The 104932-nt window shown below is 60.5% G+C and carries 102 protein-coding genes and 5 pseudogenes (1 of these 107 running past the window's edge); 47 read left to right on the plus strand and 60 right to left on the minus strand.

What is annotated here, in order from left to right; all coding sequences use genetic code 11:
* The 4 genes in view from virB9 to BFN67_RS22425 are tightly spaced (each overlapping or abutting the next) and all read left to right on the plus strand, a layout consistent with a single transcriptional unit that may run on beyond the window.
* Nucleotides 1–332, plus strand: partial view of a P-type conjugative transfer protein VirB9 gene (virB9, locus tag BFN67_RS22410; protein ID WP_080921679.1) — the final stretch only. The gene continues 478 nt to the left of window position 1, outside the view; only the last 332 of its 810 coding nucleotides appear in the window; its start codon lies off the left edge, out of view; it ends in the stop codon at nucleotides 330–332.
* A complete protein-coding gene (gene virB10 / locus BFN67_RS22415; protein ID WP_080921680.1) occupies nucleotides 332–1552 on the plus strand; it encodes a type IV secretion system protein VirB10 in 1221 nt (406 codons plus the stop codon). Before virB9 ends, virB10 begins: the two co-directional genes overlap by 1 nt.
* Nucleotides 1533–2564: a P-type DNA transfer ATPase VirB11 gene (gene virB11 / locus BFN67_RS22420; RefSeq protein ID WP_080921681.1), complete on the plus strand. Its 1032-nt coding sequence runs from the start codon at nucleotides 1533–1535 to the stop codon at nucleotides 2562–2564. The genes virB10 and virB11 overlap by 20 nt, the downstream gene beginning before the upstream one ends.
* The gene (locus BFN67_RS22425) at nucleotides 2561–4609 is read left to right on the plus strand and encodes a type IV secretory system conjugative DNA transfer family protein (RefSeq protein ID WP_080921682.1); all 2049 of its coding nucleotides are present in this window, start codon (nucleotides 2561–2563) and stop codon (nucleotides 4607–4609) included. Before virB11 ends, BFN67_RS22425 begins: the two co-directional genes overlap by 4 nt.
* Before the next feature lie 12 nt (nucleotides 4610–4621).
* On the opposite strand, the gene BFN67_RS24420 is transcribed toward BFN67_RS22425, so the two are convergent.
* The gene (locus BFN67_RS24420; protein ID WP_158083554.1) at nucleotides 4622–4873 is read right to left on the minus strand and encodes a hypothetical protein; all 252 of its coding nucleotides are present in this window, start codon (nucleotides 4871–4873) and stop codon (nucleotides 4622–4624) included.
* A gap of 44 nt (nucleotides 4874–4917) precedes the next feature.
* Between BFN67_RS24420 and BFN67_RS22435 the strand changes: the two genes are divergently transcribed.
* On the plus strand, nucleotides 4918–5178 hold the full coding sequence (locus BFN67_RS22435; protein WP_245295385.1) for a type II toxin-antitoxin system Phd/YefM family antitoxin: 261 nt from the start codon (nucleotides 4918–4920) through the stop codon (nucleotides 5176–5178).
* Nucleotides 5179–5671: 493 nt separating this feature from the next.
* Here the strand turns inward: BFN67_RS22435 and BFN67_RS22445 are convergent, their stop codons facing one another.
* Nucleotides 5672–6925: an ATP-binding protein gene (locus tag BFN67_RS22445; RefSeq protein WP_080921686.1), complete on the minus strand. Its 1254-nt coding sequence runs from the start codon at nucleotides 6923–6925 to the stop codon at nucleotides 5672–5674.
* Nucleotides 6926–7235: 310 nt separating this feature from the next.
* Between BFN67_RS22445 and BFN67_RS22450 the strand changes: the two genes are divergently transcribed.
* Both BFN67_RS22450 and BFN67_RS24425 read left to right on the plus strand, forming a co-directional pair.
* Nucleotides 7236–7472, plus strand: a complete 237-nt coding sequence (locus BFN67_RS22450) for a helix-turn-helix domain-containing protein (RefSeq protein ID WP_245295375.1) — start codon at nucleotides 7236–7238, stop codon at nucleotides 7470–7472.
* Entirely contained in the window at nucleotides 7396–7815 is a 420-nt protein-coding gene (locus BFN67_RS24425; protein WP_280951353.1) for a helix-turn-helix domain-containing protein, read from the plus strand. Before BFN67_RS22450 ends, BFN67_RS24425 begins: the two co-directional genes overlap by 77 nt.
* Before the next feature lie 195 nt (nucleotides 7816–8010).
* On the opposite strand, the gene BFN67_RS22460 is transcribed toward BFN67_RS24425, so the two are convergent.
* Genes BFN67_RS22460 through BFN67_RS22470 form a run of 3 tightly spaced genes read right to left on the minus strand, consistent with a single transcriptional unit; the run spans nucleotide 8011 to nucleotide 11093 of the window.
* Nucleotides 8011–8229: a hypothetical protein gene (locus tag BFN67_RS22460; RefSeq protein WP_080921689.1), complete on the minus strand. Its 219-nt coding sequence runs from the start codon at nucleotides 8227–8229 to the stop codon at nucleotides 8011–8013.
* Between the two features lie 6 nt (nucleotides 8230–8235).
* Nucleotides 8236–10740, minus strand: coding sequence for a relaxase/mobilization nuclease domain-containing protein (locus BFN67_RS22465; RefSeq protein ID WP_080921690.1), 2505 nt, complete (start codon nucleotides 10738–10740; stop codon nucleotides 8236–8238).
* Nucleotides 10740–11093: a plasmid mobilization protein gene (locus BFN67_RS22470; protein ID WP_245295376.1), complete on the minus strand. Its 354-nt coding sequence runs from the start codon at nucleotides 11091–11093 to the stop codon at nucleotides 10740–10742. Before BFN67_RS22470 ends, BFN67_RS22465 begins: the two co-directional genes overlap by 1 nt.
* Before the next feature lie 315 nt (nucleotides 11094–11408).
* Here BFN67_RS22470 and BFN67_RS22475 point away from each other — a divergent pair, with 315 nt between their 5' ends.
* From BFN67_RS22475 to BFN67_RS22485, 3 genes are all read left to right on the plus strand, one after another.
* The gene (locus BFN67_RS22475) at nucleotides 11409–12113 is read left to right on the plus strand and encodes a ParA family protein (protein ID WP_080921692.1); all 705 of its coding nucleotides are present in this window, start codon (nucleotides 11409–11411) and stop codon (nucleotides 12111–12113) included.
* Nucleotides 12110–12460 (plus strand): hypothetical protein, encoded by a 351-nt coding sequence (locus BFN67_RS22480; protein WP_080921693.1) that lies wholly within the window; start codon nucleotides 12110–12112, stop codon nucleotides 12458–12460. The genes BFN67_RS22475 and BFN67_RS22480 overlap by 4 nt, the downstream gene beginning before the upstream one ends.
* 168 nt (nucleotides 12461–12628) lie before the next feature.
* Nucleotides 12629–13102, plus strand: a complete 474-nt coding sequence (locus tag BFN67_RS22485; protein WP_080921694.1) for a helix-turn-helix domain-containing protein — start codon at nucleotides 12629–12631, stop codon at nucleotides 13100–13102.
* Between the two features lie 128 nt (nucleotides 13103–13230).
* Here BFN67_RS22485 and BFN67_RS22490 read toward each other — a convergent pair whose 3' ends face one another.
* Nucleotides 13231–13791 (minus strand): hypothetical protein, encoded by a 561-nt coding sequence (locus BFN67_RS22490; protein ID WP_080921695.1) that lies wholly within the window; start codon nucleotides 13789–13791, stop codon nucleotides 13231–13233.
* 531 nt (nucleotides 13792–14322) lie between these two features.
* Between BFN67_RS22490 and BFN67_RS22495 the strand changes: the two genes are divergently transcribed.
* Entirely contained in the window at nucleotides 14323–14574 is a 252-nt protein-coding gene (locus BFN67_RS22495) for a WGR domain-containing protein (protein WP_080921781.1), read from the plus strand.
* 81 nt (nucleotides 14575–14655) lie between these two features.
* Here BFN67_RS22495 and BFN67_RS22500 read toward each other — a convergent pair whose 3' ends face one another.
* The 27 genes from BFN67_RS22500 to BFN67_RS22620 form a co-directional block, all read right to left on the minus strand.
* Nucleotides 14656–14982 carry a hypothetical protein gene (locus tag BFN67_RS22500; RefSeq protein ID WP_080921696.1) on the minus strand — a complete coding sequence of 109 codons (327 nt, stop codon included), beginning with the start codon at nucleotides 14980–14982 and terminating at the stop codon, nucleotides 14656–14658.
* A gap of 63 nt (nucleotides 14983–15045) precedes the next feature.
* Nucleotides 15046–15369 (minus strand): DUF736 domain-containing protein, encoded by a 324-nt coding sequence (locus BFN67_RS22505; RefSeq protein WP_080921697.1) that lies wholly within the window; start codon nucleotides 15367–15369, stop codon nucleotides 15046–15048.
* A 725-nt stretch (nucleotides 15370–16094) separates the two neighbouring features.
* Nucleotides 16095–16628 (minus strand): hypothetical protein, encoded by a 534-nt coding sequence (locus BFN67_RS22510; protein ID WP_080921698.1) that lies wholly within the window; start codon nucleotides 16626–16628, stop codon nucleotides 16095–16097.
* Nucleotides 16629–16920: 292 nt separating this feature from the next.
* Entirely contained in the window at nucleotides 16921–17178 is a 258-nt protein-coding gene (locus BFN67_RS22515; RefSeq protein WP_080921699.1) for a hypothetical protein, read from the minus strand.
* Nucleotides 17168–17428, minus strand: a complete 261-nt coding sequence (locus BFN67_RS22520) for a type II toxin-antitoxin system prevent-host-death family antitoxin (protein ID WP_080921782.1) — start codon at nucleotides 17426–17428, stop codon at nucleotides 17168–17170. Before BFN67_RS22520 ends, BFN67_RS22515 begins: the two co-directional genes overlap by 11 nt.
* Nucleotides 17429–17605: 177 nt before the next feature.
* The gene (locus BFN67_RS22525; RefSeq protein WP_080921783.1) at nucleotides 17606–18547 is read right to left on the minus strand and encodes a DUF2493 domain-containing protein; all 942 of its coding nucleotides are present in this window, start codon (nucleotides 18545–18547) and stop codon (nucleotides 17606–17608) included.
* 245 nt (nucleotides 18548–18792) lie between these two features.
* Nucleotides 18793–19845, minus strand: coding sequence for a DUF7146 domain-containing protein (locus tag BFN67_RS22530; protein WP_080921700.1), 1053 nt, complete (start codon nucleotides 19843–19845; stop codon nucleotides 18793–18795).
* A 12-nt stretch (nucleotides 19846–19857) separates the two neighbouring features.
* Complete coding sequence (locus BFN67_RS22535; RefSeq protein ID WP_080921701.1) at nucleotides 19858–24306, minus strand: strawberry notch family protein; 4449 nt, start codon at nucleotides 24304–24306, stop codon at nucleotides 19858–19860.
* A 134-nt stretch (nucleotides 24307–24440) separates the two neighbouring features.
* Entirely contained in the window at nucleotides 24441–24704 is a 264-nt protein-coding gene (locus tag BFN67_RS22540; protein WP_080921702.1) for a hypothetical protein, read from the minus strand.
* A 14-nt stretch (nucleotides 24705–24718) separates the two neighbouring features.
* A complete protein-coding gene (locus BFN67_RS22545) occupies nucleotides 24719–25111 on the minus strand; it encodes a protein kinase family protein (RefSeq protein ID WP_080921703.1) in 393 nt (130 codons plus the stop codon).
* Between the two features lie 24 nt (nucleotides 25112–25135).
* Complete coding sequence (locus BFN67_RS25110; protein ID WP_280951354.1) at nucleotides 25136–25261, minus strand: hypothetical protein; 126 nt, start codon at nucleotides 25259–25261, stop codon at nucleotides 25136–25138.
* Nucleotides 25258–25641: a hypothetical protein gene (locus tag BFN67_RS22550; protein ID WP_080921704.1), complete on the minus strand. Its 384-nt coding sequence runs from the start codon at nucleotides 25639–25641 to the stop codon at nucleotides 25258–25260. Before BFN67_RS22550 ends, BFN67_RS25110 begins: the two co-directional genes overlap by 4 nt.
* A 111-nt stretch (nucleotides 25642–25752) precedes the next feature.
* Entirely contained in the window at nucleotides 25753–26328 is a 576-nt protein-coding gene (locus BFN67_RS22555; RefSeq protein WP_080921705.1) for a hypothetical protein, read from the minus strand.
* Nucleotides 26329–26452: 124 nt separating this feature from the next.
* Nucleotides 26453–26887 (minus strand): DUF4262 domain-containing protein, encoded by a 435-nt coding sequence (locus BFN67_RS22560; protein WP_080921784.1) that lies wholly within the window; start codon nucleotides 26885–26887, stop codon nucleotides 26453–26455.
* 83 nt (nucleotides 26888–26970) lie between these two features.
* Nucleotides 26971–27408, minus strand: coding sequence for a hypothetical protein (locus BFN67_RS22565; RefSeq protein WP_080921706.1), 438 nt, complete (start codon nucleotides 27406–27408; stop codon nucleotides 26971–26973).
* Nucleotides 27392–28024 (minus strand): DUF1419 domain-containing protein, encoded by a 633-nt coding sequence (locus tag BFN67_RS22570; protein ID WP_080921707.1) that lies wholly within the window; start codon nucleotides 28022–28024, stop codon nucleotides 27392–27394. Before BFN67_RS22570 ends, BFN67_RS22565 begins: the two co-directional genes overlap by 17 nt.
* 111 nt (nucleotides 28025–28135) lie before the next feature.
* Entirely contained in the window at nucleotides 28136–28798 is a 663-nt protein-coding gene (locus tag BFN67_RS22575; RefSeq protein ID WP_080921708.1) for a DUF6915 family protein, read from the minus strand.
* A 39-nt stretch (nucleotides 28799–28837) separates the two neighbouring features.
* Complete coding sequence (locus tag BFN67_RS22580) at nucleotides 28838–30625, minus strand: PcfJ domain-containing protein (RefSeq protein ID WP_080921709.1); 1788 nt, start codon at nucleotides 30623–30625, stop codon at nucleotides 28838–28840.
* On the minus strand, nucleotides 30622–31125 hold the full coding sequence (locus BFN67_RS22585; protein WP_139789298.1) for a hypothetical protein: 504 nt from the start codon (nucleotides 31123–31125) through the stop codon (nucleotides 30622–30624). The genes BFN67_RS22580 and BFN67_RS22585 overlap by 4 nt, the downstream gene beginning before the upstream one ends.
* Before the next feature lie 272 nt (nucleotides 31126–31397).
* Complete coding sequence (locus BFN67_RS22590) at nucleotides 31398–31691, minus strand: DUF5983 family protein (RefSeq protein WP_080921711.1); 294 nt, start codon at nucleotides 31689–31691, stop codon at nucleotides 31398–31400.
* 160 nt (nucleotides 31692–31851) lie between these two features.
* Nucleotides 31852–32070: a hypothetical protein gene (locus BFN67_RS22595; RefSeq protein WP_080921712.1), complete on the minus strand. Its 219-nt coding sequence runs from the start codon at nucleotides 32068–32070 to the stop codon at nucleotides 31852–31854.
* A gap of 34 nt (nucleotides 32071–32104) precedes the next feature.
* Nucleotides 32105–32326 carry a hypothetical protein gene (locus BFN67_RS22600; protein ID WP_080921713.1) on the minus strand — a complete coding sequence of 74 codons (222 nt, stop codon included), beginning with the start codon at nucleotides 32324–32326 and terminating at the stop codon, nucleotides 32105–32107.
* Entirely contained in the window at nucleotides 32323–32514 is a 192-nt protein-coding gene (locus BFN67_RS24220; RefSeq protein WP_139789299.1) for a hypothetical protein, read from the minus strand. Before BFN67_RS24220 ends, BFN67_RS22600 begins: the two co-directional genes overlap by 4 nt.
* A 214-nt stretch (nucleotides 32515–32728) precedes the next feature.
* The gene (locus BFN67_RS22605) at nucleotides 32729–33121 is read right to left on the minus strand and encodes a hypothetical protein (RefSeq protein ID WP_080921785.1); all 393 of its coding nucleotides are present in this window, start codon (nucleotides 33119–33121) and stop codon (nucleotides 32729–32731) included.
* Nucleotides 33122–33206: 85 nt separating this feature from the next.
* Nucleotides 33207–33683, minus strand: a complete 477-nt coding sequence (locus BFN67_RS22610) for a hypothetical protein (protein WP_080921714.1) — start codon at nucleotides 33681–33683, stop codon at nucleotides 33207–33209.
* 75 nt (nucleotides 33684–33758) lie between these two features.
* Nucleotides 33759–35906 carry a ParB/RepB/Spo0J family partition protein gene (locus tag BFN67_RS22615; RefSeq protein ID WP_080921786.1) on the minus strand — a complete coding sequence of 716 codons (2148 nt, stop codon included), beginning with the start codon at nucleotides 35904–35906 and terminating at the stop codon, nucleotides 33759–33761.
* A gap of 338 nt (nucleotides 35907–36244) precedes the next feature.
* Nucleotides 36245–36481 (minus strand): hypothetical protein, encoded by a 237-nt coding sequence (locus BFN67_RS22620; RefSeq protein WP_080921715.1) that lies wholly within the window; start codon nucleotides 36479–36481, stop codon nucleotides 36245–36247.
* A gap of 103 nt (nucleotides 36482–36584) precedes the next feature.
* On the opposite strand from BFN67_RS22620, the gene BFN67_RS24430 reads away from it, so the two are divergent.
* Complete coding sequence (locus tag BFN67_RS24430) at nucleotides 36585–37121, plus strand: hypothetical protein (protein WP_158083555.1); 537 nt, start codon at nucleotides 36585–36587, stop codon at nucleotides 37119–37121.
* 95 nt (nucleotides 37122–37216) lie between these two features.
* Here BFN67_RS24430 and BFN67_RS22630 read toward each other — a convergent pair.
* Both BFN67_RS22630 and BFN67_RS22635 read right to left on the minus strand, forming a co-directional pair.
* Nucleotides 37217–37593, minus strand: a pseudogene (locus BFN67_RS22630) (DUF2958 domain-containing protein).
* Between the two features lie 189 nt (nucleotides 37594–37782).
* Entirely contained in the window at nucleotides 37783–38979 is a 1197-nt protein-coding gene (locus BFN67_RS22635) for a DUF932 domain-containing protein (RefSeq protein ID WP_080921716.1), read from the minus strand.
* Between the two features lie 486 nt (nucleotides 38980–39465).
* Between BFN67_RS22635 and BFN67_RS22640 the strand changes: the two genes are divergently transcribed.
* Together BFN67_RS22640 and BFN67_RS22645 are read left to right on the plus strand one after the other, a co-directional pair.
* A complete protein-coding gene (locus tag BFN67_RS22640; protein WP_080921787.1) occupies nucleotides 39466–40659 on the plus strand; it encodes a DUF1173 domain-containing protein in 1194 nt (397 codons plus the stop codon).
* Between the two features lie 450 nt (nucleotides 40660–41109).
* Complete coding sequence (locus BFN67_RS22645) at nucleotides 41110–41589, plus strand: Ros/MucR family transcriptional regulator (protein ID WP_080921717.1); 480 nt, start codon at nucleotides 41110–41112, stop codon at nucleotides 41587–41589.
* Between the two features lie 217 nt (nucleotides 41590–41806).
* Here BFN67_RS22645 and BFN67_RS25000 read toward each other — a convergent pair.
* Nucleotides 41807–43055 (minus strand): annotated as a pseudogene (locus tag BFN67_RS25000) (alpha-hydroxy-acid oxidizing protein).
* A gap of 296 nt (nucleotides 43056–43351) precedes the next feature.
* Between BFN67_RS25000 and BFN67_RS22660 the strand changes: the two are divergent.
* From BFN67_RS22660 to BFN67_RS22675, 3 genes are all read left to right on the plus strand, one after another.
* Nucleotides 43352–44809, plus strand: coding sequence for a phospholipase D-like domain-containing protein (locus tag BFN67_RS22660; protein ID WP_080921720.1), 1458 nt, complete (start codon nucleotides 43352–43354; stop codon nucleotides 44807–44809).
* A gap of 868 nt (nucleotides 44810–45677) precedes the next feature.
* The gene (locus tag BFN67_RS22670) at nucleotides 45678–46346 is read left to right on the plus strand and encodes an RNA polymerase sigma factor (RefSeq protein ID WP_080921722.1); all 669 of its coding nucleotides are present in this window, start codon (nucleotides 45678–45680) and stop codon (nucleotides 46344–46346) included.
* A 115-nt stretch (nucleotides 46347–46461) separates the two neighbouring features.
* Nucleotides 46462–47340, plus strand: a complete 879-nt coding sequence (locus tag BFN67_RS22675; RefSeq protein WP_245295377.1) for a DMT family transporter — start codon at nucleotides 46462–46464, stop codon at nucleotides 47338–47340.
* A 19-nt stretch (nucleotides 47341–47359) separates the two neighbouring features.
* On the opposite strand, the gene BFN67_RS22680 is transcribed toward BFN67_RS22675, so the two are convergent.
* Together BFN67_RS22680 and BFN67_RS22690 are read right to left on the minus strand one after the other, a co-directional pair.
* Nucleotides 47360–48178, minus strand: a complete 819-nt coding sequence (locus BFN67_RS22680; RefSeq protein WP_245295378.1) for a Crp/Fnr family transcriptional regulator — start codon at nucleotides 48176–48178, stop codon at nucleotides 47360–47362.
* Nucleotides 48179–49536: 1358 nt separating this feature from the next.
* Nucleotides 49537–50319: pseudogene (locus BFN67_RS22690) on the minus strand (ATP-dependent metallopeptidase FtsH/Yme1/Tma family protein); the annotation flags it as partial.
* Between the two features lie 404 nt (nucleotides 50320–50723).
* Between BFN67_RS22690 and BFN67_RS22700 the strand changes: the two are divergent.
* A complete protein-coding gene (locus tag BFN67_RS22700; protein WP_080921726.1) occupies nucleotides 50724–50993 on the plus strand; it encodes a DUF2933 domain-containing protein in 270 nt (89 codons plus the stop codon).
* A gap of 19 nt (nucleotides 50994–51012) precedes the next feature.
* Nucleotides 51013–51657 (plus strand): methyltransferase family protein, encoded by a 645-nt coding sequence (locus BFN67_RS22705; RefSeq protein ID WP_080921727.1) that lies wholly within the window; start codon nucleotides 51013–51015, stop codon nucleotides 51655–51657.
* A 201-nt stretch (nucleotides 51658–51858) separates the two neighbouring features.
* Here BFN67_RS22705 and BFN67_RS22710 read toward each other — a convergent pair whose 3' ends face one another.
* A complete protein-coding gene (locus BFN67_RS22710; RefSeq protein WP_139789300.1) occupies nucleotides 51859–52143 on the minus strand; it encodes a hypothetical protein in 285 nt (94 codons plus the stop codon).
* Nucleotides 52144–52622: 479 nt separating this feature from the next.
* Here BFN67_RS22710 and BFN67_RS22715 point away from each other — a divergent pair, with 479 nt between their 5' ends.
* The 6 genes from BFN67_RS22715 to BFN67_RS22740 all read left to right on the plus strand — a co-directional run bounded on the left by BFN67_RS22715 (nucleotide 52623) and on the right by BFN67_RS22740 (nucleotide 58597).
* Entirely contained in the window at nucleotides 52623–54056 is a 1434-nt protein-coding gene (locus tag BFN67_RS22715; RefSeq protein ID WP_080921729.1) for a YfcC family protein, read from the plus strand.
* Nucleotides 54057–54067: 11 nt separating this feature from the next.
* Nucleotides 54068–55294 carry an arginine deiminase gene (gene arcA, locus BFN67_RS22720; RefSeq protein ID WP_080921730.1) on the plus strand — a complete coding sequence of 409 codons (1227 nt, stop codon included), beginning with the start codon at nucleotides 54068–54070 and terminating at the stop codon, nucleotides 55292–55294.
* A gap of 12 nt (nucleotides 55295–55306) precedes the next feature.
* The gene (gene argF / locus BFN67_RS22725) at nucleotides 55307–56308 is read left to right on the plus strand and encodes an ornithine carbamoyltransferase (RefSeq protein WP_080921731.1); all 1002 of its coding nucleotides are present in this window, start codon (nucleotides 55307–55309) and stop codon (nucleotides 56306–56308) included.
* A 1-nt stretch (nucleotide 56309) separates the two neighbouring features.
* Entirely contained in the window at nucleotides 56310–57221 is a 912-nt protein-coding gene (gene arcC / locus BFN67_RS22730) for a carbamate kinase (protein ID WP_080921732.1), read from the plus strand.
* Between the two features lie 63 nt (nucleotides 57222–57284).
* Nucleotides 57285–57866 carry an adenylate kinase gene (locus tag BFN67_RS22735; protein WP_080921733.1) on the plus strand — a complete coding sequence of 194 codons (582 nt, stop codon included), beginning with the start codon at nucleotides 57285–57287 and terminating at the stop codon, nucleotides 57864–57866.
* Nucleotides 57867–58156: 290 nt separating this feature from the next.
* Nucleotides 58157–58597 carry a universal stress protein gene (locus tag BFN67_RS22740; RefSeq protein ID WP_080921734.1) on the plus strand — a complete coding sequence of 147 codons (441 nt, stop codon included), beginning with the start codon at nucleotides 58157–58159 and terminating at the stop codon, nucleotides 58595–58597.
* Between the two features lie 239 nt (nucleotides 58598–58836).
* On the opposite strand, the gene petA is transcribed toward BFN67_RS22740, so the two are convergent.
* Complete coding sequence (gene petA / locus BFN67_RS22745) at nucleotides 58837–59415, minus strand: ubiquinol-cytochrome c reductase iron-sulfur subunit (RefSeq protein ID WP_425349820.1); 579 nt, start codon at nucleotides 59413–59415, stop codon at nucleotides 58837–58839.
* Between the two features lie 362 nt (nucleotides 59416–59777).
* Between petA and BFN67_RS22750 the strand changes: the two genes are divergently transcribed.
* The 5 genes from BFN67_RS22750 to BFN67_RS22770 all read left to right on the plus strand — a co-directional run bounded on the left by BFN67_RS22750 (nucleotide 59778) and on the right by BFN67_RS22770 (nucleotide 68206).
* Nucleotides 59778–61880: a heavy metal translocating P-type ATPase gene (locus BFN67_RS22750; RefSeq protein WP_080921736.1), complete on the plus strand. Its 2103-nt coding sequence runs from the start codon at nucleotides 59778–59780 to the stop codon at nucleotides 61878–61880.
* Nucleotides 61881–61912: 32 nt separating this feature from the next.
* On the plus strand, nucleotides 61913–62851 hold the full coding sequence (locus tag BFN67_RS22755; protein ID WP_080921737.1) for a ribose-phosphate pyrophosphokinase: 939 nt from the start codon (nucleotides 61913–61915) through the stop codon (nucleotides 62849–62851).
* Between the two features lie 94 nt (nucleotides 62852–62945).
* Nucleotides 62946–65270, plus strand: a complete 2325-nt coding sequence (locus BFN67_RS22760; protein WP_245295379.1) for a phosphoketolase family protein — start codon at nucleotides 62946–62948, stop codon at nucleotides 65268–65270.
* A 51-nt stretch (nucleotides 65271–65321) separates the two neighbouring features.
* Nucleotides 65322–66680, plus strand: coding sequence for an MBL fold metallo-hydrolase RNA specificity domain-containing protein (locus tag BFN67_RS22765; RefSeq protein ID WP_080921738.1), 1359 nt, complete (start codon nucleotides 65322–65324; stop codon nucleotides 66678–66680).
* Nucleotides 66677–68206: a thymidine phosphorylase family protein gene (locus BFN67_RS22770; protein WP_080921739.1), complete on the plus strand. Its 1530-nt coding sequence runs from the start codon at nucleotides 66677–66679 to the stop codon at nucleotides 68204–68206. Before BFN67_RS22765 ends, BFN67_RS22770 begins: the two co-directional genes overlap by 4 nt.
* Nucleotides 68207–68556: 350 nt before the next feature.
* On the opposite strand, the gene BFN67_RS22775 is transcribed toward BFN67_RS22770, so the two are convergent.
* The 4 genes from BFN67_RS22775 to BFN67_RS22790 form a co-directional block, all read right to left on the minus strand.
* Nucleotides 68557–68970 carry a c-type cytochrome gene (locus tag BFN67_RS22775; protein ID WP_080921740.1) on the minus strand — a complete coding sequence of 138 codons (414 nt, stop codon included), beginning with the start codon at nucleotides 68968–68970 and terminating at the stop codon, nucleotides 68557–68559.
* 54 nt (nucleotides 68971–69024) lie between these two features.
* Complete coding sequence (locus BFN67_RS22780; RefSeq protein WP_080921741.1) at nucleotides 69025–70518, minus strand: multicopper oxidase family protein; 1494 nt, start codon at nucleotides 70516–70518, stop codon at nucleotides 69025–69027.
* 69 nt (nucleotides 70519–70587) lie between these two features.
* Nucleotides 70588–70947 (minus strand): hypothetical protein, encoded by a 360-nt coding sequence (locus BFN67_RS22785; RefSeq protein WP_080921742.1) that lies wholly within the window; start codon nucleotides 70945–70947, stop codon nucleotides 70588–70590.
* Between the two features lie 180 nt (nucleotides 70948–71127).
* The gene (locus tag BFN67_RS22790) at nucleotides 71128–71325 is read right to left on the minus strand and encodes a heavy-metal-associated domain-containing protein (RefSeq protein WP_080921790.1); all 198 of its coding nucleotides are present in this window, start codon (nucleotides 71323–71325) and stop codon (nucleotides 71128–71130) included.
* Between the two features lie 157 nt (nucleotides 71326–71482).
* On the opposite strand from BFN67_RS22790, the gene BFN67_RS22795 reads away from it, so the two are divergent.
* Both BFN67_RS22795 and cueR read left to right on the plus strand, forming a co-directional pair.
* Entirely contained in the window at nucleotides 71483–74047 is a 2565-nt protein-coding gene (locus BFN67_RS22795; protein ID WP_080921743.1) for a heavy metal translocating P-type ATPase, read from the plus strand.
* On the plus strand, nucleotides 74044–74475 hold the full coding sequence (gene cueR, locus BFN67_RS22800) for a Cu(I)-responsive transcriptional regulator (RefSeq protein WP_080921744.1): 432 nt from the start codon (nucleotides 74044–74046) through the stop codon (nucleotides 74473–74475). Before BFN67_RS22795 ends, cueR begins: the two co-directional genes overlap by 4 nt.
* Nucleotides 74476–74892: 417 nt before the next feature.
* On the opposite strand, the pseudogene BFN67_RS22805 reads toward cueR, so the two are convergent.
* A pseudogene (locus BFN67_RS22805) lies at nucleotides 74893–75111 on the minus strand (SMC-Scp complex subunit ScpB); the annotation flags it as partial.
* 160 nt (nucleotides 75112–75271) lie between these two features.
* Between BFN67_RS22805 and BFN67_RS25005 the strand changes: the two are divergent.
* The 3 genes and pseudogenes from BFN67_RS25005 to BFN67_RS22815 form a co-directional block, all read left to right on the plus strand.
* A pseudogene (locus tag BFN67_RS25005) lies at nucleotides 75272–75401 on the plus strand (P-type conjugative transfer ATPase TrbB); the annotation flags it as partial.
* 267 nt (nucleotides 75402–75668) lie between these two features.
* Nucleotides 75669–76322: a N5-glutamine methyltransferase family protein gene (locus BFN67_RS22810; protein ID WP_080921745.1), complete on the plus strand. Its 654-nt coding sequence runs from the start codon at nucleotides 75669–75671 to the stop codon at nucleotides 76320–76322.
* Nucleotides 76319–77434, plus strand: a complete 1116-nt coding sequence (locus tag BFN67_RS22815; RefSeq protein ID WP_080921746.1) for a hypothetical protein — start codon at nucleotides 76319–76321, stop codon at nucleotides 77432–77434. Before BFN67_RS22810 ends, BFN67_RS22815 begins: the two co-directional genes overlap by 4 nt.
* 25 nt (nucleotides 77435–77459) lie before the next feature.
* Here the strand turns inward: BFN67_RS22815 and nadE are convergent, their stop codons facing one another.
* The 4 genes from nadE to asnB are packed head-to-tail and all read right to left on the minus strand — an operon-like array spanning nucleotide 77460 to nucleotide 82267.
* Nucleotides 77460–78470, minus strand: a complete 1011-nt coding sequence (nadE, locus tag BFN67_RS22820) for an NAD(+) synthase (RefSeq protein WP_080921747.1) — start codon at nucleotides 78468–78470, stop codon at nucleotides 77460–77462.
* Nucleotides 78467–80020 carry a class I adenylate-forming enzyme family protein gene (locus BFN67_RS22825; protein ID WP_080921748.1) on the minus strand — a complete coding sequence of 518 codons (1554 nt, stop codon included), beginning with the start codon at nucleotides 80018–80020 and terminating at the stop codon, nucleotides 78467–78469. The genes nadE and BFN67_RS22825 overlap by 4 nt, the downstream gene beginning before the upstream one ends.
* 22 nt (nucleotides 80021–80042) lie before the next feature.
* On the minus strand, nucleotides 80043–80306 hold the full coding sequence (locus BFN67_RS22830) for an acyl carrier protein (protein ID WP_080921749.1): 264 nt from the start codon (nucleotides 80304–80306) through the stop codon (nucleotides 80043–80045).
* 23 nt (nucleotides 80307–80329) lie between these two features.
* Nucleotides 80330–82267, minus strand: a complete 1938-nt coding sequence (asnB, locus tag BFN67_RS22835; RefSeq protein WP_080921750.1) for an asparagine synthase (glutamine-hydrolyzing) — start codon at nucleotides 82265–82267, stop codon at nucleotides 80330–80332.
* Nucleotides 82268–83079: 812 nt separating this feature from the next.
* On the opposite strand from asnB, the gene BFN67_RS22840 reads away from it, so the two are divergent.
* Complete coding sequence (locus BFN67_RS22840; protein ID WP_080921751.1) at nucleotides 83080–83895, plus strand: YdcF family protein; 816 nt, start codon at nucleotides 83080–83082, stop codon at nucleotides 83893–83895.
* 496 nt (nucleotides 83896–84391) lie between these two features.
* Here the strand turns inward: BFN67_RS22840 and BFN67_RS22845 are convergent, their stop codons facing one another.
* Nucleotides 84392–84850, minus strand: a complete 459-nt coding sequence (locus tag BFN67_RS22845) for a hypothetical protein (protein ID WP_080921752.1) — start codon at nucleotides 84848–84850, stop codon at nucleotides 84392–84394.
* Between the two features lie 277 nt (nucleotides 84851–85127).
* Here BFN67_RS22845 and BFN67_RS22850 point away from each other — a divergent pair, with 277 nt between their 5' ends.
* A complete protein-coding gene (locus BFN67_RS22850) occupies nucleotides 85128–85346 on the plus strand; it encodes a hypothetical protein (RefSeq protein ID WP_080921753.1) in 219 nt (72 codons plus the stop codon).
* A gap of 510 nt (nucleotides 85347–85856) precedes the next feature.
* Here the strand turns inward: BFN67_RS22850 and BFN67_RS25010 are convergent.
* The 5 genes from BFN67_RS25010 to BFN67_RS22870 all read right to left on the minus strand — a co-directional run bounded on the left by BFN67_RS25010 (nucleotide 85857) and on the right by BFN67_RS22870 (nucleotide 90937).
* Nucleotides 85857–86243, minus strand: a complete 387-nt coding sequence (locus tag BFN67_RS25010; protein WP_245295386.1) for a transposase — start codon at nucleotides 86241–86243, stop codon at nucleotides 85857–85859.
* A gap of 63 nt (nucleotides 86244–86306) precedes the next feature.
* Nucleotides 86307–86630 carry a transposase gene (locus BFN67_RS25015; protein ID WP_245295380.1) on the minus strand — a complete coding sequence of 108 codons (324 nt, stop codon included), beginning with the start codon at nucleotides 86628–86630 and terminating at the stop codon, nucleotides 86307–86309.
* A 431-nt stretch (nucleotides 86631–87061) separates the two neighbouring features.
* Nucleotides 87062–88213 carry a M20 aminoacylase family protein gene (locus tag BFN67_RS22860; protein ID WP_080921754.1) on the minus strand — a complete coding sequence of 384 codons (1152 nt, stop codon included), beginning with the start codon at nucleotides 88211–88213 and terminating at the stop codon, nucleotides 87062–87064.
* A gap of 72 nt (nucleotides 88214–88285) precedes the next feature.
* A complete protein-coding gene (locus tag BFN67_RS22865) occupies nucleotides 88286–89743 on the minus strand; it encodes an MFS transporter (protein WP_080921755.1) in 1458 nt (485 codons plus the stop codon).
* Between the two features lie 153 nt (nucleotides 89744–89896).
* Nucleotides 89897–90937, minus strand: coding sequence for a type II glyceraldehyde-3-phosphate dehydrogenase (locus tag BFN67_RS22870; RefSeq protein WP_080921756.1), 1041 nt, complete (start codon nucleotides 90935–90937; stop codon nucleotides 89897–89899).
* Nucleotides 90938–91214: 277 nt separating this feature from the next.
* On the opposite strand from BFN67_RS22870, the gene cls reads away from it, so the two are divergent.
* From cls to BFN67_RS22890, 5 genes are all read left to right on the plus strand, one after another.
* Nucleotides 91215–92639, plus strand: a complete 1425-nt coding sequence (cls, locus tag BFN67_RS22875; RefSeq protein ID WP_245295381.1) for a cardiolipin synthase — start codon at nucleotides 91215–91217, stop codon at nucleotides 92637–92639.
* A 63-nt stretch (nucleotides 92640–92702) separates the two neighbouring features.
* Nucleotides 92703–92867, plus strand: a complete 165-nt coding sequence (locus BFN67_RS24435; protein WP_158083557.1) for a hypothetical protein — start codon at nucleotides 92703–92705, stop codon at nucleotides 92865–92867.
* 223 nt (nucleotides 92868–93090) lie between these two features.
* Nucleotides 93091–93747 (plus strand): ABC transporter ATP-binding protein, encoded by a 657-nt coding sequence (locus BFN67_RS22880; protein ID WP_080921757.1) that lies wholly within the window; start codon nucleotides 93091–93093, stop codon nucleotides 93745–93747.
* Nucleotides 93744–96143, plus strand: coding sequence for an ABC transporter permease (locus tag BFN67_RS22885; RefSeq protein WP_080921758.1), 2400 nt, complete (start codon nucleotides 93744–93746; stop codon nucleotides 96141–96143). The genes BFN67_RS22880 and BFN67_RS22885 overlap by 4 nt, the downstream gene beginning before the upstream one ends.
* A complete protein-coding gene (locus BFN67_RS22890; protein ID WP_080921759.1) occupies nucleotides 96133–97197 on the plus strand; it encodes a lipocalin-like domain-containing protein in 1065 nt (354 codons plus the stop codon). The genes BFN67_RS22885 and BFN67_RS22890 overlap by 11 nt, the downstream gene beginning before the upstream one ends.
* A gap of 71 nt (nucleotides 97198–97268) precedes the next feature.
* On the opposite strand, the gene BFN67_RS22895 is transcribed toward BFN67_RS22890, so the two are convergent.
* Both BFN67_RS22895 and BFN67_RS22900 read right to left on the minus strand, forming a co-directional pair.
* The gene (locus BFN67_RS22895) at nucleotides 97269–98048 is read right to left on the minus strand and encodes an acetoin reductase (RefSeq protein ID WP_080921760.1); all 780 of its coding nucleotides are present in this window, start codon (nucleotides 98046–98048) and stop codon (nucleotides 97269–97271) included.
* Nucleotides 98049–98522: 474 nt separating this feature from the next.
* Entirely contained in the window at nucleotides 98523–99071 is a 549-nt protein-coding gene (locus tag BFN67_RS22900) for a cytochrome b (protein ID WP_080921761.1), read from the minus strand.
* Between the two features lie 448 nt (nucleotides 99072–99519).
* On the opposite strand from BFN67_RS22900, the gene BFN67_RS22905 reads away from it, so the two are divergent.
* The 5 genes from BFN67_RS22905 to BFN67_RS24240 all read left to right on the plus strand — a co-directional run bounded on the left by BFN67_RS22905 (nucleotide 99520) and on the right by BFN67_RS24240 (nucleotide 103469).
* A complete protein-coding gene (locus BFN67_RS22905) occupies nucleotides 99520–99999 on the plus strand; it encodes a disulfide bond formation protein B (RefSeq protein ID WP_139789306.1) in 480 nt (159 codons plus the stop codon).
* Between the two features lie 182 nt (nucleotides 100000–100181).
* On the plus strand, nucleotides 100182–100580 hold the full coding sequence (locus BFN67_RS22910) for a hypothetical protein (protein WP_080921762.1): 399 nt from the start codon (nucleotides 100182–100184) through the stop codon (nucleotides 100578–100580).
* Nucleotides 100581–100928: 348 nt separating this feature from the next.
* Complete coding sequence (locus BFN67_RS22915) at nucleotides 100929–101351, plus strand: hypothetical protein (protein ID WP_139789302.1); 423 nt, start codon at nucleotides 100929–100931, stop codon at nucleotides 101349–101351.
* A 395-nt stretch (nucleotides 101352–101746) separates the two neighbouring features.
* Nucleotides 101747–102478 (plus strand): ferric reductase-like transmembrane domain-containing protein, encoded by a 732-nt coding sequence (locus BFN67_RS22920; protein ID WP_204842260.1) that lies wholly within the window; start codon nucleotides 101747–101749, stop codon nucleotides 102476–102478.
* Between the two features lie 682 nt (nucleotides 102479–103160).
* Complete coding sequence (locus tag BFN67_RS24240; RefSeq protein ID WP_139789303.1) at nucleotides 103161–103469, plus strand: hypothetical protein; 309 nt, start codon at nucleotides 103161–103163, stop codon at nucleotides 103467–103469.
* 74 nt (nucleotides 103470–103543) lie between these two features.
* Here the strand turns inward: BFN67_RS24240 and BFN67_RS22940 are convergent, their stop codons facing one another.
* The 3 genes from BFN67_RS22940 to BFN67_RS22955 form a co-directional block, all read right to left on the minus strand.
* A complete protein-coding gene (locus BFN67_RS22940) occupies nucleotides 103544–103795 on the minus strand; it encodes a DUF1344 domain-containing protein (RefSeq protein WP_245295382.1) in 252 nt (83 codons plus the stop codon).
* A gap of 79 nt (nucleotides 103796–103874) precedes the next feature.
* Nucleotides 103875–104324, minus strand: a complete 450-nt coding sequence (locus BFN67_RS22945; protein WP_080921768.1) for an acetyltransferase domain-containing protein — start codon at nucleotides 104322–104324, stop codon at nucleotides 103875–103877.
* A 142-nt stretch (nucleotides 104325–104466) separates the two neighbouring features.
* Nucleotides 104467–104932 (minus strand): ATP-binding protein (locus tag BFN67_RS22955; RefSeq protein WP_139789142.1); only part of this gene is annotated, 466 nt, incomplete at its 5' end.

Genomic DNA, 104932 nt, shown 5'->3' on the forward strand with positions numbered 1-104932 from the left:
GCGTCAACATCGACTACTCGTTCTCGGGCGATGCCCGTCTCAAGCCGCACATGGTCTTCGATGACGGCAACAAGACCTTTTTCAAGTTCGATCGTCGAATGCCAGCAATCTTCGCCGTCAACTCAGATTTCTCCGAAACGCTCCGGAATTTTCGCAGGGAAGGAGAATACATCGTCGTCGACGGGACGGCCGCCCAATTCACTCTGCGAGACGGAGATCAGTGGATCTGCATTTTCAATTTGCGAAAGCCTGACTTTGGAGCACCCGATCCTGCCATTCTGGGCCCAGTCGAGGATGACCAGGCCAAACGCCGACGTCGGAGCGGCAACTGATGAAACGCTCCCCCGAACTCGAAGCCCTGGCCGACAATGACGATCCGGTCATTGCCGATACGACCGTTCGTCGCAAGCAGCTCGCCGGAGGCGCCGTTCTGATCCTGCTCGGCCTGGTGGCCGGGTATATGGTGCTCGCTGGAGGACAACCGCCAGTCCGTGACATGCTCGACGGAGACGAGGAGTTCAGCACCACGACGTTTCGTCCGCCGTCTTTCGTACGCGAGGGCGAGCCGGAACCAGAGCCGCCTGCGCCGGACGTCGTGCAGATACCGCCTCCACCACCGCCACCATCTCCGACAGAGGAGGTCGATACCACTCATTTCGAGGTTCCGCCGCCGCCCGCTCCCGGCGAAACCCCACCACCCCCGGAAGTTGCGGAGGTGCCTCAGGAGGAGTTCCCCGCGCGCTTCCGCTCGAAACTGGTCGTGGTCGACAATCCCGGCTCCGGCGGTCCCGGTAGCTTGACCGGTGGCGAAGGGGAGGGGCTCACTGTCGCGGGTGAGGATCGTAGCAGCAAGTTCCTGGCTGCTGCCTCCAGCATAGGCGACCGCAGCGCCAAGGCCAGGAAGATCGCGCGCATCGACGCGCTCGTTCCCGAAGGCACGCTGATCCCCGGCATCCTGGAGACAGCGATCGTAAGCGACCTGCCGGGGCAGGTGAGGGCAATCGTATCGCAGGATGTCTACTCTTTCGACGGCCGGCGCGTTCTAATCCCCACCGGCACCCGGCTTATCGGCGAATACCAGTCAGAAATCACACGCGGCCAGACGCGGATCTTTGTTGTCTGGACCCGAATGCTGCGTGATGACGGCGTATCGGTCCGGTTGAATTCGATTGGCGCTGACAGTCTAGGACGGGCCGGGTTAACCGGACGCGTCGACAAGAAGTTCCGCGAGCGTTTCGGCGCGGCTATTCTGCTCTCAATCGTCGGCGGCGGCGCCAGCTACCTGACAGGCTATGGCAGCCAGACGGCAACTGGCGACAACGATGATGCGCGGCGCGGGGAGGAACTTGCCCGGGAAACGCTGGCACAGACATTCTCCGACATGGCCAATCAGGCGCTCGGAGATTCCTTGCGCATTCCGCCTACCATCAGCGTGAGTCAGGGTGAGCGCATCTTCGTCTTCGTTCGCCAGGACCTCGACTTCTCCGCCATATACGAGAATCCCGTCGCCGAAGCACTGAGGGAGATACGTCATGAACGCGGCCTCCCCTGAGTTTGCCTCCGACAACCGTCACTACTTCTTATATCGCGCGCTCGCCCCGCTGAAAGCATTCCTTGACGAACACGATGTCGTCGAAATCTCGGTCAATCGGCCAGGTCAGGTCTATGTCGAGCGCCTCGGCTCCGCTCGCATGGAATTTCATGAGGTTCCGGAGCTAACAACAGCCGAAATTGTCAACATCGGCGAGCGCGTGGCGGCCAGTACCAATCAGTTTGTCAGCCCGGCCAATCCGCTCCTCAGCGCCGCTTTGCCTACCGGCGAGCGTATCCAGGTCATTCTGCCGCCCGCAGCCCCTGAAGGCGGCACTCTGTCAATCCGCAAGCAGGTCATCAGCAATTTTTCGCTCGAAGACTATCGCGACCACGGGTCACTCGACCAGGTGAGCGTGGCTGTCGGCGGGCTCAACGAGACCGAGCAAGCCTTGATCGACCAGCTCTCAGCCAGGGACATCTACGGCTTCATCCGCACGGCAATCGTCAACCGTGTTTCGATCCTGATCAGTGGCGGCACTTCCAGCGGCAAGACGACTTTTCTCAACGCCTGCCTCAAGACCGTTGACCCGCATGAGCGCATCATCACACTTGAAGACACGCGTGAACTGTTTCCGTCGCAGAAGAACGCGGTACACCTGCTTGCGTCCCGCGGTGACCAGGGAACAGCGAACGTGACCATCCAGTCCCTGCTGGAGGCCTCGCTGCGCATGCGTCCGGACCGGCTCTTCGTCGGCGAGGTGAGGGGATCGGAGGCCTTCGCCTTCCTGCGTGCGATCAACACAGGGCATCCAGGCTCCATGTCGACGGTTCATGCTGACACGCCGCTTGGCGCCTACGAGCAACTTGCCATGATGGTCATGCAGTCCGGCCTGTCGGCCGCCTATCCGAAGGCTGACCTGATCTCCTATATCCAGAGCGTCATCCCGATCGTCATCCAGCTGCGCAGGGAAGGGGGCCGGCGCGGCGTCTCGCAGATTTTCTTCGCGCGCGAACGAATGAACGCGCCATGACAGGCTCGCTCCGCGTCTTCTATATCGGCTTTTGCCTGACCGTCGCTTTCGCCGTCTGGCTTCTGGCCTATGGCCTGGGGCTTCAGATGATATACGGCGATGGCCGGATTCTGCAGGCCACGATCACCACAAATCCGTTCGCACCATTTCAGCAGCTTGTTGCCTATGGTGACAGCCAAGTCCTGCGCATCGTAGCGATCGGGGCCCTTCTTCCTGCTGCCCTTGTAGCCGTCATTGTCGCCTATGTCGGCCTTCGTCCGAATTCTAGCCCCCTCGGCGACGCCCGCTTCCAGACCGTGATGTCGCTACGGCGCGATGGATGGTTCAGAAAGAAAGGTAAAATTCTGGGCCGTTTCGGGAGGCAGATTCTTCGCGTTAATGACGAGCGGCATCACCTCATCATCGGCCCGACACGCTCGGGGAAGGGGGCCTGCTACGTTGTGCCCAACGCGCTTTCTCATGAAGGCTCGATGATCGTCACCGACCTCAAGGGGGAGATCTTCCGGAGCACCGCCGGCTATCGCAAATCCAGGGGTAGCCAGGTCTTCCTGTTCGCGCCGGGATCGGAGAGAACGCATCGCTACAATCCGCTCGACTTCATTCGACCCGATCGCGGCGACCGCACCACCGACATCCAGAACATGGCCGCAATCCTCGTCCCGGAAGCCACAGAGTCCGAGAATTCGATCTGGCAAGCCACCGCCCAGCAGGTCATCGCCGGCGCAATCAGCTATATCAACGAAAGTGTCTTCTACGAGGGACATCGCAATCTCGGCGAGGTCACATCCTTCTTCAACAGCGGCGCAAACCTGCAGGCGATGATGAAGCTCATCAAGGAGCGCGAACCCTACCTGTCACGCTTCACTATAGAGAGCTTCAACGCCTATATTGCGCTCTCCGAGCGGGCCGCAGCATCGGCGCTGCTCGACATCCAGAAGGCCATTCGTCCATTCCGCAATGAACGGGTCGTCGCAGCAACATCAGTGACAGATATGGACCTGCGCGCCTTGAAGCGCAGGGCGATTTCGATCTACCTCGCTCCCAACGTCACCGACATCACGCTGCTGCGGCCGCTGCTCGCGCTCTTCGTGCAGCAGACCCTCGACACGCTGATGCTCGAGCACACGAAGCGCTCGTTGCCTGTTTACTTCCTGCTCGACGAATTCCGGCAGTTGAAGAAGATGAACGAGATCACGACCAAACTGCCCTATGTGGCTGGCTACAATATCAAAATGGCCTTCGTGATCCAGGACCTGAAGAACCTGGACGAAATCTACGGCGAGACATCCCGTCACTCATTGATGGGCAATTGCGGCTACCAACTCGTCATGGGCGCCAATGACCAGATAACTGCGGAGTCTGTTTCCAAAGGTTTGGGCAAGCGCACCGTCCGTTACAAGACCGAATCCCGCACGATCGAACTGATGGGCCTGCACCGTCGCACCAAGGTCGAGCAGCTGCGGGAGCGCGATCTGATGATGCCGCAGGAGGTGCGGCAGATGCCGGAAGACAAGATGGTCATCATGGCCGAAGGACAGGGGCCGATCTTCGCAGACAAGCTGCGTTTTTTCCAAACCCCCCCGTTTCGGGAGATGGAAAGGTTCTCGCAAGTTAATCTGCCGGACGTACCGACAACGGAATACCTGCCGCAACGAGCCGTGCCGGCGACCACACCCGCCTATGCCAGGGATGAAGCCGGTGCCGCCATGGCGGAGGAGCAGAAAGCCGCGTCGAAGAAAAAAGCAAAATCCTCCACCGAAAAGCAGTCGCTGACGTTAAACACGCCCTCCAGGCGGCACGAAAAGCAATCCCCGTTGCCTGTCGTTGAGTCGCCGCAACCAAAACGTGCGAGAAGCGCCGCGCCTGATGCGCTCAATGCGAACTTTGTGAAGGCCGCCCGGCGATTGAAGGCGCTCGCAAAAGCGGTACCTATGCACGGGAGCCAGCGCAGCGAGGCAAGAAGCAGCGAGGCAAGAAACTGGGAACGCGTATTCGACGAAACCATCCCTGATGAGCTGGAGATCGCTGAGGCAGAAGCCAGCTGACGGTGGGATCTATTAAAGCAGGTTGTCCTGTATTCTGCTCGGCCAGAAGAAGGGCGTCGCCGTGGCGGTCAGGAACACTTCCGGCCGGAGACGATCGTCAAAGCTGAGGGAATGGTTGGACGCGAACTGATCGCAGCGCGTTAAATCATTCCAGCTCGAGTTCTTGATAACCGGCAGATCGAGTGCGAGCCCGTTTCCAGCATTCTCAACGACCATCGACACTGGGTCTTGGGTCCGTTCGAAACTCCATCGCAAGCCCAGCATTGACATTTCGCGCAAATTACGTAAATTGCGCGAAATGATTGGAAGTGGCCATGCCCCAAGTTCGAGCAGTTCCTGCGAGCGATTTTTCGCGTAATTTTGGCAAATACCAGGACGAGGCGATCAAAGCCGGAGTGATTAACGTAACCAGCCACGGCCGTGTCGTCGGCGCCTATCTCTCAGCCACGGAGCTTGAGCATTTCGAGCGCCTCAAGCGAAGAGAACGTGAAGTTCTCAAGATCGGCGAACTTGACGATGACACGCTTGCGGCGATCGAGGCGGCTGAGTACGGCGTAGAACCAAGGTGAGGATCCCGTCTCCGAAGCCCGGCCTTGTCATTCGCTACAGCTTTTTCTGGAATTCGGAGCACGAGAGTGGTGCTGTGGAAGGTACGAAAGACCGGCCTTGCGCAATTGTCGTTGCGGTCCCTCAAGGGAAAGCTGGGCAAGTAAGCACCATCGTCGCGCCGATCACACACAGCCCGCCTGACGACGTGAATGCGTCGCTCGAAGTCCCCGCCAATGTTTGCCGTAGCCTTGGCCTCGACGGCGCTCGGCACTGGATCCGATTCGACGAGCTCAACCGGTTTACGTGGCCTGGGTATGATCTTCGGCTGAGGCCAGACGGCACCTACCACTATGGAATGTTACCACGCGGGCTCTTTGAAGAACTGCGAAATGGGATTGTAGCGGCGCAGAAAACTCGCCGGGCGCAGGTCGTATCTCGAGATGATTAACTGACCTGTCGTTCTATTTTGAAGGTATATCAATAAGTTAGTTCCATAAATCAAATTATGCGACTTTACATCGACCACAAAATCGAAAGCGGCGCCGCCTGCAATTTCTCACCGAACGGCGTCACGCGATCATGATCGTGCAGCACCAATCCACGCACGAACCGGTCGCCGACCGCTTCCTGTAGCTGCCGCAGTCCCCGGAAATCTTGCGGTCGCACAGTTGCGGAAGCCTTCACCTCAATTCCGATGACCCGGCCACGTCGATCCTCGATCACGACGTCAACTTCGTCCTGGTCCTTTGTGCGATAGTGCGAGAAGGACACGCGCCGTTCCGACCACGACGCCAGTTTCAAGAGTTCCGACACCACGAAACTCTCAAGCAATGCGCCAAACCTCGTCCGGTCCTCCCCAAGCACGTCAGCCTCATCCTCACGCATTGTTGCCAGGAGCCCGCTGTCGAGAAAGTGCAGCTTCGGCGTCTTGATGAGACGGCTCAACCGGTTGCTCGACCATGGCACCAAGGTCCTGACCAGAAACAGACGCTCGAGGATCGCGACATATTTCTGCGCTGTCACGCTCGATAAGCCGAGAGCCGCACCGAAGCTCGAATGATTGACCAACTGGCCCGAATGTTCCGCCAGGACCTCCAGCAGACGGGGTAAACGATCGAGTTGATCGATATTGGCAATATCGCGAACATCGCGATCGAGGATCTGGGCCACATAATCCTCCAGCCACGCGGAGCGCCGAGACGCTGTCGTGCGTCGCAGAACCTCCGGGTAACCTCCCCGCAGAACGAGCGCGATCAGCTCATCGCCGAATACGGTCTCTTTGCCTGCCACTGGATCTTCTCCGGCAAACAGCCGATCCAGGAGCCGTCCCGGAGTGGAGCGGATTTCGGACTGAGCAAACGGAAGCAGCGAGATCGTTGCCATTCGCCCGGCAAGCGAATCCGCGATGGCTGGCACCGTGGCAATGTTGGCCGAACCGGTTAACAGGAATCTGCCAGGCTCCTCGTTTTGGTCAACGCTTTCCTTGATCGCCAGCATCAATTCCGGCACCCGCTGGACTTCGTCGATTATGGCGCGGTCGAGTCCTCTGACGAACCCGACGGGGTCAGCACGTGCCGCGCCCAATGCGCCCGCGTCATCAAGGGTGATGTAAGGTCGATCATCACCGGATAACTGTCTGGCGAGGGTCGTCTTCCCCGCCTGACGCGGGCCAACGATTAGGACCACGCGTGTGTCGTCGAGTGCGGTCTCGACCAGAGGCCGAACTTTACGGTCGATAATGTGGCGCGGAGATGCTGAAGAAGTCATGCGACTATCTTTAACGCATATTCCGTCTGTTTTAAAGCATATGACCGTCTGATTTAAATTGCGCGACCAGGATCGGCACGAAGGCGAGCGTCGAGCTCCTGCCACCGGCCGATCCTAACCCGGTCCTGGGAGGACCGAAAGTTCTGTGCCAAACATATGTCGGCGGTTCAAGCCCGAGCCCGCCAGCCTCCGGCCGGTATGAGGACATCATATCCGGAGCGAGCTCTGGAAACTTTCTAAAACCGCTTTATACTGCGTCGCTGTTTACTGCGTATTCTGGTCCGTCTCAGCTATGAAGCTGAGGACGGTGGTGGCGCAGAACCTGCGACGGATGCGCCACATCAAGGGGATGTCGCAGGAAGAATTGGCCGCGCACGCTGGCCTGTACCGTACCTATGTCGGCCATCTGGAGCGTGAGGTCCACTCTCCCACGGTCGACATGCTGGAGAAGTTGGCGGAGATTCTGGACGTTGCCCCGACCGACTTCTTCATCGATCCGCCCCCGCCGATCCCGCCGCCGCCCCCACGCAAGCGAAAACGAGCCTGACTGTGTCGATATCATCGTTGGAGAGCGACTGCGCGCCCGCCGCCAATCGCTCGGTATGAGTCAAAGGCAGACGGGAGAGCTGATCGGCGTCAGCTACCAGCAAGTTCAGAAGTACGAGCAAGGCAAGAACCGCATTTCGTTGGCCACACTGGTGCGTGCAGCCGAGGCTATGGATGTTCCGTTGTCATTCTTTCTCGAAGGTGTCGGGCCGACGCTGCCGCAACCGGTATGGCCGGAGTTGAATCGACGCGACATTGCAATCGTGAAGGCACTATTAACGGTCCAGGATCAGAAGGTTCGTGCTGCGTTACGCATCCTTATTCGGGCGCTTGCAGAAGAATAATTCTCATTGTTCCTCATCACACGCCGGGCGATATGTTGAGCGTGTACAGGGCATTCGTGAGCTATCTCGACATTCGGCCGCGACCACACCAGAGACCGGCGCCGGCCGCATCCGATCCTCGTTCTTCCGACATCGATGGCAATGCATCCCGCATTGTCGCGAACGCAATCGAGAAGAGGCTGACAGCAATCCCGGTCAACCGAGCACAAAATCCCTGACGGGCGCCACCCAACTGTCCACAATGCGGTAGACGTCAACAAGCCAGGCTTCGAGCGCTCCAAGCTGCGGCCCAAAATAGATCAGCGGCCCGAGGATAATGAAGGCCAGGATGGCCACCGAAATAAATCCATCCGGACGATCTTCCAGACCCTCGGGCGGAGGAAGCAGATTATTTCGCCAATCGTCCTTCATCATCCTCTCCTACCGATCCCGGTCATCACGGTCGCGGTCTTCGCGTTCCTGAAGTTCCAGTTCGATCTGCCGAAGTCGCGGCACATGCTGCTGTGGCGGATCGGATCGGGCATGTTCCGCGTCGAGGGCCGGTTTCCTTTCGGCGGCTCGTTCATCTGGATGCTTTGGACGCTGCTCCGACGGCATCGCCGCCTGCTGCTCGGCAACATGATCATCCTGCTCCGGCGTCGAATGGACGTCCTGAACCGGATCGCGCTGCTGCTCGGCTTCGGCTACTTCCGAGGACCCGCCGGGCTTGCCGTCATGCCGGCTGTTCGAGCTGGAGCTGATTGAAGCGGACTCCCTATCCTTATCAACTCCTCTATCATATCGCTCCATCTCCTCACGACGCCGGGTTTCCATATTGATCGCGAATTCCAGGTCGATCCGCTTCTCCGCAGCTTCCAGAATATAACCATTCCCGTCCAGCGCCTCCTTGGCAGCGCGGTCGAGCAATTCGGAATGTCTCTTTTCGGCCTCGATCAGCTTTACCATGCGTGCATCATACTCGGCGTCGGTTTCTTGCATGCTGTAGGTGCCTGAGCCGTAATCATTGCGCACTTCGGGCTCGCGGAGTGTCGCGACGGTCGTCACAGCTGTGTCGATCCGCAAGAACAATTCGTCACCAACACGAACGGCGTCCTCACCATGGTGCGCGACATCGCCACGATCACGTGGCGCTTCCTGCCGCATGTCGTGCAGATCCGCGGCGACCTGTCTTTCCGAGAACTCAAGATATTCGCGGCGGACATCCACAACATCGCGCGCAGCTGCAGCCACGTCCTCGAAGCTCGTGCGATCGGATTCATCGATCGATTGCTCGACGCTGGAGAGTACATCCTCGACGCGCTTTTCGTAGGCCTCGAATTCCGGACGCGTCATCTCTCGCATCTGTCCATCCTCACCATTCACGAGTTGAGTCAACTCTATCATATTTGTGGTATTTTTGACAGCCTCTTGCCCAGATCCCGTAAAAATATGATCTGTTTGGTTGATACCCGCAATACCTTCGAGGCGCGCCTTTTGCAGCATCGCGAACTTGCCTTCAGAGATGCCCGGCTCTTCGTTCGCGAGATCATTCCAGACCTCCGCCGCCGTCGCCGTGTACTGCCTGCTCCGGTCAGTGGCTGCGAGGCTCACCTCGTTCGAGCGCTTTGCCTGATAGCGGGTATACGCGGCATGGCTCGTGCCTTCGTGCTCAGTCCGGCCGCGATAATTGACGGGCCGCACCTGATTGCGGGTGTAGGCCGGCGCGCTGGCAAACTCGCGGCGGTCGGTCAGCTCCATGTCGATGCCCTGCTCCCGCGCCTTCTCGGCCATCACGGAGCGCCATTCCCGGAACAGCTGCGGGCTGGTGACGATCCGCTCCCCCGTTTCCGAGCGCATGGTGACGATCGCATGGGCATGGATATGCGGGCGCTTGCCGCCTTCCGCCATCTCTTTCGGGTCGAGTGCTGGATCATGGACGGCAAACACATAGCGGTGCCCGGTGAACTGTTCTCCGAGGAACTCGCGGACCGCGCCTTCGAACGCGGCCGCATCCGTACCTGCACGCGCCGAGACAATCAGGTGCATGACGTCCCTGCCCTTGCGGCTGTGCAACTCCTTGCGCCATTCCTTCTGGACCAGATCGCCGGCCTGCGTCGCATCACCGATCAACCGGCCGGTGTCATCGCGAACCTCGCCGTCGGTGCCAGCGACCAATTCCCTGACACGCGCGGCACCCCATTCCACACCATTGCCATAACCGTGGAACCGAAACCGTGCCGCGACGTCCCGGCCGACTTCGGTATCGTCATAGCGCTGCTGAACGATATCCGCAGCTTTCCGGTCACCGGTCAGCCGCTCGCTCTGCCCATCGCGCAGAACAACGACGCCCCTCACAGAAAGCTCACCTGGCGATCGCTCGCGAGCGGTATAGACGAACCGTCGATCACCAAATCCGGATCGCAGGATTTCGTGCAACTGGTCGTCCCGGTCGACGTCATTGCGCAGCGAGGCTGCATCGATCGAAACATGGAAGACACCGAGGTCCCGGCTGGCAACACGATTGTCGAAGAGATGTTCCCACTCGGCCCGCTGTTCAGCGAGCGCATCCTTGCCGAAAACACGTTCGCCGCGCTCGTTTTCAACGGCAAGTTCCCCTTCTCGCGACGTGTAGCTCATCATCGCCCCTGCACGTGAACCACCGCCATAGGAGGCGAGCTTGACCACGGCCGGTTGACTTCCGCGCGCCAGCGCCGCGAAGCGTGTCCGCATCGAGCGGCCGGCAGACGCTGCACCAGCACGGCTCCCACCGCCCCGGAGCCGCGCGCGACCAAAACCGCCCGACCCTTCATCCGGGAGCCGCGACGCCCCTCCTCTTCGCGGCTCGTCCCAATCGCTCTTGTCGACCTTGCCAAGCTGCATTTCATGCGTCAGCGCGGCGCGGCGGCGCTCCCACTCCCATTCGAAGGAACCGGGTAGGAATTCCATCAGACGCCCTCCCCACGCCGGGTTGCCGCCGAACGCCTGGTCATTTCTGCCAGCTCGGCCGCGAGAGCCGTCGCCACCCCATGCGCATCCCTGATGCTGTCTGCGACGTCTCCTTCAGCGGGCACCCGGCCAATATTAATGGCGCGCGCGATCTGATTGAGGTTCCCGCCGATCGCGCGCATGCCAGCGGCTAGCACGCCGAGCACGGCGCGATCCCCCTCCCCAAGGAAGGGTCGCACACCGGCGCCTTCCATCGAAAGCGACCGCACGAAAGCGGAAAGGGTCATGTCGGCTGCGCTTGCCGCCTCCTCCAAAGCACCGAACTCGGCCGGAGAAAAGCGGATATGCGCCACCCTGTCCTTCCTTTTCGACGCTTCTGAACGGCTGGGGTCCATCGCCAATCATACCTTTGATCATGGTGGTTGCGGCCGCAGGCCGCGGATCGAGGGCTTGTCCCTCGATCGTTAGGAAAAATGTATCACATTTTTCCGTATCCTGCCAACCTAATATGTTTTTATTAATCGCAATATCTAACAAAATTCACATTTTTACGTATCAATAACATTGTCTTTTTCCATGTTCATGTGTTCCCATATCAGTGTGAATCCACGTCCACATGGAAATGGATTCATGTGTCAGTGGAAACACCTTTTTGGGGAGATGAGCCGATGCCCATCGTAATCGCCGCCATCAACGGCAAGGGAGGAGCTGGCAAGACCACCGCTCTGATGAACATTGCCGGCGAATATGCCCTGCGGGGTAGGCGCGTTGCCATGATCGACATGGACGCCCGCAACAACCTCATGAAATGGTGGACGGACTGCCAGGAAAAGGATGCCCAGCCTGAGGATGTCGAAGTCTACAGCCACAAGACGGCGAGAGGGCTGGAACGATGGATGAAAGAAAACGCGACTGCGTTCGACCATGTGCTGATCGACACGCCGGGCGAGGACACAGCGCTCGTTGATCCCGTGATCGCCTTCGCCGATCTGGTGATCTCGCCGATCCAGCCCTCCAAGCGGGAAGTGCTCGGAGCTATCGACAGTTTTCAGAACGTGCTGCGTGTGAACGAGGCGCTCGGCCGCAACTGCCGGCACGGCGTGTTGCGGACCCGCATCACTGTGACGGTGCGCCACACGGAACTGTATCGGAAAATCAGGCCGATCATCGAAGATAAGGTCGGGACCTATCTGTTCCGCACCGAGGTATTCGAGCGCAACGTCTATAAGGACATCCACAACGGCATCGGCACGCTTCAGATGCTGGAGGTGACGGAGGCGATCGCCAAGGCACGAAGGGAGACGCAGGCGCTGGTCGGCGAGGTCGACGAAGTGCTGCTGTCGGGCAAGGCCATAGCGAGAGGTGCGGCATGAGCAGGAAGGAGAGCCTGTCGCTTGACGAGTTTGCGACTGCACCGCGCAGGCAGCGCCCGGCACCAGCGTTGACGCCAACCGCGATCGAACGCCCGATCAATGAAGAAGCCGTGTCGAAACCGATCGAGGGAGCCGAGCCCGAGAAGGGTGAGGTATCCAGCGAGGCGAGCAAGGCGCTGCGCCAGATGAAGCGGGAGCGGATGAAAGGAGCTAGCCATTTCGTAAACGTCAATCTCGACCGTGAGACGAAGCGACGGCTGAAACTGGCCTCGTTCAACCTGGACACCTCCATGCAGGCGATCATGGAGAAGGCGATCCGGCAGTATCTCGACGCGAATGGTTACTGAAGCAACGGAAACGCTTTCAGATCGACAGGCGAGTTGAACTTGAGTCCGAATCCCTGCTAGGAACGTCATCGATTTGACACGGATTTTTCGCGCCCTTTGTCGGATTGGCGGGATTTTCCACGTCAATTTGACCAGAACAGACAACGTCAGGCAGATTGCATCATTCAGATGGCCATCAAGGACATCCAGACTTTTATTGACAAGCACGGCCTCGTCGAGACTGACGATTCGGAGGTCGACAAGCCGATTTATCGCAAGCCGGGATTTGACGGTGTTCGTAGCCTGCTCGATATGGAGAAGGCGCTGAGCCGCTTTCTGCGTGAACGGCGCGATGCGCTGAACCTGAACCGCGAGCAGGTCGGCATGATGATCGGGATCCATCAGGAGATTTATGCGCGCCATGAGCGGGCTGGAGCGAAGCTGCGCGTAACCCGCCTGTTGCTTCTTGCCGAACTGCTCGGCTTCTCGCCTTTTGAGGCGATCTATGCAGCAGCTCCACAGTTTCTTGGCGACAGCGAAGAGGAGGCGGCGGTCAAGAACAAGCTTGTCAGGCGTATCCTCGACCTGCCGCCAGCGACGGCGCAGAACCTGCTCATGCTGGTGGAAGGCTTGTCGCCCGACGATCCGGACGACAAGTCGTAGAAGCGGCCAGACCGGATCGTGAGATTTTGACGCCAATCTGCGGGGCGGGTCTCGTCGCGAAGGGCAGAGTCGCTAAACGAGGTGGGAGAAAAAACAAGGCGGCATTTGCGCCGCCTCGTTCGCCGACCTCATAGTGGGTCGGCTTCGGTGATCGCGAAGATTTCGTCCGGGTCGGCTCCGGTGCTTTCCCACCACGCAGCCTCGGCTTCGGCTTCGCTGTAATAGACGTTCTCCACGGTGAACCCTGCACCGCTGATATCCTCGATCTCGGCGATGATGGGTGCGAGACCGCACAGTCTGTCGGCCCGGACAGGTACCGCGATCGGAACGTCGGTGTCGCGGTAGTTCCAGCGGCCGGTGTGGAAGTTGTAATATTCGTGCGTGAGGTCGTCGACCAGATAGTCGTCGAGAAGCGCGATCGGCTCGGTATGCCACGTCTCGTGCCAGGCGGTCTGGTAGTGGTTCTGGTCGTAGAACGCATCCTCTTCCACCTCGGTCCCGCGTGCTGCCACCAGCGCCCGGTCGGCGGCGAGGATGTTGCGCTGCGCCGCAATCATATCGGCAAGTTTTGCGGCGAGCAGGTCGTGGACGCCCCGTGCCAGATCGCTGTCGCAGCCGAGACGGTTTGCGAGAACCTGGATGCGAAGCCCCGAGAGCTGCGCGACAAGCATGAGATTGTTGGATGTCATGGCCGTGTCTCCTTCATCTTGATGACGGAGGCCCCGCGACGGGCAAGTCGAGCATCGGGTCAAGGATCGCGGAACGCGACCGCCGGAGGCGGCAAGCGGAGGAACCGATTTTCTGCTTCGGCCCGAAGGGGCGCAGCTGAAAATTGGAGGGGCCGCGCAGTCCTTGAGGCGATGGGCGCGGCCAGTAAACTGGGACGTCAGAGAGATAGAGACCCGCATCCCCGACAGGGGATGCGTCCCTATCCGGCGACCAGCCGGCGGGGAGTGCGAGGGGTTGCCCCTCGTGGTGCAAGGGACCGGTCGATCCGGTTCCTTGTGCCGTTGCGAGAGGGATCGGAACCGAAGGCGGAGACCGCTTCAGCGGGCTGCGTGAGCGATGCACAAGCGACGCGAATAGAGCCCGGTCGGCCGCAGGCCGGCTCGCCACACCATCGCTCCGCCCGCCGATGCATCAGTATCGTGAATCGATCTGACCCAACCGATTCATCGAACTCGTTGGACGCCAAGCGTCCCGAAAGCAACCATGGCGTCATGCAAAAGGATGACGCTATCCATCTCCATCGTATTGACCCTGCCCGCAACATGGCTCGGTTCTATCGACTATCGGCGACACCAGGCCTGTTCGGCGATATCTGCCTTGTTCGCGAGTGGGGACGGATTGGCCGGCGGGGTCGGACGCGCATCGACCTCTACATGCGCGAAGAGGATGCGGCCGCCGCTGCCCTCGTGCTTGTGCAGACCAAAAGGCGGCGCGGCTATCGCGATGCGTTCGCGGTCGAATGACTGTGACTGGTTGTCGTCGGACCGGCACGAAAAAAGGCCCGCGTCGGATTGGTGTCCGGCGCGGGCCTTTGGCAGATCGATCTATTCGGACTGCAGATGACGCAGGAACGCGGCGAGCGGTCCATCATGTGGCGGTCGGTCGACTTCCTTTGCTCTGTCATCGGCGAGTTGCGTCGCGGCATCCTTGGGCAAGGGTATGAAGTCATAGCCCTTGGCGCGTGCCGCCGCGTGCAGCGCGTCGAGTGTTTCGAATTCGCGGTCGCGCGTGCCGAGCCACAAAGCGAGATCGTCGCCGGCCTGGTCGGGGAAGGCTTGCAGGAAGAAGGTGCGCAGCGGTGGATCGAAGCCGATGACAGCATCGGGATCGGAGCGGCCTTCGCTGGTGACGGTGATAGTGTAGCGGCTCATGGTTGCCTCCTGGGGCTGTGGAACAAAAAGAGCCGGCCCCTTGGGGGGCCGGCTCGCTGTGGTTCACTGCGGGTTGTTCCACAGGATGACCTTCTTGTTCTCGTCGCCACCCGGGGCGGGGGCGAGGTTGCCGAAGATCACGCCGATCTCGGGGGCTTCAATCTTGACCGAGAGGTACTCTTCGCCCGAACGCTGGGAGATGCGCTGCCAGCCGGCTCCGATCTCGAAGCCCGTGCGCTTGTTGACGATGCGGTAGTCTGGGGCGTCCTCGCGCGACTTGTTGGTGTTCGGGATGAGGGTGATCGGGGCGTTGACCCGCAGCGTGGCGAACACGCCTTCCATCGAGCCGTCGGCCTTGGCGGTGAGGTTTGCGATCGTGGTGGCCATGGTAGTTCTCCTTCGGTTGCATCAGGACCATTCCCGATGGCGCCAAAGGAGGGGGCTGTCCTGCTGCGGTCACTCGGCACAAATTCTGGAAAATTCTATTTGCCGAAGCCGCGGGCCGCACTTTCCAGGGCCCCGCTTGCGGGAAGGAAAGTGCCTGGCCCGCAACGAAAAACCGAAATCGAATTTTCCTGAATTTTTGTCGAGCGTACCCCCAACGGGGGTTGACCGCATAAGGCAGGCGGCCCTCTACAAAGGCGACATGAAACGGGATTGGTCCGGATGCGGCCGATGGCGATGCCCCGGCCGCCATCGCACAATCCCACAGCCAGCGCGGTGTTTGCAGGAATGGTTTTGCCCCGGCTATGGGCCCGCGCTTTAACGCCCTTCCTGACGCCGACTATTCCGCGCCCCGCCCCTGCCACCCACAATTTCCATCATGCGCGGTTTCGGGGGCGGCGCTGGCAGGGGTGCTCTGTCTCGGCACGGGTAGCGAAGCGCGTTCGGTCAGGTGTGGAACCAACATGCGCGGTATGATCCGCATTCGCCCTGCCGTCGGCGCGACAGATGGACAAGAAGTCTCGCTGGATCGCTGCGGAGAAACCGCAACGGGCTGACTGCGCAAGGGGCTGGCGAAAGCCATTGTGGAAGATGGAGCGCCGGGTCGGCCTTCGGCCGGGGCAAGACGGGCGGTCTGCGCCGCCCGGTCCGCTCGACGGTTGCGGAGATCACGCCTCGAGTGCCAGGCGTTCGTCTGCCGTCATGCGGGCCTCGACCTCACGCCGAATGTCCGGACCGGCATTGTGGAGCATGGCCCGCCAGTCCGCCATGTTGTGCACCGTTATAACCTGGCCCCGCATGGTGTCGTAAACAACGCAAGGGCTGGCGACCAGGGCAAGGCGGAGCACGTTGAGACAGGTGCCGGGCGACACGCCGTCCCAGATCATCAGGCCGAAGTCAGCACGCCGTGCCATTTCGCGGTCTTTTTCGGCGTGGAAGGCAAAGCCCTGCACACCGTCCGGCGGGGGAATGTGATAGGCTGCCCAATCACCGAGATTGTTGCGCGGTTCGGCTCCGGCATGGAAGACGCCGACATGCTCGTAATTGTAGCCTGCAAGCAAGCCTTGCATCTCGGCATCGGCTCCTGGCGCATCGCCGATCAGCACGCCGTGCTCGGCCGCAACGATTGAGCCGATGCGTTCGATTGCAGGGGCCGGCAGTTCGTAGATGTCGCGGGAGCCGCCCAGGAATATCATCGCCATGGTCGCTTTCCTTTCTCTCAAATCAACCGCCCTACCCCAGCCTTCCTCTCCCTCTCCCGCGCGAGGGATCGTCACCGAAGGCCGAGACGGCGAAGCCGGCTCGGGGAGCGGCGGAAGCCGCGACTAGAGCCCGGCCGGCCGCAGGCCGGCGCGCCCGGGTCCCGGCTGAAATCTGCTGACGATGCCGTGCTGATCGTCGGCGAGCGGCCGATCAGGAGACTAGGAACTCGATCTGGAAGGCAAAGGGGGCGGGGCGGGGCGAGTGAGTAGGGAGCGTCGAGGGCGGAAAACCTCACTCCAGACGGTTGACACGGCGTCCCGATGTTCGCGCTTCGGCAAGGGCGGTCGCGATTTTCATCACGAAGGCTTTGCTGAAGCGTCCGAGGGCTTGACCGCCCGGCTCGATGTACCAGGAGCGCTCGGCGATATCATAATTGTATTCGTCGACGACGATCCAGCATCGGCTGAGGTCGCCGAGGCCGCGCTCCTGCTGCCATGCCCAGAGATAGGGATAGGCGATGATCTGGCCGGGCAGGAATTCACGGCTCATCGTCATAACCCTCACCCTGCGCCAGCCGGTCGATCTCCGCGGCGAAGAGGTCCTTGTGCTCCTGCGGCATCTCGGAGACGAAATGGGCACGACGCGGATCCCGGCCAGTGCGCATCCGCTCATAATGCTCGTAGCTCATGAGCACGTAGCGGGGTTTGCGGTGTTTGGTGAGCACCACAGGTTCGCGGCTGGCCGCATCGGTCACATCGCCAACCTGCTTGTTGAGATCGCCTGTCGTGAACTGTCGCATGCCATGGCTCCTTGTAGATATCCATCTTATCTGGCATTTCCAGATTTGCAAGAAAACAGCTTCGTCCCCGTAGCGGGTCTGATGCGCTTCGCGCAGGACAAACCCGACCGAAAGGGTCGGGTTTGTCGACATGGTGAGGAAATCGCGTTCCTCGCATGCGAGCAAGGAAACCGGCGCTCACGCGCCGGCCACCGTGAACCGCCAGACTGGAATGCCGAGCTTGCGGGCTTTGTCGGCAAGGTTTTCGGTGATACCGGAGCCGGGAAAGACGATCAGCCCGTAAGGCACCACCGAAAGGAGCAGGTCGTTGCGGCGGAAGGGCGCCGCCTTGGCGTGCCGGTTCCAGTCCGGCTTGAAGGCGATCTGCGTGACCTTGCGGTTCTCGGCCCAGCAGGCGGCGATGCGCTCGGCACCGCGTAGGCTACCACCGTGGAGTAGCACCATATCGGGATGCTTCTCGCGGGCCTTGTCGAGCGCGTCCCAGATCCGATCGTGATCGTTGCAGTCGAGGCCACCGGCGAAGGCGATCTTGGTCCCGGCCGGCACCAGCACCTCGGTCTCGGCGCGGCGGCGTGCGGCGAGGAAGTCGCGGCTGTCGATCACCGCGGAGGTCATCGCCTGATGGGAGACCTTGGAGCCGGTACGTGGTCGCCATGCCGATCCGGTTTCCGCTTCGTAGAGGTCGGCTGCCTCGTCGCGCATGATTTCGAGAACGTTGCGGCGCTCGATATAAGTGATGCCCTCGGCGGTGAGCCGTTCCAGTTCGACGGACTTCACCTCGGAGCCGTCCTGCTCGTGCTGACTCGACCGCTGCGCCTCCTCATTGCGGTCGAGGGTGCGGGCGACGCGCTCGGCGGCGCGATGGAAGACGTTGGTGAAGGACCAGAGCAGGTCGTCGAGATCCGGTTCGAGCCTGGTGTCGCCGAGCATGCCGGCGAAGGTCTCGACGATCCCGGCAAGCCCGGCCCGGATCACCTCGTCGTCGGGCAGCGGCCGGGGATCCGGCTCGTCCTGATGCGGATGATGGCCGTACATTTGCAGTTCGAGGATGACGCGATCGGTCGGCGAGGAGGCGTGGTAGGGCTCGTAGCCGTCATCGAAGGGAAGCTCGTAGGTCATGGCGTGTCTCCGTCGGTTGTGGCCGCGCCCATCGCGGCCTGACAGCGAAACCCGGCCGCGACCCGGGCGCGGCCGCACCGAAGGCCGAAGCGCAGCGGAGGACGGCGCAGCCGTTGCGGCCGTGACCGGGACGTGGCAGGGGTCGCCTCTCGGCAGGCCGCGGGCGCGGCCTCCCCGGTGGACCGCCACCATGCCAGCGGGCGCTTCGGTGACGCCGCCCCTGCCCACCTGCCGGCGCGAGGCGATCATCCAGGCGGCAGGAAGCGACGGGCGTCTTCCGGGACGAGCTGTTCGCTGAGCCATGCTGCGAGACGCGCCGGACCGAGATGGCGCAGATCATCGTTGAAATCACCGAGCTGCGGCCGCAACGCCAAAGCGAGGATTCCGGCCTCGCCCGCGCGCTGGCTGAGACGCTCGATGCCCTGCCGGCCGGCGGCGTCCGCATCGGCGGCGATGTAGAGGCGGCGGCAATTGGGCGGGAACGTCAGACCGGCGAGATGATTGGCCGAGGTGGCGGCGGTTACCGGCAGCGCTGGCATCACCGTTCGAAGCGAGGCCATCGTCTCAAGACCTTCGCCGGCGGCCATGACCGGGATCGGCAGATCGGGATCGAGGCCGAGCCAGATGCCGTTGCCAAAAAGATGACCGAGCGAGCGGCGAGGATCCACGAGTTGGGCCTTGCCGACATTGCCGCTCGGGTCGAGCTCAGAGGAAAGGTACGTGCGTTGCAGGCCAGTGATGCGACCATCGAGGTCGGTGACTGCGGCAATCAAGGCAGGAAGCGTCTGCGTCTCGCCGGCCACGAGATCGCGATAATAGCAGCCCGGGTGGAAACGCAGCGCACGCTCGCGACCGGGGAGCAGGATACCACGGCCGACGAGGTAGCGTTCGGCGAGCGTACCGGCGAGTGGCTGCGACATGGCGAACAGGCGACGTGCTGCATCCGGCGAGCCGCGTGCCGCAGGGGGCGGCTGCTCTGCGTTAACGGGTTCGGGCTGCGATATGGCCAGAAAGCGTCGGGCCTCGTCGGCAACCTCGCGGAACTCGGTCAGGCCGCAGCTTTGCTCGATGACGTCGAGCAGGTCGCCATATTCGCCGGTCGCTTCGTCCACCCACTTGCCAGCAGAGCCCCTACCGTTGTCCTTCAGCCGGACGTGCATAGAGCGGCCGCGCGTGTTGCGGACATCGCCGACGATCCAGTGATTGCCGGAACGATGTCCGTTGGAGAGATATTCGAGGCACACCGCCTCGGCGTTTTCGCCGAGGCAGCGCGCCAGTTCGGAGGCCGAGCCGGTCATGATCGCCTCCGCTCAAGCCGCCGCGGTGCGGTCGGTGACCCCGACCAGCGTGTGACGATCGAGGAGTGTGGCAAGGATGGCTGAGCCGCTAGCTCCAGTGGGGATGAACAAGCGAAGCTTCCAGGAGATGATCTCGGAGATCAGGCCGAGGGCCTTGAGCCGGGAGACCATCGCATCTGTGAAGCCGATTAGCTCGACACGGTAGTCATTCATGACGCGGCTGCGCCGCAGGATCAGGCCATCGGCAAGCTGCAATCCGATCCGTCCATCAACCAGCCCGGCCCATGCTTCATCCGGCGCCAACGTTGGCACATCGTCGAGCCCGAGATTGCGGAACATGGTTGCAACCTGTGTCGGCGCAATGTGACGGCCGATGATGCGTTCGCCGGCGTCAGTCTGGATGCGATAGACTCGACAGTCATGATCCGGCAGTCGCCGCCAGATCGGCAGGAGGAGCCCAGTGACGATGTGGAAGGTGCTGGTGGTGAATTCCGGAACGGCAGCGACTTCGGCCTGCCAGAGTTCGCAGAACAGTTTTCGCTCAGTCGGTCGCCAGTGGGTTTCTGCAAGGGCGTCGATGCCGAAACGCAGTTCGTCGGTCGGCCTGAGCAGACGCACGCGGTGCTCTATCGTGCCGTCATCGAGCATCAGGCTTGCTGTCGGAAGCTGTATTGCCGCGCGGCTCGACCGCGTATTTGCGAGAAAGAGTGATTGCGGTTCCGCGCGAGAAATCGCCAGTGCATCCCCCAGGCCGAGCGGGCGGATGCGGTCCTTGCGCGCGACGGTCAGCACATGCGACTGCGCGCCCGAAACCGGGTGCGTATAGACGATGCGCCGATCGGTGACGACGATGCTCTCGGCCGTGACCGTCTCCAGACCCTTGTCGTAATTGCCGGCGGCGATAGCGCCTTCGACCTTCGCCGTCATCAACTGCTCGAACACGTCGAACAACAGGTTCTGGGTTTCGATGCGCAGAGCAAGCAGGCGGTTGAGCCAGGTCGTGATCGGCGGTAGCTCTTCGCGCAGGCCGCCCTCGTCCGTAGTTAGCGACAGACCGGTGACGGCCTCGAAGGTGGTGAGCGAGCAACCTTCGATCTTGCCCTGATGCAGCAGATAGTAGAATTGGCGGAGCGCCGCCCGGGCATAGGGGCTTTCAAGATTGTCCTCGGACCGGAACAGCCCTGCCCCACCTGTCTGGCGCTGGCCGCGCGTGATCGCACCCAGCGTGTCGAGCCGCCGCGCAATGGTTGACAAGAAGCGCTTGCCCGCCTTCACGTTGGCGGCCATCGGCCGGAACAACGGCGGTTGTTTCTGATTTGTGCGGTGGGTCCGACCAAGCCCCTGAATGGCATTGTCGGCACGCCAGCCGGCCTCAAGCAGATAGTGCTTACGCAGCCTTTGGTTCTTCACGCCGAGATCGGCATGATACGATCGGCCGGTGCCGCCGGCATCGCTGAAGACGAGGACGCTTTTGTCGTCATCCATGAAGCTCTGCGTCTCGGCGAGATTGGCCGACCCCGGGCGGTTTTCGACGGCGAGACGGTCGATGCCGTCACGGCCGGTCTTCTTCACGATACGGCGTGAGCGTCCTGTCACCTCGGCGACAGTGTCGGTGCCGAAATGATGGAAGATCTGGTCGAGGGCGCTGCCAACCGCAGGCAAGGAGGCGAGCCTTTCAATCATCTCGTCGCGCCGGCGCACAGCTTCCCGGCATTGGACGGGATTGCCATCCTCGTCATGCACGGGCCGTGAATAGACGTTGCCCTCGGCGTCCGAATACTCCTCGAAGAGTTGCGTCGGAAAGGAATGCATCAGATACCCGCCGACGTACTCGCGCGGAGTGACATCGACATGCAGATCTGACCACTCCTCGGTTGGGATCTCGGCCAGCCGGCGTTCCATCAGCGCCTCGCCGGTCGAGACAATCTGCACGACCGCCGAATGACCGTCGGCACGGTCCTGCTCGATCGCGCCGATCAGTGTCGGCGTCATCATCGAGGTGATCAGATGCAAGAAAAATCGCTGCTTGGTGCTCTCGAAGGCCGACCTTGCCGCCGACTTCGCGTTGCGGTTCAGCGTGCCGGTTTCACTGGTGATGTTGGCAGCTTCGAGCGCGGCGGTCAGGTTGTTGTGGATGACCTGGAACGCGTCGGCATAGGAATTGTAGATGCGGATCTGTTCCTCGGTCAGTTCATGCTCGAGCAGATCGTATTCGACACCGTCATAGGAGAGCGAGCGCGCCACATAGAGACCGAGCGATTTGAGGTCGCGGGCGAGCACCTCCATCGCGGCGACACCGCCGTCTTCAATGGCCGCCACGAATTCGGCACGGTTGGCGAAGGGAAAATCCTCGCTGCCCCAGATGCCCAAACGTTGGGCATAGGCCAGATTCTCGACCGCGGTGGCGCCCGTCGCCGATACATAGACGATGCGGGCATCGGGCAGCGCATGCTGGAGCCGCAGACCAGCCTTGCCCTGCTGTGACGGGGCGACGTCGCCACGGTCGCCTTTGCCGCCGGCTGCATTGGCCATGGCGTGCGCTTCGTCGAAGACGATGACGCCGTCGAAATCCTTCCCCACCCAATCGATGATCTGGGCAATTCGGGATTTCTTGCCCTCGCGCTCCTGGGAGCGCAAGGTGGCATAGGTGGTGAAGAGGATGCCTTCGGCAAGGCGGATCGGTGTTCCCTGCCGATAGCGAGACAGCGGCTGGACGAGCAGTTTCTCCTGTCCCAGGGCCGACCAGTCGCGCTGGGCGTCCTCCAGCAGCTTGTCCGATTTCGAGATCCAGATGGCGCGCCGACGGCCCTGTAGCCAGTTGTCGAGGATGACACCGGCGACCTGTCGACCCTTGCCGCAGCCGGTTCCGTCGCCCAAAAACCATCCACGACGGAACCGCATGGCGTTCTCGGCATCTTCCGGTGCGGCCGAAACAACATCGCAGGTTTCGTCCACCGTCCAGGCGCCGGCGAGGAGACCAGAATGAGCCTCCCCGGCATAGATCACGCTTTCAATCTGGGCATCCGACAAAAAGCCCTGATCGATGACCTCATTAGGCAGGAGCGGGCGATATGACGGCTTGGGCGGCGCGACCGCCGCCATGGCCGCCGATTGCACGAGCGGCGTCGGATGTGGCCTGGCGCGTGGAATGTCGATCGACTGGAGCGCGTAGGGCTCGTAGATCGTGTCGGTGAGGTGGCCGCCCTCCTCCGGTATCCAGTCGCGCAGCTCATAGGCCAGCGGAACGGCAGGACTGCTGCTTGGAGCCACCGGTCGGCTGGGCGTGATCCGGGCAGCCGGACGGACGGCTTTCTCAGCAGACGCCGAGACGCCGATCGGTGCGGATCGCCCTGCGGATCGAGCTGCCATCTGCATGGCGGTATTGCGCAGGATACCCTTCGACAGGGTGCCGATCGAGTCCGGAAAGCCGCCCGGTGTGCGGGGCGACAGATCCGAGATCCAGGAGAGCAGCGTCTCGACGTTTGTGGCTTTGCCCGGCGACGCGACGAAGTCTGACGGATCTGCCGCTGGAATCTTGTCAATGATGGTCAGGCGGGTTTCAGCGGTGGTGCCGTGGCGTGCATAGACGCGGCCGTCGATTGCCGCGGTGAAGACGACACTGCCCTGCTGCTGCAGTCGCTCGAAAGCAGACCGCCACTTGGGGTTTTCTGGCGACAGCCCGGTGCCGGTGATGGCGACAAGACGGCCGCCGGCACGTAGACGTGCGAATGCGGAGGAAAGGTGTCGCCATGCGGCATCGGCGACGTGGCCGTCGACATGGGCGCCGACCGTGAACGGCGGGTTCATCAGCACGACGGATGGCTCAATGGCGTGGTCGAGATGATCGTCGATATGGGCTGCGTCGTGCCGGGAGACCGGAGCGCGCGGAAAGAGCAGGCCGAGCAGGTCGGCGCGTGTTACCGCAAGCTCATTGAGCGCGAGCGAAGCCCGGGCGATCCCGGCATGGACGGCGAGCAGACCGGTGCCGGCCGAGGGTTCGAGAACGAGGTCCGATGAGGCGATCGCCGCGGCATGAGCGGTGACGAAGGCAAGCGGCAGCGGCGTCGATAGTTGCTGCATGGCCTGGCTCTCGGCGGAGCGCCGCGTGTGGGTGGGAAGAAGTTCGGCGATGCGTTTCATCATCGCGAGCGTCGCCTGCGACGAGGCTGACCGAGACTGGATCGCCCCTCCAAACCAGCGCAGGAACAGGACCTGGGCGGCTTCGAGCGCCTCATAGGCGTCCTTCCAGACCCAGAACCCCTGTGCGTCGGTGCCGCCGAAGCTCTCGGTCAAGACGATACGCAGGGCAGCGGTGGTGACAGGCTTGCCTTGTTCGAGGAAGGGCAGAAGCAGCATCGCCGCTTGGTGGATCGCCTGGGCGCTGTCGATGGGGGTGGATGCCGGCGCGGCGATGGGCGCAGCCGCGCGGGCGACGGCCGATGTGGTCGTGACAAGGTTCATGGAGATGTCCTTCGTGGGAGAGAGTGTCCGCCCGCCAGCACTCCCTCTGCACCGGCCGGGCCGCACTCCTCCCGGCCCCGCTCTCCCTCCGGCGACATGGACGAAGATCCGACGAAGGACTCTTGGACAGGCCGTTACTTTTCGCCCGTCTCCGGCAGATCGGAGCGTGGGGGAACGTCCCGGCACGCGACGTCGATATGCAGCGTTCCCTCAGCGCCGATTGCCGAGTTCGAGGCATCGGCGAGGAGATCGTTGATCACGTTGGAAAGCGCTGGGATCACCACGGCAGGCGCGATCAAGGAAGCAGTCTCGGTGCTGACGATCGAGAACCAGATGCTTCCGCCGTAACACCAGGTGGGGTTGACCGAAAATACAGCCGCCTGGAGCGCGGCGGGCATTGGACCTGTCCTGGCTAGGAGCTGGCTTTGCCTGATTGGCGGTCGCATTCAGCGCGTACGATGGCGCGCGCGTCGGCGAAGGCGATCGGTGTCACCGTGCCGATGCCGGGAGCGGTGCATTCGATCCGATACCAGCGAGCGTCACGCGCGACGAAATGCACAGCGTCGACATAATCGAGACCACGGCGGGCCGTGCTTGCCGCTTGGGCCGTATCGCGATCGCACACATTGCGATACGTGCAGAAATGCGTCCCGGAAGAACGTATCGCATACATAGCTTCATCGCCAAGTTCGAGCACACGGCAAATCTTGGCATCATGGACGGTGAGGTCAGTGACGTAGTCGACAAGATGTGGCAGGGCCACTTCCTCCAATTGCGGATAGATCGGGGCGGGAACCGAGGACATGGGATTTCTCCTGAAGTTTGGGCGTCAGCCTTCGGGGTAAAGGCGGCCGGCGCGATCGGAAACCGCATGCCGGTTTTCATCGATCACTACGCCGAAGGGACCTTCGTAGATTCGCTGGAACGTGACGGCTGGATTGGGTTCATGGGTCATGACGAAGTCCCGGATTCGTTGGTGGGCGTCTCCGGTGAGGTTGAGCAATTGGGCTTCTGTTGTTGTTCGAGCCAGGTGTTAAACTCGGCCTTCTGGCGAGCACGCGTTTGCCGGGCGACCTCCGGCAGCTTGCACGTCGGAACTTCGGCGAGCCGCTCGGCGGCGGCTTCGATGGAGCTGAGGTTGAGATAGCGCTGGAGATTGGCCGCGAGGCGGGCATTCTTGCGGGACCGTCGCAGGATGGCTGTCGCTACTTCATCACCATCATAGTTCTCGAAGCAATTGTCGAAGGCGCGGGTCGGTCGGTGCCCGTAGGCAATGACCTTGGCGGCATAGTTGACGCGGCCGTGGAAATTCTCCGGATCGTTCAGGCGTGACATCGGGTGTTCTCCTTGGTTGAAAGGCCGCTTGCGCTGGTCCAGAAATGCAAAAGCCCGGCGAGGCCGGGCATCGAGCGACGGTTGGAAGGGGCTGAGGTATCGGCCGGATGGTCAAATCCGCTGATGGTTCGAGGACTGGTTGATCATGTCATCGAGCCAGTCGCCCGCGGCTCGTGCTCCCGGCGTGCCATCGACGCCATCGCGTAATTTCGCAGCGGTCTGGGCATGTATCGCGTTTCGGGCTGCCGCGGGAACTGCCAGGATGGCGTTCATGACCTCATGTGCCGCATCTTTCGAGACGAAGTCGCCGATCGCGGCATGAGCGCTGGCGTCGATTCCGTAGAGCGACCAGAACGTGCGAAACTCCCCGCCGGCCGTCTGCGCGGCGGCGAGATCGGCGGCGTAGTCCTCCTCATCGGCATAGGAACAGATCCGCCGATCGCGTTCGATGCAAGGCCTCACCTCGTAGTATTCGAAGGCCAGCGCAGTTTGCATTGTCGGCGAAAGATGGTCGCGAAACGTTGTCTTCGCTTTCCGGGTATCCGGTTGCGCCCCCGCGCCGGAACTGAGACCTGTGCCGCTGTCCGTGCACAGATCGTCACCGCGGTTCCAGTGCTTCGACGGGCTTCCGGAGGTGTATGTCTTTTCGTTGAGGGCGATGGCGGCGATAGGGGCCTTGCTGGTCATGATGGCATCCTTTCCAGGTTGGATTCGGGCACACGCTCGCGATCGCCGATGCATCGGCATGTGATGCAGCGTGGCATCTGATGTAGATTGACATGCGCTGTTGGTCCCGGCAGCAGCGAGGACGCTAGGGGCGATCGACGTCGTAGCGGGGATCGCAACCCGGGTCACCCGGGTGGCGGCCGTTTTCGTCGCAGACCATGATCTGCAGAACGCTGTAGCGGTCGTGGCCAAGATATTCGTCGACCTGAACGGTGTAGCGTGCCTGGGCAAGTGGCCCGACTTTGCGGACCTTGAGCGGAATAGACCATCCGATATCGATCATGCCAGTGGGCAACGGCTTGCCGGCCTCCCGCATCTTGGCACCGAGTTCGTTGAGCAGGCCTGCGGCGATGCGTGGCGGGAAGTCGCCGATCAACAGAAGCTCGGGCAGACCACGGTCGGCGTTGCCGATCGTGTAGGTGAAGCCGGGCTCGGCTCCATCGGCAAAGACCTGGAACAGGTCCTGACCGAAGGCATTGATGTTCTGCTTGACCTGTCTCATGCGACCTGGTGCGGTCATGGGCGCCTCCTTCAAATACGGGATCTCCTCGACTTCATGTCGAGCCTGTGAAGGCGCGTTGCCGCCTAGCCGGCGGGAAGCGCCTATGTGATCAGAATGGTCCGGGGCGGTCGCCGATCGGCTGGCTGCATCCGGTCGATAACGAAGACTTCATCCGAACTGGCCTCGAAAAGCTTCAGGATGCGGCCATCGACGGTGACGCACTCACTGATCCAGCGGTGGTCAATATCGCTGTATTTTGTTGCCCGGTTGGGCGGGACATAGACAATCATGAAGTGAGACAGGGTCTCACCGGCGGATGCCGCGTAGAAATATTCCTTCACCTCGATGACGACACCACCGGTGTTGTAAGAGGTCGCGACCGTGTCACCGGGACGAACAAGATCGGCCATGGTCGGCGTACCCAGCGGCGTGCGCCGGTATCGGTGGCGATCGGGGACGCCAAGACCGGCTGTATAGGTCGAATGCGCTTCGTAGGTTCGTTTCACCGGCGGTGTCGGTTGTTTACGATGGGTCCGCATCCTTGCCTCCTCCCCTTGTGGTGCAACGCGCCCGGATTGCCGGTATACGGATGTTGATCTCGTCGTCCGAAAGGTCCTCGAGCAGCTTCAGGATCGTGCCACGGCCACCGCTGTCCACGAGGACGGCGCGTTTGCCATGGTGCTTGACGGGCCAGGCCTCGGGATTTGCCTCGCCGGCGATCGCCTTGAAGTCTGGATGGGTTGCGTTCCAGATCGTCTCAAGCTTTTCTTCCCGCGTCATGCTGTCGACCGCGCCTGTCTCGTGGGCGATGATGGCGGCTCGCATCACGTCGGGGCTGCGCTTGTCGGTCAGGTCACAGAAGCCGTGGAACCAGCGTTCACGGCCGCGGATTCTGATCGCGAAAAACACGCTGGTCACATATCCGGCCTTGTATTCCGACATGCCGAACATGCCCGTCCGCTGAAAGAGTGGCGGCAGGAGATTCAGCATGAAATGGTACTCAGCCGCGTCGATCTCGAACCACTCTCCCGAATAGGGGACGCCGGAAATCGGATCGAAACCAGGGGTGTCTTTGTGCCGGTTGAACAGCTGGAACATCTGCTCGCGCGTGGCGACGCCGTCGAGCACCTTCCTGAAGGGTGGATGTAAGACCATGGTGGGTTCTCCTGGACGCAGGTCGCCGGCGCGCGGTGTGATCCGCGGCGTGACAACGACATGTTGGTGTTGAGGGTGTGGGGCCGGCGATCAGACGGCGGATGCCAGCGGTCAGTCGAGACCCAGCTTGCGTGGCGATGTCGCCTGCAGCATCCAGCGCTCCGCTTTGATTCGCCTGAGGAATTCGCTGGCGGGCGGAACGCGGCCGAGAACCCCCTGCACGTGACGCTCGGCAACCACCCGCGTCGGCACCGCTTTGCCGTCGCCCAGCGCGATCATCGGGCCGAACCGGGCCTCGGCTTCGAAGATGCCGAAGGCATGGTGCCGAAACACAAGGTGCTCCGGCCCCGCCGACCAATTCCGGGTCTCAAGGAACCACGCATGCAGTCCGAGATAGGCGTCTACAGTGCCGCCGAAGCGGGCAGAGCTCGCCTCGGCAAGCTCGGCGCTGTCCGGCTCTGCGGTTGGCAGCCAGTCCGGCATGTCGAAATCGATAAGCCAGACCGTCGCTTCAGGCGGATGCGTGCAATCTTCTTCAAGGTGCTGGATGCCGAGTTGCTCGGTCGAGACCTGCATGCCATCGCAGTTGAGGACGGAAGGCCCGAAGATCGCGACGGCCTCTCCGACCCCCTCGATGTGATGTCGAAGCGCCCTGTGCGTGAACCGGCAAAGTAGCGATTTGGAAGCGTCGAACCAGGCGTGGAACTGGCAATAATCGCTCCAGCAACCGCCGTGAATTTTTGCAGACGAGCGCGCATGGTCGTACGGATGCATCGTACGGTCCTCCTTCTTGGGATGGAATGGGGAACCCGGTCAGGCCGGGCTGGAAAGCACGGCTACTGCGCGATCTATGGCTGCCGCGAGGCCAGTCTGTTCAGACCATGCGTCCAGGTTTTCGGGCGTGCCGCGCGGCAGCAGTGGCAGGTAGAACGGGAAGACCTCGCGGGCATGCGGGATCGGCAGGACGCTGGAACTCCAGAGATAGTCGCCCTCACGCTCCATGCGTTTGCGATGGGCAGCTAGTTGTGTGCGGAAGATCGGATGCTTGCCGCTGTTCACATCGCGAAGGAAAGCGCGAAGGACGTCATGCAGTTCGTCGTCGGGCCGCTCGTTGCGGCGGGCTTTGAACTGACCGACCTGGAAGGAGAGCGTGTCGGCGCTTGTGCCTGAAAGTTTCAGTTCGATCGTCGCGGCTTGGGTCCCTTCGCGCTTCAGGGACAGGATCTGTACGGTGCCAGAACGGCATTCCGGATAGTAGCCGCCGACGCAATGGTCGAGCCTGTTGCCTTCTTCGACGAGACCTGCCGCCGTGGTGATCGGAACGATCTCGTGGATCCCTTCCTGACACTGCCATGGCAGACAGATCGATGGCCATCCCGGCCGGTCGGTTCGACACTCGTGGCGAACTGCCGAGAGTGTTGCCACACGACGATGCCAGAGCTCGGCGGCCTCATGAAAGGCCTTGATGCCGCGGGATCCGATGATTGCCTTATTGATCACGGCGAGGAATGCCCGCCGATCCTGACTATTCCTCAGCCCGGTCGGGAACTCCAATGATTGGAGGAAAGCGTAGGCGACCATGTTGCGCTTTGCCAGCACTGCCCGGTTGGCTATGAGTGGCCGCAAAATATCTTCAGCAAGAGCGCTTATGGCATCGGAGGCGTGCTGGTTGGCGCTGACATAATCGACCCTGATGATGGTGTTACGTTGATGACCCACCCATGGCGACAGCGACCAGGCGGTAGGTTGGTCGGGTTCACCGCGGGCCGGCCATTCCGTCAGGGGCACGCCATGGGCCTTGAGCTCCGTGATCATCGCCCCGAAATCACTGCCTGTCTGGAGTGCGGTCGTGAGAGAACGCGCACCCCGAAGTGCTTTGAGTTCAGCGGTCGAGACGCCAAGCCGGTTCATCAGGAGCGGGTTGAGCGGAACGCCATCGTCGATGGCTGCTGTGATGCTCTCCTCGCGCAAGACGGTCGAGAGCGCGGCGTAGATCCTGAGCGCCTGCCAGCGGCGGGTCAGCAGGATCGGCCGTTCTGGGTCACCGGAACGATCGACGGCCAACAGCCACTCGATAGTGGCAGACGGGCTGGTCGGACGAGTTTCGATCTGGGGTGCATCGCGGCGCAGAAGGCGGTCAAGGTGCATGTCGGTCAAATGACGCACCTGCAACGACAAGCTCGTGATCGACTCCGAAATTAGCTCGGCCATGCCTTTGAGAGCGGCCTCATTCGCGCCGGCTTCGATTGCCTGTGCTAGCAGTTCGATATAGCCGTAGTGGTCGAGCCAGGCCCCGAGATCGAACGATGCCGTGGTACGGGCGCGGCACGCATTGGCTGTGATCGCCGCCTCCATGTCCCTGACAAGATGCATGGCATGGGCATCGACATCGGGCCGTGGCTTGACAATGACACGGGCCTCGACCCTGTTTAGGGACCGCTTGGTCGTGATAGCGGTTTTCGCGAGCGCAGAGATTGTCGCCAAGGCGCCGATCGCGGGATGGTTGCCAAGCTTCGCGAAGGCCGGCACGCGGGAGATAAGCTCTCCTGCAGAGTGGGTAAGCAGGTCGGCCCACGTGGTGGAAGGGGATGCGGTGTTCATCGGGCATACTCCTTCGCTCCGGTAACCGTCTCGCCAAGTTCTGGGTCCACGGCCGGCGGCTCATCCGCGTCATCGAGATCGCCTTCCTCGAAGTCGTCGTTCTCGTAGTCATCTTCATCGTGGAAGGTCATGTTGCATTCGAACCAATCTTCCTCATCCGCCATCGGCCTGATGAAGACTTTGCCGGAACCCCCTTCGTTGTTGATCCAGTCGCCCTCGGGCAGATCGGATGCGAGGTTGTCGAGATAGTGCTGGAGTGTTTGGATATCGCCCCGGGGATTAAAGCTGATCGGAAGGTCCGGGAGGTGCGTCTCCTCATGACCATCGATATAGAGGACGCGTTCAAGGCTGGTGTCACCGGAGTCGCCACCACCGTCGAGGTGGTATTCAATCTCCTCGACGCCGAGCGCGCGCAGCAGTGTCACTACTTGCTCCTCCCTGGTCGCAGAGAAGCTGCGATCCGGCGTGTAGCTGACTGGGTTCGCCTGTGGGGCGTGCATTTTGACCTCCTGAAACGAAGGAGCCCGGCACGACGGCCGGGCTCGGATGAATGGCAATTACGGTGTGAGATGCTAGATGCGCGTTCGCACCGGGGGCTTGAATTCAGCTGACGTAGTCGTTGTCGGATATCGATGATCATCGACTTGGCTCGGCGCGTATGGAGCCACAGCCCGCCTCCCCCTTCCTCCACACACTGCACCCGCAACCAGCCCCTCTTTCTCTCTGCGGCGGGGACCTATCTGGGGATCAAATCGGGAAGACGGTGCCGACGTCACCAATCGAAGGTAGGCAGGTCGGCGACTTGGTCGGCGTCGCAATCAAACAGGATGTAGTCGAAGCCTTGCCGGCGGCTCCACGTCATGACGTTGAAGAGTTCGTCGGGAATGGTGTCGGGCCAGACGCCGGCGTTCTCGTCGTGGGCGTAGAGGAACCAGCCATATTCGCCGTACGGGCCGCCCAGGCACGGCCAATCCTTGGGCGGGGTATTGTCGAGCCGCTTTGCCGTGGTCTCCGACACATGCGCGGTGGAGATGACGACGAAACGCCGGGTTTCGAGCGTGGTCATCGGGAAACTCCCTGCAGTTGATCAAACGGAAGATGCGGGCGACCGAGATCACCAGCGCGATTGCTGATGAGACGCAAATGGCAAAAGCCAACCGCGAGGATCATCGATCTCCGGATTCGGCGGATTTCTGATGAAAAGCGGCGCGCGCAACGCGCCACTATCAACGATAGTCGACGCTTGCGTCCGGATACTTCAGGAGAAATAAACCGACAGCTGCCTCCGCCGCGCCATAGGTCTCCAGGTCTTCTTTCTCGTCGAGGAGCTCGCCGTTTTCGTCCTGAACGAGCACATCCCAGAATTCGGGATCGATCGGACGTTCGGCGATCGTTGCGCTTCCGTCCGGCATATTGCGCATTGGGAAGATTGTGATCTCGATCATGGCCTGATCCTTTCACAGCGGACGTGATTGATCGTCAGGCGGCCTGCGCGACAACGATGACAATCCGGTGACTGGCCCCGCCGACATGGTGGTCGATGCTGTGGACGACATGCCGGACACCCTTTGGCGCGGAGCTGATGATGACGGTGTCTCCGACATGCGGAAGCGCGGCAAGGTTGCAATGCCAGTAGGGGGTGCCGCCTTTTTCCTCGAATGTCGCGCGAAGCGGCAGGTCGTAGCCATCCTCGATGCTCATGCTGGTTCCACCTCCTCGTTCTGGAGATCCCAGCCGGTCTTCCAGCGCGGATCATCAAAGTCGGGTATGTCGATGGCGCCGGATGACGCTTTCTCAACGGCTTCGTCTTCATCTTCTGCCTCAACCTCGATCTCGATGACGCGTGCGGCCTTGAAGACCTGGACCATCCTGATCCTGTGCTTTCCCATGTCCTTTTCCTTTCGGAGGTTTCCTGGTCGATGTGACGGATGGGCGAGGCATGTGACCGCGCCGCCGGTTGCGTAGTATCGGCGGACGATATCGATCACCGTCCGTCCGGAATCGTGGGTCACGCCTGCCCGGACAATTGGCGCGGTCAAGCCTGTGCCATCGGGCGGCTCGCACCCGTCGGCATCATGGCTTTTTGTGTGTTAGGGTTTGGCGTCAGGCAGCGCGCCGATCGGACGAAAGTGTCTTGTTTCGACCGATGCCAGTGATGGCGTGAACGGCCGCGGCGAGCGCCGTAACATCGTCAAGCATATCGAGCGAGACGAAATGGTTCGCACCTCCAGTATAGTCGGTGCGGCTCTTGCAGGTGCGGATCAGGATACCATGCCCAGACGACATGCCGAACTGGCCGACCTGGATGTAGGCGCGATCGTGGTGCAAGGTGATTTCGCCGGAAACGGCGATGCCCGCTTTGTTCGACCTCAGGTCGTAGCTGCCGGGCGGCAGGGCAAGCTCAGCGGCGAGCTTCTTCAGCCGTGAACGGGCGGTCATGTGAAAACGTCTCTTGTGCTGCTCGTCATAGGAGCAGCTTCTGTTCCAGTCGAACATGTCGATCTCCATGAAATGAAACAGGCCCGGCGATCGCTTGCGCGACCCCGAGCCTATCATCGGTTGGGTGTATGCTGCGGAAACGTCAGGCGGCCGCGCGGCCCTCGATGACGTCGGCGCCGACCTCGTCGGCCGATACCTCCTCCAGATACGCACGGCTGTAGCGGTTGCTTGCGAGCCAGCGTTCGGCCGCCTCCTTGTTGGCGGCGAGATGCAGAAGTTCCGGACTGTCGCCAAGCGATTGCAGAACGCGGACGCTACCGATTGCGGGACGCTCGGCGATTTCGAAATGCAGGTCGCTCTCGACCGAGTAGGTGCGCCTGACTGAGATTACGACGATGCCGTCTTGTCCGAAATCGCCTTCGTGAAGCGTGAAACAGGCCGGCGAACTGTAGGTCGGCCGCTCGCGCGGTGGTTCCTTCTTCACCAGGCGGCCGACACCGTTGCGGGATTTCCAGGCGGCGAGCTTCTTTCTGAACCGCTCTGGGGGTTTCGGGGTGGAGTCAAAGTATCGAATGACGCTCCCCAGGCTGGCGTAATCGTAGACGATATGAGCAGGCATTTGCGGAATTCTCCCTATGAGGAAACAGAAAGGGCCCGGCGGATGCGCCGGGCCCAGTGAGGATCGGAAGGCCGGTTACTCGGCCGCTTGAAGGCTTTCTGCCTTTTCGTCGGTTCCGGTAACGGGCTCGTTGGAGGACGGATCGGCATCCTCTGCGAGGAAGGCCGGGAGTTCGCCCACATCGACATCGAGGGCAGGATCCGCCGACATGTCGCCGGCGAGCTCGTCATCAATGTCGGCAACCGCGCCGCCTGTCTCGAGGCGGAGTGGCTCGGGCAACCAGTTCGACCCCTCAAGAAGGCGGGCAGCCTCACGCGCCATGAGGTCCTTCTTCATGTGGTCGATCAGCTGCGCAGAATCCTCGCCGCGAGCTTCCCGCACCGCCTGGACGATCCGGGCCTTGGTGACACGGCCAAGATAATTGTCCACGGTCGGCTCCCAGCCGGTTGCAACCATGTCGAACTGGAGCGTGGCGGCGATTGCATCGGCGTGAGCGAGCGCGCCCGGCCGCCTGTTCCACGGCTCGACGACAGCGTTGAGGGAGAGCGAGGCGCAATGCGCGAAGAGCGCCTTGCGACTGTCCTCGTCGAGGCCGAGGAGGAAGGCCCAGAGATTGTCGCTATCGGGCATATCCCTGTCCCAGGCCTCATGACGCTCGGTGATCTCCTTCGCCCAGGGGGTTTCGGCGAGACCGTGAACCTGGCCGAAACTGTTGCTGATCATGCTGATTTCGAGGCAGCTGTCCTTGGCGAACCGGTAGAACACCTGCAGCACGAGGGCATGGAGAACTGCAACGAAGGCGATGTCGACGTCGCCGGCGAGCGCATTGCGCAGCGCAAGCGTCTTTTGCGCGGTGAGATCGGAAACGAGGCGATCGGGTAGTGGCTTGATGCCTTCCTCCTCGGGTTCCTCAGCGGCATCGGACGTCCCATTCACGGGCCGGCCGTTGACGACAACGCCATGGGAGTCATCATAGGAATGCGGCGAGTCGCGATCCTCGCCGGTGTCATCGTCGTTATCCTCGTCCGTCTCGGCGCGCGGTTCGTCCTCAGGACGGATGAAGCCCGCGTCGATCTGAAGCTGGCCGTTCGCGGCAAGGGTGATGAACGCGCCGGAGATGGCCTTGTGCGCCGGATCGTAGACTTGGGGACGATCGCTGAAAGCGTCGAGTTCGGAGCCGAGCTGGTCGAGTTTGTTTTCGATCTCCTCGTCTGCGTCTTCCGCTTCGGCATATTCGGCGTCGAGCTTGTCATACTCGGCCTTCACGGCGTCGTGACGGGCAAGCTCCTCCGTATTCAACTCCTCCGGTTCGGCATAGACACGCCGCATGCCATTGGTGTGGCCATAGGGAAAGCTGATAGCCGCTTCGACCCACTTCCAGCCATCGATGCGGAATGCCTCCGCGTCGACCTTCAGCTTGTCAAAGACCAACTGCTCGAGGAGCGCTGCATCCTGGAACCAGCCGCCGGCATCCGGCTCGATGAGATCGCGCAGGATACCCCCGCCGGCTGCCTCATAGGCGTCGGCTCCGACATAGACCGCGCGGCGATCGTCAGCGCGAACCGTGGTTTCCGTCAGCAAGCGCCGGATGTAGTAGGGTTCCTGCATATGCGAATTGGAGACACGGTCCCAGACTTGCTCCTGGCGTGAATGATCCTTGGAGATGGCGAAAGCATGGAGCTGTTCGAGCTTAACCTCGTCCTGCTCATAGAGGTCGAGCAGCTTCGGAGAAACAGAGGCCAGCTTCAGACGATGCTGCACGGTATTCGCCGACACCAGGTATCGGGCGGCGATTTCCTCGATACCGAGGCCCTGATCGCTGAGCGTCTTGAAGGCTCGGAACTGATCGAGCGGGTGCAGGTTTTCCCGATGCGTGTTCTCGGCCAGCGAATCGTCCTCCATGCTCGTTGTGTCAGTGCGCTTGACGACACAGGGAGTCGGCTGGTTCTTCGCCATACGCTTCTGCTTCACCAGAAGTTCGAGTGCGCTGTAGCGCCGGCCACCGGCGGGAGCTTCGTAGCGTCCTGTTTCCTTGCCATCACTGTCGCGGCTTGGGCGGACGTTCAGGCTTTGCAACAGCCCGCGAAGGGCGATGTCGTCGGCAAGATCTTCGATCGATACACCGTTCTTGATCCGGCGAACGTTCTTTTGGGACAGTTCGATCAGATGAAATGGAATGTTTTCTGACTGATCGAGGACGATTTTCTGATTGGCCTTTGCCATTGTCAGGGTCTCCATGACGAGCGGTGCGGGGCCTCTCCCCGAACCTCCTAGCCCGTCAGAATCCCCCCATCCCCCCTCTGCCTCTCTGACCAGGCGCCGGAGCTTCCCGCTGGCGCAACTGCGTGGTGGACTATGGGAGGCGTGGACGCAGATCGGGCCGTCACGATCGAGAGATTCAATCTTGCCGGGTGAAAGGCTATTCGCCCGACTCGGCGATGTCGACGCGACCGGCTTTGCGCAGCGCGTCGACCATTCGGGTGTGGCCCATCAGGATATGGATCATTGCCTGCCTGTCGACGGTGACCGTCCTGCTCGTGCTGCGGGTTCGATCGCTCCGCTCATGCCCCGAGGCGTGCATCATAGTCCGCGATCGGCGTGGCGGCATCGCGGAATCCGTAATGTGCCGACAGGAAGGCGACCCTGGCGCGAGTTCCATCAGGATCCGTCGCGCGGAGCGTTCGCCAGATCGGGCCATCATAGCGAATGTATGCCGGAATGAGTCCGGGGTCGTGACGCTTGGTTGCCGCACAGGCGAGGATGAGCAATCTCCGGGTCGAGGTCGAAGGCGAACTCATGGCTTGCCCTCCCGGCCGGTGGCCACCAATACTTCGACGCGGCGCGTGTCGGCATCCTGAGCGAGGCGTCGGAGCATTCTCCTCGCACCTCGAGATCGACCCAGTGACCGTCACGGCCGACATGGGAGTCGCGCAGGCGATGACCGGAGGATGTGTAGAAGCTCTCATGCGGGTTGTTGAGCCGCACGCGCGTGCGCAGAAACAGGATTCCCGAGCCGAGATCGCCGCAAAACAGGAACTCGTCGGCCGACGTGGCCTTTGGGCCGCCGCCGATCTTCCGATGTCCGATCTGGCGGAAGGCTTCGTCGAAACTGGCAGGGTCTGGTGTCGTGCGTGCCGTCAGTTTCCCATCGAAGATCCAGGGCGGGCGATGGGGGTCGACGCGACCGATGGCGATCTGGTGAAGCAGATCGAGCAAACAGGTCGGGTCTGCTGGATAGGGGCATGTTCGCCAGAGATCGCGTACGGTCCGGCGCAGTCGACCCGGCAGCTCAAAGAGGCGATTCCGAGCCTTGCGCCAGCGCGCGGCCCGCTGGGATCGCTGCTCGTGTTCGCGTTCCTCCCACCAGACGTGGCGGCGGGCCATTTCTTCGTCGACACCGTGCTGGCGTTCGGCGATCATCTCGGCGAAAAGTGGTAGCGCCTCACGTTCGAGACGTTGCTTGCGCTTGAAGGCGGCGCGCTTACGCGACGTATCTCGATAGGGCTCGGGTTTTGGCCAAGGGCGGAAACGCATCATGCCCCCTCCCCGTGCCCGGACCGCAGCGCGCTGGAAAGGATGCGGACCGCGGCTGTGATGCTGCCGGTTTCCCGGCGGCGTCGGCATAGGCCGAGATTGGGAATGCGCCGGTGAAAAAGATGTCGCGTTCGATATGCATGCCGAACGGCAGGCGTAGCGACGAAAGCTCTTCGAGGCTGAACGAGCCGAGCTCTGGCACATCATTGAGCTGCACCAAGCCGAACGGCATATCGCTATCCGCATCGAGCTCGGTGGCAAGACATGTGCCGATGCCGATAGGATTGAAGAACTTGACCACGGGCACATGGTCACGATCGCGTTGGCGGCTATTGGCGAGGAGTTGCTCGTGCTGGTTCGGTGTCAGCAACGGCATGGGGTTCGCAGCGGTTTCGTGCATTGGTCGTGCTCCACAACGGGCAGCCGAAAGCCCGTCTTTCGACCTGGCGACCCGTCATGAGGAAAGGCGCCGTCCCCGTGCTGTTGAGGACGGCGCCTTTGGCGGCAATCGTGAAGTTGACGACAGGCAACGAACGCACGGGGCACATCGCCGGATCCGAAGAGATCAGGTGGCGAAGTCGAGAAGCTTCTTCGCCTTGCCTTCCATCTCCAGCCGCACGTCCTGATGTTCCTTGTCGCGGGCAACCCGGGTGATCCCCTGCACGAAATCGAAGATCGACGCCGGCGGATGGCCTTCCTCGGTCAGCACGGTATCGATGATTTTCGTGGTTTCGGCCTTCGAGAAGCCGCGCTTGCGCAGGAAGCTGGTGCGGTCCTCGTCGTCGCGGGCGACGATCCGTTCCCGTGCTGCCTTGATGCCGGTGATGAAGGGCATGGGCGAGGACTCGGCGAACTGGATCAGGGCAGGCTCAGCTTCAAGGGCGAAGCGCGACGCGGCATATTTGGAGTGGCGAATGGTGATTTCCTGGAAATCCTCGACGCCCCACAAATTACGATTCTGGCACACGGCGCGCAGATAGAAGCTGGCAATTCCGAGCGTTCGAGCCCCGACTTCCGAGTTCCAGCAATAGAACCCGCGGAAATAGAGATCCGGGTCCCCGTTCGGCAGCCGACCAGCTTCAATCGGGTTGAGGTCGTCAACCAGAAAGAGGAAGACATCGCGGTCGGAGGCATAGAGGGTGGTCGTGTTCTTCGACACATCGACATTCGGGTTGTAGATGCCTGTCGACCAGTCGAGCACACCAGGAACTTTCCAGCGTGTGTCGCCGGTGCCGTTGCCGGCGATCTTCTGCACCGCCTCGACGAGCTCATGGTCGAAAATCCTGCCGTAATCCGGACCGGTCACCGCTCGAAGTTCAAGGCGGCCGTTCTCGATTTCCAGCGTCTTGACCTGTTCAGCGCGATGCGTGGAAAGGCCATATTGCAGGTTGATGCCGGCAAGCGGCGCGGGCAACTGACGCAGATAGGCAGCGGGCGCGCCGACCAGACTGGCGAGCTGGCCGAAACTCCAATGGGTCGGTGCGACCGGCTCCTGAGCGCCGGGTACCATCAGTGTGAGCTTTTCGGGATTGTCGCGAGAAGCCTCGACACGGATGGCTTCGCTTTCGACGATGCGGGTTCTACTGCGTTCTGACCGCCGCTTCACGGTATTGTACAGATCGGTGAGGGACAGGTAACGCTCGTCTGCCGGCCGGTTGAACCATTCCGACGACACGCGACCGATGCGCTGACCGCGGCTGATATCGACCTTGTAGCCGTCGCGCGCGATGCGTGTTGGTGCCTGAATTTCCATTTGGGTCATGGGATTGCTCCGCGGCGGATGCCGGGAGCCTCTCTCCCGGTCTATCACCCGCCACCTGATTCCGGCCTCCCTCTGCCTCTGGCGGCGCGGGCCGGCGAAGCAACGAGGCTGCGGCAGCGCGCCTGCGTCAGGGATGCGCCCGAAGAGGGAAGACCGGCCGCAGGCCGGGCTTCAGAAGAGCCCGCAGCCCGGCTCCCGAAGGTAGACGCCACCGGCCCGTCGGAACAGGTCCCCGTGCCGGTTGGCCGATACAGCTTATTGGCAGCATTATCGATCAGAACGGGCTGGCTCGATGGGTACATGATCGATTCAGTACAAGCTGGACATAGCTCAAGGACATTTCTATCAAACTGTCGGACGCGCTGAATTGATCTGCTGTTTGGCACGTTGCCAGTAATCCGGTCTGTTCGCCTTTGGGTTGCGCCCGTGCGAAAACCATGAATCTATAGGGATGGGGATACGGCTGTGTCCGGAGCGATGGAGGCGATGCGACGTTTCAGGTTAGCTGACCGGATTATCGAGGAAACGGATGAGAACCTACAGGACGCGCTTGCGGATGCTTATCGCAATCGTGTGCGGCCTTTGTGCTTGTGCAAAGAACCGGGTCTTGCGATGTATATCGCCCAGGTCGGCAGTCAGTACATCGTCAAGCGGATGCCGCTGTCGGGCGATGCGCATAATGCGAACTGCCCCTCCTACGATCCTCCGGATGAATTGTCGGGTCTCGGCGTGCTAATGGGCAGCGCCATCCAGGTCGATCCCGAGAGTGGGTTGTCGGCGCTCAAGGTCGAATTCAGCCTGACCCGGTTGGGCGCGCGTGCGGCACCTGCGATTGGTGCAAGTCGAGCAGATAGTGTAGCTGGTGGCACGAAGAAGTTGTCGCTGCGCAGCCTGCTGCATTATCTTTGGCACCAGGCTGAACTGACATCCTGGACCTCGCGCTGGGCAGGCAAGCGCCATTGGTGGAACAGCCGCTGGCATCTGCTGGAAGCTGCCGAGCAGATGAGGATCAAGGGCGGTACGCTCAGGGATGTGCTGTTCGTGCCGGAATCGTTTCGTGCAACGGACAAGGCGGCAATCGAACAGCGGCGAGCGGCAGCCATGGCGTCTGCGGTGCCACCGCGGAGCGGGCCGCGAAAGCTGATGATCCTTGTCGGCGAGGTCAAGGAGATCGTTCCCGCGCGCAACGGACATCGCCTGATCGTCAAGCATATGCCTGACTTTCCGTTCATGCTGGATGAGGCGCTGCATCGCCGACTCTGTGCGCGCTTCGAGATTGAATTCGCTCTGTGGGATGCAGACGAGCAGTCCCATCTGATGGTGATCGCCACTTTCGGCCTATCTCCAGCCGGTCTTGCCGTGATCGAGGAGATTGCCCTGATGATGGTGTCAGAAAGCTGGATTCCTTATGACTCCGTCTACGAAAAAAGACTGGTTGATGCGCTTGCGAAGGTCAGGTCGCGCAGCGTGAAGGGGCTGCGTTACAATTTGGCTGCGGAGACGCCAAGCGCGGCAGCGATCCTGCAGACGGGAAGTCAACCGGTGGGCCTGTATATCGTTCCGCAAACGGTAGACGGCGACTATGAGGACGCTTTGGGAGATCTCATCGCATCCCGACCGGATATAGGCGCCTGGGTTTGGCGGGTCGCCGATGGAGCGATGCCCGCGCTTCCGGTCTGACCGACTGGCTGTCTTGGATTAGGCGAGGTCCATTTGACACACGATCCAGGATCGTATCGCTGATGTTGACTCGTTTCCCAAGGATGATCTGCTCAGGCGTATGACGTTCATCGCGCAAGTAGTGCCGGGTTGCAGATCCGCGCCATGGCTTGCGCCGCGCCGCCCATTGTTCCGGGATCGAATAGTCGGGCTCGGTCGCTCAGAGTTCTCGCTTCCATTGCGGTTTATATTACTCAGCTCGAAGCCGATCCTGGACACAACCTGCACGAAGGTCTCCAGAAAATTGCAGCCGTCCAGATGCCGGACCAGCGAATAGACACCTCATTTGGCAGCGACCGTCGGCATCTTACAGCCGGATATCCTGCCAAACGTTGCAGACGAGCACTCTTCGTGTAACCAGATAGAGAGCCACCTGAGCTACCTCGAATTGAACCTCACCTGGATCGAGCAATGACCGAAGAAACCACCGTTGTGAAAGAATCTTTGATCGAGCTGACCACCGATATTGTGGCGGCCTATGTTAGCAATAATCCTGTTCCGGCCTCTGAACTTCCTACACTTATAGCCAACACTCACGCCGCAATTAGCGGATTGCGGTCTGTTTCCAGCACCGAGGTCGAGGAAAAGCCTATACCTGCCGTTTCAATTCGAAAATCGGTGACGCCGAATTTCCTGATTTGTCTCGAGGACAGCAAGAAGTTTAAATCGCTCAAGCGCCACCTTGCGACGCACCACAACCTGACCCCGGATGAATACCGGCAGAAGTGGAACCTGCCCGCTGACTATCCGATGGTGGCGCCGAACTACTCGGCGGCGCGCTCAGCAATGGCGAAGTCGATGGGGCTTGGACGCAAACCTGGATCTGGGAAGAAGTCCGGTACGGCTTCAAAGCCTGCACAACGAAAGAAACTCGGGCCGAAGTTCAGTTAATCGTCTTTCACGAACGTGCATTAGCGTAATGTCGCGATCAGGTCTTCCCGGTGGTTAAGCGTGTCCGCCTGCTTGATGCCGTGAGCTCGAATCTTATGGGCAATGATCGCGACAACCCGGTCGAACTGTCGTTGATCAACTGAAAATGCAGGCGAGCTTCTTGCTCGCCTGCCTCCATGTTGGAAGAGCCTGCTGCCTGGCTTGCCGCAAGGCCAGATTACTTTGTCGTCGCCTTCATGGCATCGTTCGCCGGTACCGCCATTGCGCTGGCTGACTGGGTGACGTGCTCCGACCCCAGGGCGTCAATCTTGTCGACCCCGAGATGCAGCATCGTGTTGACCAGTTCGCGGTTGAAATACTCCATCAGCCCGTTCACGCCGCCGGCGCCGCCCAGCGCCAGCGACCACCAGACCGGGCGACCGACGGCGACGGCATTGGCTCGGAGGGCGAGCGCCTTGGCTACGTCCATGCCGCGACGAATGCCGCTATCCATGATGATTGGAACGTCGCCCTGAACGGCATCGGCGATGGACGGAAGGACGGTGATGGCCGCCGGCGTTCCATCGAGCGCACGGCCACCATGATTGGAGACCTGGATCGCCGATGCTCCCACCTTGACCGCAGCAACAGCATCTTCCGACCGGGTGATACCTTTTACCACCACCGGCAATCCCGTAGTGGTCTTGATGAACTCCATGTCGGCCCAGGTAAGGTCCGTCTTGAACGCATTGGCATTCCCGGCCGGGAAATTGCCGTAGGGCAGCCAGGGACGATTGCGACCGAGGCGCACATATTCGTCTGATGACCCCTGCCAAATGGCATCGACGGTGAAGATGATTGCCTTGAAGCCGGCGTCACGCGCCCGTTCGAGGACCTCCTTCGACTCGCCCCGGTCAACGGTCAGATACATCTGGAACCATTTTGGTCCGGTGGATGCCTTGGCGATATCCTCCATGGCCGCGGTCGAGGCGCTCGAGACGCTGAGCAGACCGCCAGACTTGGCTGCTCCCTCGGCGGTGGCGACCTCGGCCGCCGGATGGACCAGTCCATGACTGCCCATCGGCGTGACTATTATCGGGTGAGACATTTTCGCCAAGGATCGTTACCGACGTATCGATCTTGTCCCGGACAACACCTCCCATTCTGTGCGGGGTAAACGGGTAGTCCCCGAACGCCCGACGGTTCTCACGAAGCGTCCATTGGTCGCCATTGCCGTGTGAAATGAACACGTAAACGCCTTCCGACAGGCTGGCCTTAGCCTGTTCTTCGAGGATATCGGCGCTGATGACCTCGAGAGCCTTGTTGATGCCCTTGCGGGTGATCGTCAGAGGATCGGTGCCGGCTTCTTCCGCCACCTGTGCGTGGGCTTTGCCCACGATAGACAGCCCGGCTGCGGCAACCCCTGCAGCCGAAAACTTCAAAACGTTCCTGCGAGAGGTATCCATGGCCACTACTTCGGTTTGCATGTGTGTCAGTCTGCCGGGCCGTGGCGAGTTGAAGCCAATGGCGGCGCAGATGTGTCTCGGGGGGGGGCTTCGAGATCATCCACAACGCCACGAGGCTGCAACTCGCACTCCCATCCTCATAACCGTCTAATGCTGCCAGAAGGGACTGAAAGCGTATTCCTTATGCTTGAGCAAGCCGGATCGAATCCGGAAAGGATTTTCCATATTACCGCGACCACGGTGGGCCTGCCGATAACGGAGTGTCGCCAACCTACACGCTAACGACATTGAGCGGATGATTGCGTAAGTTGCCTGCTATGTGGGATCTGCTCCTGACCTACTGGCCCCGTATTGTTGCCACCATTTCCGTGCTGGTCGCTGCCGCCGCCGCCGCCCATGCGGCGATGACGAAGGACGAAGTCCGGGCAGCCATCGGCTGGGTTGGGGTCATCCTCCTATCGCCAATCGTCGGCGCGCTTGTCTACGCAATCGCAGGAGTAAATCGGATTCGGCGCGGCTCGATTGCGGCGGAACGATCGGCAGCCGGGCATGAAATGCAGGCGCACCCGCGTTTCGATGTGACTGATAAGTTCGTCATTGAACGGTTTGGCAGACGGTTCACCGCCCTCAAGTCCGTGGGTGACAGGATAACCCATCATACGCTGACGACAGCAAACGCCGTCGAAATGCTCAAGACTGGCGACGAAGCCTACGCTGCAATGGTTGAGGCAATCGCAGGAGCGCGCTGCAGTGTGATCCTGGAGACTTATATCTTCGATCGAGATCCGATCGGATTGCGCATAGCGGACGCGCTGATAGAGGCTGTAAAACGAGGGGGCAGCGTGCGGGTGCTGATTGATGCGGTGGGAGCGCGCTACTCGGTCCCCAGCATCGTCGGTTATCTGCGTGAAGGCGGCGTCTCGACTGCTGTCTTCAACGGCAGCATCATCATGGGTCTGCGCCTGCCCTATGCTAATTTGAGGACTCACCGAAAGATACTGGTGGCCGACGGGTCGTCGGCTTTCGTAGGAGGAATGAACATCCGGCAGGAATTCACTGCGGAATTCGCCGGCTCCAGCATGGCGCATGACACGCATTTTCGCATGAAAGGACCGGTGGTCGCCGACATCTTCGCGGTAGCGGCCGAGGATTGGTACTTCGCCACCGGCGAGAGGTTGCACGGCGATGCCTGGAGGATCAAGACGCCGATCGGTGAACCGGGGTCGCCGGTGCTTGCGCGCGTCATCCCTTCCGGCCCCGATGCCAGCCTCGAGGCGAACCACAAGATGCTGATGGGTGCCTTCTCGGTCGCGCGCAAATCCATCCGCATCATGTCGCCTTATTTCCTGCCCGATCGCGAACTGATCAGCGCCTTGACGACGGCTGCCCGGCGCGGGGTCGATATCGATATCGTCGTCCCTTCCGCCAACAATCTCGTTCTCGTCGATCGCGCAATGACGGCCCAGTTCGACCAGGTTCTCAGGAGTTACTGCCGCGTCTGGCGTGCGGCAGGCAGCTTCGATCATTCGAAACTGCTTTCCGTGGACGGCACATGGGCATTCATCGGCTCGTCCAATCTCGATCCCCGATCCCTGCGATTGAACTTCGAAATCGACTTCGAAGTTCTGGACGGTACCTTTGCAAGCAGCATCGACGCGCGTATCGACGCTGTCATCGGTTCGGCAACAGAGGTCACGCTGTCCGATCTGCGCGCCCGACCCTTCCTGGTGCGACTGATTGACCGTATTCTCTGGCTCGGATCGCCTTATCTCTAACAGATGTATCCTTCAGGCTCATCCAAAGAGATTGACTGGGGTTTGCTATTACCTACCTATCAGACGGGTGTTTTGCACCGGGTCATGGCAATATCGGCGGAGATGGCAAAAATGATACAAAGATTGGAGGGCGTCTGCCGTTGAACATCCTTGAGCAGATACTGCGGGCGCGTGCAGCCTGTAGAGATGTGCGAAGGAGAAGCCACAGCATTGATGCCATCCCAGAGCCCTTCATCGGGCCAAAAGACAGCGCGATCTGTATTGCGAACGTCGCCACACTCAACCAGTGCAACAGCCGGATCGCGAAAGGCCACCGCAATCGAGATTTATCTGCCACGGCCGATCCAGCCTACCAATTCGACCAATCGAACCCCTCACGGACGCCCCGTTCTTAGGCCCGACTACGGACAGTCGCCATCAAACATGGCACCAAGAAATAACCGACCCGGTGGACCATAGCAACTACGAGGCTGCGGGTTGGAGAAAGGTAGCCGCTACATTGTGGGGTACTCGCCCCACAGACCACTTCGGCTCAGGTTTAGGGTAGCCAGCGCTTGGCGCACAATATAGCAGCTCTGGGATCGGATCACAGCGCGTAATGATAAAGTGCTCTCAGTGCAGTTCCTCCGTCCCGCAGTCGCAGTCAAGATTTCCCCATTGCCGCGACGTCGCTCTGCCAAATTCTCGGCGCAGCGACGTGGTTTCGCTAACCGGTGCGCTGCATTTCTACCCGTTTCTCGAAGAGGCGCACCGAATAGTTGGTAAGAATGGGGAAAGGGAAAAGATCTTAATCTAGATTAAAGAATTACACTGGGTGGTAACAGACGATAAATCCGAGCGAGCTCTGGCTCGCTAGACAGGAGCGTTCATGATCCACACTGAAGACCATGACTCGGTAGAAAGGATTTGGGAAGGCGACGGTGCCAAGCCGCACGATACAGCCGTCCAGCGAGCGTTGGTTGAGGTACGGCAAGAAATAATGCGTTTCCTTGAAAATCGGCTCCGCGACCGGGACGAAGCAGAGGAAGTGCTTCAACGGTTCTCCTTACGCGCCCTGGAGCGGTCATTTCAGCTTCGTGACGTTCGGACTGTGCGTGGCTGGTTAGGGAGGATTCTTGCAACAACTATCGTCGACCATCAGCGAGACCGGATAAGGCGTCGCAAGCGCGAAACAGAGGTCGATCCCGACAGTTTAGAGAACCATTCTGCCGAGTCCGACGTAGGTCTCGACGCGACCATTTGCAATTGTCTGTACCGGTTATTGCCTACGATTAAGGCGGAATATGCGGATATCATTTGGCGCGCGGACATTCTCGGCGAGCCACGCGATCGGCTTGCCGCAAGCCTTGGAACCTCGCTGAACAACATCACCGTCCGGTTGCACCGAGGCCGTCGCGCGCTTCGCAAGCGCCTAGAGGAGATGTGCCGGACCTGTCCCATCCACGGTTTTCTCGATTGTTACTGCGAAAAGGCGGAGCAGATCGCCGCAGCACGTGTTGCCATTTCAAATCATGAGAAGTCACCAAGAGACGTATAGAGGACCCGCTCTTTTGGATCGCCGAAAGCGTTGTCATACAGGAATGAATGAGGTGATCTGTCGTCGCGGTGCATAGAGCAGTCCTTTACTGCCGGCGAGGTCGCTGGGTGGACGGATGATGGTTTCTCGCTTCACATTCATTCTCCTGCTGGTTGCTTTTCTCAACGCTCTCTGCTTTCCGCTCATTACGCTCGGCCTGACACACGTCTCGCATATGACTTTCGCGACACTCAGGGCTGTTTTGGCAGGAATGGTTTTGGGCGTGGTCGCAATAATGCTTCGGCGGCCCATTCCAACTGATTTCCGATCGTGGATTGCTCTCGCGCTCATTGGCCTTGGAGCCACCACATCGGCCTATTTCGGGATGTTCCACGCTGCTGAATTTGTTTCGCCAGGGCTCGCGACTGTCATTGCCAACAGTCAGCCCCTGATCGCGGCCGCACTAGCATTTGCATTCCTCTCGGAACGGTTGCGACCCGCACAATACGTTGGATTGGCGATCGGGTTCCTCGGGATCGTCGCCGTTACCTTGCCTCAGCTCGACATCAAGCAAGGCTTCGATGGTGTGATAGGGCCGGCCTTCATCGTCTTGGCGGCCGCTGGCCTCGCCGTTAGCAATGTCCTGATGAAAGGTGTCAGAAACCGAATTGACCCTTTGGTCGCAATGTCAGCGCAGCTTCTCCTTGGAGCAATCCCTCTGGCAGTTATGGCGTTGGCGCTGGAACGGCCGTTTCAGATACACTTTTCGTCGGACTTCGGGTTCTCATTGATCGTTCTGGCTCTTCCCGGAACAGCCTTAGCGTACTGGCTCTGGTTTTGGGTGCTCGATCGCGTTCCGCTCAGCCAGGCGAATGCATTTACCCTCCTGACGCCGGTCTTCGCCCTGCTGCTCGGTATCGGGTTTTTCGGCGAGCAGTTCGCACCCTCGCTGGCATTCGGTCTGGTCTTGACGGCGATCGGCCTCGTGATCGTGGAGCGCTATGGCGGATCCTGATTAGTCCGAAGGGAAGCGTTCAAGTTGATCGTCGCTCAAACCATGACATCGCGGTTTGCGGGTCAATCCCGGCTACCTCGATCAATCGATCGGGATCGAGTATTCGGAGTCGCCGATAGTGGAAATGCACGATTTTGTCTTTGCGCAACGTGCTTAGAACACGGTTCACGTGAACGAAGGTAAGGCCCGTGGCGTCCCCGATCTGCTCCTGTGTGAGCGGGATTACCATCTCCTCAATGTGGTTGCCGGGCCATTGGGCCCGATGGCGCGTGAACAGTTCAAGAAGAAGGTACGCGACGCGCTCTCGCGCGGTGCGACGCCCGATACTCGTCATATGGTCATAGGCTATACTAGTGTCACGGGCCAGTGTGCTCGCCAGCCGCATGCTGACCTCGGGATCGTCCTTCAAAACGGTTGCCAGCACAGTGTTCGGGATGACCGAAACAACCACTTCCGTCAGGGCCTGCGCCCCGTAGCTGATTTTAGCCCCGTTTGAAGTGGGCACTCCCATGACCGCTCCTGGTAGCGCGAAATGGACGATCTGCCGCCTGCCATCTTCAAGCAGGGTGTAGATCACTACCCAGCCGGACAGAAGGTTGAAAATTGACTTGTTTGTCTCGCCGATGCGGAACAGATCCCGCCCAACCGGCATCCTGCGATCTCCCGTTCGAAACCGCGGGAGAAGCCGGTAGGCATCCGTCGACGGCGGCAATCCTATTACCGGAGCCCAAGCCTCGCCGTCGGCTCCGTCTTTCGGGCGCTTTGGGCTCATGCTCAAATCATCAAGCGGACCGCCCGAAGGGCGTGCAGCTTCTTGTGCCGTAAGTCCTTGAAACATGGTCTACTCCGTCCACGTTGGAACTCATCGGTCGCGGCAAGAGCGACAGCGACGTTACCTCATGTGGTAAGGACGCTCGATCCCAACTTTTATTACAGTCGCCGGGCGTGCTGCCGCTCCGGTGGCTGTGTCCGCACCCAGTTTATTGACCTGATGAAAATCCTCGCTCCGTCACAACGACGCCATTCGCGCTTTGCCACCCGCAACTTCCCGACGCGGAAACGCAGACGAACAAGCACCCGCGCCTTGGTCAGGACAGCGAGGAACCACCTAGAGGCGATGGGATCGTGGGACCGGAGGATCTCGGCCAAGTATGATTGACCTGAGGCAATCATCGCCAAGAGCGGGGATGGTCGAAAATTCACCTAATCTCCAGGTGAACTCGGTTCGGTGCCCGGCTATGAGCACCTGGCATGGCGAACATACTACCATGCAGCATGTCCGTTGGGAGGAGCAGTCATTCGGGGGCAATGGCGCGGCGAATTCGGGACTTAGGGCCATCTGGCGCTGGGAGATCGAATGAACCGGCGCGAAACTTCCGTCATGTGCCAAGGCCAGCTTCCCCTGCATGAAGAAGGAAACCGTGCAAACGACCAGCAATGCCAGTAGCTTGAGCATGTGCACTTACCCACCACCTCCCGACTGTTTCGCGCAACTCCCATATTTGCACGGCAGGATTCCATCCCGTCGCATGTCATGCAAAGACGCACCATCGCACATATTGCCTACGGACACTTTGACCGGGATCAAAGAGATCGCGGGGCGGCTGAGGCTGAGGCTGAGCAACTACCATTGCCCGCGAAGCAAATTGCAACGAACTGGCGGCAACGATGGTTGGGAGCTCACTTGATTGAGATTAAAGTGCATCCCGTCCACGCCGGTCATAATTATTAAGAAGTGGGAGAAATGAGCGGTGTTCCACGAACCACGAATAGTATCGACAGCCTCGCCTGCATTTGATCTAAAGCGTTGCGTAGCCCTGCTGGTCTCTCGCAGCCAAAGAAGGGCTGTGCTAAGCCCCTTCTTCGCCAAAAGCGATGGCTTGCTCGTCGTCGACCCAGTGTCACGTAAGCGGCGGTTCCGTTCAAACGCAGCTAGAACGAACGAGTCAACCTGCGACTTGATCCTCGCCAGTGGGTCAATGCGGTTGATCTGCGGATATGTCGGAGCATCCGAGCGCGACAAGCTCTGCGCGGCCGGGGTCGACGTCCGGATTGGCTCCTGTGCCCGGACGATTAGCGAACTTGTTACCTCTTTTGAGACTCTACCACCGGCCTGACGGCCTGTTAGAACGCGCGGTGGGGATCAGCTACCACTTGAATGCATTCGGAACCTAACGAAATCAGGCTCCCCGATAGTTACGGCGAGCGCGGGCTGGCGGTCGATGACGTGGAGGCTCGTTTCAATGTCTTGAAAGGCTGATTGGCACTGTCAGGGTCGTCACCCTCTTTGGTCCCAATCAATGCGGAAAGCTCCGCCTCGTCGAGGGTTTCCTTCTCCAGCAGTCTACGGGCCGTGCGCTCCAAAAGGTCTCGACGCTCCTTGAGCAAACGGATCGTTCGCTCGAACGCGCCATCGATGATCGCGCGCACCTCCCCGTCGATTGCGTCGGCTGTCGCCTCGCCATAGTCGCGAGGCTGAGGATAGGCTGCCATCTGGTTTGGTGTCAGGAAGGAGCGCTGATCCTTCTCCAGGGCGACATGACCCAGCTTTTCCGACATCCCGTAGCGCATGATCATGGTGCGGGCGATGGCGGCGACCTTGGCAAGGTCGTTGGGCGCTCCCGTTGAAAGATGATCAAAGACGATCTTCTCGGCCGCCCGGCCGCCGAGCAGAACCGCCATCTTGTTCTCGACTTCCTCTCTGGTCATCAGAAAGCGATCCTCGGTCGGGCGCTGGATGGTGTAGCCGAGCGCCCCGATCCCGCGCGGGATGATCGACACCTTATGCACGGTGTCCGAGCCGGGCAGCGCCATGGCGGCAAGCGCGTGGCCCATCTCATGATAGGCCACAACCTCGCGTTCTTTCGGGTTGAGAAAGCGGTTTCGCTTCTCCAGCCCGGCGACGATACGCTCAACCGCGTTGTTGAAATCATCCATCGTGACAGTATCGGCCTTGGGGCGAGTAGCCAGCAGAGTGGCCCCGCGCTCCAACTACAGCGCCCACGGCCACACTATTACGTTCCTCTGCTCTTCGTTTTGGCGAAATCTGTATGCGAACTAGTAGCTGATGGCGCTGAGCCGAAGATTGATCTGGGTTAAAGTTTGCCGCCGCTGTGGCGCCGGCCGCACCTAACGGCCTACCCGTCCGGCCGCGGCGGTTTCCGGCCAATAGCAACTACGCCGAGTGCCCCGTGCTACGGCGGACCGTTTCGCTCGCCAGGGCGCAAGCCCAAACAAAACTATAACAGAGATCAAGGTTTTTGCTTTCCAGTGCGCACATTGTTGTCTCCACAATCGATGCAGGTTCGCTGCTCCGGGCTTGACCCAACCGCTGCGTCGCCTGCTTCAAGACGAAATCACTGTGCAGAAAGCGGACAAGGACCATGCCACCCAAGATTAGACAGCCCAGCAATGACGACCAACTTCCGCGGCGCATTTCTGCCACGAATATCGCACTATGGGGGTTCCTGGCCATCGGCGCCTTCTACCTGATTGCCGAACATCGGGCCCATCTGCTCGGGTGGCTGCCGTGGCTGATAATTCTCGCTTGTCCACTCCTCCACTTCTTCATGCACGGACGCCACGGCGGACACGACCATCGAGGCGGAAGCTCATCTTCGCCGAGTTCGAAGCGTCCTCCCCATCAACATTGAGAGTTTCAGGAGCAAAATCATGCATGAGGACATTCCTGCATATGGGCTTTGGTCCCTGGTGATTCTCAACTCTGCCGTTTTCATCTTCTTCGCGTTAAGCTTCTTCAAGCCGGCAACCGCTCGTGATTGGCGCTCATTTGGGGCATACAGCGCCTTCGTCATTGCGCTTTTCACGGAAATGTACGGGTTCCCGCTAACAATCTATCTTTTGTCAGGCTGGTTGCAGACGCGCTACCCTCAGATCGACTGGCTTTCACACGACGCCGGACACCTGCTGGAGACCGCCTTCGGCTGGCGGCTCAATCCCCATTTTGGCCCCTTTCATCTTCTGAGCTTCGTCTTCATTGGTGGTGGGTTCATGCTCATTGCCTCGGGATGGAAGGTCCTCTACGAGGCGCAGAAAAAGGGCGTGCTCGCCACAACTGGCGTCTACGCCAGGGTTCGCCATCCTCAGTATGGGGGTTTCGTACTCGTGATGTTCGGATTCCTGCTCCAGTGGCCCACCTTGCTAACCGCTGCTATGTTTCCGATCCTTGTCGTCATGTATTGGAGGCTCGCCCGCCGTGAAGAACAGGAAGTGCTTGCACAAATCGGCGATGCCTATGCGCGATATATGAAAAACGTGCCGGGGTACTTTCCGCGGCTGGTAGCCAGACCAACTTGAGAGGTCACACGCGAGTGCCCACGACGCGCGATTATATCGGTACCGAGGAAACCCGTATTCGAACCGACGATCACCACTTCGCCACGGCGTCACAAGCGGGGACAGGATCAGGCTCCCATCGACCTTTGAAAAAGTAGGCTCTCTTCCGGTCAGCGAGATCGTCCTGTTTCGCAGCGACTCCGACCGGTCTAACACTCATGACTACTGCCGATGATCACTGAAAAGGCGACTTGAATCGGTCTCCCCGATTGGAAGCGCGATGGAGAGCTTGATCTCGTAACGGTCGCGCCCGCGAAAATTGGCAAACCCGCTACATGTGACCGTGCCTGCAAGCGACATGGGTTCCAGCTCGATGCGCTCATGGCGAACATGGGCAAGCGATGAGATCGTTGCCATGATTTCGGCAACCATCCTGTCGCTCGTTTCGTTGTCGAAAGCGGGACCACGATGTGCTGCTGGTGCTGCCGGAGGGCGCTCGCCACGCATCCGACCTTCCTCGTGGTCGGGGGGCGCCGCGCACGTTCGAGACTGGAATGATTCCAAGATAGACTGCTACTCTATCTGCCGTCTGATACCGTCATCAGCCGATGCCAGCTCGCCGACACCAGTATCGCACAGAACACCTCCGGTATCGCGCGAGCTCCAACGAACCTACACAGCTTTGTGCATTTACTTAGGGACGCGTCCTGTCCTGTGCATAGCCGCGATCGGTCGCTGACCCGCCAAAGTGGTTTGGCCTGGCGAGCCTTGTATATCTGATCATCCTGCTCTTTGACTCGCAATTACTCTTGGTAGCCGGCGCAGAGCAACTCGTTGCTACCCAAACAATGCGCGCTGAGCATTATCTCTGGCCGGAATTTAACCTGGATCAAGGATGACAGCGAGCCGGGCAGTTTAGATGCCACACACGGGGAACCACCATTCGCATATCGGGCGGTTCAGTTTCGAGTGATGGGAAGACGCAAATGACCACTGCATCTGACACTGCGGAACCACGCAGGGTTCGGTTTCCGACTGCATTTACGATCCTGTTCGGTCTAATCGTTTTGGTCGCGGCGCTCACCTGGTTCATTCCGGCCGGCCAATACGAGCGTGTCGCCAATCCGGCACTCGACCGCGAGGTGCCCGTCGCGGGAACATATACTGAAACGGAATCCAACCCGCAGGGCGTGGTGGAGGTCATCATGGCGCCGATAGCGGGGCTCTACGATCCCGCTACAAACCAGGGCAACGCCATTGACATCGCGCTTTTCGTGCTAGTCATCGGCGGCTTCATCGGCGTCGTCGCCTCGACCGGAGCGATCAATGCCGGCATCGGCAATGCCATGAAGAGGCTCGAAGGTCGGGAGAAGTGGATGATCCCGGCGCTCATGGCGCTATTCGCCTTTGGCGGCACCACCTACGGCATGGCGGAGGAGACGCTGGCCTTCTACATGCTCCTGATGCCGGTCATGATCGCTGCGCGCTTTGACGCGGTGACTGCGGTCGCCACCATCCTTTTGGGCGCGGGCGTCGGTGTGCTGGGCTCCACCGTCAACGCGTTTGCCACGGTGATTGCCTCCGACGCGGCCGGAATTCCCTTTACCCAAGGCATCGTCCTGCGGTTGGTCATCCTCGGTCTATGCTGGATCGCCTGCGTCGTATACGTCATGCGATATGCCGAACGGGTGCGGCTCGATCCGACGACATCCCTAGTCTACGACCGCAAAGCGGACAACGAGGCGCATTTCCTTTCCGGGCGGGAAGAAGGCGCTATCGAGTTTACCACCCTCCACAAGATCGTGCTCGCGATCTTCGCGCTCACCTTCGTCGTGATGATTTGGGGCGTGCTAGCCGGCGGCTGGTGGATGGGCGAAATGACCGGCTTGTTCCTCGCCTCCGCGATCCTGACTGGCCTGATCGCGCGGCCCGGCGAGGAAAAATTCGTGGATGCCTTCGTCAATGGCGCCCGCGATCTGTTGGGCGTCGCCCTCATCATTGGGCTGGCGCGCGGCATCGTCGTTATCATGGATGCCGGTAAGATCACCGACACAATTCTGCACTGGGCCGAGCTTTCCGTCGCCGACCTCGGCGAGGTCGCCTTCATCAACGTGATGTACTGGCTTCAGGTGCTGATGTCGTTCTTCGTGCCGTCGTCGTCGGGACTGGCCGTGCTGTCGATGCCGATTATGGCGCCGGTGGCTGACTTCGCCGGCGTCGGGCGCGATCTGGTCGTCACCGCATATCAGTCGGCCAACGGGCTGGTGAACCTGATCAACCCCACATTTGCGGTGGTGATGGGCGCACTCGCCATCGGCCGCGTGCCCTATGAGCGCTGGCTGCGTTTCATGTGGCCGCTGCTCCTGATCCTCACCGTCATCATCATGGCTTGCCTCAGCATCGCCGTGCTCGTCACCTGAAGGAGACCGTTATGTCCATCACCTATGGAGTCCATTCCGAAGTAGGCAAGCTGCGCCGCGTTCTCGTCCATCGCCCGGGCGCGGCTCTCGCGCGGCTTACGCCGTCCAACTGCCACGAACTGCTTTTCGACGACGTTATCTGGGTCAAGCAGGCGCGCGTCGAGCACCTGACATTCGTGGACGCGATCCGCCATCGCGGCGCGGAGGTCGTCTTCCTGCGCGAGGCGCTGATGGAGACCCTGCGCGACATCGAGGCGCGCCGCTGGCTTCTCGAACGGCGCGTCAACGACGACACGGTTGGCGTCGGCTTTGCGGACGACCTGCGCGCGCACCTAATGGAGATCGATGCCGACCCGCTGTCGCTGATCCTGATGGGTGGTATGAGCAAAGCGGAACTGCCCATCAAGGCCGAGAGCCTTTTTGCCCACACGCTGAGGCCGGAAGATTTCATCCTGCCGCCCCTGCCCAATCATCTCTTCACCCGCGACACCACTTGCTGGATCTATGGCGGCGTGACGCTCAACCCGATGCGCTGGAACGCGCGCAAGTTGGAAACCGTCAACGTCGCGGCCATCTACCGTTTCCATCCCGACTTCCGCGACGCGGATTTCCCGGTTTGGTGGGGCGATCCAGACAATGACTACGGGTTGGCGACACTGGAAGGTGGCGACGTGATGCCGGTCGGCAATGGCGTTGTGCTGGTTGGAGTGGGCGAGCGCACCACGCCGCAGGCGGTCGGCCAGCTTGCGCGAGCGCTGTTCGCACAAGGCGGGGCGGAGCGGGTCATCGCCTGTAAGTTGCCGATCGAGCGCGCGTCTATGCATCTCGACACGGTCTTCACGTTCTGCGACCGCGATCTGGTGACAATTTTCCCCGACGCCGTTGACAAGATCACTGCCTATTCGCTGCGTCCTGGTGAGCAGGAGGGGCAGATCGACGTGCGGGAGGAGGAAGGCCACCTGACCGACGTGGTCGCAGAGGCACTCGCCCTTAACAAGCTGCGCGTGGTGCAGACCGGAGGCGACGCCTACATCGCCGAGCGGGAACAATGGGATGACGGCAACAACGTTGTCGCGCTCGAGCCGGGCGTGGTCGTTGGCTACGACCGTAACACCTACACCAACACGCAGTTGCGCAAGGCGGGCGTGGAAGTCATCACCGTTCCCGGCGCTGAACTGGGACGCGGACGCGGCGGCGGTCACTGCATGACATGCCCGCTGATCCGTGATCCGATCTGAAGGAGAGGAAAGATGCCTGTGAATCTACGCGGCCGCAGTGTCCTTAAAGTACTCGACTTCACCCCCGACGAAATTCGCTTTCTCCTCAGGCTGTCGGCATCGCTGAAGCAGGCAAAATATGGCGGTTACGAGGAGCCGCGGCTAAAGGGCAAGAACATCGCGCTGATTTTTGAAAAGGATTCGACCCGCACCCGCACGGGATTCGAGGTGGCCGCCTACGACCAGGGCGCGCATGTCACTTATCTGGGGCCGTCAGGCACTCAGATCGGTAAAAAAGAGTCGATGAAGGATACAGCGCGTGTGCTCGGGCGCATGTATGATGGCATCGAGTATCGTGGTTTTGGTCAGGAACAGGCCGAAACATTGGCGGCCTATGCCGGCGTGCCGGTCTATAATGGTCTGACCGACGAGTCCCATCCCACCCAGATCCTTGCCGATTTCCTGACGATGCGGGAGTACACGCGAAAGCACCTCTCGCAGGTCGCCTTCGCCTTTGTCGGTGACGCGGGTAACAACATGGGTAACTCCCTGCTCGCCGGAGCAGCACAGATCGGCATGGACGTTCGCCTAGGGGCACCAAAGGCATGCTGGCCGGACGAGGAACTGGTGAGACAATGCCGTCAGATCGCGGAAAAGACCGGTTCGAAGATTACCCTGACCGAAGACCCGGTCGAAGCGGTCAAGGGATGTGATTTCGTCTATACGGATGTGTGGGTGTCGATGGGTGAACCGGATTCGGTCTGGGAGGAACGTATAAAGCTGCTGATGACCTACCGCGTCACTACCGACCTGATGGCGGCGACTGATAACCCGCACGCCAAGTTCATGCATTGCCTGCCCGCCTTCCACAATCGTGACACCGAGATCGGCGAGAAGGTCTTCCGACAATATGGGATCGACAGCATGGAGGTGACCGAGGAGGTGTTCGAGTCGGAAGCCTCCGTTGTCTTCGATCAGGCCGAGAACCGGATGCACACGATCAAGGCGGTCTTGGTCGCCACCTTGGGGTCCTGACATGAAAGTTATCATAGCTCTTGGGGGTAATGCCCTGCTCAAGCGCGGCGAGCCGATGACGGCGGAGGCGCAACGGGCGAACGCGCGTACAGCGGCTATCGCGCTTGCCGATGTCGCACGCGATCATGACATCGTTGTCGCTCACGGAAGCGGACCGCAGGTGGGCCTGCTGGCGCTTCAGGCTGCCGCCTACAAGGAGGTGCCACCTTTTCCGCTCGACATCATCAGCGCCGAGAGCATCGGCATGATCGGTTATCTGATCGAGCAGGAACTGGCCAATGCACTGCCCAGGGACGCGAGGCTCGCCACCCTGCTCACCCAAATTGAAGTCGATCGAGACGATCCCGCGTTCGCCCGGCCAGAAAAACCGATCGGTCCGATCTATGAACTGGCCGAAGCCCAGAAAGTCGCACAACTCCATAACTGGCCGCTCATAGAGGAAAGCCCAGGCAAGTGGAGGCGCGTGGTTCCTTCCCCCTTGCCCGGAAGGATCACCCAGATCGAGACCATCCGCCTTCTTGTGGATAATGACGTTACCGTCATCTGCGCTGGGGGCGGTGGTATTCCGGTGATCCAGAATGCTGCCGGCGACCTTGAAGGCGTCGAGGCCGTGATCGACAAGGACCGCGCGGCCGGGCTTTTGGCCGAGGAACTGTCGGCCGATGCGTTCCTGATGTTGACGGACGTCGATGCGGTTTACGAAGGATGGGGAACAGAACGCCAGCGGCGGATCGACCGCGTTCGCCCCGCCGAGATCGACCCCTCTGATTTCCCGCCCGGTTCGATGGGACCGAAGGTCGAGGCGGCGGCTGCGTTCGCGTCAATTGCCGGGCGGCTTTCCGGTATTGGCAAACTTGAAGACGCGCGCGCCATTCTTGAACGGCGCGCAGGCACAACATTTTCGCTCGAATAGCCCAACATTCTCAATACGAAGAGTTGTTCAGGAAGTCGAAGATCCGAGGAGTAAAACAAGACAATGAGATTGATATTGTTTGGACCGCCGGGAGCAGGAAAGGGAACTCAGGCGCAGCGCCTGGCCGAACGCCACTCCATTCCTCAGCTTTCCACAGGCGATATGCTGCGCGCTGCAGTAACCAACGACACCGAAACGGGGCGCCGGGCCAAGGCGATCATGGATCGCGGCGAACTCGTACCCGACGATTTGGTCAACCAGATGGTATCCGACCGGATCGATCAAGAGGATTGCCGGAAGGGCTTCATTCTAGACGGCTTTCCCCGGACGGTCGCGCAGGCGGAAGCCCTGACGGCAATGCTGGAGCAAAAGGGTGACAAGATTGATGCGGTGATCGAACTGAAGGTTGAGCAGGCCTCGCTCATCACACGAATGGAAAAGCGCGTCGCTGATACGCTGGCCGCTGGCGGCACGGCTCGTAGGGACGACAATCGGGATACGTTTGCAAGGCGTCTCGACGAATACCAGCATAAAACCGCGCCGCTGTTGAACTACTATCGCCGGAGAGGCGAACTCGTTTCGATCGATGGTATGCAGGGCATGGACGTCGTTACGCGCGACATTGAGAACGTACTGACTACGTAGTTTCGGCTTGAGTGGAGTACGTCCTCCTGGCGCAGTCTACCGTTTGGCCGTCGTGATCGGCGATTTTACTTGCTACAACAACGATCTATGAGTTTCAGCGTCTGGGCACCGAAGCATGCTAGCGGACGAGGCGCTGGGTGCGGCAATGCCATCAGATCGAGGAAACCTGAGTTCGCGTCAATTGCCGGCCGGCTTTCTGTTATCGGCAAACTTGAAGATGCGCGTGCCATTCTTGACGGCGCGCAGGCACGATATTCTCACCCGAATGAACCAGAACGGATACTACAGCTATGTATAAGCATATCCTCATCGCTACGGATGGTTCGGAAATGGCCCAAAAAGGTGTCGATCACGGGCTCTCGCTCGCAAAGAATCTCGACGCCAAAGTCGTGGTGGTCACGGTCACCGAGCCGTTTCCGATTTACGCGGGAGAAGGCTGGGCCCTTGGACCCGGCGACTTCGAGCGCTACGATGCAGACCAGATCAAGTTCGCAAACGAGATCCTCTCGCCAATAAAGGCTTTCGCCGAGAAGGTGGGGCTCAAAGCCGATGTACTTCATGTCCCAGATGCTAGGGCAGCCGGCGCTATCGTCGATACTGCGCAGAAATTTGAATGTAATCTGATCGTGATGGCTTCGCATGGCAGACGGGGAATAAAGCGGCTTCTACTTGGCAGTCAGACATCCGAAGTGCTTGCGACTTCGATTGTCCCGGTACTCGTCGTTCGTTAGCGGATTTCTGTCCAACGCGACCCATGCTTCAACCACCAGCCAAGATGCGGGAGTATGTATGCTGGGATCATCAGCGGACCGCCCTTTCTGTCCTTACCGCCCTGTTCTGTCCTGCGAATACCTGCGCGAGCATTCGCGCTTTAGTGCGATGACACCGCGTTCTCCAGTTCATTTATGGCTGGTGTTGCCCGTACCATAGGTCCTTCTGCAAAGGCCTCACCAAGGGCGGGCACAGGTCTTTATCCGATACGGACCGACGTTTCGTTGAGGAACTGGAACATGGGCACGGCGAGGTTTTCGGGAGCCGGCCCTGAGCGGATCCTGCCCGCTGTATCGTAATGCGAACCATGACAGGGGCAGAACCATCCGCCGTAATCCCCTGCTTGACCAAGGGGGATGCAGCCGAGGTGGGTGCACACGCCGACCATGACCAGCCAGTTTTCTCGATGTTGTCCTGCGGACCTCGCGAGATCGGTGGCCGGCGAGCCGGCCGGCAGATTAGCGTTGCGCGCGATAGGGTCTTTAAGCTCTTCCAGGGGCGTCGCGGAAGCAGCTTCAATTTCCCGGGATGTCCTGTTCCTGACAAAAACCGGCCGACCGCGCCACTTGACGGTCACCGACATACCTTCCTCGATTCCAGAAAGGTCGATGTCGACAGTGGCGATCGCGAGTGTCGAAGCGTCGGGTTTCATCTGGTCGATGAAAGGCCACGAGGCGAATCCGGCTCCGACGACTGCCGTGGTGCCCGTCGCGACATAAAGGAAATCTCGACGATTGACTTGAACTTCACTTTGCATGGGTACCTCCTGCCGCAGCAGACTCGGTCGATCGGATCAGGATTTTCGCCAGAAGACGGCAAAATGAAGAGCCTGGCTCTGTCCCCGCTCCTCGCTTCAACAACCTGCAGCCCTTTATGAGATTGGCCGCAGATTGAGAAATCATCGACGCAGGGGTAAGCCGCTCTTCGCTCCCGGTCCTCGTCGTGAGATAGTTTCGACAGTGGATGCTGTTTAGATACCAAAAATCTGCTGTAGAGGACTTTAACCTGGATCAAGGATTCCAGGGCTCGAAGCGATGATTTTGAGCCTTGGAGGATTACGCCTGCCGAGGACTGCGACCACCCGGGGGGTAGTAGTTCTGCTGGCCCGATACCGCGTAGCCACGACAAGGAAAAAACCTGATGAGTTCACCACATTCCCACGATGGCCATCAGAACCATCAAGCGCACGCCCCCGGGCATCGAAACGATGAAGCTCAGGGCGGTGTCGTCGCTGCCGCGGGCTCCAGCCATTCCGAGCATTCTGGTCACGGCGGACATGACCATGGCGCGATGGTTGCGGACTACCGGCGCCGCTTCTGGTTGGTCCTCGTGCTCACGCCGCCGGTGCTGCTGCTCTCGCCGATGATCCAACATTTGCTTGGCATCGCAGAAACTTTGGCGTTCCCAGGCGACCGCTACGTTCTCTTCGTGCTTTCGACAATTGCCTACGTCTATGGCGGCTGGCCATTCTTGACGGGCTTCACCTCCGAGCTGCGCAAGAGGCAGCCCGGCATGATGACCCTGATCGCGCTCGCGATTTCAGCGGCCTATTTCTTTTCGGCTGCCGTCACGTTCGGGTTTCCGGGTGAGGAGCTCTACTGGGAACTTGTGACCCTGATCGCCATCATGCTTCTCGGCCACTGGATCGAGATGCGTTCGGTGATGGGAGCATCGCGTGCGCTTGAGGAACTGGTGCGGCTTCTGCCGGATTCAGCGTCGCTCATTAAGGCTGACGGCTCCTTCGAAGAGGTGCCGATCTCAACCCTCCAGCCCGGTGATAAAGTCATCGTACGACCCGGCGCAAAGGTTCCGGTGGACGGCGTTATTATCGAAGGTTCGTCTGGTTTCAACGAGGCCATGCTCACTGGCGAATCGCGGCCCGTAACCAAGGGGGTCGGCGCAGCCGCTATCGGCGGCGCGATAAACGGGGCCGCCGCTGTCACCATCAAGGTAACAGCGACAGGCAACGCGACCTATCTGTCGCAGGTTATCGAATTGGTAAAGAAGGCGCAGGCAACGCGCTCGCGCACACAGGACGTTGCCAACCGTGCCGCCGCTTGGCTGACCTACATCGCGCTCGTCGCCGGCTTCGGCACGTTGTTTGTCTGGTGGCTTCTCCTTGACGCCCCGTTAGAATTTGCGATCGAACGAATGGTGACGGTCATGGTTGTTGCCTGTCCGCACGCCCTTGGTCTCGCTGTCCCGCTAGTCGTCGCGGTCAGCACGTCGCTGTCGGCCGGCAACGGGCTGCTGATCCGCGACCGCGCAGCCTTTGAGCGGGCGCGCAATCTCAACGCCGTCGTGTTCGACAAGACCGGCACATTAACTGAGGGTCGTTTCGGTATCAGCGATATCGTCTTGCTCGCCGACGGCAACGAAAACGACGAGCTCAGCTTTGCCGCGGCCGCCGAGAGCCAGTCCGAGCATCCCATCGCCCACGGCATCGTAGCCGAGGCGAAGGAACGAAGCCTGATCATTCCCAAGGCAACCGACGTTAGCAACATCACCGGCGAAGGCATCGTGGCAAAAGTGGACGGCCAGGATGTGCGTATCGTCAGCCCTGGGCACCTCGCACGGCAGGGCAACGCCATCGCCCATGACAGTCTCAAGCGACTGGAAGGCCAGGGCAAGACTGTTGTCGTTCTCGTCCGCGAGGGCGAGCCGCGGGCCCTCTTTGCGCTGGCTGATATCGTCCGTCCGGAATCGAAGGAGGCGATCGCCGAACTCAAGTCCTTCGGGATCAATTCGATCATGCTCACCGGCGACGCCGAGGGCGTAGCAAAGGCGGTCTCCGAGGAACTCGGGATCACCGAATACTTCGCCGAAGTTCTACCTGATCAGAAATCGCAAAAGATCGAGGAACTCCAAGCGCGGGGGCTCTCCGTCGCAATGGTCGGCGACGGGGTGAATGACGCGCCTGCGCTCGTGGTGGCCGATCTCGGGATCGCCATCGGCGCGGGTACCGATGTTGCCGTCGAATCTGCCGACGTGGTTCTCGTACGCAGCGATCCGCGCGACGTCGGTGCAATCCTTGGTCTCTCGCGCGCCACTTACCGCAAGATGGTCCAGAACCTCATCTGGGCGACCGGTTACAACACCATCGCCATCCCGATGGCGGCTGGCATTACCTTCGGTACCGGCTTCATAATGACCCCCGCGATCGCTGCCGTCTTCATGTCGGCCAGCACTGTCATCGTCGCCATCAACGCCCAGCTTCTGCGCTCCTACAGGAGGCACAAATGACACAGGCAGACATACAACGGGGAACTCCCGGCATGCGACTGATTCTTCCGCTGCCAGGTAACGAAATATTCGCGCGGCGTCTTGCCGACGAAGGAGCCTGGGAACTTGGCGCAATGGAGACGCGGCGTTTCCCTGACGGAGAAACTTACGTTCGCATCCTCTCGGAGGTGAAGGGCAAGGCCGTCGATCTGGTATGCACGCTCGCACGGCCAGACGACGGCTTCCTGCGGTTGATCTTCGCGGCCGATGCAGCAAGAAATCTAGGAGCCCGCCAGGTCAATCTGGTCGCACCCTACCTTTCCTACATGCGGCAGGATCGCCGCTTCCAGTCAGGAGAGGCGGTGAGCTCCAGGAGCTTCGCCAGGCTCGTCTCGTCGAGCTTTGACCGGCTGCTGACGGTAGATCCGCATCTCCACCGCTATTCGGCCTTGTCGCCTCTCTATACGATGCCGACCGACACCTTGCATGCTGCACCGCTGCTTGCGGACTGGATCGCCGCGGAGGTCGACAAGCCCTTGATCATCGGTCCTGACGAGGAAAGCGACCAATGGGTCTCTGCCATCGCGGCACGGATCGGTGCTCCACATGCCGTGCTGCGAAAGGTACGCCATGGCGACCGCCACGTCGAAGTCAAGCTACCAGACCTTTCCAAGTGGCGAGGCCGGCAGCCGGTGCTCGCAGACGACATAGCGTCCTCCGGAAATACATTGATTGAGGCTGCCCGCCAGCTCCCGCTTCAGGGTTTCGTTCGGCCTGTGGTCGCCGTGGTGCATGCGATATTCGCCGACGATTCATTCCAACGTCTCGCAGCTCTTTGTGACCGCATCGTCTCGACTGACTCAGTGCCCCACGAAAGCAGTTCCGTCCGGCTCGCCTCCTTGGTCGCTAAGGCGATTGCCTCTGCGCCCGACGATGAGGGCGATCTCATTCGCCACCGGCGTCCGCCGGAGGAGCTGGACGAAGTGAAATAGGTGGGGTTCGATTTCCTTTCCCGCCAGCGATCCCCCATCCTGGACGGGCGGCTTGAATTGACGACGAGAACGATTGACGGAAGGCGGCGACGGCATGAACGATTTGACAACAACAACATCAAAGACGTGGCAACGGGGATACGGCCCGATCAGCCACAACAATGAAACCATCGAACGCGTTGCTGCCTTGGCGGCGTCCGGCCTGCTCGATCCGGAAGCCCTCTATCGCATCCTTGCCGCGGCCGACCGATTGACTTCCGCCGCAATGTGGACTGTCGCCCATATGACCTATGCCCACCGTGTCGACCTTTCCGGCGCGCCGCTGCCTGCCGAGGCGTTCAAGTCGACGCCTGAAGGACATACCGGCGGATCGCTGAACATGGTGCCCGCATTCGTTGGCTATCTCGCCGCCAACGCGATCACCGCGAAAACCCGTTCATGGCTGATGGGCCAAGGCCATTCTGTCGCCGCGATCGAAGCGGTCAATGCACTTACGGGGGACGTTTCTCCCGCACAGAGGGGCCGCTATGATCGCAGCGAGAAAGGTCTCTCGCAGCTCGCGGCCGACTTCTATTCCTATGCGATCGACGCCCACGGCGCTGCCGCGGTCCCGCTCGGCAGCCATGCTGGTCCAAACACCGCCGGCGCCATTTCGGAGGGCGGCTATCTCGGCTTCGCTGAGGTCCAGTACGTCCATGCGCCGCTGCCCGGTGAAAGCCTCGTCGCCTTTCTGAGCGACGGCGCGTTCGAGGAGCAGCGCGGCTCTGACTGGACGCCGCGCTGGTGGCGCGCAGAAGATTCCGGTTTCGCAGTTCCCGTTATGATCCTCAACGGCCGGCGCATCGAGGAACGTGTCCAGATCGCGCAGCAGGGCGGCGCGGACTGGCTCGTCGACCACCTCAAGCTCAATGGTTTCGATCCCTTCATCATCGATGGCCGTGATCCTGCGGCCTTCACCTGTGCCATCATCGAGGCTGAGAAGCGCCTTGAACGTTTCGCGGCGGATCCCGTCCGCACCTATCCAGCTCCTATCCCCTATGTCATTGCCGAGACAGTCAAGGGCTTCGGCTTCCCAGGAGCCGACACCAACGCGGCGCACAATCTACCCCTCGGGGGCAATCCCGCACATGACGAACTGGCTCGCAACGTCTTCAACGAGGCGGCGCTGGCGCTGTTCGTTCCCGCCGCGCAGATCGAGAGCGCGATCGCCGAACTGGCGGTCCATGGCAAGCAGGACAGAGAACAGGAAAGCCGGCACGCACTCGCGCTACGCAACCCGGCCGCACCGAACCTGCCCGAGCCGTACTGGACCGTCGCCGGAGATCCCCCCGATTGCGCCATGCATGCGCTCGACCGCTGGTTCGTCCGCGTCGTGGACGCGAACCCCACGCTCCGCCCGCGTGTGGGCAATCCTGACGAACTACGTTCCAACCACATGGGAGCAACGCTCGATCGGCTGCGCCATCGGGTGAATACCACTGAGCCCGGCGTTGCCGACGCCATCGACGGTGCGGTCATCACCGCACTCAATGAGGAAGCGGTCGCGGGCGCGGCGCTGGCCAACAAGGGCGGGATCAATCTGATCGTCAGCTACGAAGCCTTCGCCATGAAGATGCTTGGGGGTGTGCGGCAGGAGATCGTCTTTTCTCGGCGGCAGCGCGAGGCTGGCCAGGAGCCGCGCTGGATTTCGGTGCCGCTGGTCGTCACTTCCCATACCTGGGAGAACGCGAAGAACGAACAGTCACACCAGGACCCGACCATTGGCGAGGCGCTGCTAGGCGAGATGTCCGATACCTCGCGGGTGCTTTTCCCGGTCGATGCGAACAGCGCCATGGCTGCGCTCCGATCCATCTACGAGAGTCGCGGCCACGTGGGGTGTCTGATCGTCTCCAAGCGCGACATGCCCCACCGCTTCGATGCTGCGGCAGCAGCCCGTTTCGTCGCCGATGGTGCCGCCCATGTGCAGGGCGAGACCGAAGGCGCCGAGCTACAAATTGTGGCTATCGGCGCCTATCAGCTCGAGGAAGCGCTCAAGGCGGCCTATCGGCTCAGGACGCATGGTCACCATGTGCTCGTGACGGCGATGTCCGAGCCGGGCCGTTTCCGCATGCCCCGCGATCCGATCGAGGCGGCGTTCACGGCGAGTGACGAAAACCTGGCTGCCCTGTTTCCGCCGGGCATTCCGCGCTTGATCGTTACCCATACGCGGCCCGAACCCATGCTCGGCCTGCTCCGGCGGCTGGATTCCGGCCCACGGACGACCGCCGCGCGCGGCTACATCAGCCGGGGCGGAACGCTCGATGTGTCGGGTATGCTCTTTGCCAATCGCTGCTCCTGGCTCATCTGGTCGACGCTGCTGTTCCTCTCACCGGCTGGAGCAGAGACGACCTCCTCGCTCCCGCTGAACAGGCTGCCGTAGAAGGCCGCGGACATCCCGGCGACATCGCTGCATTCAACATCTGAGGCCATTATGCTGACGCTAACATTTCTCGGCGGTGCGAGCACCGTCACCGGCTCCAAGCACCTCCTCACCAACGGCGATAAGCGCATCTTGATCGATTGCGGCCTCTTCCAGGGGCTCAAGAACCTGCGCGAGTTGAACTGGACGCCGCTGTCAGTGCCGCCGTCCAGCATTGATGCCGTGGTGCTCACCCATGCCCACCTCGACCATTCGGGCTATCTCCCGCGACTGGTGCGCGACGGATTCAAAGGTCGAATCTACGCCACCGCGGCAACACGCGACGTGGCGGAGTTGATCCTCAAGGATAGCGGCTTTCTGAACGAAAAGGATGCCGAATACGTCAATCGGAAGGGTTTCTCGAGGCATAAGCCGGCTTTGCCGCTCTACGGCGTGCGCGATGCGGAACGCGCCATGGAAATGTTTACCATTGTGCCTTTCGAAACCGCTTTTGAGCTTCCCGGCGGTGCACTCCTGACGTTCCGTTATGCGGGTCACATTCTTGGTGCGGCTAGCGCAGACATCGAATGGGCCGGCCGCCGCATTGCGTTTTCGGGTGATCTTGGGCGCTACGACGATCCGATGCTTCCCGATCCGAGCCCCTTCCCGGAGGCTGACTACATCGTGGTGGAATCTACCTATGGGAACCGCACCCACGACCCAGCAGACACGACCGAAGTACTTGGAGAGATTGTCGAGCGCACGGTAAAACGTGGCGGCACGGTTGTTATCCCTGCCTTCGCAGTCGGCCGTGCGCAGTCTCTCCTTTATCATCTGTGGAAGCTTCGAACAGCAGGCCGCCTGTCCGGCGTGCCGATATATCTCGACAGCCCCATGGCGATCAATGCCACAGACCTTCTTCACGCGCACAGCGACGATCATCGCTTAACGCATGACGAATGCACAGCGATCTGCGAGATCGCCACCTATACCCGCGACGTCGAAGGCTCCAAGGCGATCACTACCAGCGTCTGGCCGAAGATCGTGATCTCGGCCAGCGGCATGGCCACCGGCGGTCGCGTACTTCATCATCTCAAATCCTTCGCGACAGATCCAAAAAACACGATCCTGTTCTCCGGCTATCAGGCTGCAGGAACGCGGGGCCGGGCGATGGTTCAGGGCACGCGAGAGATAAAGATCCACGGTCAATGGATACCGGTCAACGCAGAGGTCGACGATCTGTCGGTGCTCTCGGCGCATGCCGATAGCAATGAGTTGATGCGCTGGCTCTCGGGCTTCCAGCGCGGGCCGTCCCGCGTCTTCATCGTCCACGGTGAGGACGAGGCATCGGACGCCCTGCGCACCCGCATCGATCGCGAACTGGGCTGGAATGCGACTGTGCCACGTCAGGATCAGGTTTTCGATCTATGACCGCGCTCGTCTCTCATACCGGTCCCGAACAACCAACTCTCCGTGTTCGGCGCCTTCGATTGCACACGCAACACCAGCCGGTCGTCGTCATGCGCACCGATTGTCATGTTTGTCGCTCGGAGGGGCTCTCCGCCCGCTCGCAGGTTCTCGTTTCGGGAGGCGGGCGGGATCTACAGGCAACGCTTTTCCAGGTGGAAGACGATGAGCAATTGGCCCTGGACGAGGTTGGGCTCTCCGAAACCGCCTGGGAGATACTGAACCTCGCCGAGGGCGCCGAGGTACAGGTCACACATGCCCCCGCAATCGAGTCGCTGGCAAGTGTCCGCAGACGCATCTATGGCAACCGGCTCGACTCGCGCGCCTTTACGGAGATCGTGCAAGACGTGGTCGCCGGCCATTATACCGACGTGCAGCTCGCGGCATTCCTGACCGCTACAGCAGCACTACCACTCGACGAGAACGAGACCGCTCACCTTACTGGTGCGATGATCGCAGTCGGCGACCGGTTGCAATGGGGCGCCCCTGTCGTTGTCGACAAGCATTGTGTCGGCGGCCTGCCTGGTAACCGCACCACCCCGATCGTCGTGGCGATCGTTGCGGCCAACGGGCTCGTCATGCCGAAAACGTCTTCCCGTGCCATTACCTCGCCCGCCGGTACTGCCGACACGATGGAGACCCTCGCGCCCGTGGATCTCGACATTGCGGCCCTGAAACGCGTGGTCGAGGCCGAAGGAGCTTGCATCGCCTGGGGCGGAGCGGTCCACCTCAGTCCGGCTGATGACATCTTCGTACGCGTGGAACGCGAACTTGACGTCGATACGGAAGGCCAGCTCATCGCCTCCGTCCTCTCCAAGAAAATCGCCGCGGGATCCACCCATGTCGTTATAGACATCCCGGTCGGCCCGACCGCCAAGATGCGTAGCGAGGAGGCCGCATCCCATCTCGCAACGCGGATCACAGCGGTCGCGGCTCGCTTCGGTCTGGCGGCCAAATGCCTGCAAACCGATGGGTTGCAGCCGGTCGGTAGAGGCATCGGTCCCGCGCTTGAGGCGTTCGACGTACTAGCGGTCCTGCGAAATACGCCAGATGCGCCGGACGATCTACGCACGCGCGCCGCCATATTGGCAGGCGTAGCGTTGGAGATCGGCGGCAAGGCCGAGAATGGAAAGGGGTTGGCGCTCGCACTCGAAACGCTGGCTGACGGTCGGGCTTGGAAGAAGTTCGAGGCGATCTGCATAGCCCAAGGTGGGATGCGAACGCCGCCCAAAGCACTGCATGTCCATCCACTCGAGGCTCCGCATGCTGGGCGAATCGTTCATATCAACAATCGAAAGTTGTCTCGGCTCGCCAAGCTTGCTGGCGCGCCCGAAGCCAAGGCGGCCGGTATCCATATGGAGGTTCGCCTAGGTGACGAGGTCATCCGTGGGCAGCCGCTGGTCCACATCCACGCGGAAACGCCGGGCGAGCTGGCTTACGCGCTCGACTATGCCGCAGGCGCCGAAGACATCATTGAGATCGAGGTGTGAGTTGGCTTAGCACCGGATCAATGCGGCAGGCCCAAATGTTTTGTCGATCAATGGTCCCTGGGCCCGCCCGCGGCTGCTGCGAGCGGTGCGCGCGCGCAATCAAGGTCAGATTCGTGACGTGACACCGTCTCATCCTGATCGCCGCGCTATAGCGCACAACGCTCAAGCCCACTACTCTTGGTATAAGGTCTGCCTGCAGTAACCGGCTTCGGCGCAGCTTTGGGTCCCTGACAAAAAATACATAGCTTTTAGCGAGCCCTTCCGGGAAGGAAGATTTGAAACTTAGCTAGCTGGCGGGGCCACGGGTCGAATGTCAGACCCACCACCAAGTAGCGGCCGTAGCCGCTTTCTCAGTTGATGCCGTTCGCGCGCTGCAATTCGCGAATATAGGTGGTGATCGCCTCGATCGACGTGTCGCTGACGCCCTCTACCGGCGCCATATTGCCAAATCGCCAGTGATGGGCACGCACTCCTTGGCGTACAGCAAGCGTGAAGGCCATATCACTATGGTGGCTCGGCTCGTAGATCTTATGGATCAATGGCGGCGCCAGCCCGTCCCGACCCGAACCGTTCGGTCCATGACAGCTAGCACAGTTGGCGTCAAACGCGGTCTTGCCCTGTTCGGCCATCGGTGGAAGCGATAACGGCACTGCGACCCGAACGATGCGCTCGCCGGTGCCAGTACTGCCCTGCCGATTCTGTGTCCACCAGATGGCAGCGCCGGCAAGCGCCACGGCTACCACGGTAACGAGTACTTTGTTCATGTTCAATCCTGCGGGATTAGCGGCCTCCCGCCCATGGCGGGAGGCCCTTCGAAATCAGGCGGTAACCACGAACTCGGTCATCATCCCGGTCGATAGATGTGGCATGTGATGACAATGCAGCATCCAGCGCGCCGCCTCACCCGCATCCACCGCGATCGTGGCCATGGTCATAGGTGGAATATAGAGGGTGTCTCGCATCGCTCCGCCCATCCTGCGTCCACCGATCTCCACCACCTGGAAATGATGGCCATGCAGATGCATTGGATGTCCCATCATCGACATGTTGTGAAAGCGGATCTCAACACGGTCCCCGCTGCGCACCGTAATCGGCAGATGTTCACCCCAGGTCTTCCCGTCGATCGTCCAGACATAGGGCTGCATCTGCCCGCCAAGCATAACGTCGATTGGACGGATGGCGCCGCGATCGGCAAGACCGGTCACTGCACGCAAGCGAGATTCCTGTTCCATCCCGATGTCGAACGCGGGCGCGTCGGCTTCGGCAAGGGAATCGATACGGCGGACCTGCGCGCCGGGCGTCGCAAGAATCAGTCCCGTCCGTTCACGAGCCCCTTCACGAAGGGCCAGGACGGGCCAGGCACCGGTGTCAGGCAATTCGAGCTCCAGATCCAAACGTTGCCCCATCGAAAGGCCGAAGCGATTGCCAGGTATGGGCTCGATCGGCTGACCATCTACAGCGACGAGCCGGCCCGGCAGATCGCCGCTATCGATCCAGAAGCTCGTCGCAGCGGCCCCATTGATAACCCGCAGCAACACCCGTCCATTCGCTTCGACGGGAACCGTATCCGGATCGTCCAGGGTGCGGTCATTGGCCAGATATGCGTCGAAATCGAAGTCGTTCAAATCCATCTGCATGGTATCCATGCCACTCATCCCGGCCATATCGTGCCCGCCCTGGCCCGCGCCCGGCATCTGCGCCATCGGCATGGAACCGTGGCTGCCATGATCCATGCCGGACATGGCATCGGTTTCGCCCATATCCCCGTGCCCTGCGCCAGACACGATCTCGGCAAGCACCTCCTCAGCCGGGCGGAAGCTGAAATCATGCAGGAACATCACCACCTCCTGCCGGTCGGCAGCGATCTCTTCAGGACGGCGGACAATCAGGGGTGCCGCCAGCATCTGCATTTCCTGAATAGGAATGTGGCTGTGCATCCAGTGCGTGCCTGCCGAAGGTGCGAAGTCATAGCTGCGAACTTCGCCCGGCTTTAAAGCGGCCAGTGGCGCGTCGGGTACACCATCCTGCACGTTGGGCGGGATCTGGCCGTGCCAGTGAATGATCGTCTCGACGTCCAGATCGTTGGTCAGATCGACCGTAAAGCGCTGGCCCGGATCGAGCATGATGCCGGACCGTCCATCCGGGCCCATCAGCCCCAATACGGACGCGGCCCGTCCGCCAATATCGAGTGTGCGGCGGCCGGCAGTTAACTGGATGGGGGCTGCCGTTTGTGCGAATGCGAACTGCGGAATATGCGCGTACGCTAGCGTTGCTGCACCTGCGGCAAGAAAGCCGCGTCGTGAGAAATTCATGATTGTCTCCTCGGAACATCGCGTCCCGTTCATTAGATCTAAGGTTGTCGCGGGCCAAAGCCCACGCGATCAGAGGAGACGAAACTTGGGAGGGCGGCGATTGACGCCTGGATCATGGCCCAATATTGCCGGTATTACAGCAGGGCCATAATCCGTCCCAGCGTAGAAGACACTGGCACCAGCGCGTTCAGGGATGACAAAGTTGAGTAGCCCAGTGCAGACAGCTGCACACATGGCGGCGGTCTCCGGTGCGCATTCCTGCTTCATCTCGCAGGACTGCGCATCGTATTCGGCAACTATGGCGGTCACGTGATACATCTGGGCGCCATCAGCCGTGCTGGAATTCATACGCACCATGTGGCCCGCGCTCGCCGTCGAGACGACAGCGAACGCAAACACAACAAATAGTGCCAAGAAGCGTCCAATCATTCCGCACATATCACACTGTTACACTCGGCGTTCAAGCAGTCGAACCACCAAGGTGCCGAAAATCATTGCTACAAACACGAAGAAAATTCGGCGCTATCAAGAGTTTGATGAGGAAGGCCGCACTCGACCCTATCATGTCGGACGTGGCGCCGCATTGCGGCGGGTCGCTGACCGACATCGTCAACGGTGCGGAATAGCTGGATATCCTGCTTTTGCGAGCGCGGCCTCAATGGCCTCACGAGACTGCTCCGACAGGACCACTATCTTCCTGTTCGATAGGTCAGGGGTGACCTTGGCGACGGGATCGACGGATTGAATCGCCTTGGTGACGCTGCGGACACAACCACCGCAGGACATGTTCTGGATATCAAATTGCATGAGAATCTCCTGTTCATCGCTCACGCCCTTTCAGATAGGGCTTCCCATCGTTGGAAGGTCAAGTCCCAATGCCGAAAAATTATCACTATTGACCTTCCAACGATGGGAAGCCCTATCTTGCGCCACGAGTGCCACAATTCGTACGCAAGGAGCCTCGATGAACGCCGCGCTTAAAGATCATGCAGTTTCATTTGAACCAGTAGCACTTCGCATTGAGGGCATGAGTTGCGCCTCATGTGTGGGTCGCATCGAGAATGCGCTGAAGGCCGTGCCGGGTGTCGCGGACGCCAGCGTTAACTTGGCAACAGAGATGGCCAAGATTTCTTTCGCTGCTCCCGTCGAGCACGGCGCCCTCGTGTCCGCGGTCGAGGATGCGGGGTATTCGGTCCCTGTAACCCAGACCGAGTTCATTATCGAGGGCATGACGTGCGCGTCATGCGTGGGACGCGTTGAAAGCGCGCTCAAAGCGGTCCCAGGCGTCACGCAAGCCACAGTCAACCTCGCCACGGAGCGCGCGAGTCTGCAGGGCAATGCCACCGCCGCCGATCTTATAAAGGCGGTCGAAAGGGCGGGTTATACCGCACGAGTGGTCGATCGCGATTCACAGCAACAGGACGAAGACGCCGCCCGTAAGGATCGCGAGCAGACGGAGTTGCGGCGCGCCGTCCTTACTGCGGCGGTGCTGACACTGCCGGTCTTCGTATTGGAGATGGGCTCGCATCTCATCCCCGGCATTCACGATCTCATCATGCGCACGATCGGCATGCAGTGGAACTGGTACTTTCAGTTTGCGCTTACCACGGCCGTGCTTTTCGGCCCCGGCATCCGTTTCTACAAAAAAGGCTTTCCCGCATTGGGGAGATTTGCGCCCGACATGAATTCGCTCGTGGCGGTTGGCACCATTGCGGCCTACGCATATTCCATGGTCGCCACCTTTATGCCTTCGCTGCTGCCTGCGGGCACGATCAACGTCTATTACGAGGCGGCTGCTGTAATCGTAACTCTCATCCTGCTCGGACGCTATCTGGAGGCACGCGCCAAAGGCCGCACATCGGAAGCCATCAAGCGGCTTGTCGGCCTGCAAGCCAGGACCGCCCGCGTGCGCCGCGACGGCAAGACGATGGAGATCGCCATCGGCGAGGTCGCGACGGGCGATGTGGTCGAGGTGCGCCCGGGAGAACGCGTGCCTGTGGACGGAGAGGTGACCGAAGGTGAAAGCTACATCGACGAATCCATGATTACCGGTGAGCCGATTCCGGTGGCCAAGGCGGCCGGTAGCGCTGTGGTCGGCGGAACGGTCAACCAGAAGGGCGCGCTCGCTTTCCGCGCCACTGCCGTCGGCGGTGCGACGGTGCTTTCCCAGATCATTCGCATGGTCGAGCAGGCACAGGGCTCCAAGCTTCCAATTCAGGCGATGGTGGACAAGGTAACCATGTGGTTCGTGCCAGCCGTGATCGTGGCGGCGCTGCTGACCTTCCTCGTCTGGCTGATCTTCGGGCCGGAGCCGGCGCTCACCTTCGCTCTGGTGAATGCCGTCGCCGTGCTCATCATCGCCTGCCCTTGCGCAATGGGGCTCGCCACCCCTACCTCGATCATGGTCGGCACGGGGCGCGGGGCCGAGATGGGCGTGCTTTTCCGCAAGGGTGAAGCCCTCCAACTCCTCAAGGACGCCAAGGTTGTTGCGGTCGACAAGACGGGCACGCTCACCGAGGGCAAACCGGCGCTCACCGATCTGGAGATCGCAGGCGGGTTCGAACGCAATGATGTGCTGGCGCGCATCGCGGCAGTGGAAGCCAAGTCCGAGCATCCGATCGCGCGTGCCATTGTCGAGGCGGCCGAAGCCGAAGGGCTTGCGCTGCCGGCGATCAGCGGTTTCGATTCGGTGACCGGCTTCGGCGTCAAGGCCGAGACGGGAGGCGTGTCCATCGAGATCGGTGCCGACCGCTACATGGAGAAACTCGGTCTTGACGTCTCTGCCTTCGCGGAAACTGCAGCACGCCTCGGTGACGAGGGGAAATCCCCCCTCTATGCCGCCATCGGTGGCAAGCTCGCAGCCGTGATTGCGGTGGCTGATCCGATCAAGGAGACGACGCCCGAGGCCATCAGGGCATTGCACGATCTAGGTCTCAAAGTGGCAATGATCACCGGCGATAACCGGCGCACGGCAGAAGCTATCGCCAGAAGGCTCGGTATCGACGAGGTGATAGCCGAAGTCTTGCCCGAGGGTAAGGTCGAGACGGTGAAGGCGCTCAAGGACGCGTATGGCAAGCTCGCCTTTGTCGGGGACGGTATCAATGACGCCCCGGCGCTCGCGGAGGCCGATGTGGGTATAGCCATCGGCACTGGCACCGATATCGCCATTGAGGCGGCCGATGTGGTGCTAATGTCAGGCAGCCTGAAAGGCGTGCCGAATGCCATCGCGCTTTCAAAGGGCACGATCCGAAACATCAAGCAGAACTTGTTCTGGGCCTTCGCCTACAACGCGGCGCTAATCCCGGTGGCTGCCGGGGTGCTCTATCCCGTGTCTGGCGTCCTGCTCTCACCTGTGCTGGCGGCGGGCGCGATGGCACTTTCGAGCATCTTCGTGCTCGGCAATGCGCTGCGCCTTAAGCGGTGGAAGCCGCCCATGGTGTCGGTGGTCAGCAAGGTGCCCCAATCTGGACGCCCGATAACATCGGATGCCTCAATCAATGTGCGCGAAATAGAAAGGAACGCGGCATGAATATCGGCGAAGCAGCGCGCGTGTCTGGCGTGAGTGCTAAGATGATACGCTACTACGAGCAGAATGGCCTCATCCCGCCGGCTGAGCGAACCGCGTCGGGCTATCGGGACTACTCCACCAATGACGTGCACATGCTTCGCTTTATCCGACGCGCGCGCGATCTCGGTTTTTCGGTCGCCGAGATTAACGAGCTTCTGGGATTGTGGCGCGACCGCAGTCGCCAGAGCGCCGACGTCAAGCGTATCGCACTGGCCCGTATCGGCGATCTACGCCGCAAGATCGAGGAAATGGAGCAAATGGCAGCGACACTGGAGCATCTGGCGACGTGCTGCTCGGGCGACAATCGACCCGATTGCCCCATCCTCGCCGATCTAGAAAATCCTGACGATGGCGATGAGCCGAAGCGGCCGCGTGGCGCGATCAACTAGCGACTGATGGAACAGGCGAAAAGGGTTCCACCGGGCAAAGGTCACCGCACTCCTCGGCGATGAGGTCCGGCACGCACTGATGTGCATCGTTGATTCTGATTTCGGTCGTTTTGGCTGATGCTCGTTGCCGATTTCGGCACGGCGGCGGCTTCGACGCTCTCGCGGTCATGCGGACGCGGTTCACCCCTTGACTCTGACATCTTATCGCCGTCGCGACTTGAAGCACTGGGAGCTACCGCAGACTTGCATAGCGATCAGCGTCTAGCCTAGCTAGGTGTGTCCCTTCCAAGGAATTGGCTGATGGATCGTCAACATTGGAATGACTGTCGCCCTCATCGTTGCCAAACGCCACCGGCTTTTCCTCGACAGAAAGCATCCTCCAGCGCCTCGATCTCCGGCAGATCACGCAGAGGCTGGCCGGCGATGGCGCTGCCAGCCATTCGCCGACAGACACGAGTTCATAGAGCCGGCAACGCAGCTCTTCCTGCAGGTCATCGGTCACAGGTCGATGCTGCAATTCTTACCCACCATCCGCGCCAGTGTTTCACGGCTGACCGGCTCGGCCGAGGCAAAGATCACCGCCTCGACCCACAGCGCCGGTGGCAAGTCCTCCAGTTCCCGATCAAAGAGGGGCATCTCCAGCGTTTGTTTGCCACACTTGTCCCTTGGTTCGCGATTCTTTGGCGACCTCCGGTTCACTCATTGTTATAGCTCGAAAATGCGAAAAGAAGTGCGACCGGACAGCTCGCGTACTGCACCAAACCTTCCAGCCCGTCGAACAGCGCCGTGAAGCGAAGCCCGTCTCAATATCATCGTCACGGACGGCACCGGTTCGGGCAGGACGACGCTGCCCAATGCCGCCATTGCCGAGATGGTCCGCAGTTTCGCCTGAACACCGACTTGTGATCCTCAAACAGGCACTTGAGCGGCTTTGAATTGAGCCGGCGGGATCTGCCCTCAATCCAAGCGGACTTTGCATGCATGATATGGCGGGGCCTCTGTATAGACGTTAATCAGCTTCACCTGTCGGGTTGCTCAGTGAAAAGAACCAACAGTTGGTGCGCTTTTGTTTACTTGGCGCTGATATTGATGATTGAATCCGACAAAACGAATAGGTTCGACAGGTGCCAGAAGAGCAGAGCTATTGTCCCGGCAAGGCAGATGATGGAGGCCCGCATTCAACTAGCAATTTCATGGGTGTCAGTCTCTTGTTGGCGCCTGATGTTCTTCTCCCGCGAAGCGAGACCGAGATGCTCGGCCGCCGCGCAATTGATATCCTCAGCGATATGGCCGGGGCGCCGGTTGTTATCGATATGTGCTGTGGTTCGGGCAATCTGGCGGTTGGTATCGCACATCACTGTCCAGCGGCCAGGATATGGGCCGCCGACCTTACCGACAGCACTGTCGCGCTCGCCCGAAGGAATGTCCTGCACAACTCGATGGCAGACAGGATTTCAGTCCGACAGGGCGATCTGTTTAGTGCCATCGCGCGCGACGATTTGCTCGGCAAGGTCGATATGGTGGTGTGCAATCCGCCCTATATTTCTTCGTCCCGCCTCGCGAACGAAAGCGCATATCTGCTGGACAACGAGCCGTCCGTGGCTTTTGACGGCGGCCCCTATGGAATTTCCATCTTGCAGCGGCTGGTCAGGGAAGCTGTCGACTATCTGAGGTCCGACGGCTGGCTCCTGTTTGAGTTCGGCGAGGGACAAGAGCGTTTGGTCGCGGCGCTGCTCGCACGGACAAAATCATATGACCCGCCGTCGTTCGCAGGAGCAAGCGGCAAGTCACGGGTGGCGGTCACCCGACGCAATGGACGCGCAACGGCTCCAGGAGCAGGCGGTTGAGCCGCGTTCGCACACTCGAAGCTGACGACGTCCCTGCCGTGGCAGCGATGTTCCAGCGGTTGCTGCGCAAGAAAGCGCCGCCGCCGCCCACCTCGCTGACCGACTACATACGCCGCTTGTACCTTGAAGCGCCGTTTTGCGGCGGCGGCGTCCACTCGCTCGTCCATGAGAATGGCGAAGGAAAAGTTTCCGGATTCATCGGCGTCCACGCCCTGCCGATGACCTTCAACGGACGCAAACTGCGCGCCGCGGTCTGCGGATCGCTGATGTCGGAGGATCGGGAAAGAGACCCCCTGGCTGGCGCGCGGCTGCTGAAGGCATTTCTGGACGGGCCCCAGGACCTGTCCTTCAGCGAGACCGCGAACGAGACATCCGCTCGGTTATGGACCCGCTCGCGCGGAACGGCTCTGACGCAGTACAGCCTGGACTGGGTGCGCGTCATCCGGCCTGTGAGCTTCGCGCTTGGCGTTGCCTCGCGCAGGATCAGGATCGCCAAGGTATTCGACCCGCTGGCAAGCGTTGTCGACAATATCTGGCGCAGGCATTTGGGCCCAGGGCGACTTTCCTGGTCCGCTTTGCCAACAAGCGGAACCGGGCAAAAGGCCGCGAACGTCCGAGAAATCGATAGCATCCAGTTCGCCGACCTGCTCGACCCGCTCACCAGCCAATACGCGCTCAGGCCGGATTGGAAGGAATGTCGGCTCGATTGGATTCTCGCGGACGCAATGGACAAACCCGATCTTGGCGATCTCGTTTTCTGTGCCGTTTCTTCGCCGACGGGGGTCCGGATCGGCGCCTTCGCCTATTATGCAAAACCGGGTGGGATCGGTTCGGTTCTCCAGATCGTCGCGGCACCCGGTCAGGCCGGCCATGTGATCGACTGCCTCGTCGACGATGCCGCGGCACGCGGCCTGGGCGGCTTGAGGGGGCGCGTTCAGCCGGCTCTGCTGGAGGCGATGCTCGGGCGCCGCATCGCTTTCGTGCACGCGGCCTCGACAGTCGTCCATTCCCGCGATGCTGACCTTCTACTGGCTACGACGGACTCGCAGGCCTTCCTGAACGGCATCGCAGGCGAACAATGGTGCCGACTGATTCGAGGGCGGTTCACCTGAACCCTTGACGACAGGCTCCCGGTAATCAGACCTCGATTTCTTCGACCTTCGAAACGAGGCGTGGGCCGATGTGCAGATAGCGCGTCGCCCTGCGCTTGGCGGCGATGTCGGCCCAGACGCGCTCGACCTGAGCGACGGTAAGCCCCGCCGCCTGCCCGATCATATCGGCCGCGATACCATTGTTGAGGCCATAGAGGCAGAGATCCATGCGGTCGTAAGGGAGCGAGAAGTAGAACTCCTCCTGCGTCTGCGGCAGCGAGTAGGTGTCTGTCGTCGGCGGCCGGCGCCGGATCTCTTCGGGAATGCCAAGACGAGCGGCGAGCGCATAGACCTGCGTCTTGTAGAGATGGGCGATCGGCTTGACGTCGGCGGCGCCGTCGCCATTCTTGACAAAGAAACCCTGATCGTATTCGAGCCGGTTTGGCGTGCCCACGACGGCGAAGTTGAGGCGGTCGGCGTGGTAATATTCGATCTGCTTGCGTGTGCGCTGCTTCATATTGGTGGCCGCAACGATGCCGAGATAGGCTGCTGGAGGCATGCGCAGCTTTTCCTGGCGCCCCTGCGGGTCCTGGACAACGAGCGACGAGATATTGTAGCCGCCGCCTTCCAGCGTGTTTGCGATGACGACCTTGGACGCCCATCCTGGCCCATAGGCCGGCACCAGTTCACGAATGAACGCGTCGCGGCGTTCGTAGCAACCCATGGCGCGCAAGGTCGGGCCGATGTCCTCCACCACCGCCTCGACGCCGAACGTGTCGGCGGCAAGGCGGCCAAGCCGTAGGCTTTCGGGATCGGAATCGTCTTCCGGCATGAAAATGCAGAACACGTTCCCACGACCGGCGGCGCGCACCGCCAGGCCGAGCGCCACGCTCGAATCGATTCCGCCCGAGAGCCCAAGTACGAGGCCTCGCTTGCGCATGTCGCGCAGTTGCTCGCGCAATCTGGTCGCGATGCGTTCGATTTCCGCGTCGGTGTCCAGAGCCAGGAGCGGCGACAGATCGCCGGCCCTCGTCTTTTGCGGCTGCCGTGAAGTCATCGTACCGCCTCCGCCAACGCAGCCGCCAGCCGGCGGCTGATCTTGCCTGTATCCGTCTTCGGCAGTTCCGTGCAGAATTCGACGGATTTTGGAATCATGAAATCCTCCAGATGGCGGGCGCAGTGCCGGATGACATCTTTCTCGCTCAGCGCCGGATCGGACCGCACGACGAAAGCGGCGACGGCTTGTCCGAGCACAGGATCGGGCAGACCGACGACCACGGCTTCGGCAACACCTGCATGGGTATAGAGCACTGCCTCCACCTCCTTCGGCGCCACCTTTTCGCCGCGTGTCTTGATGATGTCGTCCTTGCGGCCAACGAAATAGAGAAAGCCCTCCGCGTCGGCCCTGAACAGGTCGCCCGTGTAGAGCACCCTTTCCCCCGGGTTCAGGTTCGAGCCTGGGTGCGGTCGCAGGACACGCCGGGTCTCGGCGTCGTTGCGCCAGTACCCCTGCATCACATGCGGCCCGCGAATGACCAGTTCGCCAACGACGCCGGGCAGCGCCCGGTTACCATCCCCGTCAATCACGAAGGCCTCGGTGTTCGGAATGGCGATGCCGACCGAATCCGGACGCAGATCGAGTTGCTCCGGTGGCAGGTAGGTGCAGCGCTTGCATTCGGTGAGGCCATACATCGAATAGAGCCGGACGCCGGGAAACAGAGTACGCAGGCGTTCGATGTGGGCGACCGGCAATGCGGCGGCCGTATTGGTGACGTAGCGCAGGCCGCGCAGAAAGCCGGGCTCGAGATCGCGCATCTGCATGATCATCGCCGCCATCGTCGGCACCAGCGGCAAGCCGGTAACGCCTTCCTCGCGAACACGCTCGAAAATCGCCAGCGGAAAGGCGAAGGACTTTTCCAACACCAGCGTGGCGCCGAGCCGAACCGTCATCAGCAGTTGGTAGAGGCCGTAGTCGAAAGCCAGCGGCAGCACGTTGAGGATGACGTCGTCAGGCGTGTTTTCCAGATAGGTCGTGATCGAATCCGCCGCCGCGTCGCAGTTACGGTGCGTCATCATCACGCCCTTCGGCCGCCCGGTGGAGCCGGAGGTGTAGATCAGCATGGCAAGGTCCAGATCGATGCCGCCGTGATCAACCTTGCGGACTTCGCCGGCGAGGCATTTAGAAAAGGAAGCGGTATTTGGTGGACGGTGGCCATCCGGCCCGTCCGTGGATGCGATGAAGACCCCGCACTTGTCGCCCAGCGCAGCCGCGACCACCGGCATCAGCCTTGCCTGCGCAAGGATGGCCGCCGGCTCGCAGTCCGCGACGATGAAGGCGAGTTTGTCGGCCTTGGTCGAGGCGTTGATCGGACTGAAGACGGCCCCGGCCTTGAGGACCGCGAAGATCGACACCACCGCCTCCCAGCAATTGTCCATGAAGACCAGGACGCGATCGTTGCGCTTCACCCCGTTGCAGGCGAGCGCGGCGGCAAGGCGGTCGGACAGGTCGTCCAACTCCGCGTAGCTGAAGCGCCGGTGATCGGCGACCAGCGCCGTCTTGCCCGCTCGGACATCGGCACTGTTGGTCAAGAACCGCTCGATGCGCAATGCGTCCCCCCGCCGTTACCGCCTAGGCGGCGACGGCTTTTGCCTTTGACTGAATGAAGGCCGAGATGCGGGCGATCGAATCCAGGTTGGCGGGTACGATGTCGGCGTCGCCGACGGTGATGTCGAACCGCTCCTCGATGAAGACGACCAACTCCAGCACGGCTGTGGAGTCGATGATGCCGTTGTCGATCAGCGAGGCATCGTCCGCCGGCACACTGGCTGTATCGCCGAACAGGAAAGTCTCGACGATGAAATTCCGTACCTCGACGCTGATGGTTTCCCTCATAACCCTTCCTTTCTCGTCATGTCTCAAGCCGCCTTCTCGATCTGCTGGTCCTGCCCGGCAAAAGCCCGGTGCCAAAGCTGGGTCGACAGGATGCCGACGAAGGCGGCGTTGTCGCGAAAACCTGTCGTCGCACGGGCCCGGCATTTTTGATGAAGCTTCGCCACCGCCTCCCCATTGAATAGGCCGCCGGCCGCGATGCTTTTCTCCCCCAGGCAGTCGTTCACATAGTCCAGGTCGCCCGGCCCGGTGAAAGCCAAGCTGTCCGGGGCCTGGTATGGCTGCTTCGGCCGCTCCAGTATGGCGGGAGGGAGCAGGTCTTGGGCCGCTCTGCGCAGGATATGCTTCTCCGTCAGACCTTTCAGCTTCATTTCCGGGGGAAGCCGCGACGCGAACTCGACCACGCGATGATCGAGGAAGGGGAACCGACCTTCGATGCCGTGTGCCATCGCCATACGATCGCCCTGGCTGGACAGGATGTAGCCCGGCAAGAGAAACCGAGCCTCCAGATACTGGGCCTGGTGCAGTGGATGCCATGTGCGAAAAGTCGCCGGAAGCCGGCTCGCGAGATCGTCGGCCGCATCGTAGCCTTTCAGCTGTTCGCGCAGTTCGCGGGAGTAGAAGAGCTTCGCCCCGGCCGTCGCCTTGAAGCGCGGCCGATGCGAAAATAGCGGATCGTCCGCGAAGCCGTCGCCGACACCGAAGAAAGCTGCCAGAAACTCGACAGATTGCTGCCGCAGGTTGGGCAGGTAGGGATAGAGCTTGCGGAACAGGTGCGGCCGGATGCGGGACGCCGGCTGGCGCGCGCAGAAGCGGCGCACGCGCGCCTCCTTGAACAGGTCGTAGCCCGCGAATACCTCGTCGGCTCCTTCGCCGGTCAGCACCGCCTTGACGCCGGTCTCGCGGACGAGGCCGGACAGGTTATAGAGCGGGGCCGGGGCGGTGCGGATGATCGGCCGTTCGGTGAAGCGGATCACCTCGGGAAAGACGCACGCGATGTCGCCCTCGCGGCAGACGACGGTGCGATGGTCGCTGTGGAGGGCCGCTGCCATCTGGCGCTGGTAGGCGCTCTCGTCATGCTCGGGACTGTCGAAACTCACGGAGAACGTCTTGAGGCCCTCGGGCGCCATGCCGGCGGCGAGCGCCGAAACCAAGGAGGAATCGAGGCCGCCCGAAAGATAGGATCCAACCGGTACGTCGGCGCGCATGCGCAGCCTGACGGCGTCAGACAGCAAGGCCCGCAACTCCTCCGCGGCTTCGGCCTCCTGCTTGATATTTCCCGGGGCGTCACCAGGCGGATAGTCGAGCTGCCAGTAGTGTTTCAAGCCTGTCCTGCCGGGCTCGGCGATCATCACACTTGCCGGTTCCAGTTCATGAATACCGGCAAAGGCCGTTCGCGGCGCGATGGGCGCCCACAGCGTGAATATCTGGTCAAGCGCAATCGGATCCAGCGTGGCGGAAATGCCGGGCACCTTCAGCAGCGCCTTGATCTCCGAGGCGAAGTAAAGCGTACCGCCCTTGCTGGTGTAGAACAGCGGGCGGACTCCCATCCTGTCGCGGGCGAGCATCATGCGGTGGCGCCGTTCATCCCACAGGGCGAAGGCGAAGTCGCCGTTGAGGAGAGACAGACACGCGTCGCCCATCTCGTCGTAGAGGTGTAGAATGACTTCGGTGTCGCTCGAGGTGCGAAAACGTCGTCCCCTGGCACGCAGATCGTCGCGCAACTCGACATAGTTGAATATCTCGCCATTGAAGGCGATCGTCAGGTGCCCGGTTTCGTCGACCATTGGCTGCTGGCCGTCGCCGAGCCCGACGATGGAAAGCCGGGCGTGGGCCAGTCCCGCCTGCGTTGACACGAATCTGCCCTGCTCGTCCGGCCCGCGATGCACGATCTCGCCCACCATGCGCCGAAGCAGCGCATCCGCATCTCCTACCGATCCGAAATAGCCGGCAAACCCGCACACTCGTGTAAACCCCGCCCTTTTATGAACGAGCGTAGCATAGGGCCTAGATAGGAACATTGTGTTACCTGTCCGGGCTTTTCTTCCTATAGTAAATAAACTGTTCACAATGCTCACGACGATGCGATGCTGCCCGGGCGGCCACACTATCTCATGCCCAATCCTTCTGGGAGCACCGGCACGAAATCTTAGACTATTTCCCCTAACGGGCCGTCAGCGGGGGGCAGCATGCGTCAATCCAATCCATTGGCGAAGTCTGTACGAGCGAGGCCCGCAGAATGGATCAAGCGCTCGATCGGTTCCGGTCAGACCATCACATTTGTCACTGGAGCGGCATTCTCCATCCGGATTGCCAATACGGCGATTGCTTAACTCTCCTAGCTTGTCATAGCCCGCTGGATAGGAGTCTTCGAATAAGGTGCAAGCTTATGTCTGGACATGGATTCTCGTAATCGGCACCGTATCGGGTCTCCTGTTCGCCATAACGGCGCGGCGCTTCATTCCGACCTACCTGCAGAACAAGGATCTCGATCGGTTCTGCGGGTTCATTTCGCCAACCGCTAGCTATCCTGTTATCTCGACGGTAAGGATCGTCACATATAGGAGGGCGTGAGCGATCCGCCTGCGAGCTGGACGCATCGCGGCAGCTGCCGGGCAGGAAGCCTGATGCAGACGCGTCAACAAGGCCGAAAGACTATCATTATGACATTGACCGTCAGCCAATGCAGCAGGCAGGCGCCCCTAAGCCCCAGCGCTGATCCGGGACGTTCCCGGCTACCTTCAAAGGCTTCCATACATCCAGATGCGGAGGTTTGATGTTCTTCTTCATCTCGAAACTGACAGGGTTTTTCCTGATTCCCTCCAACCTTTTGGTGCTGCTTGGCCTGATTGGCATCCTGGTTTCTCTCACTAGTTGGTCGCAGTGGGGACGAAGATGCATGACAGCTTCGATCTTGCTGTTGGCCATCTGCGGCTGGAGCCCTCTTGGATCGGCCGCCTTGATCGCGCTCGAGGACCGCTTCCCCGAGCCTACCATAAATAGACCCGTTACTGGAATCATCCTTCTTGGCGGCGCTGTCGACACCCACATCAGCAGCGAGCGTGGCATCCTTACGATGAATGAGGCGGGAGAACGGATGACGGCGACCGTCGATCTGAGCCGTCGCTATCCAGACGCGAGGATTTTCCTTTCGGGAGGAACAAATCACATCCTTGGTGGGAATGCCAAGATGTCGGAATCCCAGGTAGCGCATGAAATCCTCGTGTCGCTTGGCGTGCCTACCCAACGCATCGAGATGGAGGAGCGATCGCGAAACACCTGCGAGAACGGCATTGAAAGCAAAACCGCCCTTCAACCGAAGCCCGGCGAGCTTTGGTTGCTTGTGACGTCGGCCAGCCACATGCCCAGAGCGGTCGGGTGTTTCCGAGCCGCCAGATTCGACGTAACCCCGTATCCGGTCGACTATCGCACGCGCGGGACGGACGACCTCAAGCAGATTACCAAATCGGTTACAGGTGGCCTCGCAGCGATCGATCTCGCCGTTCATGAATGGCTCGGATTGTTGGCTTACTGGGCGGCCGGCTTGACGACCGACGTGATCCCGTCAGCGCTTTATTCCAACCCTCACTGATCTGGACTCATGAGATTTCCAAAAACGGGGAGACTTGCGATGAGCTTAGCGGTTTCTTTGCGGCCGGATTTCGAGGAGACGCTGCGTCTTTTGGCGCGACGGACGCCAATCAAGCACGGCGTCTACTAGACTGGAATCGATCATGACGGGGGTTCGCGCGCAGATTCAGCCCGACTTGGCAGTGACCATGTCTTCGCCGAGCAGAAGAACCTAATGGGGCTGGTCATCCGAACCATTGGCGTTGCACGCGCCACGACGAAGATCGGCATGGCAAACATCCTCTACAACATGAAGCGCTTGATCTATTGGACTGCATGGCAGCCGCCTCTACATGTGGCCTAAAAGGCCTGTGACTGCACCGCGGAAGCCAAGAAATCGCCGCCGGATGAAGTGTTCTGCGCCTCGTAATGGCCGGCAGGCCTCAGTCAGGACGTTAATCGATGCTTTCAGCTTACTTTTCGGCCGCATTCGTGCAACACGAGACTATTATTTCTGGTTACAAAACGTTCAAGGCAGTTGCAGGAAGTTGATCGCGGAAGGGCAACGACGACTGAGGAGACGATACGGCCTGGTAGTTGCGCCATCGGATAGAGACAGCGACCATTGTGACGAGCGCTCCGCCAACTGCCAAATACAGTCGCATGGGTTCCAGATAGATCAGCAACGAGTTTGCACCAAACACGAAGAGCAGTAGCTTGTTACAGACCGGGCAAGCGATGCCAATATAACTGGCTATCCCGCCAACGCTCGCTAGCTTCAGGCCACATGAGGGAACCGGGATGGCCACGTAGACGCCAAGCAAAAGCGCCTGTAGGGCGAGTAACACGACTTCGAAGCCGCCTGTCGGTGTCATCCGGATAAAAAGCGGATTGGCCCATAGGGCTGCCACCGTCCCAAACATTATGAACGAGCCAATCGCGACGAAAGCTCCTCTCGCATACGCGCCAATCGCCATCCCGATCTCCCTTTTTTGGTGTCTAGGCAGGTGCTGCTAGCTCGATCACCTAAAGCCGATCGTCCGCACGTGGTAGAAAATTAAGCAAGAAATCGCCTAATATAAGGCCGAGTCGCACGTAAGCACCTGAAGGCCGTCGTATCCTTTGGGGTTTCTCATTTACAGCGGCCTTGCTCGGGGCAGCAACTGTTCGTGGCACTAGAAGGGCCGCCGTCGGGGTATCGACTGAAAGCGCTCGGACCCCCAGTCTGCAATCCTTGCCATCCTCGGAAACGGATTGGCCGACCGCTCCTTTTTCGGTACGATCGGCAGAAATAGTAGAACGCGCGCCATTATACTGCCGGTCACAGGAACCGCGTTCCAGCCTGAGGCTGTGAGCTCGCTTGTTTCCGGCAAACCGTTTCGCATCGCGCGAGGCACGACGAAGATCAGCTTGGCCAATATCCTCTACAATATGAAGTGCCTGATCTATCTGGATCGCATTGCAGCCACATGAAAACTGTGGTCGAAAAGTCCAATGCCGCTGCGGAAAGCGAAGACTTGCCGCCCGATAATCACGCTCGACGCCGATCACGCTTCAATCAGCACGTTGATCGAAGCGTGCAGGTAGGTGATCCCGGTTTTGTCCTCCAGCGTTATAAGCATAGCGCCCTTACCACTTCCTGGTCGATGGCGTACCAGTGCAAGGTCGACGATCTCAGCACAAGCCATTATACGCTAGCGTACCAGTTAGGCGCGGACGTTCCAATCGCCACGACGTAAGCCCCGATGAATGCGTCCGACACGCCCATGATCCGGGCAAGTTCGATCGCCCCGTCACTCGCAGCGCCATAGCCGCAATACTCTCCGCGCCGATGCACCTAGGAGACCTGTGCGCGGTCAGCGTTTTGCGTGATATTGTTTTGATCGTTTCGACCTTCCCGGGTCAGGGCAGGAAGATATCAGCCCCAACGTCGTTGGCTGTGGCTTGTGACGCTCTCGCATGAGTGTCAGTGATTCTTACCGGCTATGCGACCATGGCGATGATCTTCACACCGCGTTTCATATTGTAGGCGATGGCGGTGAGGCGAATTTGAACGCCTGCCTTTGCAAGCCCTCGCCATCGCATCCGGCGAAGGCCATAGCTTCGTTTCCATGTGCCAAAGATCTTTCCGATCCGGCCGCGAATACGGTGGATCGGTTGGTTCCAGGCCTCAAGGCGCGCCAATGTTTCGGCTTCGTCCCGTCCCCACATGCCGGTGGCGACGATGCGTGGCGTTCCACCCTTGGCGCGCACCGCGTCGCCGAAATGATTGCCGCGATAGGCGCTGTCAGCAAACACCTCACCGGGATTGTCGGGTAGAGCTTCGGGGCCGGCCTTACCGTCGTTGATGTTGGCGGGCGTGACAGCGATCTGCTCGACAAGAGCCGTGTCGGCGTCGGCGCCAACATGGGCTTTGAAGCCATGAACTGCTGGTCAGCCCTTGTGCTTGACCCAATGGCCTTCTTCATCATCCTCGCTGGCCGAGGCGATGATCGTCGCATCGACAAGCGTCCCGGTCTTCACCCGGATCGCCTTGGCTTTGAGCTGACGGGTGATCTCATCGAACAGGGTCTTGTCCAGACCGTGGACCACAAGAGCTCTGCGGAAACGCACGAAAGCCGTTCGCTCAGGTGTCGGCTCGGAAGCCGAAAACCCGCAGAACCGTCGGAACGATCCTCTATCGTCCAGCGCCTCAGCAAGCTTCACGTCGGACAAGTCGTACCAGATCGACAGCAGCATCGCCTTGAGCAAGGCCATTAGCGGCCAGGCAGGCTCGCCTTTCGCAGAGCAGGAAATTACACAAAGGGCCTGATCAATCGGCGCGCCCAGTCAATCAGTCTGGCAAGCTCATCCAAAGACGAATGCTGGCAGCGATCCCGGCAAAACCGAACTTTTCCTGACCAATGCGCCGACGTCCCATCGCAGCCCTCAAATCCAGTGTTCAGGTTGACGGAATCACAGATTAACACGCCAGTCCAGACACCCGCGCACAGGTCTCCTAGAGCGGTTATCGTTTTAACGGAATCGGCAGTACCGCTCTAACTCTTTGTTTTTCCGCATTATCGCGGGCGCCAAATGTTTCCATTTGAGTGCGAAATGCTCTAGAGTTCGATGCCGGACTTGCCCATCCTCAGGGGTGCCGGTAATGAACAGCGTGGGCGCTGACGCCTGCCTGAGTGTGGCGCGTCTCAGCGAAGATGGCCTTCCGTCAGCGCCACCCAATAAGCGGCACCGATGGGCAGGATGTCCTGATTGAAGACAAACTCGGGATGGTGGACCATCTTGGTGTCGCCATTGCCGAGAAAGCAGTAGGTTCCCTTCTGCTTTTGCAGCATGAAAGCGAAATCCTCCGAGCCGAGATAGGTCGGACCGGGAAACACGACCTGATCCTCGCCGAAGGCATTGCGGGCGATCTCGGCTGCTTTTTCGGTTTCGGCGGCATCATTGACCAACACCGCCCCCGCCACACCCTCGCGAATCTCCGAGGTGCATCCGAAAGCTTCGGCCTGCGTCGCAACCAGCCGGCGAACATTGTGCAGCACCATCACGCGGTCTTCGGGCGTGGTCGTGCGGATCGACAGCCGCAGGATCGCGCTGTGAGCGATCACATTGCCGGCATTGCCGGCCAGGAACGCGCCCACGGTGACGACTGCTCGATTTGCCGGGCTGACATTGCGGGCGACGATGGTCTGCAATGCCATGACCAGAGACGAGCCTGCGACAACAGGGTCGATCGACAGTTCCGGCATGGCGCCGTGTCCGCCCTTGCCGGTGATCTCCACCTCCCAATTATCGACTGCGGCCATGACCTCGCCGGGCGTGAAGTAAAGCTTGCCGAGCTCCAGCCCCGGCATGTTGTGCATGCCGAACACCGCGTCCACCGGAAAGCGTTCGAACAGCCCGTCCTCGATCATCGCCGGGCCGCCCTGCATGGTCTCCTCGCCCGGCTGGAAGATCAGGCGGACTGTGCCGTTGAAGTTCTTCTTCTCGGCGAGGTACTTCGCGGCCCCCAGCAGCATCGTGGTATGGCCGTCATGGCCGCAAAGATGGGCGACGCCCGCAACGCTCGACTTGTAGGGCAGCGCGTTGACCTCCTCGATCGGCAGGGCGTCGAAATCGGCGCGCAACCCGATGGCGTTGTCGCCGTCGCCTACCGTCAGCGAGGCAACGATGCCATATTTGCCGACACCGGTCTCGACCTCATAACCAAAGCCCCTGACGAGGCCAGCGATGTATTCGGCGGTCTTTTCCTCCTGCATCGACAGTTCGGGCGTACGGTGCATATGCTCGAACCATTCCTTCATGCTGGCCTGATCGAGTTCATTGACAAGAGCGTTCATGGAGATGTCCCTTCGTTCGCATCGGGCATACGACGCCCTGTAGGGTGGTTCACCGAGGGTTTGTGGTTATTGCTAATCGCGAGGCTTTCCCTTGGGCACGGTGATCATGATCGAGACGATTGCGGCCACGACCATCAGCAGATTGATGCCGAGCGCGAACAAGGCGGCTTCGCGAACGGCCAAATTGTCCTGCCGGCCGACATAGGAAAAGACACCCTCGATCCAAGCCACCGAGCTATTGTCCCCCGAAAGCGCGGTGAACACGGCGGCCGAGATGGCCACGCCGAAGGACGCGCCGAGTGACGAGGCCATCTTGTAGATGCCGGAGCCGGAGCCCGCCTGGTCCGATGGCAGGTTCGACAGCGCGGCGTCCGTCGATGGCGTGGCGTAAAAGGCCAGGCCCAGGCCGAACAGCGTATAGGCCAGAATGGCGAGAATTTGGTACGTGCCGAGCATCAGATGGGTCGGCATCAGCAACAGGATCGAAACCCCGACGATCAACGAACCCCAGATCATTGGCTTGCGCGGCCCGAAGCGTTGCAGCAGCTTTTCGCCCACCCGGATGAACGCGACGATGGCAATGGCATAACCCAGCGTCAGCAGTCCCGTCTGCTGGGCATCCATGTTGCCGCCGACCTGCAACAATGTCATCGAAACAATCAGCATGCCGGCCACGCCATTCAGCAGGAAGTTCGAGATCGTGGCGCCGGTGTAGGTCATATTGCGGAACAGCCCGAAATTGACGAATGCATTCGCATTGCCACTCTCGATACGAAAGAAGATCACACCGAAGACAATGGCAACCGCTAGCAAAGTCAGCGACGGCAAGCTGACCCAGCCGAAGGACGCGCCCTGTGTGGCGAAGATCTGCAAGGCGACCATCGCGATCATGAAGGTTACGACGCCGCCCAGATCGAATTTGTAGCCGGCCTTGGTCTCCGCGCGGCTCTCGGGCGTTCCGCGAACCATCAGCAAGCCGATGACCGAGATGGCGGCGCCTGCGAAGAAGATCGATCGCCAACCCAGGTTCTGCGCCATCAGGCCGCCGAACAGGGCGGCGAAGCCCGACCCGCCCCACGAGCCCATCGACCACAAGGACACGGCGCGTTGCCGGCCTGCCCCGTCCCAATACTCCTTCACCAGCGCCAGGGAGGCCGGCATGATGAACGCCCCGGAAAAACCCTGGCAGATGCGGCCGAGCATCAGGAAGGTAGACCCCATCGCGCCCGTCGGCGCCAGCGCGACCAGCAGCGAGCCAACGATCGAGAACATGAAACCCCATTGGACAATCTTGACCCGGCCGATGCGGTCGGCCAGCCCGCCCATGACGACGATGAAAATGCCGGAAAACAGCGCCGTGATGGAGACCGCGATGTTCATCAGCGATTGCTGGACACCGAGATCCTGGGCCATCAGCGGCGAAATGTTCAGCGTCGTCTGGGCAAATAGCCAGAAGGCCAGCACACCCAGGATGATGCCGAAAAGGAGCCGGTCATTTCCCTGGTAAGCAACGGTGGTTTTGGTGTTCATGGGTCGATCCTAAGCTGAAATTGATGGTCGTGGGTGCACGGACAATCATTCGATCCAGAATGCAAAGATCGTTTCAGAAGCAGTCGCCTTGATCTGGCGAAACGGTCGTCCCTCCAGAGCACGCGCAGCCGATGCCGCGCGCCGCGACGTTAATTAGCTCAAAAACGTTCCAACTCCGAGAGACGCATTCGTCCGCGAAATCGAGCTTTGGGCATCGTTGGAAAGACCTGTAATCGCTCGGATGGCATCTATGGTGTCAGGGATGACGATCGCCTGGTTGTCGACCATATAGGCGTAGAACAGCTCCCCGTTTTCAACCTTCAGCATGTCTTCCCACAAAGCAACTTCGTACAGGTTGTCGTGCGGTCGACCAAGATCGGCCATGAGCTCCTTCACGGTGTTGAGTGCGGTGATTCCATCAGAAGTGCGGACAAAAGCGATGCGGGACGAGGCCCTGAAAGCATCAAGCACTTCCTCTTTGGTTGCGTTTCGGGTCAAATCCACCGTCCAGTAATGCAGATGTGCCAGCGTTTGGGGTACCTTTACTGCCATGGTCACAACATCAAGATCGGGATCAACGCTCTGCGCGTCAGGCCCCTGATGGCTGGGGATGTGAGGTTCGGGGATCAGTGTGTTCATGATTCCCCCTTCATGGCTCTCCCAAGGGTCGGTCGCGCGTCTTAGCAGGGTTCCTCGGGCGCGCTTCAGGAGACCCGCGCGCTTGAGCGCGCCGAGCGTCCTGACTATGGAAGTAGTGTTGCAGGATACCACCCGTGTCGCCATGCGGCCGATGGCGCTTTCGAAAGAAGACTCTGCGACGAACGAATGACCCGTCGCATCGTGCTTTTCCCCGCCTTGGACGATGAACTTAATTGAGCGAGTTCGGTAGGTCTCGATGTTTTGGGCGGCAACACGCTTCGGGGTGCAGTCGACCACAATATCCGATTGCGCCAAAAGCTCGTCGAGCGTTCCTACGACAGGAAGACCGGCCTCGCCCATCGCAATTGTGTGCTCCGGGGTCGCGCCATAGAGCGCGAACCCCTTCGACTCAAGAAGTCGGAGACGCCAGTCCGTCGCGACGTCGGCAACACCGGCAACAACCATGTCGTCTTGGCAGAAAACTGCATCAGCCACGCGCTTTCCGATCACGCCGTACCCGTTAATTGCTACGCGGACAGGGGTGTTCTGGTTCATGGTTTTCTGGCTCCGTTCAAGCAGAATATCGATTTATCGTGGCGAGTCTCCATGCTCTTGCCAGCGGCATCCTTGATCGAAGTTAAGGACACAGTGAGAACTTATGCTGACGTCACCGCATCGCTCCTTCCCGTATATTGCTGGCAACGAGTGAACCGAATTGGCCAACGCCCTTGTCGGGCATACGGCGAGAGGGTTGTTGTGACCGGGAATGCCGAGGTTTTAATCAGTCCGCCGATAGGTGCGTAAGCAGTGTAGGATAGGGGTAACACTGATCGTGATTGAGGTCTGGGTGGTCGGATACGTTGCAGTTGAGTGGTCAATCCGCTTAGCGATGGTCGTGATTGTGCCTATGCGACGCTCTCCGGAGGCGGCACGAAGTTGGCTTATCCTGGTGTTTTTGCTGCCGATCCCCGCGCTCCTCATCTACCTCATCATAGGACGACCAACCTACCCGCGCTGGCGCCGCGAGCGTTTTCTCAAATTGCCGACTGTTTTTGCAGCGGCGTCCAAGGAAATTTCTCATTCTCGTTACTGTCGCCGTCCCGATCTGCCGAGCCACCTTTCTGGCCCCGCCTTGTTGGTGGAAAAGCTTGGGCAGTTCCCGACGGTAGGAGGAAATAACTTCGAGCTTATCTCCGAGTACGACGACGTCATCAATCGCATGATCGATGATATTGATGCGGCGCAAAGAACGGTCCACCTCCTGTATTATATTTTCGCCGATGACGAGACCGGCTTGCGTGTTGTTGACGCACTCGAGCGAGCCGCACAGCGCGGGGTCCAGTGCCGGCTTCTGATTGACGCCATCGGGTCACGGCAGTGGGCCCAGAACATCGCGAAGTTGCTCGCTCCTGCTGGTGTAGAGGTTCGCCTGGCACTACGCGTTGGACTCTTTCGCCGAAAGTCCGCCCGTGCTGACCTTCGCAACCACCGCAAAATCGCTGTGATCGACAGTCGCGTTGGTTACTTGGGTTCCCAGAACATCATCAACGCCGAATTTCGAGAGGGCGTTGTTAACAAAGAGCTCGTGGCCCGCGTCGTCGGTCCAGTCACCACCGAAATTCAAGCTGTCTTTATCGCCGACTGGTTCATGGAAACAAATGAGGAATTGGCCAACCCAGTCCTATTCCCTCACAACCCGCCCGGCGGTGGCGTGGTCGCGCAGATACTTCCCACAGGCCCGGACTATCCGGGCGCGGGTCTTGGAGATCTCATCGTCTCGCTCGTGCACGGGGCGCGCGAGCGTGTGATCATTACCACCCCTTATTTTGTACCGGATGAGTCCCTTCTACAAGCACTCAAAACGGCAGTATTGCGGGGCGTGCAGGTGGGCCTGGTCGTGTCGCAGGTGACGGATCATATCCTTGTGAAGCTTGCGCAAAGATCATTCTATTCAGAACTCCTCTTCTCAGGTATCCAGGTACATCTATACGAAAAAAGCTTCCTCCACGCTAAACATATCACATTCGACGACGAAATTGCATTTCTAGGTTCCAGCAATATCGATATCCGTTCCCTTGTGCTCAACGCAGAAGTGAGCCTCATCGCTTTTGACAAAAGCGTCGTGAAGCAACTCTGGCAAGAGCAGGATCGCTATTTTGTCTCGAGCCGAGCGCTGAGTCTCAGAGATTGGGATAAACGCCCACTAATACACAAGGTTGCTGAAAACCTGGCCCGCTTGGCTAGCCCGCTGCTTTGAGCCGAACAACATAGCAGCATTAACCAGACGGGCGGAGTCACAGGAGCCAACTGGTAATTTGCTATGGCTACCCAGCGCCATTGCGATGCGATCGGTTCGAAGATGCCCGGTGCATCCATCCCGATCGGCGTCCTCAAGGCGCGAGACGCGCTTCAGCTGCTCCTGACAGAAGTCGAGCAGGAGGAAACGCCGCTGCGCGACTACATGATGTGCGTCGGATATCGTTGACCCGAATTACCACCTTGCGAACTTCTCAAAACGTCCTGCATTGCCGTACCAATCTGCGCCGGCGGCATATCCGCGAGGGCGGCAATTAGCCTCCTGCCGCAACGACTCCGATTTCATCGGCATGCCACCTTTTGCAGCTTCCCCAGCTTCGGAACAGACTTGGCCTGGATCGATCGTCATCACACAGCTTTCCACTTTCGGTCGTAGACGATAGCTGTAATGCATGTTGCTTTCGATCGAAGATCTGCAGAAATCCTATCCTGGCCCCGAAGGCCCGGTGCCTGTGCTGCGCGGCGTGACGCTTTCGCTCGATGCCGGCGAGACATTGGCGCTGACCGGCGAATCCGGCTCTGGAAAAAGCACTCTGCTGCACCTGGTCGCAGGGCTGGACGCTGCCGATGGCGGGCGCGTCCTGCTCGACGGGCAGGAGATCACCGCGCTCGATGACCGCGGCCGCGCGAAACTCAGGCGAAACGCGGTGGGCATCATCTTCCAGCAGTTCAACCTCATCCCCTCTCTGGACGTCGCCGCCAACATCGCCTTCCAGGCGCGCCTGAACGGCACGGCGGAGCCGCGGGAGCTTTCACGGCTGGCCTCCGCGCTCGGACTGGAGGCGCAGTTGCGGAAGTATCCGGAGCAATTGTCCGGCGGCCAACAGCAGCGCGTGGCGATCGCCCGCGCGCTCGCGGCACGACCGAAGCTGATCCTTGCCGACGAGCCGACCGGCAACCTCGATGAGGCGACAGCGGACGAGGTGCTGGAGCAATTCCTGGCACTCGTGACCGGAACGGGGGCTGCGCTGTTGATGGTCACGCATTCGCCACGCCTTGCAGCGCGGCTTGGGCGCCGGGCGCATCTCAGCCAAGGTCGCCTCGCATGACCGGCGCGGTCCTGTCGGCGCTGGCTTCGCACTGGCGGCGCAACCGGCTTCAATTGCTGACACTGGTGCTCGGCCTCGCGCTGGCGACAGCCCTGTGGTCGGGTGTGCAGGCGATCAACGCCGAGGCACGCGCGAGCTACGATGCGGCTGCCGCCACGCTGGCCGAAGGCCAGTTCGACCAGCTGGTGCCGCGCGAAGGGGATTCCATGGCGCAGGAGGTTTTCGTGACGCTGCGCCGCGCCGGCTGGCTGGTCAGCCCGGTGGTTGAGGGAAGGCTGCGTGTCGGCGGAACTGCGGTGAGGCTGGTCGGAGTCGATCCCCTGACCGCGCCGGCCGGTTCGACCGCGAGCGCGGCGCTGGCCCGCACCGATCTCGCCGGTTTTCTGCGCGCACCTACGCTGGTCGCCGGCCCGGAGACGGCAGCGCTACTCGCGGCGAACTTGCCCAACCCGGTGCTGCGCGACCAGACGGTTGCGCCCGGCACCGTGCTCGCCGACATCGGCGTCGCCCAGGAGCTGCTTGGCCGTGCCGGGCGCATCAGCCGTCTGATCGTCTTGACCGACCAGCCTCTGCGGCAACGGCCACTGGCCGAGATCGCGCCCGACCTCATGCTCCGGCATGCGGACGGGGCCAGTGATGTCGGCCGGCTTACCGATAGCTTCCACCTCAACCTTACGGCCTTCGGCTTCCTCAGCTTCGCGGTCGGCATCTTCATCGTTCATGGCGCGATCGGGCTTGCCTTCGAGCAGCGGCGCGGCATGGTCCGCACCCTGCGTGCGCTCGGTGTCCCCCTCCGACGCCTGATCGTCCTGATGGTGCTGGAGCTTGTCGTACTGGCGACGCTTGCCGGCGCGCTCGGCATCGTTCTCGGCTACTTGATCGCAACGCTGTTGATGCCGGACGTAGCCGCGACGATACAGGGCCTTTATGGCGCCGACGTTGCAGGCACGCTGCACATCCGCCCGGCATGGTGGCTTTCGGGAATGGCCATGTCGCTCGGCGGCGCACTGTTTGCCTCCGCGAGCGCGATGTGGCGGCTGGCGCGAATGCCGGTCCTGGCAAGCGCCGGCGGTCGCGCCTGGGCGCTGGCCTCGGGACGGACGCGCAAGCTGCAAGCCGCGGCCACTGTCGTGCTGCTCGTGGCGGCGGGGGTGCTGGCTATCGTCGGCGGCGGGCTGATTGCCGGCTTCGCACTGCTTTCCTGCCTGCTGCTCGGCGCGGCGCTTGCGCTGCCGTCTTGCCTGGCGGCGATCCTGCGTTTTGGTGAAGGACGGGCCGTCCGCGTTATGGTGCAGTGGTTTTGGGCCGACACACGCCAGCAACTGCCCAGCCTCGGGCTTGCGCTGATGGCGCTGCTTCTTGCCATGGCCGCCAATGTCGGCGTTTCCACCATGGTGTCGAGCTTCCGCCTGACTTTTACCGGCTTCCTGGACCAGCGCTTGTCGGCCGAACTGTATGTCAATGCGAACGGGGTCGCTGACCCGGCGGCTCTGATGCGGTTCCTCGAGACGCGCGCCGACGCTGTGCTGCCGACTATGTCGGTCGATGCGACGCTTGCCGGCCTGCCGGCGGAGATTTTCGGGGCGCGCATCGGCTACACCTACCGCGAGAACTGGCGTTTCCTCGATGCGGTCCCCGCCGTATGGGACGAGGTCGAAGAGGGCAAGGCGGTTGTCATCAATGAACAGCTCTCGCGCCGCGCCGACCTGCGGGTTGGCGCCATGCTCGCGCTGGGACCCGGACTATCGCTACCGGTCGCGGGCGTTGTCGGCGACTACGGAAACCCGATTGGCCAAGCCATCATCGGCGAAGCGCTGTTTCGGCAGGCCTTCCCCGATATCAAGCCTGTCCGTTATGGCGTGCGTACTTCCGACCCGGGGGGCTTACGCGAGGCGCTGCTCGAGGAACTCGGTCTGCCGCCCTCGAGCATCGTCGACCAGTCGGCGCTCAAGGCGTTCTCGTTATCGGTGTTCGAGCGCACCTTCTCGGTGACCGGAGCGCTGAACGTGCTGACGCTCGCGGTCGCCGCCTTCGCGATCCTGATGAGCCTGCTCACGCTGGCGGCGATGCGACTGCCGCAGATGGCGCCTGTCTGGGCGATGGGGACCACTCAGCGCCGGCTCGCCGGGCTGGAGATCCTGCGCACCGTGCTGCTCGCCGGGATCACCACGCTCATGGCCTTGCCACTGGGTCTGGCGCTCGCCTGGGTGCTGCTTGCCATCGTCAATGTCGAGGCATTCGGCTGGCGCCTGCCGATGTATCTGTTTCCTGCCGAATACATCCGCTTGATGCTCTTCGCGCTCGCCGCCGCGCTGCTCGCCGGATTATGGCCGGCTTGGCGGCTCGCGCGCATGGAGCCGGCCGCACTGCTCAGGATATTCGCCAATGAACGCTAGAGCCTGGAATTGCGCCGCAGCGCTCACCGTCCTGTTGTTTGGCTTCGGCAATGCCTTTGCCCAGGGCTTTGCCGGGCTGGGCACCGACGCCGAAGGCTTTTCCGTTCCGGAAGCGGGCAAGCAGTTCCAGTTCCCGCGCGATCATGGCCCCCATCCGGATTACCGGATCGAGTGGTGGTACCTGACCGCGAACCTTACCGGGCCCGATGGCGCGGACTACGGCCTTCAATGGACGCTGTTCCGTTCGGCGCTCGCGCCGGCCGAGGCCGAGGGATGGGAAAGCCCGCAGCTATGGTTTGGCCATGCCGCCGTCACCAGCGCCTTGACCCACCGGGCCACGGAGCGTTTCGCGCGCGGCGGCACAGGCCAGGCGGGCGTCACGGCCGAGCCCTTCGCCGCTTGGATCGACGACTGGCAAATGGTGGGCGACAGTCTCGACCGTCTTCGGCTGACCGCGACCGGCACGGACTTCGCCTACGACATCGAGATGCAGGCCCAGGGCCCGCTTGTTCTCCACGGCAACCACGGCTATTCGGTGAAATCGGCGAAGGGACAGGCGAGTTATTACTATTCACAACCCTTCTTCGCAGTCGAAGGTACGCTCACGCTGCCCGAGGGCGAGGTACCGGTGCGCGGCACCGCGTGGCTCGATCGCGAATGGTCTTCGCAGCCTCTGGCGCAGGACCAAGCCGGCTGGGACTGGTTCTCGCTCTCCTTCGATGCCGGCGAGAAGCTGATGGGTTTCAGCCTGCGCGACACCGCTGGCGGCAGCTTCACCTCGGCCACCTGGATCGAGGCGGACGGCAGCGCGACGCCTTATGGCGATGGCAATCTTGTCGCCACTCCGCTGGAAACGAGCCGGGTGGACGGCCGCGACGTCCCGACACGCTGGCGGCTCACCTTGCCCGACCGTGCGCTCGACATCACCGTCGGCGCGCTCAACACTCAAGCCTGGATGAACCTCAGCATCCCCTATTGGGAAGGTCCGGTGCGGGTGATCGGCACTCACCCCGGCAAGGGTTATCTCGAGATGACGGGCTACGAACCACGATGACCGTCGAACGACGCAATTCTCCAGGATTGTCGCTCACGGCGTTGATTCACAATGAGCGACATTGTTGGGCACTAACGATAGACGAGACCGCCGTCGATCAGTGGGGCCTGTCCCGTCATGTAGTCCGAATCCGGGCCTGCCAGGAACGAGACGAACGCGGCGACATCCTCCGGAGTCTGGGCCCGGCCCAAGGCGATACCTTCCACATACTTCTTGTAGGTCGATCCCACTTCTGCACCTGTGATCTCAGCAAAGCGCTTGTCGATCTCGACCCACATGTCGGTACCGACGATGCCGGGACAGTATGCGTTGACGGTAATCCCGTCGCTGGCGAATTCCTTGGCTGCGGCCTGCGTCAGGCCCCTGACGGCAAACTTTGTCGCCGAGTAGACGCCCAACAGCTCGAATCCATCGTGCCCCGCGATTGAAGACGCGTTGATGATCTTCCCCTTCTGCTTTCGCTCCTTGAACTTCTTGGCCGCGGCCTGGATTCCCCACAGGACCCCTTCGACGTTGACCTTGAGGATCTTTTCAACTTCCTCGGGCGTCACGTCCGCCAGCGGCTGAACCTGAGCGATGCCCGCGTTGTTCACGATCACGTCGAAGCCGCCGAGTTCCTTCTCCGCGTGATTGACTGCGGCGTAAACCTGATCCCGCTTGGTAACGTCGGCTTTGAACGTCGTCGCCTTCCGGCCGATCTTCCTTACTTCATCCGCAACGGCGTTCGTCGTCTCGTCCTTGACATCCACAAGGGCGATGTCGGCCCCGTCTCTGGCCAGTCTCAAGGCGATCGCGCGCCCGATTCCCTGGCCCGCGCCTGTTACGAGGACGATTTTCCCATCTATAGACATGATTAGCTCCTTGCCTGTTGAATTTTCATAACGTCCACCCTGTATCTTGTGGCGCTCGGGATCGGTTCTGAGCAGTAAATGTATGTACGAACGCAGATGCAGCAAGCCGTATCGAAGAAACTGCGCGCATTCGCGCACCCTTGGACCAGAACAGGAGTGAAACGATGGAGGCGCTGACACGTGATGCACAAACACGGCTCCGAAGCGCGGCGCATTCATTTTTGCGGGACCGCAACGAAGATACCGACAACCTTCCACCAGTCATCTATTACAAAGACGAATAGACCTATCGCGTTGCGCTCAGGGCGATAGGAGATAAGAGCTGTTCCTGAATGCCCAGGCGATTCCCTTCTAGGCGGCACCTACTTTGGCGGAATTTATTATTGGGGTCGGCTGGAACCTGATTCGGCAATGAGGACATCGCTGCGGTGGGCGCAGCTAGGGAATGTCGCCGGCAGCCAAGGGACCGGACTGTCAGCCTGTAGATCTGTCGGATCGGCTGGAGAATGGAAGCATTCGTCCGACAACATCGTCGCGGCGGATCAGAAGATGCCACAGTGCTGCCGCCATATGAAGGAGGACCAGAACCAAAAGGAGCCGCGTTAGCGCGACATGAATAGGGCCATAGTAGAGAAAATCGAGGTATCGCGCCGCGACACCGGTAATTGGCAGCGCCAGAAGGACTCCGTAGAGCAGGACGTGGTTTGCCGTTGCAGCTATCCGCAGTAACCGCGCCCCGTCAGTAGAGTCCGACGATGCGCCGCCAATGATTCTGAGCAGGATACGCAGCGCCACTATGCAGAAAACAGCCAGCCCCCCGAAAGTGTGGACCTCGTGAAGAAGCAGATCCAAGGGGTCCGGTTCGACGCCTTGATGATGAGCTGTGTGAGAGCGTTCGATCGCACTCGAGGTTGTCAGCTGGACGGTAAGAATGGCAACGACCAGCCAATGCAGGGCCTTCTGGAGGGAAGTGTATTGCCCGGGAACGGGTCTGATCCAGCGCGGGAGCGTAGGTACGTTCATTCTTCCCTCGTGTTTCGTCGAGAAACGGCACTTTCCTAGGAACTATGACCCGGTAGCAGTTACCCATTTCTTTCGACCTTGAGCAGTCAGGTGCCTAATCAGGGTTGGAGGTGAATAAAGCAGGGCGCCAGCTTGACCTTCCAACGTTGGAAGGTCTCATAATTCGCGGCCTAGGTGTTTTGCAGATTGTCGACGATGCTCTGGTGATTTTTGTCGGATCAGGTGGCGAACCGCATTGGACGGGTATGCGGCGCGGTTGTCGAGGCCGACGTCCATACACCTCGATGGGATCATCGGCTCGTCAGGGTGGCCACGTCGGGATGCCCCTATGACGACGATCGTCCTTGGCTGCTCAGAGAATTAACTGCAAGGAATGGAGAACGGCATGACTGCATCAGTTCGAGAGGCAGGCCCAACTTTGGCGGAACGTTTGAACGACACCTATGCAATGAGCGCGCTTGCCGTGGCGCTGGGAATGGGAGTTGCGGTCGGAACGGCGATCGGCTTTGAGAAGATCGGCGGCTACATCCCTTGCATGCTGTGTCTTCAGCAGCGCATCCCCTACTATGTGGGGATACCTATCATGGTGGTGACGCTGGTCCTCGCGCTGTTTCGGTTTCCTGCGGTCCTCACGCGCGGTCTTCTCGTCGCCGGTGGTGTCCTCATGCTATACAGCCTTTACCTGGGCTCGTTTCATGCAGGAGTCGAATGGGGCTGGTGGACCGGGCCGCACGATTGCGGCGTCGTTGTCGCACCCGACACAGGAGATGGCGTCAGCGGCATTCTCGACGCGATCAATACAATTATACCGCCCTCGTGCGACACGGCGGCCCTTCGCGTTCTTGGGTTATCGTTTGCGGGATGGAACGCCGTGACGAGCATGCTGCTTGCGGCGGTCGCGTTTCGGGGCGCTTTTGCCCGCGGTTGAACCGAGCAAATCGGATTCTTGGATCGGCAATATGCATAGGTACCGCGTCGCTCAGCGGTCGGAAGTATGGATGACAGTATGCCAGATTGGTGGCTTATCCCGAAAGACCACATTTTGACCATCGTCTTGATTTTCAACTATCGTGCGCGTTGCGGAGAGCAGCAGTCGGGGATTTGCTGACGATGATCGGCATGAGCGCGAATTTGCAGAGCAGTGCGAAGTGGACAAGGCTTCGGTTGGCGTCCGTACTGCTTGGGCTTGCTCTTCCTCTCGCTTTGGCAGTCGCAATCACGGCCTTCTTCTTCCATGCGTCCGACCAGGCTGTCGGCATCCAGGGTGGTGGTCCTAGCGAGATCCAGGCGATAGCGGACGACGACCGCACGCATTGCATCGAGTCACACAAGGTCTCCGACAGCTCTTGCATCGTGGGCCTGGGGTGTGTGGCCTGCACAGTGCTGCCTCAGGACGCGGCCGTAGTGGCGATCCAAGCGTCGACTGCCGTCCGTCCGTTCTCGCCATCGGTTCAGGCCCAGATGCGGATCTATCCGGTCCACCAGCCGCCGGAATTCGTTTCCACCTGAGGCGTTCGCGCCCGCATTGCTTGTTCGATCGTGGCCACCAGCAAATCTGGTGGCCGTGAGTTTCGGCGCGCAGCGGCACTAGCTTTCGGCCTTCCAGCGAGTTCCCCGTTCCCGAACCGGCGATTGACACTCGGCTGCCGGGAGCGCCCTTCCCCAACTTTGAAAGCCACAAATTCACATGGTTGCAGCCATCAGCAACTTACACGTACACGGAACCAGCATTGAAGCGACAACAGAGGTGCGAGGTCTTTTTCCACAAGCGGTAACCAACGTTGCGATTAGCCATCGCGGAAACAAACGCCCTGAGGATTGCGTATGTCCGTCCGGTACACACGCGGCGCTGACACGATGAGCAGGACAGCGCGCATCCGCTTGCTGGCGGCGACTGCTTTCGTGGCATTCCTCGTCCTCGTCGGTCTGCTTCTGAGCATTCCATTCCTCGTGAGCGATCCTGTTGTCGTGGTCAGGCCGGGCTCAGCGCCTGCACTCTTGAGCGGTGAAGGCTTTCCCGTCGCCGCCGCACAGATCCAAGTGGGGGCCAGGGGTGAGTTCATGCTCTATCTGACATTCGAGCAAGCCACGGACGATGCACTACGAGTGGCAGTTCGCATGCCCGGCCACGGCATGGCTACGCCTTCGCTCGAGGTTCGGGCAATTGGCGGTAGTCGGTTCCAAGCCGTGGGACAGCTCACAATGCCCGGTCGCTGGGAAATCGAAGTGGAATTTGGCGAACTCGGGCAATCCTTCGATTTCATTCTCGCCGAGTTCTGAGGGGCATACGATGCCGAAGCCCACGCATGAACGACGCGCCGCCTTCGCGATGACGAGAGGCAGTTTATCGATCGGCTTGCACAAGTTGCCACGGCTTCGAACTCGAAGGTCAACCAAACCGGCGCCAACCCGGATCGGACGGGAAGATGCCTGCTCCGCCTCACGATGCCTCCGAACACACCTGGCATCACTTGGACGAGGTGCTGTTCAACCTCACCAAGTTCGGTCTCCAGGCCTACGTCTCGGAAAGCTACTAATCCGATATGTCGCTTTCGAGGACATCCTGAGCGACCCCGAGATTTGGGCCGTCATCCTGTACATCAAAAGCACCGTGTCCGAAGAGATACGACGCAGCCAGGCAAGCCGCAACAATCAAACCTGACAAGGAATTCCTAATGATGTTCGAGAGCCGTATTCTGCGCACCGCGGGACGACGCCATATCCTTACATTAGTGCTTGCTGTCCTGCTGGTATGTCTGTTCGGCGTTGTACATGGGCAATGGAGCGACATGCACAGATGGAACAAGGCCGCCGCCGATGCCTCGTTCCTGCTATTGACCGCGACCATGGTGATCGGCCCTGCAGCACGGCTTTGGCCCCGCTTGCGCCGTCTGGTTCCTGTGCGTCGGGAATTCGGCATATACGCCATCGTCCTCGCGCTTGTTCATACGCTGATCATCTTTGATGGCTGGATCGAATGGAACTTTGCCCGACTGTTCGGGTTCGAGTTCCATCCTGGACTTGGCCACTATGTCATGCTCCAGAATGGCTTCGGGCTGGCGAATGCGATTGGACTGCTTGCGCTGGCCTACGGTATGGTCTTGGCGCTGACATCAACCGACCGCGCAGTCCGGATACTGGGTGGCCCGACCTGGAAGTTCATTCAGGGTGCAGCCTATGTGTTGTGGGCGCTGGTGGTCGTACATACCGCCTACTTTCTGTACATGCACTTTCTCGACTTTCACCGGGCGACGCCTGAGCCCAATCCGCTTCAGGGGTGGTTCGTCAGTCTGGTTGTCCTCGTTCTCGGGCTTCGCATCGGCGCCTCAGTTCTCACGTGGCGTAAGAAGCGCAATCGGTCTGGGCGTGAAGGAGACGCGCAGGCCGATCCTGCGATCGGGGCTTAATCGGGCTAGGCGCTAGCCGGCAGCACTCTAGTGCGCGCTATGACGCTGCGGCGAGCAGCGACGTAGCGACCTGTGACACCGCCGCAAGCGCGATTCGGGCCAAGCTAGGGTGTGATCAAGAGTACGGATTTCCCTGTGCAGTCAGGTCTGCAAGGACGAAACCACAGTCCTGTAATGGGCCTTCTTCCTCCCATCTTTCCCTGAATAAACAGGTCATGATGGTCGCAGCGACCAGCGGCGATCGACAGCAACGTCTCTTGCCCTACCGGACGCGAGTCCTCAGGAGGTGATGAGGAATTTCTTACTCAACCCGATGTCAACTATGCGTGTGCCCTTGCGGCAGAACCGGAGCAAGAGCAGTCTTTCGTGATGGCGTCCTGGTTGGCTCGTTCGGTGTTGGTTTTGTTCGCGGTCTTGGTTGTCGCCGCGGTCATTCTCCGTTTCTCCATCGCTTTGCCGGCGATGGAGTTGGGCGACTCTGACGTTCAGGTAGCCGAATTGGCATTCGAAAGATGCTGCTCGATAGAACCAGCCGAGTGGCAAGTTCGATCTTATGACAGGGGAGGCTTGCATCAATGCCGTCAATTCACGCTGCTGCCGGAAGTTCCGGAAGACAGAATTCGTATCCCGGTGGAGCCGAGGGGAAGCCTCAGGTGATTGTGACGTCGTTCTCGAAAGAAAAATGATGATGAACGAAAATTTCCTCAACTGCGGTATTTTTGATTGGCTGAGTATCGCGATGATATCCGGAACGGGCTTTCTGGCGATGCTCGTTTTGCTTTCCTTGTTGATGGCCTTGGGTCGCTACATTCTGGAAGGTCCAGCAGATCGATTTGTACATGGTGGTCGATCCCTCGACTCCAATGGGCAATATCCGCGCGATGTTGTCCGAAATCACGGTGACGAGACAGGAGTTCGCTCCGCTATTCCAATTCGGGACGCACCACGGTGTTCCGGCACTGCATTCGAAGTGCCTAATCCCCACGGCTGAGTTGACGCAGATAGCATTTATGCGTCGACGTGTTTGCTGTCTCTGAAACGACGGCGTTGGCGAGGCTCAAACCGCTAGTCATCCAGAAACACCATGTCGGTGATACGATTCTCGCCACCGGCCTCTTCATAGGCTACGATGACCGCCATACCCACCGAGAGGCCGTCCAAGTTGATCTCTCCGGGCAGTTTGTAGGTTCTTCCGTCGCTGAGGGTCATGGTGAGTGCCTCCAAGTCTATCTGGCGGATCGTACCTTCGGCTGTATCTGCCGATACTGGTATCGACATCACCATGAGCAAGCCAAGCGCGTGAAAAAAAGATCTCACTGATAATCTCCTTTACGTTTCTGTTTGTTGATAATTGGCAAGTTTGATTTTTTATTCTGCTGCAAGGTCCCGTCGTCGTTCACGGACCGGATAGTGATGGCCAGACATGCGCGAACAGCCAGATGGCGCCGATCAACACAGGCTGGTGGAGCAGGTAGAACGGCAGACCATGACGTCCGACGAAGCGCACAGGCCGCGACCATGAGCCCGGCGAATACGCGGAAAGGCGTATGAGAACGTCGCGACGATCGGCGATGCGCGCCGCTGAAATGCCCAGCAGAACGACGCCAAACCACGGGAACAGCGGGACGTAGTCGAAGCTGATCGGAGCGACTGGCGAAAGACCTATCCACCACCACGCCGGATAGCCGAAGAACTCTTGACGGAAGTACCGAGGAGCTAGGATCACGAAGAGAGCCGTGCAAATGGTTACCACGGCCGGTGCGCGCAGGAATGCGAGGCCCGCCACGCTGGCGAAGGCGATCTGGTGCAATATGCCGAAGAAGATAAAGCCCTGCGGGACCGCGATCCACGTGTGTCAACGGCGGAGCAAAATCAGGCCATTGGGCGGCGCAAAAGTAGGCCACTTCGCGCCGCAAGTGGGGAACGTCGGGAGGGCGTAGCCCGACCAGAGTTTCCCGCTTGCGGCGTCGGCGATTTTTGTGAGGGTTTCAGCCAGCCTTTCGGGCGCGGCTTTGAGCGAGACGGTAGCTATCGCCGTTCATCTCGAGAATGTTGACGTGGTGGGTGATGCGGTCGAGCAGAGCGCCGGTCAGGCGTTCCGACCCCAGCGTTTCCGTCCATTCGTCAAAAGGAAGATTGCTGGTGATCAGGGTCGCACCGCGCTCGTAGCGTTGCGAGATCAGCTCGAACAGCAATTCTGCCCCGGTCTTGGAGAGCGGCACGAAGCCGAGCTCATCGATGATGAGGAGCTTGTAGCCAGCCGTCTGCTTCTGGAAGCGTAGCAGACGCCGTTCGTCGCGGGCCTCCATCATCTCGCTGACCAGGGCGGCAGCGGTAATGAAGCCGACGGGAAGGCCCTTCTGACACGCCGCCAGGCCGAGGCCGAGCGCGACATGGGTCTTGCCCGTGCCGCTGGGACCGAGCGCGATGACGTTCTCGCGGCGCTCGATCCAT

This window comes from Manganibacter manganicus, assembly GCF_002075885.1.
GTDB lineage: Bacteria > Pseudomonadota > Alphaproteobacteria > Rhizobiales > Rhizobiaceae > Mesorhizobium > Mesorhizobium manganicum.

Coding starts and splice junctions, on each gene's coding strand:
- virB10 (WP_080921680.1), top strand. CDS start 332: ATGAAACGCTCCCCCGAACTCGAAGCCCTGGCCGACAATGACGATCCG.
- virB11 (WP_080921681.1), top strand. CDS start 1,533: ATGAACGCGGCCTCCCCTGAGTTTGCCTCCGACAACCGTCACTACTTC.
- BFN67_RS22425 (WP_080921682.1), top strand. CDS start 2,561: ATGACAGGCTCGCTCCGCGTCTTCTATATCGGCTTTTGCCTGACCGTC.
- BFN67_RS24420 (WP_158083554.1), bottom strand. CDS start 4,873: ATGCTGGGCTTGCGATGGAGTTTCGAACGGACCCAAGACCCAGTGTCG.
- BFN67_RS22445 (WP_080921686.1), bottom strand. CDS start 6,925: ATGACTTCTTCAGCATCTCCGCGCCACATTATCGACCGTAAAGTTCGG.
- BFN67_RS22460 (WP_080921689.1), bottom strand. CDS start 8,229: ATGATGAAGGACGATTGGCGAAATAATCTGCTTCCTCCGCCCGAGGGT.
- BFN67_RS22465 (WP_080921690.1), bottom strand. CDS start 10,740: ATGGAATTCCTACCCGGTTCCTTCGAATGGGAGTGGGAGCGCCGCCGC.
- BFN67_RS22475 (WP_080921692.1), top strand. CDS start 11,409: ATGCCCATCGTAATCGCCGCCATCAACGGCAAGGGAGGAGCTGGCAAG.
- BFN67_RS22480 (WP_080921693.1), top strand. CDS start 12,110: ATGAGCAGGAAGGAGAGCCTGTCGCTTGACGAGTTTGCGACTGCACCG.
- BFN67_RS22485 (WP_080921694.1), top strand. CDS start 12,629: ATGGCCATCAAGGACATCCAGACTTTTATTGACAAGCACGGCCTCGTC.
- BFN67_RS22490 (WP_080921695.1), bottom strand. CDS start 13,791: ATGACATCCAACAATCTCATGCTTGTCGCGCAGCTCTCGGGGCTTCGC.
- BFN67_RS22495 (WP_080921781.1), top strand. CDS start 14,323: ATGCAAAAGGATGACGCTATCCATCTCCATCGTATTGACCCTGCCCGC.
- BFN67_RS22500 (WP_080921696.1), bottom strand. CDS start 14,982: ATGAGCCGCTACACTATCACCGTCACCAGCGAAGGCCGCTCCGATCCC.
- BFN67_RS22505 (WP_080921697.1), bottom strand. CDS start 15,369: ATGGCCACCACGATCGCAAACCTCACCGCCAAGGCCGACGGCTCGATG.
- BFN67_RS22510 (WP_080921698.1), bottom strand. CDS start 16,628: ATGGCGATGATATTCCTGGGCGGCTCCCGCGACATCTACGAACTGCCG.
- BFN67_RS22515 (WP_080921699.1), bottom strand. CDS start 17,178: ATGAGCCGTGAATTCCTGCCCGGCCAGATCATCGCCTATCCCTATCTC.
- BFN67_RS22520 (WP_080921782.1), bottom strand. CDS start 17,428: ATGCGACAGTTCACGACAGGCGATCTCAACAAGCAGGTTGGCGATGTG.
- BFN67_RS22525 (WP_080921783.1), bottom strand. CDS start 18,547: ATGACCTACGAGCTTCCCTTCGATGACGGCTACGAGCCCTACCACGCC.
- BFN67_RS22530 (WP_080921700.1), bottom strand. CDS start 19,845: ATGACCGGCTCGGCCTCCGAACTGGCGCGCTGCCTCGGCGAAAACGCC.
- BFN67_RS22535 (WP_080921701.1), bottom strand. CDS start 24,306: ATGAACCTTGTCACGACCACATCGGCCGTCGCCCGCGCGGCTGCGCCC.
- BFN67_RS22540 (WP_080921702.1), bottom strand. CDS start 24,704: ATGCCCGCCGCGCTCCAGGCGGCTGTATTTTCGGTCAACCCCACCTGG.
- BFN67_RS22545 (WP_080921703.1), bottom strand. CDS start 25,111: ATGTCCTCGGTTCCCGCCCCGATCTATCCGCAATTGGAGGAAGTGGCC.
- BFN67_RS25110 (WP_280951354.1), bottom strand. CDS start 25,261: ATGACCCATGAACCCAATCCAGCCGTCACGTTCCAGCGAATCTACGAA.
- BFN67_RS22550 (WP_080921704.1), bottom strand. CDS start 25,641: ATGTCACGCCTGAACGATCCGGAGAATTTCCACGGCCGCGTCAACTAT.
- BFN67_RS22555 (WP_080921705.1), bottom strand. CDS start 26,328: ATGACCAGCAAGGCCCCTATCGCCGCCATCGCCCTCAACGAAAAGACA.
- BFN67_RS22560 (WP_080921784.1), bottom strand. CDS start 26,887: ATGACCGCACCAGGTCGCATGAGACAGGTCAAGCAGAACATCAATGCC.
- BFN67_RS22565 (WP_080921706.1), bottom strand. CDS start 27,408: ATGCGGACCCATCGTAAACAACCGACACCGCCGGTGAAACGAACCTAC.
- BFN67_RS22570 (WP_080921707.1), bottom strand. CDS start 28,024: ATGGTCTTACATCCACCCTTCAGGAAGGTGCTCGACGGCGTCGCCACG.
- BFN67_RS22575 (WP_080921708.1), bottom strand. CDS start 28,798: ATGCATCCGTACGACCATGCGCGCTCGTCTGCAAAAATTCACGGCGGT.
- BFN67_RS22580 (WP_080921709.1), bottom strand. CDS start 30,625: ATGAACACCGCATCCCCTTCCACCACGTGGGCCGACCTGCTTACCCAC.
- BFN67_RS22585 (WP_139789298.1), bottom strand. CDS start 31,125: ATGCACGCCCCACAGGCGAACCCAGTCAGCTACACGCCGGATCGCAGC.
- BFN67_RS22590 (WP_080921711.1), bottom strand. CDS start 31,691: ATGACCACGCTCGAAACCCGGCGTTTCGTCGTCATCTCCACCGCGCAT.
- BFN67_RS22595 (WP_080921712.1), bottom strand. CDS start 32,070: ATGATCGAGATCACAATCTTCCCAATGCGCAATATGCCGGACGGAAGC.
- BFN67_RS22600 (WP_080921713.1), bottom strand. CDS start 32,326: ATGAGCATCGAGGATGGCTACGACCTGCCGCTTCGCGCGACATTCGAG.
- BFN67_RS24220 (WP_139789299.1), bottom strand. CDS start 32,514: ATGGGAAAGCACAGGATCAGGATGGTCCAGGTCTTCAAGGCCGCACGC.
- BFN67_RS22605 (WP_080921785.1), bottom strand. CDS start 33,121: ATGTTCGACTGGAACAGAAGCTGCTCCTATGACGAGCAGCACAAGAGA.
- BFN67_RS22610 (WP_080921714.1), bottom strand. CDS start 33,683: ATGCCTGCTCATATCGTCTACGATTACGCCAGCCTGGGGAGCGTCATT.
- BFN67_RS22615 (WP_080921786.1), bottom strand. CDS start 35,906: ATGGCAAAGGCCAATCAGAAAATCGTCCTCGATCAGTCAGAAAACATT.
- BFN67_RS22620 (WP_080921715.1), bottom strand. CDS start 36,481: ATGAGTTCGCCTTCGACCTCGACCCGGAGATTGCTCATCCTCGCCTGT.
- BFN67_RS22635 (WP_080921716.1), bottom strand. CDS start 38,979: ATGACCCAAATGGAAATTCAGGCACCAACACGCATCGCGCGCGACGGC.
- BFN67_RS22640 (WP_080921787.1), top strand. CDS start 39,466: ATGCGACGTTTCAGGTTAGCTGACCGGATTATCGAGGAAACGGATGAG.
- BFN67_RS22645 (WP_080921717.1), top strand. CDS start 41,110: ATGACCGAAGAAACCACCGTTGTGAAAGAATCTTTGATCGAGCTGACC.
- BFN67_RS22660 (WP_080921720.1), top strand. CDS start 43,352: ATGTGGGATCTGCTCCTGACCTACTGGCCCCGTATTGTTGCCACCATT.
- BFN67_RS22670 (WP_080921722.1), top strand. CDS start 45,678: ATGATCCACACTGAAGACCATGACTCGGTAGAAAGGATTTGGGAAGGC.
- BFN67_RS22675 (WP_245295377.1), top strand. CDS start 46,462: ATGATGGTTTCTCGCTTCACATTCATTCTCCTGCTGGTTGCTTTTCTC.
- BFN67_RS22680 (WP_245295378.1), bottom strand. CDS start 48,178: ATGTTTCAAGGACTTACGGCACAAGAAGCTGCACGCCCTTCGGGCGGT.
- BFN67_RS22700 (WP_080921726.1), top strand. CDS start 50,724: ATGCCACCCAAGATTAGACAGCCCAGCAATGACGACCAACTTCCGCGG.
- BFN67_RS22705 (WP_080921727.1), top strand. CDS start 51,013: ATGCATGAGGACATTCCTGCATATGGGCTTTGGTCCCTGGTGATTCTC.
- BFN67_RS22710 (WP_139789300.1), bottom strand. CDS start 52,143: ATGCGTGGCGAGCGCCCTCCGGCAGCACCAGCAGCACATCGTGGTCCC.
- BFN67_RS22715 (WP_080921729.1), top strand. CDS start 52,623: ATGACCACTGCATCTGACACTGCGGAACCACGCAGGGTTCGGTTTCCG.
- arcA (WP_080921730.1), top strand. CDS start 54,068: ATGTCCATCACCTATGGAGTCCATTCCGAAGTAGGCAAGCTGCGCCGC.
- argF (WP_080921731.1), top strand. CDS start 55,307: ATGCCTGTGAATCTACGCGGCCGCAGTGTCCTTAAAGTACTCGACTTC.
- arcC (WP_080921732.1), top strand. CDS start 56,310: ATGAAAGTTATCATAGCTCTTGGGGGTAATGCCCTGCTCAAGCGCGGC.
- BFN67_RS22735 (WP_080921733.1), top strand. CDS start 57,285: ATGAGATTGATATTGTTTGGACCGCCGGGAGCAGGAAAGGGAACTCAG.
- BFN67_RS22740 (WP_080921734.1), top strand. CDS start 58,157: ATGTATAAGCATATCCTCATCGCTACGGATGGTTCGGAAATGGCCCAA.
- BFN67_RS22750 (WP_080921736.1), top strand. CDS start 59,778: ATGAGTTCACCACATTCCCACGATGGCCATCAGAACCATCAAGCGCAC.
- BFN67_RS22755 (WP_080921737.1), top strand. CDS start 61,913: ATGCGACTGATTCTTCCGCTGCCAGGTAACGAAATATTCGCGCGGCGT.
- BFN67_RS22760 (WP_245295379.1), top strand. CDS start 62,946: ATGAACGATTTGACAACAACAACATCAAAGACGTGGCAACGGGGATAC.
- BFN67_RS22765 (WP_080921738.1), top strand. CDS start 65,322: ATGCTGACGCTAACATTTCTCGGCGGTGCGAGCACCGTCACCGGCTCC.
- BFN67_RS22770 (WP_080921739.1), top strand. CDS start 66,677: ATGACCGCGCTCGTCTCTCATACCGGTCCCGAACAACCAACTCTCCGT.
- BFN67_RS22775 (WP_080921740.1), bottom strand. CDS start 68,970: ATGAACAAAGTACTCGTTACCGTGGTAGCCGTGGCGCTTGCCGGCGCT.
- BFN67_RS22780 (WP_080921741.1), bottom strand. CDS start 70,518: ATGAATTTCTCACGACGCGGCTTTCTTGCCGCAGGTGCAGCAACGCTA.
- BFN67_RS22785 (WP_080921742.1), bottom strand. CDS start 70,947: ATGATTGGACGCTTCTTGGCACTATTTGTTGTGTTTGCGTTCGCTGTC.
- BFN67_RS22790 (WP_080921790.1), bottom strand. CDS start 71,325: ATGCAATTTGATATCCAGAACATGTCCTGCGGTGGTTGTGTCCGCAGC.
- BFN67_RS22795 (WP_080921743.1), top strand. CDS start 71,483: ATGAACGCCGCGCTTAAAGATCATGCAGTTTCATTTGAACCAGTAGCA.
- cueR (WP_080921744.1), top strand. CDS start 74,044: ATGAATATCGGCGAAGCAGCGCGCGTGTCTGGCGTGAGTGCTAAGATG.
- BFN67_RS22810 (WP_080921745.1), top strand. CDS start 75,669: ATGGGTGTCAGTCTCTTGTTGGCGCCTGATGTTCTTCTCCCGCGAAGC.
- nadE (WP_080921747.1), bottom strand. CDS start 78,470: ATGACTTCACGGCAGCCGCAAAAGACGAGGGCCGGCGATCTGTCGCCG.
- BFN67_RS22830 (WP_080921749.1), bottom strand. CDS start 80,306: ATGAGGGAAACCATCAGCGTCGAGGTACGGAATTTCATCGTCGAGACT.
- BFN67_RS22840 (WP_080921751.1), top strand. CDS start 83,080: ATGTTCTTCTTCATCTCGAAACTGACAGGGTTTTTCCTGATTCCCTCC.
- BFN67_RS22845 (WP_080921752.1), bottom strand. CDS start 84,850: ATGGCGATTGGCGCGTATGCGAGAGGAGCTTTCGTCGCGATTGGCTCG.
- BFN67_RS25015 (WP_245295380.1), bottom strand. CDS start 86,630: ATGGCCTTGCTCAAGGCGATGCTGCTGTCGATCTGGTACGACTTGTCC.
- BFN67_RS22860 (WP_080921754.1), bottom strand. CDS start 88,213: ATGAACGCTCTTGTCAATGAACTCGATCAGGCCAGCATGAAGGAATGG.
- BFN67_RS22865 (WP_080921755.1), bottom strand. CDS start 89,743: ATGAACACCAAAACCACCGTTGCTTACCAGGGAAATGACCGGCTCCTT.
- BFN67_RS22870 (WP_080921756.1), bottom strand. CDS start 90,937: ATGAACCAGAACACCCCTGTCCGCGTAGCAATTAACGGGTACGGCGTG.
- BFN67_RS24435 (WP_158083557.1), top strand. CDS start 92,703: ATGGCTACCCAGCGCCATTGCGATGCGATCGGTTCGAAGATGCCCGGT.
- BFN67_RS22880 (WP_080921757.1), top strand. CDS start 93,091: ATGTTGCTTTCGATCGAAGATCTGCAGAAATCCTATCCTGGCCCCGAA.
- BFN67_RS22885 (WP_080921758.1), top strand. CDS start 93,744: ATGACCGGCGCGGTCCTGTCGGCGCTGGCTTCGCACTGGCGGCGCAAC.
- BFN67_RS22890 (WP_080921759.1), top strand. CDS start 96,133: ATGAACGCTAGAGCCTGGAATTGCGCCGCAGCGCTCACCGTCCTGTTG.
- BFN67_RS22895 (WP_080921760.1), bottom strand. CDS start 98,048: ATGTCTATAGATGGGAAAATCGTCCTCGTAACAGGCGCGGGCCAGGGA.
- BFN67_RS22900 (WP_080921761.1), bottom strand. CDS start 99,071: ATGAACGTACCTACGCTCCCGCGCTGGATCAGACCCGTTCCCGGGCAA.
- BFN67_RS22905 (WP_139789306.1), top strand. CDS start 99,520: ATGAGCGCGCTTGCCGTGGCGCTGGGAATGGGAGTTGCGGTCGGAACG.
- BFN67_RS22910 (WP_080921762.1), top strand. CDS start 100,182: ATGATCGGCATGAGCGCGAATTTGCAGAGCAGTGCGAAGTGGACAAGG.
- BFN67_RS22915 (WP_139789302.1), top strand. CDS start 100,929: ATGAGCAGGACAGCGCGCATCCGCTTGCTGGCGGCGACTGCTTTCGTG.
- BFN67_RS22920 (WP_204842260.1), top strand. CDS start 101,747: ATGATGTTCGAGAGCCGTATTCTGCGCACCGCGGGACGACGCCATATC.
- BFN67_RS24240 (WP_139789303.1), top strand. CDS start 103,161: ATGATGATGAACGAAAATTTCCTCAACTGCGGTATTTTTGATTGGCTG.